This is a genomic window from Phytohabitans sp. LZ39 (genome assembly GCF_059359075.1).
In genome coordinates this window covers 55,974-169,667 of the sequence record NZ_JCADBM010000014.1, presented here as the reverse complement: position 1 = coordinate 169,667, position 113,694 = coordinate 55,974, and the positions used below count along the sequence as shown (strand labels likewise).

General features: G+C 72.6%; 107 protein-coding genes (1 of these 107 cut by a window edge). 53 read left to right on the top strand and 54 right to left on the bottom strand.

Going from position 1 to position 113,694, the window contains the following annotated elements:
* Positions 1 to 69: 69 nt before the first annotated feature.
* Complete coding sequence (locus AC5L36_RS26050) at positions 70 to 1,158, bottom strand: LacI family DNA-binding transcriptional regulator (protein WP_441221266.1); 1,089 nt, start codon at positions 1,156 to 1,158, stop codon at positions 70 to 72.
* A complete protein-coding gene (locus AC5L36_RS26045; protein ID WP_441221264.1) occupies positions 1,155 to 3,062 on the bottom strand; it encodes a heparinase in 1,908 nt (635 codons plus the stop codon). Before AC5L36_RS26045 ends, AC5L36_RS26050 begins: the two co-directional genes overlap by 4 nt.
* Before the next feature lie 194 nt (positions 3,063 to 3,256).
* Here AC5L36_RS26045 and AC5L36_RS26040 point away from each other — a divergent pair, with 194 nt between their 5' ends.
* The 12 genes from AC5L36_RS26040 to AC5L36_RS25985 all read left to right on the top strand — a co-directional run bounded on the left by AC5L36_RS26040 (position 3,257) and on the right by AC5L36_RS25985 (position 20,324).
* Positions 3,257 to 5,242 carry a DUF2264 domain-containing protein gene (locus AC5L36_RS26040; protein ID WP_441221262.1) on the top strand — a complete coding sequence of 662 codons (1,986 nt, stop codon included), beginning with the start codon at positions 3,257 to 3,259 and terminating at the stop codon, positions 5,240 to 5,242.
* Positions 5,239 to 6,519: an ABC transporter substrate-binding protein gene (locus AC5L36_RS26035; RefSeq protein WP_441221260.1), complete on the top strand. Its 1,281-nt coding sequence runs from the start codon at positions 5,239 to 5,241 to the stop codon at positions 6,517 to 6,519. The genes AC5L36_RS26040 and AC5L36_RS26035 overlap by 4 nt, the downstream gene beginning before the upstream one ends.
* 55 nt (positions 6,520 to 6,574) lie before the next feature.
* Positions 6,575 to 7,480 carry a carbohydrate ABC transporter permease gene (locus tag AC5L36_RS26030; RefSeq protein WP_441221258.1) on the top strand — a complete coding sequence of 302 codons (906 nt, stop codon included), beginning with the start codon at positions 6,575 to 6,577 and terminating at the stop codon, positions 7,478 to 7,480.
* Entirely contained in the window at positions 7,477 to 8,370 is an 894-nt protein-coding gene (locus AC5L36_RS26025) for a carbohydrate ABC transporter permease (protein ID WP_441221256.1), read from the top strand. The genes AC5L36_RS26030 and AC5L36_RS26025 overlap by 4 nt, the downstream gene beginning before the upstream one ends.
* 5 nt (positions 8,371 to 8,375) lie before the next feature.
* Positions 8,376 to 9,032 (top strand): hypothetical protein, encoded by a 657-nt coding sequence (locus AC5L36_RS26020; RefSeq protein ID WP_441221254.1) that lies wholly within the window; start codon positions 8,376 to 8,378, stop codon positions 9,030 to 9,032.
* Between the two features lie 23 nt (positions 9,033 to 9,055).
* Positions 9,056 to 10,240, top strand: coding sequence for a glycoside hydrolase family 88 protein (locus AC5L36_RS26015; RefSeq protein WP_441221252.1), 1,185 nt, complete (start codon positions 9,056 to 9,058; stop codon positions 10,238 to 10,240).
* Positions 10,241 to 10,265: 25 nt separating this feature from the next.
* Entirely contained in the window at positions 10,266 to 11,090 is an 825-nt protein-coding gene (gene iolB / locus AC5L36_RS26010; protein WP_441221250.1) for a 5-deoxy-glucuronate isomerase, read from the top strand.
* Positions 11,091 to 11,092: 2 nt separating this feature from the next.
* Positions 11,093 to 11,980: a 2-dehydro-3-deoxy-D-gluconate 5-dehydrogenase KduD gene (kduD, locus tag AC5L36_RS26005; RefSeq protein WP_441221248.1), complete on the top strand. Its 888-nt coding sequence runs from the start codon at positions 11,093 to 11,095 to the stop codon at positions 11,978 to 11,980.
* 136 nt (positions 11,981 to 12,116) lie between these two features.
* Positions 12,117 to 13,187, top strand: a complete 1,071-nt coding sequence (locus AC5L36_RS26000; RefSeq protein ID WP_441221246.1) for a LacI family DNA-binding transcriptional regulator — start codon at positions 12,117 to 12,119, stop codon at positions 13,185 to 13,187.
* A gap of 164 nt (positions 13,188 to 13,351) precedes the next feature.
* Positions 13,352 to 14,788, top strand: coding sequence for an RICIN domain-containing protein (locus tag AC5L36_RS25995; protein ID WP_441221244.1), 1,437 nt, complete (start codon positions 13,352 to 13,354; stop codon positions 14,786 to 14,788).
* Entirely contained in the window at positions 14,785 to 15,642 is an 858-nt protein-coding gene (locus tag AC5L36_RS25990) for a family 43 glycosylhydrolase (protein ID WP_441221242.1), read from the top strand. The genes AC5L36_RS25995 and AC5L36_RS25990 overlap by 4 nt, the downstream gene beginning before the upstream one ends.
* 227 nt (positions 15,643 to 15,869) lie before the next feature.
* Positions 15,870 to 20,324 (top strand): glycoside hydrolase family 2 TIM barrel-domain containing protein, encoded by a 4,455-nt coding sequence (locus AC5L36_RS25985; RefSeq protein WP_441221240.1) that lies wholly within the window; start codon positions 15,870 to 15,872, stop codon positions 20,322 to 20,324.
* A gap of 10 nt (positions 20,325 to 20,334) precedes the next feature.
* Here the strand turns inward: AC5L36_RS25985 and AC5L36_RS25980 are convergent, their stop codons facing one another.
* Positions 20,335 to 20,985 carry a response regulator gene (locus AC5L36_RS25980; RefSeq protein ID WP_441221238.1) on the bottom strand — a complete coding sequence of 217 codons (651 nt, stop codon included), beginning with the start codon at positions 20,983 to 20,985 and terminating at the stop codon, positions 20,335 to 20,337.
* Positions 20,973 to 22,937 (bottom strand): sensor histidine kinase, encoded by a 1,965-nt coding sequence (locus AC5L36_RS25975; RefSeq protein ID WP_441221236.1) that lies wholly within the window; start codon positions 22,935 to 22,937, stop codon positions 20,973 to 20,975. Before AC5L36_RS25975 ends, AC5L36_RS25980 begins: the two co-directional genes overlap by 13 nt.
* A 161-nt stretch (positions 22,938 to 23,098) precedes the next feature.
* Here AC5L36_RS25975 and AC5L36_RS25970 point away from each other — a divergent pair, with 161 nt between their 5' ends.
* Genes AC5L36_RS25970 through AC5L36_RS25955 form a run of 4 tightly spaced genes read left to right on the top strand, consistent with a single transcriptional unit; the run spans position 23,099 to position 26,096 of the window.
* Positions 23,099 to 23,734: a hypothetical protein gene (locus AC5L36_RS25970; protein WP_441221234.1), complete on the top strand. Its 636-nt coding sequence runs from the start codon at positions 23,099 to 23,101 to the stop codon at positions 23,732 to 23,734.
* Positions 23,735 to 23,778: 44 nt separating this feature from the next.
* Entirely contained in the window at positions 23,779 to 23,958 is a 180-nt protein-coding gene (locus AC5L36_RS25965; RefSeq protein WP_441221232.1) for a hypothetical protein, read from the top strand.
* Positions 23,959 to 23,967: 9 nt separating this feature from the next.
* Positions 23,968 to 24,888: an aKG-HExxH-type peptide beta-hydroxylase gene (locus AC5L36_RS25960; RefSeq protein ID WP_441221230.1), complete on the top strand. Its 921-nt coding sequence runs from the start codon at positions 23,968 to 23,970 to the stop codon at positions 24,886 to 24,888.
* On the top strand, positions 24,885 to 26,096 hold the full coding sequence (locus AC5L36_RS25955) for an MFS transporter (RefSeq protein WP_441221228.1): 1,212 nt from the start codon (positions 24,885 to 24,887) through the stop codon (positions 26,094 to 26,096). Before AC5L36_RS25960 ends, AC5L36_RS25955 begins: the two co-directional genes overlap by 4 nt.
* 56 nt (positions 26,097 to 26,152) lie before the next feature.
* On the opposite strand, the gene AC5L36_RS25950 is transcribed toward AC5L36_RS25955, so the two are convergent.
* Both AC5L36_RS25950 and AC5L36_RS25945 read right to left on the bottom strand, forming a co-directional pair.
* Positions 26,153 to 28,228 carry a molybdopterin-dependent oxidoreductase gene (locus AC5L36_RS25950; protein ID WP_441221226.1) on the bottom strand — a complete coding sequence of 692 codons (2,076 nt, stop codon included), beginning with the start codon at positions 28,226 to 28,228 and terminating at the stop codon, positions 26,153 to 26,155.
* Between the two features lie 9 nt (positions 28,229 to 28,237).
* Positions 28,238 to 29,458 carry an MFS transporter gene (locus AC5L36_RS25945; protein ID WP_441221224.1) on the bottom strand — a complete coding sequence of 407 codons (1,221 nt, stop codon included), beginning with the start codon at positions 29,456 to 29,458 and terminating at the stop codon, positions 28,238 to 28,240.
* 23 nt (positions 29,459 to 29,481) lie between these two features.
* Between AC5L36_RS25945 and AC5L36_RS25940 the strand changes: the two genes are divergently transcribed.
* A complete protein-coding gene (locus AC5L36_RS25940) occupies positions 29,482 to 31,137 on the top strand; it encodes a DEAD/DEAH box helicase (protein WP_441221222.1) in 1,656 nt (551 codons plus the stop codon).
* A gap of 18 nt (positions 31,138 to 31,155) precedes the next feature.
* On the opposite strand, the gene AC5L36_RS25935 is transcribed toward AC5L36_RS25940, so the two are convergent.
* Positions 31,156 to 32,211 (bottom strand): sensor histidine kinase, encoded by a 1,056-nt coding sequence (locus AC5L36_RS25935; RefSeq protein WP_441221221.1) that lies wholly within the window; start codon positions 32,209 to 32,211, stop codon positions 31,156 to 31,158.
* Positions 32,211 to 32,873 (bottom strand): response regulator transcription factor, encoded by a 663-nt coding sequence (locus tag AC5L36_RS25930; protein ID WP_441221219.1) that lies wholly within the window; start codon positions 32,871 to 32,873, stop codon positions 32,211 to 32,213. The genes AC5L36_RS25935 and AC5L36_RS25930 overlap by 1 nt, the downstream gene beginning before the upstream one ends.
* 87 nt (positions 32,874 to 32,960) lie before the next feature.
* On the opposite strand from AC5L36_RS25930, the gene AC5L36_RS25925 reads away from it, so the two are divergent.
* The 7 genes from AC5L36_RS25925 to AC5L36_RS25895 all read left to right on the top strand — a co-directional run bounded on the left by AC5L36_RS25925 (position 32,961) and on the right by AC5L36_RS25895 (position 42,016).
* A complete protein-coding gene (locus AC5L36_RS25925; protein WP_441221217.1) occupies positions 32,961 to 33,878 on the top strand; it encodes an ATP-binding cassette domain-containing protein in 918 nt (305 codons plus the stop codon).
* A gap of 71 nt (positions 33,879 to 33,949) precedes the next feature.
* A complete protein-coding gene (locus tag AC5L36_RS25920; RefSeq protein ID WP_441221215.1) occupies positions 33,950 to 35,389 on the top strand; it encodes an ABC transporter permease subunit in 1,440 nt (479 codons plus the stop codon).
* Positions 35,386 to 36,105, top strand: a complete 720-nt coding sequence (locus AC5L36_RS25915; RefSeq protein ID WP_441221213.1) for an ABC transporter permease — start codon at positions 35,386 to 35,388, stop codon at positions 36,103 to 36,105. Before AC5L36_RS25920 ends, AC5L36_RS25915 begins: the two co-directional genes overlap by 4 nt.
* Before the next feature lie 29 nt (positions 36,106 to 36,134).
* Positions 36,135 to 38,963, top strand: a complete 2,829-nt coding sequence (locus AC5L36_RS25910) for an NACHT domain-containing protein (protein ID WP_441221211.1) — start codon at positions 36,135 to 36,137, stop codon at positions 38,961 to 38,963.
* Positions 38,964 to 39,005: 42 nt separating this feature from the next.
* Positions 39,006 to 40,373, top strand: coding sequence for a BNR-4 repeat-containing protein (locus AC5L36_RS25905; protein WP_441221209.1), 1,368 nt, complete (start codon positions 39,006 to 39,008; stop codon positions 40,371 to 40,373).
* 47 nt (positions 40,374 to 40,420) lie between these two features.
* Positions 40,421 to 41,506 (top strand): serine hydrolase domain-containing protein, encoded by a 1,086-nt coding sequence (locus tag AC5L36_RS25900; RefSeq protein ID WP_441221208.1) that lies wholly within the window; start codon positions 40,421 to 40,423, stop codon positions 41,504 to 41,506.
* Positions 41,507 to 42,016: a pyridoxamine 5'-phosphate oxidase family protein gene (locus tag AC5L36_RS25895; RefSeq protein WP_441221206.1), complete on the top strand. Its 510-nt coding sequence runs from the start codon at positions 41,507 to 41,509 to the stop codon at positions 42,014 to 42,016.
* A gap of 130 nt (positions 42,017 to 42,146) precedes the next feature.
* Here the strand turns inward: AC5L36_RS25895 and AC5L36_RS25890 are convergent, their stop codons facing one another.
* Both AC5L36_RS25890 and AC5L36_RS25885 read right to left on the bottom strand, forming a co-directional pair.
* A complete protein-coding gene (locus AC5L36_RS25890; protein WP_441221204.1) occupies positions 42,147 to 42,338 on the bottom strand; it encodes a DUF5703 family protein in 192 nt (63 codons plus the stop codon).
* A gap of 69 nt (positions 42,339 to 42,407) precedes the next feature.
* Positions 42,408 to 43,388 carry an aldo/keto reductase gene (locus AC5L36_RS25885; RefSeq protein ID WP_441221202.1) on the bottom strand — a complete coding sequence of 327 codons (981 nt, stop codon included), beginning with the start codon at positions 43,386 to 43,388 and terminating at the stop codon, positions 42,408 to 42,410.
* Positions 43,389 to 43,475: 87 nt separating this feature from the next.
* Between AC5L36_RS25885 and AC5L36_RS25880 the strand changes: the two genes are divergently transcribed.
* From AC5L36_RS25880 to AC5L36_RS25850, 7 genes are all read left to right on the top strand, one after another.
* Positions 43,476 to 44,528: an LLM class F420-dependent oxidoreductase gene (locus AC5L36_RS25880; RefSeq protein ID WP_441221200.1), complete on the top strand. Its 1,053-nt coding sequence runs from the start codon at positions 43,476 to 43,478 to the stop codon at positions 44,526 to 44,528.
* Between the two features lie 49 nt (positions 44,529 to 44,577).
* A complete protein-coding gene (locus tag AC5L36_RS25875) occupies positions 44,578 to 45,411 on the top strand; it encodes an undecaprenyl-diphosphate phosphatase (RefSeq protein WP_441221198.1) in 834 nt (277 codons plus the stop codon).
* A gap of 10 nt (positions 45,412 to 45,421) precedes the next feature.
* On the top strand, positions 45,422 to 46,117 hold the full coding sequence (locus tag AC5L36_RS25870; RefSeq protein WP_441221197.1) for an MSMEG_4193 family putative phosphomutase: 696 nt from the start codon (positions 45,422 to 45,424) through the stop codon (positions 46,115 to 46,117).
* A gap of 183 nt (positions 46,118 to 46,300) precedes the next feature.
* Positions 46,301 to 46,888 carry a DUF3090 domain-containing protein gene (locus AC5L36_RS25865; RefSeq protein WP_441221195.1) on the top strand — a complete coding sequence of 196 codons (588 nt, stop codon included), beginning with the start codon at positions 46,301 to 46,303 and terminating at the stop codon, positions 46,886 to 46,888.
* Between the two features lie 136 nt (positions 46,889 to 47,024).
* Positions 47,025 to 47,840 (top strand): SCO1664 family protein, encoded by an 816-nt coding sequence (locus tag AC5L36_RS25860; protein ID WP_441221193.1) that lies wholly within the window; start codon positions 47,025 to 47,027, stop codon positions 47,838 to 47,840.
* Positions 47,841 to 48,076: 236 nt separating this feature from the next.
* Positions 48,077 to 48,739 (top strand): DUF4386 domain-containing protein, encoded by a 663-nt coding sequence (locus AC5L36_RS25855; protein WP_441221192.1) that lies wholly within the window; start codon positions 48,077 to 48,079, stop codon positions 48,737 to 48,739.
* Positions 48,740 to 48,778: 39 nt separating this feature from the next.
* Positions 48,779 to 50,986 carry an NACHT domain-containing protein gene (locus tag AC5L36_RS25850; RefSeq protein WP_441221190.1) on the top strand — a complete coding sequence of 736 codons (2,208 nt, stop codon included), beginning with the start codon at positions 48,779 to 48,781 and terminating at the stop codon, positions 50,984 to 50,986.
* Between the two features lie 136 nt (positions 50,987 to 51,122).
* Here the strand turns inward: AC5L36_RS25850 and AC5L36_RS25845 are convergent, their stop codons facing one another.
* The 3 genes from AC5L36_RS25845 to AC5L36_RS25835 form a co-directional block, all read right to left on the bottom strand.
* Positions 51,123 to 51,791: a hypothetical protein gene (locus tag AC5L36_RS25845; RefSeq protein ID WP_441221188.1), complete on the bottom strand. Its 669-nt coding sequence runs from the start codon at positions 51,789 to 51,791 to the stop codon at positions 51,123 to 51,125.
* 28 nt (positions 51,792 to 51,819) lie between these two features.
* Positions 51,820 to 53,127 (bottom strand): M20/M25/M40 family metallo-hydrolase, encoded by a 1,308-nt coding sequence (locus AC5L36_RS25840; RefSeq protein WP_441221186.1) that lies wholly within the window; start codon positions 53,125 to 53,127, stop codon positions 51,820 to 51,822.
* 555 nt (positions 53,128 to 53,682) lie between these two features.
* Positions 53,683 to 54,507 (bottom strand): GDSL-type esterase/lipase family protein, encoded by an 825-nt coding sequence (locus tag AC5L36_RS25835; protein WP_441221184.1) that lies wholly within the window; start codon positions 54,505 to 54,507, stop codon positions 53,683 to 53,685.
* 195 nt (positions 54,508 to 54,702) lie between these two features.
* Here AC5L36_RS25835 and AC5L36_RS25830 point away from each other — a divergent pair, with 195 nt between their 5' ends.
* The 3 genes from AC5L36_RS25830 (at position 54,703) to AC5L36_RS25820 (ending at position 57,976) form a co-directional block, all read left to right on the top strand.
* The gene (locus tag AC5L36_RS25830) at positions 54,703 to 55,299 is read left to right on the top strand and encodes a hemerythrin domain-containing protein (protein WP_441221182.1); all 597 of its coding nucleotides are present in this window, start codon (positions 54,703 to 54,705) and stop codon (positions 55,297 to 55,299) included.
* Positions 55,300 to 55,400: 101 nt separating this feature from the next.
* Positions 55,401 to 56,372, top strand: a complete 972-nt coding sequence (locus tag AC5L36_RS25825; RefSeq protein WP_441221180.1) for a LysR family transcriptional regulator — start codon at positions 55,401 to 55,403, stop codon at positions 56,370 to 56,372.
* Positions 56,373 to 56,503: 131 nt separating this feature from the next.
* On the top strand, positions 56,504 to 57,976 hold the full coding sequence (locus tag AC5L36_RS25820; protein ID WP_441221178.1) for a S1 family peptidase: 1,473 nt from the start codon (positions 56,504 to 56,506) through the stop codon (positions 57,974 to 57,976).
* Positions 57,977 to 58,824: 848 nt separating this feature from the next.
* Here AC5L36_RS25820 and AC5L36_RS25815 read toward each other — a convergent pair.
* Entirely contained in the window at positions 58,825 to 59,058 is a 234-nt protein-coding gene (locus AC5L36_RS25815; RefSeq protein ID WP_441221176.1) for a hypothetical protein, read from the bottom strand.
* A gap of 102 nt (positions 59,059 to 59,160) precedes the next feature.
* Between AC5L36_RS25815 and AC5L36_RS25810 the strand changes: the two genes are divergently transcribed.
* From AC5L36_RS25810 to AC5L36_RS25785, 6 genes are all read left to right on the top strand, one after another.
* On the top strand, positions 59,161 to 59,382 hold the full coding sequence (locus tag AC5L36_RS25810) for a hypothetical protein (RefSeq protein WP_441221174.1): 222 nt from the start codon (positions 59,161 to 59,163) through the stop codon (positions 59,380 to 59,382).
* Complete coding sequence (locus AC5L36_RS25805) at positions 59,379 to 59,750, top strand: PIN domain-containing protein (protein ID WP_441221172.1); 372 nt, start codon at positions 59,379 to 59,381, stop codon at positions 59,748 to 59,750. Before AC5L36_RS25810 ends, AC5L36_RS25805 begins: the two co-directional genes overlap by 4 nt.
* A gap of 186 nt (positions 59,751 to 59,936) precedes the next feature.
* Complete coding sequence (locus AC5L36_RS25800; protein ID WP_441221170.1) at positions 59,937 to 60,197, top strand: hypothetical protein; 261 nt, start codon at positions 59,937 to 59,939, stop codon at positions 60,195 to 60,197.
* Between the two features lie 8 nt (positions 60,198 to 60,205).
* The gene (locus tag AC5L36_RS25795) at positions 60,206 to 61,090 is read left to right on the top strand and encodes a hypothetical protein (protein ID WP_441221168.1); all 885 of its coding nucleotides are present in this window, start codon (positions 60,206 to 60,208) and stop codon (positions 61,088 to 61,090) included.
* Complete coding sequence (locus AC5L36_RS25790; protein ID WP_441221166.1) at positions 61,083 to 63,722, top strand: FtsK/SpoIIIE domain-containing protein; 2,640 nt, start codon at positions 61,083 to 61,085, stop codon at positions 63,720 to 63,722. Before AC5L36_RS25795 ends, AC5L36_RS25790 begins: the two co-directional genes overlap by 8 nt.
* Complete coding sequence (locus tag AC5L36_RS25785; protein WP_441221165.1) at positions 63,719 to 64,369, top strand: hypothetical protein; 651 nt, start codon at positions 63,719 to 63,721, stop codon at positions 64,367 to 64,369. The genes AC5L36_RS25790 and AC5L36_RS25785 overlap by 4 nt, the downstream gene beginning before the upstream one ends.
* A gap of 175 nt (positions 64,370 to 64,544) precedes the next feature.
* On the opposite strand, the gene AC5L36_RS25780 is transcribed toward AC5L36_RS25785, so the two are convergent.
* The 3 genes from AC5L36_RS25780 to AC5L36_RS25770 form a co-directional block, all read right to left on the bottom strand.
* The gene (locus AC5L36_RS25780; protein ID WP_441221163.1) at positions 64,545 to 66,002 is read right to left on the bottom strand and encodes a cupin domain-containing protein; all 1,458 of its coding nucleotides are present in this window, start codon (positions 66,000 to 66,002) and stop codon (positions 64,545 to 64,547) included.
* The gene (locus AC5L36_RS25775) at positions 66,002 to 66,325 is read right to left on the bottom strand and encodes a BatC protein (protein WP_441221162.1); all 324 of its coding nucleotides are present in this window, start codon (positions 66,323 to 66,325) and stop codon (positions 66,002 to 66,004) included. The genes AC5L36_RS25780 and AC5L36_RS25775 overlap by 1 nt, the downstream gene beginning before the upstream one ends.
* 317 nt (positions 66,326 to 66,642) lie before the next feature.
* Positions 66,643 to 67,656, bottom strand: a complete 1,014-nt coding sequence (locus AC5L36_RS25770; RefSeq protein WP_441221160.1) for a LacI family DNA-binding transcriptional regulator — start codon at positions 67,654 to 67,656, stop codon at positions 66,643 to 66,645.
* 187 nt (positions 67,657 to 67,843) lie between these two features.
* Between AC5L36_RS25770 and AC5L36_RS25765 the strand changes: the two genes are divergently transcribed.
* Together AC5L36_RS25765 and AC5L36_RS25760 are read left to right on the top strand one after the other, a co-directional pair.
* Entirely contained in the window at positions 67,844 to 68,968 is a 1,125-nt protein-coding gene (locus tag AC5L36_RS25765) for an endo-1,4-beta-xylanase (RefSeq protein ID WP_441221158.1), read from the top strand.
* Positions 68,969 to 69,043: 75 nt separating this feature from the next.
* A complete protein-coding gene (locus AC5L36_RS25760) occupies positions 69,044 to 70,537 on the top strand; it encodes a glycoside hydrolase family 43 protein (protein ID WP_441221433.1) in 1,494 nt (497 codons plus the stop codon).
* 181 nt (positions 70,538 to 70,718) lie between these two features.
* Here AC5L36_RS25760 and AC5L36_RS25755 read toward each other — a convergent pair whose 3' ends face one another.
* The 7 genes from AC5L36_RS25755 to AC5L36_RS25725 all read right to left on the bottom strand — a co-directional run bounded on the left by AC5L36_RS25755 (position 70,719) and on the right by AC5L36_RS25725 (position 77,520).
* Entirely contained in the window at positions 70,719 to 71,879 is a 1,161-nt protein-coding gene (locus tag AC5L36_RS25755; RefSeq protein WP_441221156.1) for a hypothetical protein, read from the bottom strand.
* A 232-nt stretch (positions 71,880 to 72,111) separates the two neighbouring features.
* The gene (locus tag AC5L36_RS25750) at positions 72,112 to 72,750 is read right to left on the bottom strand and encodes a response regulator (protein ID WP_441221431.1); all 639 of its coding nucleotides are present in this window, start codon (positions 72,748 to 72,750) and stop codon (positions 72,112 to 72,114) included.
* Entirely contained in the window at positions 72,747 to 72,965 is a 219-nt protein-coding gene (locus AC5L36_RS25745) for a hypothetical protein (RefSeq protein WP_494909041.1), read from the bottom strand. Before AC5L36_RS25745 ends, AC5L36_RS25750 begins: the two co-directional genes overlap by 4 nt.
* Positions 72,966 to 72,992: 27 nt before the next feature.
* Positions 72,993 to 74,207, bottom strand: coding sequence for a sensor histidine kinase (locus tag AC5L36_RS25740; RefSeq protein ID WP_441221429.1), 1,215 nt, complete (start codon positions 74,205 to 74,207; stop codon positions 72,993 to 72,995).
* A gap of 126 nt (positions 74,208 to 74,333) precedes the next feature.
* Entirely contained in the window at positions 74,334 to 75,170 is an 837-nt protein-coding gene (locus AC5L36_RS25735) for a carbohydrate ABC transporter permease (RefSeq protein ID WP_441221154.1), read from the bottom strand.
* Entirely contained in the window at positions 75,167 to 76,096 is a 930-nt protein-coding gene (locus AC5L36_RS25730) for a carbohydrate ABC transporter permease (RefSeq protein WP_441221152.1), read from the bottom strand. The genes AC5L36_RS25735 and AC5L36_RS25730 overlap by 4 nt, the downstream gene beginning before the upstream one ends.
* Before the next feature lie 119 nt (positions 76,097 to 76,215).
* Positions 76,216 to 77,520: an extracellular solute-binding protein gene (locus AC5L36_RS25725; RefSeq protein WP_441221150.1), complete on the bottom strand. Its 1,305-nt coding sequence runs from the start codon at positions 77,518 to 77,520 to the stop codon at positions 76,216 to 76,218.
* 349 nt (positions 77,521 to 77,869) lie between these two features.
* On the opposite strand from AC5L36_RS25725, the gene AC5L36_RS25720 reads away from it, so the two are divergent.
* Both AC5L36_RS25720 and AC5L36_RS25715 read left to right on the top strand, forming a co-directional pair.
* Positions 77,870 to 80,266, top strand: a complete 2,397-nt coding sequence (locus AC5L36_RS25720; protein WP_441221148.1) for a beta-xylosidase/alpha-l-arabinosidase — start codon at positions 77,870 to 77,872, stop codon at positions 80,264 to 80,266.
* 266 nt (positions 80,267 to 80,532) lie between these two features.
* Positions 80,533 to 81,270, top strand: a complete 738-nt coding sequence (locus tag AC5L36_RS25715) for a DUF72 domain-containing protein (protein ID WP_441221146.1) — start codon at positions 80,533 to 80,535, stop codon at positions 81,268 to 81,270.
* 53 nt (positions 81,271 to 81,323) lie between these two features.
* Here the strand turns inward: AC5L36_RS25715 and AC5L36_RS25710 are convergent, their stop codons facing one another.
* From AC5L36_RS25710 to AC5L36_RS25690, 5 genes are all read right to left on the bottom strand, one after another.
* Complete coding sequence (locus tag AC5L36_RS25710; protein WP_441221144.1) at positions 81,324 to 81,653, bottom strand: hypothetical protein; 330 nt, start codon at positions 81,651 to 81,653, stop codon at positions 81,324 to 81,326.
* Positions 81,654 to 81,665: 12 nt separating this feature from the next.
* On the bottom strand, positions 81,666 to 82,433 hold the full coding sequence (locus AC5L36_RS25705; protein ID WP_441221142.1) for a hypothetical protein: 768 nt from the start codon (positions 82,431 to 82,433) through the stop codon (positions 81,666 to 81,668).
* A 95-nt stretch (positions 82,434 to 82,528) separates the two neighbouring features.
* Positions 82,529 to 83,398, bottom strand: a complete 870-nt coding sequence (locus AC5L36_RS25700) for a DUF72 domain-containing protein (RefSeq protein ID WP_441221140.1) — start codon at positions 83,396 to 83,398, stop codon at positions 82,529 to 82,531.
* A 26-nt stretch (positions 83,399 to 83,424) separates the two neighbouring features.
* A complete protein-coding gene (locus AC5L36_RS25695) occupies positions 83,425 to 84,129 on the bottom strand; it encodes a nucleoside/nucleotide kinase family protein (RefSeq protein WP_441221138.1) in 705 nt (234 codons plus the stop codon).
* Positions 84,130 to 84,142: 13 nt separating this feature from the next.
* Positions 84,143 to 84,745 carry a winged helix-turn-helix domain-containing protein gene (locus tag AC5L36_RS25690; RefSeq protein ID WP_441221137.1) on the bottom strand — a complete coding sequence of 201 codons (603 nt, stop codon included), beginning with the start codon at positions 84,743 to 84,745 and terminating at the stop codon, positions 84,143 to 84,145.
* A gap of 399 nt (positions 84,746 to 85,144) precedes the next feature.
* On the opposite strand from AC5L36_RS25690, the gene AC5L36_RS25685 reads away from it, so the two are divergent.
* Together AC5L36_RS25685 and AC5L36_RS25680 are read left to right on the top strand one after the other, a co-directional pair.
* A complete protein-coding gene (locus AC5L36_RS25685) occupies positions 85,145 to 85,579 on the top strand; it encodes a hypothetical protein (RefSeq protein WP_441221135.1) in 435 nt (144 codons plus the stop codon).
* Positions 85,576 to 86,409, top strand: a complete 834-nt coding sequence (locus AC5L36_RS25680; protein ID WP_441221427.1) for an MFS transporter permease — start codon at positions 85,576 to 85,578, stop codon at positions 86,407 to 86,409. The genes AC5L36_RS25685 and AC5L36_RS25680 overlap by 4 nt, the downstream gene beginning before the upstream one ends.
* Here AC5L36_RS25680 and AC5L36_RS25675 read toward each other — a convergent pair.
* Positions 86,377 to 86,781: a thiol-disulfide oxidoreductase DCC family protein gene (locus AC5L36_RS25675; RefSeq protein WP_441221133.1), complete on the bottom strand. Its 405-nt coding sequence runs from the start codon at positions 86,779 to 86,781 to the stop codon at positions 86,377 to 86,379. The genes AC5L36_RS25680 and AC5L36_RS25675 overlap by 33 nt on opposite strands.
* A gap of 158 nt (positions 86,782 to 86,939) precedes the next feature.
* Here AC5L36_RS25675 and AC5L36_RS25670 point away from each other — a divergent pair, with 158 nt between their 5' ends.
* Positions 86,940 to 87,836 (top strand): AMIN-like domain-containing (lipo)protein, encoded by an 897-nt coding sequence (locus AC5L36_RS25670; RefSeq protein WP_441221132.1) that lies wholly within the window; start codon positions 86,940 to 86,942, stop codon positions 87,834 to 87,836.
* 83 nt (positions 87,837 to 87,919) lie between these two features.
* On the opposite strand, the gene AC5L36_RS25665 is transcribed toward AC5L36_RS25670, so the two are convergent.
* From AC5L36_RS25665 to AC5L36_RS25615, 11 genes are all read right to left on the bottom strand, one after another.
* Positions 87,920 to 88,393, bottom strand: coding sequence for a winged helix-turn-helix domain-containing protein (locus tag AC5L36_RS25665; protein ID WP_441221425.1), 474 nt, complete (start codon positions 88,391 to 88,393; stop codon positions 87,920 to 87,922).
* A gap of 117 nt (positions 88,394 to 88,510) precedes the next feature.
* On the bottom strand, positions 88,511 to 88,996 hold the full coding sequence (locus AC5L36_RS25660; protein WP_441221130.1) for a rhodanese-like domain-containing protein: 486 nt from the start codon (positions 88,994 to 88,996) through the stop codon (positions 88,511 to 88,513).
* An 85-nt stretch (positions 88,997 to 89,081) separates the two neighbouring features.
* On the bottom strand, positions 89,082 to 89,531 hold the full coding sequence (locus AC5L36_RS25655; RefSeq protein WP_441221128.1) for a cysteine dioxygenase: 450 nt from the start codon (positions 89,529 to 89,531) through the stop codon (positions 89,082 to 89,084).
* 57 nt (positions 89,532 to 89,588) lie between these two features.
* Positions 89,589 to 90,719 (bottom strand): ABC transporter substrate-binding protein, encoded by a 1,131-nt coding sequence (locus AC5L36_RS25650; RefSeq protein WP_441221126.1) that lies wholly within the window; start codon positions 90,717 to 90,719, stop codon positions 89,589 to 89,591.
* A gap of 21 nt (positions 90,720 to 90,740) precedes the next feature.
* Positions 90,741 to 91,583 carry an ABC transporter permease gene (locus AC5L36_RS25645; protein ID WP_441221124.1) on the bottom strand — a complete coding sequence of 281 codons (843 nt, stop codon included), beginning with the start codon at positions 91,581 to 91,583 and terminating at the stop codon, positions 90,741 to 90,743.
* Positions 91,583 to 92,398 carry an ABC transporter ATP-binding protein gene (locus tag AC5L36_RS25640; RefSeq protein WP_441221122.1) on the bottom strand — a complete coding sequence of 272 codons (816 nt, stop codon included), beginning with the start codon at positions 92,396 to 92,398 and terminating at the stop codon, positions 91,583 to 91,585. Before AC5L36_RS25640 ends, AC5L36_RS25645 begins: the two co-directional genes overlap by 1 nt.
* Complete coding sequence (locus tag AC5L36_RS25635; protein WP_441221120.1) at positions 92,395 to 93,240, bottom strand: ABC transporter permease; 846 nt, start codon at positions 93,238 to 93,240, stop codon at positions 92,395 to 92,397. The genes AC5L36_RS25640 and AC5L36_RS25635 overlap by 4 nt, the downstream gene beginning before the upstream one ends.
* Before the next feature lie 52 nt (positions 93,241 to 93,292).
* On the bottom strand, positions 93,293 to 94,309 hold the full coding sequence (locus tag AC5L36_RS25630; protein WP_441221118.1) for a TIGR03842 family LLM class F420-dependent oxidoreductase: 1,017 nt from the start codon (positions 94,307 to 94,309) through the stop codon (positions 93,293 to 93,295).
* Positions 94,310 to 94,312: 3 nt separating this feature from the next.
* Positions 94,313 to 95,788: a CoA-acylating methylmalonate-semialdehyde dehydrogenase gene (locus AC5L36_RS25625; protein WP_441221424.1), complete on the bottom strand. Its 1,476-nt coding sequence runs from the start codon at positions 95,786 to 95,788 to the stop codon at positions 94,313 to 94,315.
* A gap of 5 nt (positions 95,789 to 95,793) precedes the next feature.
* Entirely contained in the window at positions 95,794 to 97,194 is a 1,401-nt protein-coding gene (gene hydA, locus AC5L36_RS25620; protein ID WP_441221116.1) for a dihydropyrimidinase, read from the bottom strand.
* Positions 97,195 to 97,211: 17 nt separating this feature from the next.
* Positions 97,212 to 98,051 carry a nitrilase-related carbon-nitrogen hydrolase gene (locus AC5L36_RS25615; RefSeq protein WP_441221114.1) on the bottom strand — a complete coding sequence of 280 codons (840 nt, stop codon included), beginning with the start codon at positions 98,049 to 98,051 and terminating at the stop codon, positions 97,212 to 97,214.
* A gap of 113 nt (positions 98,052 to 98,164) precedes the next feature.
* Between AC5L36_RS25615 and AC5L36_RS25610 the strand changes: the two genes are divergently transcribed.
* Positions 98,165 to 99,538, top strand: a complete 1,374-nt coding sequence (locus tag AC5L36_RS25610; protein WP_441221112.1) for an aminotransferase-like domain-containing protein — start codon at positions 98,165 to 98,167, stop codon at positions 99,536 to 99,538.
* 18 nt (positions 99,539 to 99,556) lie between these two features.
* Here AC5L36_RS25610 and AC5L36_RS25605 read toward each other — a convergent pair whose 3' ends face one another.
* The 5 genes from AC5L36_RS25605 to AC5L36_RS25585 form a co-directional block, all read right to left on the bottom strand.
* Positions 99,557 to 101,110 carry a GH25 family lysozyme gene (locus AC5L36_RS25605; RefSeq protein ID WP_441221110.1) on the bottom strand — a complete coding sequence of 518 codons (1,554 nt, stop codon included), beginning with the start codon at positions 101,108 to 101,110 and terminating at the stop codon, positions 99,557 to 99,559.
* Positions 101,111 to 101,386: 276 nt separating this feature from the next.
* Positions 101,387 to 101,809: an acyl-CoA thioesterase gene (locus tag AC5L36_RS25600; RefSeq protein ID WP_441221108.1), complete on the bottom strand. Its 423-nt coding sequence runs from the start codon at positions 101,807 to 101,809 to the stop codon at positions 101,387 to 101,389.
* An 11-nt stretch (positions 101,810 to 101,820) separates the two neighbouring features.
* Positions 101,821 to 102,741 carry a bile acid:sodium symporter family protein gene (locus tag AC5L36_RS25595; RefSeq protein ID WP_441221106.1) on the bottom strand — a complete coding sequence of 307 codons (921 nt, stop codon included), beginning with the start codon at positions 102,739 to 102,741 and terminating at the stop codon, positions 101,821 to 101,823.
* A 10-nt stretch (positions 102,742 to 102,751) separates the two neighbouring features.
* Positions 102,752 to 103,528: an ABC transporter permease gene (locus tag AC5L36_RS25590; protein WP_441221104.1), complete on the bottom strand. Its 777-nt coding sequence runs from the start codon at positions 103,526 to 103,528 to the stop codon at positions 102,752 to 102,754.
* A complete protein-coding gene (locus tag AC5L36_RS25585; protein ID WP_441221102.1) occupies positions 103,525 to 104,469 on the bottom strand; it encodes an ATP-binding cassette domain-containing protein in 945 nt (314 codons plus the stop codon). Before AC5L36_RS25585 ends, AC5L36_RS25590 begins: the two co-directional genes overlap by 4 nt.
* Before the next feature lie 67 nt (positions 104,470 to 104,536).
* On the opposite strand from AC5L36_RS25585, the gene AC5L36_RS25580 reads away from it, so the two are divergent.
* Positions 104,537 to 105,295: a TetR/AcrR family transcriptional regulator gene (locus tag AC5L36_RS25580; RefSeq protein ID WP_441221100.1), complete on the top strand. Its 759-nt coding sequence runs from the start codon at positions 104,537 to 104,539 to the stop codon at positions 105,293 to 105,295.
* On the opposite strand, the gene AC5L36_RS25575 is transcribed toward AC5L36_RS25580, so the two are convergent.
* Positions 105,292 to 105,672 carry a winged helix-turn-helix transcriptional regulator gene (locus AC5L36_RS25575; RefSeq protein ID WP_441221098.1) on the bottom strand — a complete coding sequence of 127 codons (381 nt, stop codon included), beginning with the start codon at positions 105,670 to 105,672 and terminating at the stop codon, positions 105,292 to 105,294. The genes AC5L36_RS25580 and AC5L36_RS25575 overlap by 4 nt on opposite strands.
* 71 nt (positions 105,673 to 105,743) lie before the next feature.
* Here AC5L36_RS25575 and AC5L36_RS25570 point away from each other — a divergent pair, with 71 nt between their 5' ends.
* Entirely contained in the window at positions 105,744 to 106,610 is an 867-nt protein-coding gene (locus tag AC5L36_RS25570; RefSeq protein WP_441221096.1) for an SDR family oxidoreductase, read from the top strand.
* A gap of 511 nt (positions 106,611 to 107,121) precedes the next feature.
* Here AC5L36_RS25570 and AC5L36_RS25565 read toward each other — a convergent pair.
* From AC5L36_RS25565 to AC5L36_RS25555, 3 genes are all read right to left on the bottom strand, one after another.
* Positions 107,122 to 107,727: a response regulator transcription factor gene (locus AC5L36_RS25565; protein WP_441221094.1), complete on the bottom strand. Its 606-nt coding sequence runs from the start codon at positions 107,725 to 107,727 to the stop codon at positions 107,122 to 107,124.
* 204 nt (positions 107,728 to 107,931) lie between these two features.
* Complete coding sequence (locus tag AC5L36_RS25560) at positions 107,932 to 109,305, bottom strand: hypothetical protein (protein ID WP_441221092.1); 1,374 nt, start codon at positions 109,303 to 109,305, stop codon at positions 107,932 to 107,934.
* Between the two features lie 129 nt (positions 109,306 to 109,434).
* Positions 109,435 to 109,743, bottom strand: a complete 309-nt coding sequence (locus AC5L36_RS25555) for an NIPSNAP family protein (RefSeq protein WP_441221090.1) — start codon at positions 109,741 to 109,743, stop codon at positions 109,435 to 109,437.
* Positions 109,744 to 109,765: 22 nt separating this feature from the next.
* Here AC5L36_RS25555 and AC5L36_RS25550 point away from each other — a divergent pair, with 22 nt between their 5' ends.
* Positions 109,766 to 110,137: a winged helix-turn-helix transcriptional regulator gene (locus AC5L36_RS25550; protein WP_441221088.1), complete on the top strand. Its 372-nt coding sequence runs from the start codon at positions 109,766 to 109,768 to the stop codon at positions 110,135 to 110,137.
* Here the strand turns inward: AC5L36_RS25550 and AC5L36_RS25545 are convergent.
* The 4 genes from AC5L36_RS25545 to AC5L36_RS25530 all read right to left on the bottom strand — a co-directional run bounded on the left by AC5L36_RS25545 (position 110,115) and on the right by AC5L36_RS25530 (position 112,918).
* Entirely contained in the window at positions 110,115 to 110,486 is a 372-nt protein-coding gene (locus tag AC5L36_RS25545; protein WP_441221086.1) for a hypothetical protein, read from the bottom strand. The genes AC5L36_RS25550 and AC5L36_RS25545 overlap by 23 nt on opposite strands.
* 40 nt (positions 110,487 to 110,526) lie before the next feature.
* Positions 110,527 to 111,603 (bottom strand): hypothetical protein, encoded by a 1,077-nt coding sequence (locus AC5L36_RS25540; RefSeq protein ID WP_441221084.1) that lies wholly within the window; start codon positions 111,601 to 111,603, stop codon positions 110,527 to 110,529.
* A gap of 63 nt (positions 111,604 to 111,666) precedes the next feature.
* A complete protein-coding gene (locus AC5L36_RS25535) occupies positions 111,667 to 112,032 on the bottom strand; it encodes a YybH family protein (RefSeq protein WP_441221082.1) in 366 nt (121 codons plus the stop codon).
* 4 nt (positions 112,033 to 112,036) lie between these two features.
* Positions 112,037 to 112,918: a LysR family transcriptional regulator gene (locus AC5L36_RS25530; protein WP_441221081.1), complete on the bottom strand. Its 882-nt coding sequence runs from the start codon at positions 112,916 to 112,918 to the stop codon at positions 112,037 to 112,039.
* 78 nt (positions 112,919 to 112,996) lie between these two features.
* Between AC5L36_RS25530 and AC5L36_RS25525 the strand changes: the two genes are divergently transcribed.
* Both AC5L36_RS25525 and AC5L36_RS25520 read left to right on the top strand, forming a co-directional pair.
* Positions 112,997 to 113,656 (top strand): succinate dehydrogenase cytochrome b subunit, encoded by a 660-nt coding sequence (locus tag AC5L36_RS25525; protein WP_441221079.1) that lies wholly within the window; start codon positions 112,997 to 112,999, stop codon positions 113,654 to 113,656.
* Positions 113,656 to 113,694: the 5' portion of a fumarate reductase/succinate dehydrogenase flavoprotein subunit gene (locus AC5L36_RS25520; RefSeq protein WP_441221077.1), read on the top strand. Its footprint extends 1,869 nt past the window's final position; the window shows 39 of its 1,908 coding nt (coding positions 1–39); the start codon lies at positions 113,656 to 113,658; its stop codon lies beyond the right edge, outside the window. The genes AC5L36_RS25525 and AC5L36_RS25520 overlap by 1 nt, the downstream gene beginning before the upstream one ends.

The following is a 113,694-nucleotide window of genomic DNA, read 5'->3' as shown; positions in this document are numbered from 1 at the left end:
GACAGGGCTGCCCTCTTGCGGACAGGGCGGGAGGGGCCGCGCCACCGAAAGGTGGTCGCGGGTGGCGTGTCAGGCGTGGGGTGGGGCGGTCGATTCGCGGATGCGGAGGGAGGGGCTGATGACGACGCGGTGGGTGGGGCGGTCGGGGTCGGCCAGGCGGTCGGCCACCAGGCGCACCGCGGCGCGGCCGATCGAGCGGCGCGGTGGCCGCACCGCGGTCAGGGGTGGGCTGAAGAGGCCGGCCACCTCGTCGTCGTAGGCCACGATGGACAGATCGCCGGGCACGGACAGGTGGCGTTCCTCGCAGTGCTGCACCAGCGCGATCGCCTCCGCGTCCGCGTGCACCAGCAGGGCCGTGGTGCCGGTGGCGCGGCAGCGGTCCAGGACATGGTCGAGGGCGGCGTCGCGGTCGGCGGAGCGGGCGTCCGGCACGACCACCTCGACCGTGGCCGCCGGGTCCAAGCCGCACTCGGCCGCGGCCTCCAGCCATCCCCGGCGTACGTGCGGGCGGGTGGGGCTGTTGGAGTCGAGCACCACGCCGACCTTCCGGTGCCCGAGTGAGGTGAGGTGGCGCACCGCGATCGCCGCGCCCAGCGCGTGGTCGGTGACCACCGACTCCATGACCGCGTGGTGGGCGCCGACCGTGGCGGTGCGCTCCAGCAGCACGACCGGGACGCCGGCGTGGGCCAGCCAGTCGATGGTGCGCTCCGAGGTCGGCGCGTCCATCCGCGGGGCGACGATCAGGCCGTCGACCTCCAGGCGGTCGACGAGGCGTTCCAGCTGGGGCTTGTCGTCCTCGGCGTCGTACGAGGAACCGCGCAGCACGACCCGCATGTCCAGCTCCTGCGCGGCCTCCTCGGCGCCCCTCGCCACGTCGGGCCAGTAGTAGTCGAGGGACGGCACGAGCATCCCCAGGGTGCGGCCGGCGGCGGGCAGGTCGTCGACCGCCGAGCCGTCGGGCTCGATCAGGGCGACCCCGCCGTGTACCCGGCGGACCAAGCCCTCGGCCGCGAGCTGGGCGATGTCGCGCCGGATGGTGACCGCGGCCGCGCCGAGCGCCTGCGAGAGGTCGGAGATGCGCATCGCGCCGTCGCGTTGCAGCGCCTCCAGCAGCTGCTGGCGGCGGGCGACCTGAAGCGGCCCCCGAGGTTCTGTCACGGTGCACCTCCGGGAAACACGGTCTCCTCGACCGTCAGGATGAACGTGCCGGTCGGGCCGGCGGCGGTGACGTCGAACGCCAGCCGGGTGAGCCGCTCGCCCCACACGCCGGCGAGCATAGGGTCGTCGAGCGGGCGCACCTCGGCCGCGCACGGAGTGGACTCGGGGCGCCAGCCGAGCGTGACCCGGCCGGCGCCGTCGAGGGCGGTGATGTCGACGCGGCCGGGGCCGACGCTCACCTCGCCGGCGACGAGCAGGTGGATGTGCGTGGGCGCGGCGGCCGGGTCCGGGTCGAGCCGCCAGTCGTCGGTGACCACGATCCGTCCACTGTGGCGGTCGAGCGTCGCCGTACGCCGCCAGTGCCTTATGTCGTCGCGCGGGTAGGCGCCGGCGAGGTCGAGGCTCAGCGCGGCGGCGGAGGCGGCGACGTCGCGCGCGGCGTAGGCGCGGCCGGGTGCCTGCGCGGTGCCCCGGATGTGCGGCACGTTGTGCCAGTCGCTACGCATGGTCCAGATGTCGTACCGGTCCGGGCCGAACGTCCGCGCCGTGTACGTGGGGCGGCCGGCGTCGACGAGTACCGGGACGCCGTGCAGGGCGACCACGACGGCGCCGACGTCGTTGTGGTTGTGGTGCTCGCCGTTGTGGCCGCCCTTCACCGCCAGCGTGAGACCACCGGACGAGCGGGCCACCAGCACCTGGACGGACGGGAGCCACACGTCGCCGGGCGGGGCGGGCGGTGCCGCTCCACGATGGACTGTCCACTCCGGATCGGTCAGCGCGCGCAGGAGCCGGCCGAGGCCCTGCTCCTCGTCCGCCACGGGCGCGTCGGGCCGGCGGTGTGCGGCCGCGTGGGCCGCGGCGAGCGGGTCGCCGACGCGTCGGGCGGCCCGGTGCAGCGCGTGCCACGGCGGGGTCTCGGCGAGCCGGGCCGTCCCGTCGGCGTAGTTGAGGTACCAGTCGCCACCCAGGTGCATCCGGTGCGGGAAGGCCACGGTGTGACGCAGCGCCTCGCCCGGCACGCCGCCGAGCGCGCCGCCGGTGGCGTGGTCGAGCAGGTCGAGTGCCTCGTGCGCGCGGCAGGCGCCGTTCCACCAGTAGCCGTGACCCTCGTCGATGGCGCCGTCGGCGGGCAGCGACGCGACGTAGCGGTCGAGCCCTTCGACGACGAGGTCGACCAGCGCGGCGCGCCGGATCGGGTCGTCGACAAGGCGCAGCGCGGCGACGAGGACGTTGCCGTGGATCCAGGCGCTCCAGTTGTGCACGTCGCCGTCGAGGCCGAGCCAGTGCCAGTCGCGGCGGCGGGCGAAAGGGTCGAGCACGCGCCGGTCGACCTCGTGCCGGATGCGGGCGCGCAGGCCGGGCGCGTAGGCGTCGAGCGGCTCGGCGAGCAGGTGGTCGACCCAGGCGAGCTGCGCGGCGACCTCGCCGGCGCCGAGGTCGAGGTAGGGGTCGGTGACGGTCGGCAGCACCGCGCCGTGCGCGGCCCGGGTGTCGTCGTGGGCCGGCCAGCACCAGCCGCTCTGCTCGCACAGCAGCGTCACCCCGTCGACGACCTCGTCGAGCCAGCCGTCGTCGAGCGTGGCCGCGGCGACGACGGCGGCCCGGGTGAGGCGCCGCTGCCGGGCGAAGACCCGCCGCTCGTAGTCAACCCGGTTGCCATCCCGGAAATAGCGGGCATACTGGCTGGCCAGCGGCGTCGGCCAGGGATCCGCGCGGTCTCGCTCGGCCCGCGCGCGCAGGTGTCGCAGCGTGGCGGCGTGCGGCTGCGCCCAGGCGGCACGGTCGTGTGCCGGGGACACCGGCAGCGACTCGTGCGGCGGCCGGAGCACCCGGTCGAGGAACGCCGCGCCGACGTCCGGCCAGGCCGCGGCGAGCGGGCCGGCGAAGCGTTCGGTGGGGGGCATTGACACCTCGGCGAGCAGCTGAGCAGGTGTGATCGCTCGTGATCATATCAGATCGTCCTGATCGGATCTGCGCGATCAAGTGTTGCCAAGTTATTGACTTGCTCGGTTGTGAGCGTTTTACTTCGGAAACCCAGCCGTTGCCTGGCCGTCACGAACCAGCACGATGGCAACGCAAACATCTGTGGAGACGAATCGTGGTGCAGTGCGGCGTCTGGACGCGTGACACCTGGTTGGCGCTCGCCGACCGGATGCTCGCCGCGGTCCGGCCGTACGCGTCTCCCGGTCGCGCGCTGGTCACCCTCCCCGGGGCTCCCGGTGGGTACGGGCGGGCGGTCGACGGCTTGGAAGGGTTCGCCCGCACCTTCCTGCTGGCCGGCTTCCGCGTCGCGGGGGCGCGCGGCGCCGGCGTCGACGAGCTCACCGAGTGGTACGCGGACGGGATCGCGGCCGGCACCGACCCGGCCGCGCCGGACCGGTGGACGCGCCTCGACGAGCACGCCCAGGCGAAGGTCGAAGCCGCCTCGATCGCCCTGGTCCTCGACATGACCCGGCCGTGGATCTGGGACCGGCTCTCCCCCGCCGTCCAGGAGCGGGTGGTCGACTACCTCGCCCCGGCGGTCGGCGACGACACCTACCCGCAGATCAACTGGGTCTGGTTCCGGCTCGTGGTGCAGACGTTCCTGCGCTCGGTCGGCGGGCCGCACTCGCTCGGCGAGATGGCCGAAGACCTCGCCACCCACGACACGTTCGCCCGCGCCGGCGGCTGGCTCTCCGACGGGCCGGAGCGCGCCTTCGACCACTACACCGGCTGGGCGCTGCACGTGTACCCGACGCTGTGGGCCCGGATGGCCGGCGCCGCCGACCTCGCCGCCGAACGCCGCGCCCGCGACCTCGCCGGCCTCGACCGGTACCTGCTCGACGCGATCACGCTCGTCGGCGCCGACGGTTCACCGCTCATCCAGGGACGCAGCCTGATCTACCGGTTCGCGGCCGCGGCGCCGTTCTGGGTCGGCGCCCTCGCCGGTGTGCCGTCGGTCGGCCCCGGCCGGCTGCGCCGCGCCGCCACCGCGATCGTGCGCCACTTCGCCGACCGCGGCGCCCCCGACGAGCGCGGCCTGCTCACCCTCGGCTGGCACGGCCCGTGGCCGCGGCTGGCCCAGGCGTACTCCGGCCCCGGCTCGCCGTATTGGGCGAGCAAAGGGATGCTCGGCATCGCGCTGCCCGCCGACCATCCGGTGTGGACGGTCCCGGAGGAGCCGCTGCCGGTCGAGGAGCGGGACGCGGTGCGGGCGGTACGCGCGCCGGGCTGGCTGGTCTCCGCCACCCGCGCCGACGGCGTCGTCCGGGTCGTCAACCACGGCACCGACCACGCCGTGGAGGGCGCCACGGTCGGCGACTCGCCGCTGTATGCGCGGCTCGGCTACTCCACGGCGACGAGCCCGATCCTCAACGACTACGGCTGGCGCAAGCCGCTGGACCAGTCGGTCACGCTCGTCGACGGCACCGGCCGGGCCACGCATCGCGCCGGCATGCGCCTGCTGGCGGTACACGTGGACGAGGCTGGTGTCGGTGTGGCCGGGTCGCGGGCCCTCGCGCACTGGGTCGACCCGGACCCCGGCCACCGCGACCACGGCGGCGGCCGCGCGGGCCGATCCTGGCCGGCCGGCCACCTGACCGTCTTCTCGCTCGTCCGCGGCCCGTGGGAGCTGCGCCTGGCCCGCGTCGACGACCTGGCCGAAGGGGTCGACGCCGCCACGCTGAGCCTCGTCGTCGGTGGCTGGCCGGTGCCGGACGGCGCCGGGATCACCGTGCACGGCGGCGTGGTGACGGTGGCCGGGGCGCGGCTGACCAGCCGGCTGGAGAGCGTCGTCGGCGGCGGGACCGCCGCCGCCACCCCGGTCCCCGACGGTGGGCCGCTGGGCGGGTCGTCGGTCGTGCCCTGGCTGGCGCACACCACCCGGGTCGGCGCCTGGATCGCCGCCCTCGTCGAACTCACCGGCGCCGAGCCGCCCGAGCGCCGGCCCTGCCGGGCCGTGGTCGGAGACGGCGCGCACGTCGCGGTCGACTGGCCCGACGGGGTCGCCACCGCGACCCGCCTCGACCTGCCCGGGGGACGCCGGCCAGGCACCCCGGTAGCAGTGTGGGCCCCCGGGCCCCTGAACCCGAAGGAGAAAGGATGAAGCGCGCGATACCGGCCGTGATCAGCGCCGCGACGGCGCTGACGCTCGTCCTCGCCGGTTGCGGCGGCGAGGACGAGCCAGCCGACCCGAACGCCCCGGTGACGATAACCCTCGCCGGCTGGAGCCTGTCGACGACGCCCGAGTTCAAGACGCTCGCCGACGGATTCCACGCCGCACACCCGAACGTGACGGTCGAGCTCAAAGAGTACGACGCGACCAACTACGACACGCAGATGACCGCCGACCTCGCCGCCGGCACCGCACCCGACGTGTACGTGCTGAAGAACCTCAAGAACTTCTACACGTACCAGAGCGGCGGTCAGCTGCTCGACGTGCCCAACGCCGGCGGTAGCACCGCGTACCAGGTGGACGGCAAGACCTACGCGGTGCCGTACCGGCAGGACTCGTGGGTCCTGTTCTACAACAAGGAGCTCTTCACCAAGGCGAAGGTGGCGCCGCCGGACGGCAGCTGGACGTGGGACGACTACGCCACCGCGGCCAAGGCGCTGACCACCGGCCTGAAGACCGCCGGCTCGAAGGCGACCGGCACCTACCAGCACGTGTTCCAGTCGACGGTGCAGGGCTTCGCGCTCGCCCAGACGCCCGGCGCCGACCTGCTCTCCGGCGACTTCGGCTACCTCAAGCCCTACTACCAGCGGTCGCTGGACCTCCAGGCGGCCGGCGCGCAGCCGACGTTCGGGACGGCGACCACCAACAAGCTCACCTACCAGGCCGAGTTCGGCAAGCAGCAGTCAGCGATGCTGCTGATGGGCACCTGGTACATCGCCACCCTGCTCAAGCAGCGCAAGAGCGGCGACGCCGACACGTTCGAGTGGGGCATCGCCCCGGCGCCGCAGTTCGACAAGTCCACCACCGGCGCCTCCGCGACACCCGTCACGTTCGGCGACCCGACCGGCATGGGCATCAACCCGAAGGCCAGCAAGGCCAAGCAGGCCGCCGCGAAGGACTTCCTCGCGTACGTGGCGGGCGAGGACGCCGGCAAGGCCCTGGCCGCCATCGGCATCACCCCGGCCACGACGTCCGACGCGGTCACACAGACCCTGTTCGGGCTCGACGGCGTGCCGCAGGACGACCTTTCGAAGCTCGCCTACGCCAAGCACGACACCAAGGCGGAAAACCCGGTGTCGAAGCACACCGCCGGGTTGCAGAACCTCCTCAACGACATGCACACGGCGGTGCTGTCCGACAGCAAGGGCCTCGACGAGGCCATCACCGAGGCGCAGAACCGCGCCAAGAACGAGGTCCTCAACCAGTGACGCGACGGCGGGTCCGGCGACGGGCCCGCCACCCTTTCAGTACCCGGAGAGTCCTATGGCTACGATGCCGCGGCTGCGGGCCAGGCCCCGCCGGCTGGTGTGGCGCAACACGGTGGCCGGATGGTCGTTCATCCTGCCCAACTTCGTCGGCTTCGCCGCGCTCACGCTGGTGCCCGTCGTCGCGCTCTTCTACCTCGCGTTCACCAACTGGAACGTCTTCGGCGTCGCCGACTGGACCGGCACCGCCAACTTCCGTCGCATGTGGAACGACGCGAGCTTCTGGACCGCGCTGCGAAACACCCTGTACTACACGGTCTTCCACATCCCGCTGACGATGGCGGCCGCGCTGGGGCTGGCGCTGCTGCTCAACCGGAAGCTGCGCGGCGTCGCCTTCTTCCGCACCGTCGCGTTCTTCCCGTACATCACGTCGATCGTCGCGATCGCCGTGGTGTGGAACCAGCTGTTCAGCCCGGAGTACGGCCCCGTGAACGCGTTCCTGCGCGCGGTCGGCGTGGACACCCCGCCCGGCTGGACCACGTCGGCGGACTGGTCGATGCCCGCGGTCATCCTGGTCGGCACCTGGCGCTACATGGGCTACTACATGCTGCTCTTCCTGGCCGGGCTTCAGACGATCCCGGCGCAGCTGTACGAGGCCGCGGAGATCGACGGCGCGACACCGTGGCAGCGCTTCGTCAACGTGACGCTCCCCGGGCTGCGGCACACCACGTTCTTCGTGACCGTGATCCTCACGATCGAGAGCTTCAAGGTCTTCGACCTGATCCTCGTGATGACGCAGGGCGGGCCGGGACAGTCCACATTGGTGCTGTCGCAGTACATCTACCAGAAGGGCTTCGTGGAGAACCAGTTCGGCTACGCGTCGGCGGTCTCCATCGTGCTGTTCGCCATCTGCTTCGGCGTGACGGCGATCCAGTTTCTCGTCAACCGGCGGGGGGAACGATGACAGCCACCGACATCCGGCCGCCGGCGACGAGCATCACCGTGCCGGGACGCTTCGCCACGCGGCGGCGCCGTGCCTCGCGGGGCTGGCGGATCGCCGGCTACGCGGCCCTGGTGCTGGCGGCCGCCGCATTGCTGCTGCCGTTCTACTGGATGGTGATGTCGTCGCTGAAGACGAACAACGACGTCTTCACCGTGCCCATCAAGTGGGTGCCCGACGACTTCGTATGGGGCAACTACGTCGACATCTGGCAGCGCTCGGAGCTGACGACGTGGCTGCGCAACACGCTGCTGCTGTCGGTCGTCGTCACGGCGCTCCAGGTGCTCACCGGCAGCTTCGCCGCCTACGGCTTCGCCCGCGTCCGATTTCCCGGACGCAACCTGCTCTTCCTCGCCTACATCGGCACGATCGCGGTGCCCTGGCAGTCGTACATGATCCCGCAGTTCATCCTCATGTCGAAGCTGCACCTGTCGAACACGCTCTGGTCGATCGTGGCGATCCAGGCGTTCGGCGCGTTCGGCGTGTTCCTGATGAAGCAGTTCTACGAGACGATCCCCGAGGAGCTGAGCGAGTCGGCACGGGTCGACGGGCTCACCGAGTTCGGCATCTACCGGCGCATCATGCTGCCGCTGTCCCGGCCGGCGCTGGCCAGCCTCGCGCTGATCACGTTCGTCACCACCTGGAACGACTACCTCGGGCCGCTGATCTACCTGCGCAGCCCCGACCTGCGCACGATCCAGCTCGGACTGAACACGTTCGTCTCGCAGTACAACGCCGAGTACGCGCTCATCATGACCGGCTCGGTGCTGTCGGTGCTGCCGGTCGCGGTCATCTTCCTGCTCGGCCAGCGGTACTTCGTCGAAGGCATCGCCACCACCGGGCTGAAGGGGTGAGAGTCATGCGCCTGCGCCACGACACGATCGCCGCCGTCTTCGACGGGATCCAGGTCGCGCTGGTCAGCAACATGCTGCTGGTGGTCGGCGGCCTGCCGCTGGTCCTGCTCGCGTTCACCACCGACAGCGCGCGCTCCTGGCCGCTCTACGCGCTGGCCGCGCCGCTCTGCGCGCCGGGGCTGTGCGGCGTGTTCGCGGTCATGTCCGGTGGGTTGAGCCAGCCCGCGGGCGGCCCGCCGCGCGTCTTCTGGCGCACCTGGCGGGCGACCGCGCGGCCGGCGATGCTCTGGGCCGCCGGGGCCACCGCCGCACTCGTCGTGCTCGGCGTGGACGCCCGCTGGGCCTGGGGGCACCGGATCGGCGCGCTGGCGCTGCCGGTGCTGGCCATGCTCGCCGTCCTCACCGTCGCCACCGCGCTGCTCGGGCTGGTCGCCATCGCCGAGCGGCCCACCGCGCGGCTGCGCGACGTGGCCCGCGCCTGCCTGTACCTGTCCGTGCGCCGCTGGTACCTGACCGCCGTGTCGCTGCTCGTGCTCGCGCTGCTCGCCCAGTTCGTGGCGGCCCGCCCGGCGCTCGGCCTCGGCTTCGCGGCGGCACCGCTGCTCTACGTGGTCTGGGCGAACACCCGCTGGAGCCTGCGCCCCGCGCTGGACCCGGCCTGAAAACCGTAGGGAGAAACGCATCCATGACGGCGACCGACGTCCGTCCCAGTCCTGACGCCGAGGCGGTCGCGGCCGCGGTGTCCGCCGCGCTGCGCACCGTCGACGCGAACATCGACGCCTTCGGCGACCGCTATCCGGCGGACACCACGACCGGCGGGAGGTACCCGTTTCGCCCGCCGAGCGCGGGCCAGCCGCGCGGCGCCAACGTCGGCTGGACGACGAGCTTCTGGCCCGGAACGATCTGGCTCGCCTACGACCTGACCGGTGACGAACGCTACCTGCGCGCCGCCATGTCCCATGTGGACAGCTTCGCGATCCGGGTGGCCCGCGGCATCGACCTGGACACCCACGACCTCGGCTTCCTTTACACCCTCTCCTGCGTAACTCCGGCCCGGCGCTCCGGCGACCGGTGGGCGCGGGACGCGGCCGTCGCCGCCGCCGACCACCTGATGACCCGGGTGCTCGAGCCGGCCGGCATCATCCAGGCGTGGGGCGACCTGAGCGACCCGCGGCAGCGCGGCCGCACCATCATCGACAGCCTGATGAACACGCCGCTGCTCTTCTGGGCCGGCGAGACCACCGGCGACGGCCGGTACGCCGCGGCCGCCCGCCGGCACGCCGCCCAGCTGCGCGAGCACATCCTGCGCCCGGACGGCACCACGTTCCACACGTTCTACTGGGACCCGGAGACCGGCGTGCCGCTGCGCGGCGAGACCGAGCAGGGGCACGCGGACGACTCCTGCTGGGCCCGCGGGCAGGCGTGGGGCATCTACGGGTTCACGCTCAACCACCGGTACACCGGCGACCCGGCGCTGCTGGCCGCGGCACAGACCTGCGCCGACCACTTCCTGGCCCACCTGCCGGCCGACCACGTCGCGTACTGGGACCTCGTGTTCACCGACGGCAGCGGCGAGGAGCGGGACAGCTCGGCCGCGGCGATCGCCGCCTGCGGCCTGACCGAGCTGGCCGGCGCGGTCGCCGACCCGGCTCGGGCGGACGGCTACCGCGAGGCCGCCGCGCGGATCCTCCGCTCGCTCGTCGACGGCTACTCCACGGCGGGGCATCCGGCCGCGAACGCGCTGATCCTGCACGGCGTGTACGACAAGCCGAAGGGGATCGGCGTCGACGAGGGCACACTCTGGGGCGACTACTTCTACCTGGAGGCGTTGACCCGGGCCACCGTCTCCGACTGGACGAGTCCGTGGTGACCACCTCACGCACAGAAGGATGATCATGGAGTACCGGTACCACTGCACGATCCCGGCCGGCGACGGCCTCAACAAGCTGCCGGTCAACCCGTGCCGGCTGCTCGACCTCGCGCTGTTGCGGCTGCCGGCCGGCGAGTCCTGGACCGGCGACGCGGGCGACCGGGAGATCCTCGCGGTCGTCCTCGGCGGCACCGCGACGTTCACCGTCGGCGGCCACCGTTTCGCGGAGGTCGGCGAGCGGGCCGGCGTCTTCGGCGGCAAGCCGCACTCGGTGTACATCCCGGCCGGCGCGACCGTCACCGTGGAGGCGCTCACCGAGGTGGAGATCGCGCTGCCCAGCGCGCCCAGCGACCTGGCCGTCGAGCCGTACGTGATCGGCCCCGAGCGGGTGGCGGGCGGGCGGTGGGGCGCGGCCAACTTCGGCCGCCAGTACCACCAGATCCTCACCGAGATCGCCCAGCCGGACCTGCCGGCGGCCCGCCTCATCGTCGGCGAGACGTACACGCCGTCGGGCAACTGGAGCACCTATCCCCCGCACCGCCACAAGGTCGACGACCTGCCCGCCGAGGCGGCGCACGAGGAGATGTACTACTTCCGGGTCGACCGCCCCGGCGGCTTCGGCATCTCCCGGGTGTACACCGACGAGGGGTACGAGGAGAACTTCACCGCCCGCGACCACGGCGTGCAGATGATGCCGGAGGGCTACCACACGGTCGTCAGCGCGCCCGGCTACACGACGTACTACCTGTGGTTCCTCGCCGGCACGCAGCGCACGCAGGGCGCCCGGGAGGACGCCGACCTGGCGTGGGTGGGGCAGACCGTGCCGACCCTGCGCAGCGTGGGGCTGTAACAGTGAGCGAGCGAGTTGGCGCGGCGGCGTCTGGACTGAGCGGCCCCGCCGACGAAGTCGGGGTTTCGGGGCCGCGAGGGAAGACGTCGCCTTCAGCGCCGCACGAGCGAGCGAACCATCAGGCGCTGGTCCTCGACAGCTTCCGGCTGGACGGCCGGGTCGCGCTGGTCACCGGCGGCGGCCGGGGCATCGGGCAGGCGCTCGCCACCGCGCTGGCGCAGGCCGGCGCGGACGTCGCGCTGCTGGCCCGCACCGAACCCGCCGAGACGGTGGCGCGGATCGAGGAGCTCGGCCGGCGGGCGCTGGTCGTGCCCGCCGACCTGTCCACCGCCGGCCCGGACGAGCTCGGCGACGCGGTCGCAGCGGTGGTCGCCGGGCTGGGCCGGCTCGACGTGCTGGTCAACAACGCCGGCACGATACGCCGCTCGGCCGCCGCGACGCACCCGCCGGAGGACTGGTCGGCGGTGCTGCGGATCCAGCTCGACGCGGTGTTCCACCTGTGCCAGGCGGCCGGGCGGGTGATGCTCGGCCAGGGACACGGGAAGATCGTCAACATCGCGTCGATGCTCTCCTTCCAGGGCGGCGTCCGGGTGCCGTCGTACACCGCGGCCAAGCACGCCGTCGTCGGTGTCACCCGGGCCCTGGCCAACGAGTGGGCCGGCGCGGGCGTCAACGTCAACGCGATCGCACCGGGCTACATCGCCACCGACCAGACCGCGGCCCTGCGCGAGGACCCCGACCGGGAACGCGAGATCCGCGGACGCATCCCGGCCGGCCGCTGGGGCACGCCCGAGGACCTGATGGGCGCCGTGGTCTTCCTCGCCTCCGATGCCGCCCGGTACGTGCACGGCGCCGTCCTGGCCGTGGACGGAGGCTGGTTGGCCCGCTAAGCGAGGAGCGAGTTGGCGCTGCGGCGTCTGGACTGAGCCGCGCCGCCGACGAAGTCGGGGTTTCGGCGTGGCGAGGGAAGACGTCGCCTTGAGCGCCGCACGAGCGACCGAGCCCGGCAGGCAAGGAGGGTGTGTCGTGACCACTGAGCGTCTCTTCGGGACCCAGCGGCAGGAGCGGCTGCTCGCCGAGCTGCGCGGGCGCGGCGCGGTACGCGTCCGTGACCTGGCCCGCGAGCTCGGCGTCAGCGAGCTGACGATCCGCCGCGACATCGCCGCGCTCGCCGAGCGCGGCCTGGTGTCCAAAGTGCACGGTGGTGCCACGCTGCCGTCCCGCCGGGCCGCGACCAGCCCGCCGCACCGGGTCTCGATCCGGTACACGCTCGGCATGGTGGTGCCGTCGCTCGACTTCTACTGGCCGGCGGTCATCGCCGGTGCGCGGGCCGCGGCGGCGGCGCTCGGCGTCGACCTCCAGCTGCGCGGGTCGAGCTACGACCCGGAGGAGGACCGCCGCCAGGTCGGGCGGCTCGTCGAGGCGGGCGAGGTGGCCGGCCTGCTGCTGGCGCCGAGCCTGGACGGCCGGGTGCCGCCCGACTGGATCGGCCGGCTGTCCGTGCCGGTCGTCTTCGTCGAGCGGCAGCCGCGAAGCTGGCCCGCCGCGCTCGCCTCCACCCCGGCCGTCGAGTGGGTGCGCACCGACCACGCGCATGGCCTCGACCTCGCCGTCGGGCACCTGTGCGAGCAGGGGCACCGGCGGGTCGGCCTCGTCCTCGACCGGGACAGCCCGACCTCCGCCCACCTGCTGCGCGCGTGGCACGCGGCCCGCGCGGACCCCGCCCTCGCGGCCGTGCTCGCGTCGCAGTGGTGGGTGACGCCGGGCCAGAGCGTGAAGCTGCTGCGCGAGTGCCGCCGCGCCGGGATCACCGGACTGGTCGTGCACAGCGACCCGCAGGCCGCCGACCTCGCCCGGTGCTGCGCCGAACACGGCATGCAGGTGCCCGGTGACATGGCGATCGTCTCGTACGACGACGAGGTCGCCCACCTCGCCGAGCCCGCGCTCACCGCGGTGCGCCCGCCCAAGAGCCACATCGGCCGCCTCGCGGTGGAGCTGATGGTGGCCCGCCTGCTCGGCGGCGAACGCCGGCCGGCCCACCGCGTCCTGCTCGCACCCGACCTGGTCGTGCGCGCGTCCTCGGTCACCCGCGCGTGATCAAAGGTCCTCTCCAGCAGTTGGAGCTGCTTGAGAGGACCTTTGATCACGCGTCTGTTCGGGTGTGAACGTTCTCGATCGGCTGGCTTCGAACCCTGGTGTGAACGTTACCAGGGTGTTACCAATGTGATAGCCATCGATGCCTTCGCCCGGGAGGAAACGACGTGAGAAGCAACAGACGGCTGCTGGCGCTCGGGGCGGCGCTCGCCCTGACCGCGGGCGCGCTGGCCGTGCCGGCCGCTCCCGCGCAGGCGGCACCGGTCACCGTCACCAACGGCACGCAGTTCACCGACACCTCCGGCGCCGTGGTGCACGCGCACGGCGGCGGCGTCCTGAAGGTCGGCAGCTACTACTACTGGTTCGGCGAGAACCGCAACGCCAACAACACCTTCCGGGCGGTCTCCGTCTACCGCTCGACGGACCTGCGCAACTGGGAGTTTCGCAACAACGTGCTGACCCAGTCGTCGGCCGCCGAGCTCAACGTCGCCAACATCGAACGGCCGAAGGTCATCTACAACGCCAGCACCGGCCGGTACGTGATGTGGATGCACAAGGAGAACGGGTCGAACTACAGCGAGGCGCGGGCCGCCGTCGCCTCGTCGACCACTGTGGACGGCGCCTACACCTGGCACGGCAGCTTCCGCCCGCTCGGGCAGCACATGTCGCGCGACATCACGCTGTACAACGACGGCGGCACCGCGTACATGATCTCCGCCGCGGACGAGAACTACGACCTGCACATCTACCGGCTCACCGCCGACTACCTCAACGTGGCCAGCCTGGTCGGCAACTTCTGGGACGGCGCCCACCGCGAGGCGCCCGCCATGTTCAAGCGGGGCAGCACCTACTTCCTGCTCACCTCGGGCGCGACCGGCTGGAACCCCAACCAGGCCCAGTACGCCACCGCGTCGAGCATTTCCGGGCCGTGGAGCGGCTGGACCAACGTCGGCAACGGCACCACGTTCAGCTCGCAGCCCACGTACGTGCTGCCGATCCAGGGCACCTCGACGACGAGCTACCTGTACATGGGCGACCGCTGGGCCGGCGCCTGGGGTGGGCCGGTCAACGACTCGCAGTACGTGTGGCTGCCGATCACGTTCCCGTCGAACACGAGCATGAGCCTGAGCTGGTCGCCGTCGATCACCATCGACGCGGCCACCGGCACGATCACCGGCAACTCCCCCGTGTACTACCGCGTCACCGCCCGGCACAGCGGCAAGGTGATGGACGTGGTCAGCAACTCCACCGCCAACAACGCCGAAGTGAAGCAGTACCCGTGGAACGGCGGCGGCAACCAGAAGTGGGAGTTCCAGGACGCCGGCGGCGGCTACGTGCGCCTGGTCAACCAGAACTCCGGCAAGTGCCTGGACGTCGTGTCGGCGTCCACAGCGGACGGTGCCAACGTCATCCAGTACACCTGCGGAGGCGGCACCAACCAGCAATGGCAGTGGGTGGCGACGGGCGGCTACTTCCAGCTCCGCGCCCGGCACAGCGGCAAGTGCCTCGACGTGGTCAGCGCCAACACGGCCGACGGCGCCGACATCCAGCAGTACGCGTGCGGCTCCGGCACCAACCAGCAGTGGACGAGGACCCAGTCATGACGCGCCGTCTCGTCGCCGCGCTGCTCACCGTCGTCGGCGCGCTGGTGGTCGCGCCCGCGCCGGCCACCGCCGCGACCACGCTGGTGTACACGACGTTCAAGGGCGACGCCGTCGCCGACGAGGAGCTGTGGGTCTACCGGTCCACGAACGGCGGCACAAGCTACAGCGTGCTCGCCGACACCAACTACCACGGGCCGACCGGCGTGCTGCGCGACCCGAGCATCCTCAAGCACAACGGCCGGTACTACATCGCGTACACCGTGCAGTCGTGGACCACCAACTCCACCTACTTCAACATCGCCTCCAGCACCAACCTCACCTCCTGGACGCACGTGGCGAGCGTCAACTCCGGCATCGCGAACACCCGCTTCACCTGGGCGCCGGAGTTCTACGTGGAGGGAAGCACGGTGCGGATCATCGCGAGCATCGCGGCGACCACGTGCTCCAACTGCTTCCGCCCGTACGTGTACACCGCGCAGAACACCGCGCTCACGTCGTGGAGCGGCCCGTCGCAGATGTGGGGCCTGGGCACCAACCACATCGACACGTTCGTCGTGAAGTCGGGCGGCACGTGGCACGCGTTCACGAAGGACGAGACCGGCAAGTACATCGAACACTGGACCACCACCGGCAACCTCTACGAGGGCTGGGTCAACCGCGGTCGACTGTGGAGCTCCGGCTACGAGGGCCCGTCACTGGTCCGCCTCGACGACGGCCGCTGGCGCATCTACGTCGACCGGTACTCCACCGGCGGCGGCGTCTACCCCGCGACGAGCACCGACCTCAACACCTGGACCGGGCTCAGCTCGGTCGCCTGTTCTGGCTGCCGCCACGGCACCGCCATCCCCCTGTAGCCACCACTGCCAGGTCCCCGCCTCACCCGCCCGCCCCGCCCGTCCCAAGGAGCAGGGTGGGAGGGGTGAGCGGGACCAGCGGCGGACGGATGAGGCCGCGGGAGCGACGGTCGGGACCACGACGGACGTCGCGGTAGCCCGGATCTCTGTCTTTGGGCGGGGTGTAAAGCGTTCGCATTCGAACAGAACGGCTTGAACATGTGCATAGGTGGATGTTAGGAAGAGCTGTGACAGCTCGTCGCCTGCTCGCGTCCCTCACCCTTCTCGTCCTGGCCTGGCCGGGTGCGCTGCCGGCGGCCGCGGCGCCGCCGGGCGGCGCGGGTCCGGTGACCGTCGAGGACGTCTACCGGTACCTCGACGATCCCGGGATGACCGGGGAAGGCCAGGAGGCGCCGCACGCGATGCTGCGCCCCTACGCGGACGCGCGTACGGCGGCCGACGACGTGACCGAGCACAGTGCACGGTCGCCGTGGACGTCCACGCTGGACGGTGAGTGGCGGCTCAGCGTCGCGGACCGGCCCGAGGAGGTGCCGGCCGGCTTCCACGGCGCGGACTACGACGTGTCCGGTTGGCCGGTGGCGAAGGTGCCGCACACCTGGCAGTCCGACTTCGTCGACCACCCGATGTTTCGCAACATTCCCGAGGAGATCTGGCCGGACGACCCGCCGCGGGTGCCGCGCGACGTCAACCCCACCGGGGCGTACGTGCGCGAGTTCGACGTGTCGCGGTCGTGGTCGGGCCGCCGCACCGTGCTCCGCTTCGAGGGCGTCACCAGCGGCTACTTCGTCTGGGTCAACGGCCGCTACGTCGGGTACGACCAGGGCGGCTACACGCCGGCCGAGTTCGACGTCACGGACGCGGTGCGGCCCGGCCGCAACCGGGTCGCCGTGCAGGTGCACCGGTGGGGTTCCGGCGCCTACCTGGAGGACGTCGACCAGTGGCGCTACAGCGGTATCTTCCGGGAGGTCTGGCTGTACTCGACGCCGGCGACGTACCTGCGCGACGCGTACGTCACGACCGACCTCGACGGCGACTACCGCGACGCGACGCTGACCGCCCGGGTGGCACTCGGCGGCGCGACGGACGGCTACACGGTGCGCGGCACGCTGCGCGACGCCCGCGGCCGGACCGTCGCCACGATGGCCGGCCGGGACACGCTGACCGCGGCCGTCGCCGACCCGGCGAAGTGGAGCGCCGACGCGCCCCACCTGTACGCGCTGGTGCTGGAGCTCGTCGACGCCCGCGGGCGGGTCACGCACACCACCGCGCAGGCGGTCGGGTTCCGCGAGGTCGAGGTGCGCGACGCCCAGATGCTCGTCAACGGCGAGCGCGTCCTCGTCAAGGGGACCAACCGGGCCGAGACCGACCCGGACACCGGCCGGCACGTCACCCGGGCGGCGCAGCGCCGCGACGTCGCGCTCATGAAGAGCATGCACATCAACGCGGTCCGCACCTCCCACTACCCGTCCGACCCGTACTTCTACGACCTGGCCGACCGGGAAGGGCTGTGGGTCGCCGACGAGGTCGACATCGAGACCCACTCGCACGAGAACTGCCCCGACGACTGCCTCGCCTCCCGGCCCGAGTGGCAGGCCGCGTTCGCCGACCGGTTCCAGGCGATGGTGGCCCGCGACAAGAACCACCCGAGCGTGATCATCTGGGACACCGGCAACGAGGCCGGGCTCGGCACCGCGCACTTCGCGATGGCCGCGTGGGCCGACGCCAACGAGCCGACCCGGCTGCTCTACCACCAGTCGAACAGCCCCAACGGCGACGCGCCGTACGCGGACGTGTGGGGACCGCGCTACCCGACACCGTCCTACGTGGAGTCGATCGGGCGCACTGCGACGCGCCCCATCGTGTTCGGCGAGTACGCGCACGCGATGGGCAACAGCATGGGCAACTTCGACCGGTTCTGGGCGCTGACCCGCCGGTACCCGTCGCTTCAGGGTGGCTTCATCTGGGACTGGGCCGAGGCCAACCTGCGCCAGCCACTCGTCTTCACGCCCGACTCGTCGCCGAACGGCATACCGGCCTTCTTCGTCGGCAAGCCGGCCATAGTGGATGGTCACCTGGAGCTGTCCAGCCTGGACGACTTCGTGAGCACGTTCCGCGACCCGCGGCTCGACTTCACCGGCACGGCGGTGACGCTCGACGCGTGGGTGCGGCCGGGCGCCTGGGCCGGCAGCTTCCCGATCGTCACGAAGGGCCGGGCGTACGCGCTCCAGATGCGCGACCAGAACACGCTCGAGTTCGGCGTCACCACCGACGCGTGGGCCACCGTCGCCGCGCCGGTGCCGGCCGACTGGTACGGCGCCTGGCACCGGGTCACCGGCGTCTACGACGGGTCGAGGCTGCGGCTGTCCATCGACGGCACCGAGGTGGCCAGCGCCGCCCGCACCGGCGCGCTCGACCCCGGCCTGTACGAGGTGAACGTCGGCCGCAACGCGCAAACCCAGCAGGACGACCTGCGCGGCCGGCTGGCTCGCGGCGCCATCGACACGGTGCGGATCTACGGCGCCTCGGCGACGCCGGCGCTGGCTCTGGACTTCGAGCGCTCGTCCCGGCGCGGCGACTTCGACAGCCTCGGCATCAGCCTCTCCGGCACGGACGGGATGGTCGGCACCGACCGGTACCGGCAGCCGGAGACCGTCGAGGTGGCCTGGGCGCACGCCCCGGTCCGGTTCGCGCGTGAAGCCGGCTCCACGGTGGACGTCCACAACGAGCAGCCGGCCGGCGCGCTCGACGTGACCGTGCGGTGGTCGCTGGTCGAGGTGGACCGCACGCTGCGCTCCGGGAGCCGGCGCCTGCGCCTGGCCCCCGGCACCACCGTCCCGCTCGACGTCGGCCAGGCGCCGCCCAACCCGCACGACCGGGAGCGCTGGCTCCGCGTCGAGGCGGTCGGCCGCGACGGCGTCCGGTACGGCTGGGACCAGTTCGCCGCCGGGGGTCGGGTCGTGCCCGGCGTCGCACAGGCGCCGCCGGCGACCGGCCCGGCGCTCACCCGCGACGACAAGGCCGTCGTGGTCGCCGGGAAGGGCTGGCGGTACCGCTTCGACACCGCCACCGGCACACTCACCTCGATGTCGGCCGCCGGGCGGGAGCTGCTGCGCACCGGACCGGAGCTGGACGTGTACCGGCCGCCGACGAGCAACGAGACGTACGGCTGGGGCACCGCCGACCGGGAGGTGTGGCACGATCTGGGGCTCGACCGGCTCACCACGGCGGTAACCGGCGTGTCGGCGTCCACGGTGGATGGTGCGGCGGTCGTGGAGGTGCGCGCCACCGCCACCGGCAAGCCCGGCCTGCTCGCCTTCGACCAGGTGCTGCGCTACCGGATCGACGGGCGCGGCACGATCACGCTCGACCACACGGTCACGCCACGCGGCAGCCGGCTGGGCTCGCTGCCCTACCTGCCCCGGGTCGGCGTCAGCCTGCGGGTGCCCGAGTCGATGGACCGGTTCGCCTACTACGGCAAGGGTCCACACGAGACGTACAACGACCGGTCCAGCGGCGCCTTCACCGGCGTGTGGCGGGACACGGTCGACGGGCAGTACGTGCGCTACTCGCGGCCGCAGGCGTACGGCAACCACACCGGCGCCCGGTGGGCGACCCTCCACGATGGACGGCGCGGGCTGCTGGTCGGCGGCGACATCGACGTGAGCGTGACGCCGTACGACGAGCTGGCCCGCGCCGAGTACGACTTCCAGCTGCCGCTGGTCCGCAACGACGGCTGGGTCACCCTGCACGCGGCGGCCGGGGAGACCGGCATGGGTGAGACGCCCAACTCGGTGCTCGACGAGTTCCGCGTCTCCCCCACCCGCACGCACGAGTACTCCCTCGTCATCCGGCCGCTGACCGGGGACGAGATGCGCGCCGGCGGGGTACCCGACTCGCGGGCGCCCGCGCCCTGCCCGCCGGACGTGGCCGTCGCGGCCGGCGAACAGATCACGCCGGGCCAGCCGCACGAGGTGGCCGTCACGGTGTCGGCGCGGTGCGCGGGCGGCGCGTCCGGCACCACCGCCACCCTTGCCGCGCCGGCCGGCTGGACCGTCACGCCCGCCACCGCGGACCTGGGCACCGTGGCGTACGGCACGCCGTCGAAAGCGACCTTCACGGTGACCGCGCCGGCCGGCACAGACGTCGGCCGCTACGACCTGACCGCCACCGTCACCGCCACGACCAACGGCTTCCCGACCACCGCGACGGCGACCGCGACGGTCCGCGCCCCGCTGCCGCCGGGCGGCCGGTGGGTCAGCGACCTGCCGTTCCTGGTCGCGGAGAACGGCTGGGGCCCGGTCGAGCGGGACATGAGCAACGCCGAGCAGCCGGCTGGCGACGGGCGGCCGATCACGATCGGCGGGGTGGTGTACGAGAAGGGCGTCGGCGCCCACGCCACCTCCCGCGTGGTGGTCGACCTCGGTGGCGGCTGCACGTCGTTCCGCGCGGACGTCGGCGTCGACGACGAGATGGGCGCGAGCGGCTCGGTCGCGTTCGAGGTGTGGGTCGACGGCGAACGCCGCGCCGCGACCGGCGTGCTGACCGGCTCGGCCGCCGCCCAGCCGATCACCGCCGACGTGACCGGCGGCGCCCGGCTGGAGCTGCGGATCACCGACGGCGGCAACGGCAACGGCGCCGACCACGGCGACTGGGGTGGTGCCCGCCTGCTCTGCGCCACCTAGGGCCCGCAACTCAAGGGATCTCGTGGACCGCCCGCAGGTGGGCCAGGACGGCGAGGACGCGGCGGTGCCCGTCCTCGCTCTCCGGGATGTCCAGCTTGACGAGGATGTGGCGGACGTGCGCCTCGACGGTGCGTTCGCTGACGACGAGCCGGCCGGCGATGCCGGTGTTGGTCAGGCCCTGCGCCATCAGCTCCAGCACGCCCCGCTCCCGCTCCGACAGCCTGGCGAGGGGTCCACCGTGTACCGGCGCGACGAGGTGCGCGACCACGCGCGGCTCCAGCGCCGAGCCGCCGTTCGCGACGCGTTCGGCGGTGGCCAGGAAGTCGCCGACCTCCAGCACCCGGTCCTTCAGCAGGTAGCCGAAGCCCTCGCGGGTGGCGAGCGTCATCGCGTGCGCGGTCTCGATGTGCTGGGAGAGCAGGAGCACGCCCACCGCGGGGTGGTGCTCCTTGATGGTGGCGGCGGCGCGGGCGCCCTCGTCGGTGAACGTGGGCGGCATCCGGATGTCCAGCACCACGAGGTCGGGCCCGGTTGCCGCGACCGTCGACAGTAGACCCTCCGCGTCGGCGTGGGTGGCCGCCACCTCGTGACCGCCGTCGCGGAACAGGCGGGCGAGGCCCTCGCGCAGCAGGGCCTGGTCTTCGGCGATCACCACACGCATGGAAACTCCGCGGTCAGGACAGTGCCGCGTCCCGGCACGCTGTCGACGGTGAGCCTGCCACCCTGGGTGGCGACCCGATCGGAGAGGCCGGTCAGGCCGGAGCCGTCGCGCGGGTGGGCGCCGCCGACCCCGTCGTCGGCGACGCGGACGACGAGCGTGTCCCGGTCGCGGCCGGCGCTGAGCACGATCGCGGTGGCGCGGGCGTGCTTGACCGCGTTGGTGAGGCCCTCGCAGGCCGTGAAGTACGCGGCGGTCTCCACCTCCGCCGGGAAGCGGTCGGCGGTCGTGTCGACCCGCACCGGCAGCGGCGCGCGCCGGGCCAGCTCGCGCAGCGCCGGCCCCAACCCGCCGTCGAGGTGGGCCGGCCGAAGGCCCTGCGCCAGCTCGCGCAGCTCGTCGATCGCCACCGTGATCTCGGCGATCGCCCCGTCGAGGGTCTGGCGCGCCTCGGGGTTGGTGCCGTCGAGGGCGTGCTGCGCGTGCCGCAGCGCCAGCCCGATCGACACCAGGCGCTGCTGGGCGCCGTCGTGCAGGTCGCGTTCGATCCGGCGGCGCTCGGCGTCGGCCACCGCGACGATCCGCGCCCGGGAGGCGCCGACCTCGGCCAGCTGGCGGCGCAGCTCGACCCGCAGCCGGGCCATCTCCACGGCCAGCGCGCCCGCGTCGACGAGCGTCGGCAGCAGCGCCCGCACCCGCTCGGACGGGGCGCCGACCAGCACCTCGCCGAGCGTGGTGCCGCCCCGCCGGATCGGCCACCGGTCGCGCCCGTCGTCGCGGTGCCCGGCGATCGGCCGGCCACGCAGGTCGACGACGCCGTCCGGAAGGTTGATCCGCACGTCGAGGTCGCCGACCTCGACCGCCTCGCGGAGCACCGTCTCGATCTCCTCGGGGACCGCCCGGCCGGCGCGCAGCCGTTCCAGGAACGTCTCCACCCGCTCGAGCGCCGTGTACCGCGCCCGGTTGAACCGCCGGTCGACCGCGGCCTGGATCCGGTCGCGCAGTGGTTTGAAGGCGACGGCCACCACGAGCGTGGCGCCGGCGGTCGCCCACGGCGACCGGCGCCCGACGACGATGCCCAGCAACAGCACGCTGGCCGCGTAGGCCGCGGCAAGCAGCGCGGTGAGCGCCAGGTAGCCGAGGGTGCGGCTGATGACCAGGTCGATGTCGTACAGCCGGTAGCGCAGGATCGCCACGCAGGTGGCCACCGGCAGCGCGACGAGCGCCACGGCGGCGACCGGCTGGACCAGTGGCGTCACGCCCCACAGCAGCGCCACCGGCGGCAGCAGCGCGGCGGCGAGCCCGGCCCCGAAGACCACCCACTTCAGCTGCTGCCGCTCCACCCCGGTCGCCCGCCGCAGACGCCGAACGAGCGGCACCACGGACAGGACCAGCGAGCCGAGAAACAGCACCATCCCGGCGGCGACCAGCCCGCCAGTCGGTACGGCGGGGATCGCGTACGGGTTGCGCCCGCTCAGGAAGACGTAGTCGATGTCCGGGCTGAGCGCCCAGCCCGGCAGCAGCAGCGCGGCGCCGGCCGCGTTCGCCCACCCGACCGCGCGCCACCGGCTTCGCGGCAGCCGCCCGTCCGGGAAGAGCAGGATCGTGAACACGACCGCCGTCCCGCACGGGATCCAGCTCACCGCGGCGACCCACTCCCCGAACGGCCCGCCCGGCCACCCGTTGGCGGCGGCGCGCAGCCCCCACCCTTGGGCGACATCGCCCGTGATCGCGGTGAAGAGGGCCGTCCCGAGGTACAGCCAGCCGATCGGGTTGCCCGGATGCCGCGAGGCGATCAGCGCTCCGGAGACGGCGAGCGTCAGGACGTAGACGGCGTAGACCACGGTCTCGAACCGCGACTCCAACCCCCACGAGAGCCCGGCGCCGGCGGCCTCCAGCACCAGCGTCGCCGCGCACAACGCCGCCGGGAACACCGCCAGCCGCAAGCCCCTCACCTGCGAAATTCTCCCAACCGCCGGAGCCGCCGGGCAATCGTGCGACCGCTCGTCCCCGATCAGTGCCAGCACTGATCCGCGATTGCGCTCCCGCACCGATGCCCCGCCGGCCCGCCGGTTCCTACGTTTCCGTCAACACCCGAAACCGGAGGGAGAAGGCAATGACCACCTCGATCCGCCGCGGCGCCCTGGCATTCGCCACCGGCGCGGCCGGCACCGCGCTCGCCGGCGCCGTCGTCCAGCTCGCCGTCCAGCCCACCACCGACGTCTCCGACGACAGATGGAGCTACCCGTGGTCCGCCGGCGCGTTCGTCGTCGTGACCGCCGTCTACGCGCTCCTGCACCTGCTCATCGCGGTCGGCCTGGTCGCCTTCGCCCGCGCCGGCGCCACCGGTACCTCCCGCGCCGGACGGGCCGGCACCGCGCTGGCCGTGGCGGGCACGCTGCTGCTGACGCTCGCCGAGCTGGCCTCGATCCCGATCCGCGACGCGGCGATGGACGACACCACCGCGGCCACCGTGGGTTCGATGTTCGGCCTCGGCACGCTGGTCTCCGCCGTCGGTCTGCTGCTGGCCGGGCGGGCGACCCTGAGCGCGGGCGTGTGGCGGGGCTGGCGGCGGTACACCCCGCTCGCGGCCGGGGTCTGGACCACGATCCTGCTCGGCCTCTCGTTCACCAAGGCGCTGCCCGGCGGCGTGGGTGTCTACGGCGCCCTGCTGCTGGCCATGGCCGTCGCGCTCTACACCCAGCCCGCGCCGGCCACCGCCGCGCCGCAGCCGGTCGCCACCCACCGGTGAACCGCGAAACAAATATCAGCACCATACGCATTGACGTTAGTCACATGAAAGTCTGGTGCAAGTGGGGCGTAAGCACGGTTTGCCAATATCGACAGGCGTCGGCAAATAGTGCCTTCGCCCCAACGAAACAAGGAGGAAAAATGGCTCAGGTCGAACTCACGGTGGCGGCCCTTCCCGAAATCGCCATCTCCGAGCAGCGGGCCGCGGGCACGGTCTTCGGCTGAGTATCCCTGATGGAGCTGCATTGGCAGCCCGATCCGTCGAGAGCGCGGCTCGAACGTGCCGCGCTCTCGCGGTTTCTCGGGACTCAATTGGGCAAGGCCTTCGAATGCGATCCGCTGGAGCTCGAACGGGAGATCGGCGGCGACCTCGTGCACCCGGCGTCGATCTCCGTCGGATGGGCGGTGCAGGCCGGACGAACCCCGGCCCTGTCCAGGGCGGACGTGGTCCGCACGATCGTCGAGAGTCGCGACCGGGCGCGGAAGACCGCGGCGGACGGGATGTTCGCGGTCGACCTGGTCCCTCCGGACGACGCCGTCGTAGCGCGCACCGTCGAGCGGCACCAGGCCGACTCGGCCCGCTTCGACGATCTCGAACCAATTACCTTCTACCAGCCGGAAGACCTCGATTTCCGGAAACCTCTCCGCGAGGCGCACAGCTTGGTGGCCACATGTTGGCCGGACATGCTGGAGGAAATGTCGGTAACCTTGTGCTGCCTCACATTCTTCACCGCCGGCATGACGATAGGCTTTACCGATATCTATACGCACGGTATGGTGGGCATCCGCGCCTCGGACCTCTTGCAGCCAGTGGTCCTGGCGGAGGAAATCATCCATGAGTCGTCGCACGTACGGCTCAACGGGCTCCTTTCGAGCACGACCTGCCTGCACGACGACGGCGGCCGGCTGTACCAGACCCCGCTGCGCGAGGACCTCCGCACGGCGGCGGGACTGCTGCACCAGCTGTTCGTCCTCGCGCGGCTGTGCGAGTGGCAGAGCCGGCTGGGCGAGCACGCCATCCCGGAGCGGCTGGCCCAGTCGCGGGAGGACCTGCTCGCGGCCCACGAGACGGCCGCCGCGGAGCTGCCGTTGACCGACGCGGGTCGCGCCCTCGTGGCCACCATCGATCCCCATCGGACGACAGCGGTGTCATGATCCCCGGCCAACCCTCGGCAGTGGCCAGCGCGTCGCTGCCGAGGGACTACCGCAGGTGGTTCCGCGGCACGGCCGTCGCTTCGATCGGGAGCGGCGCGTTCGTGATCGCGTTGCAGTGGGCCGCGACGGCCCATGGGGGCACCGCGGCGGCGACGGTGCTGGCGTGCGGAATCGGCCCCCAGATGGTGCTGCTGATGGTCGGCGGCACCATCGTGGACCGGGTAGGCCCGAAGCGCGTCATGACCACGGCACTCGTGACGATGGTGGTGGTCTCGCTCAGCCTGGCCACCGTAGCGAGGTTTGTCGATACAGCGCTGTGGGTGCTGATCCTGTACAGCACGGTCTCCGGCGTCGTCAACGGGTTCTACCTACCGGCGTCGATGTCGATGGTGCGCCGGCTGGTCGCCGACGACCAGCTCTCCCGCGCCCACGCGACCCAGCAGGCGGGCCTGCGGATGGCGGCCTTCGTCGCGGCGCCACTGGGCGGTGTGCTGGCCTCCGGCGACCTCGCGGTGGCGGCGGTCGTCAACGCGGCGGCCCTCGCGCTCGTCATGGCGACCCTGGCCGCGGTCCGGCCGGCCTTCACGCCGCCACCACCGGCCGACCGCACCCCCGTGGGCGCGCAGCTCCGGGACGGGATCCGGCTCGTCGCGCGCGATCCCCTGCTGCGAACGGCGTTGCTCTTCATGGCCGCGGCGGCGGCGTTCCTCGGCCCGGTCGTGACCCTCTTCGTACCGCTGCTGGTACGGGAGCACGGCTGGGACGCGACGGCCGTCGGATGGCTCATCGGCGCCGAGGGCCTCGCGTTCTTCGTCGTGGCGGCGGCGATCTCGCGTCGCGGGACGGTGCGCCGGCTCGGGGTCGGTGCCGCCGCCGGCATCGTCGTCGCCGGCGCGGGAGCGATCTCGATCGCCCTGATGCCGAACCTCTTCTTCGGCCTCGCCGGCGCGCTGGTGGTCGGAGCGGGATACGGACTCGCCGCCACCCACCTCACTCCCCTGGTCGTCACGGCGTCACCGCCGACGCATCTGTCCCGGACCACGGCCATGATGGGCATCGTGCAGAACGTCGGCATCGTCACCACGTTCTTCGGGTTCGGCGGGCTCGCCGACTCCGTCGGCCCCCGCCCGGTGGCCGTCGTCGACGGACTTTTGCTCGTCGCGGTCGGCGTCCTGGCGGTCACGTCCGGCACGTTGCGCCGGGCCTGACGGTAGGGCGGCTCGTCGTAGCACGGCGCCGCTCGACGTCGGGTCCTGACCGGACGCTACCGGAGCGCGACGACGGTGACCGGGACGCCGTTGAGGGCGGCGTTGCCGGACAGCGCGTCCAGAAACTCGTCGTCGGTGAGGTCGTTGACGCGGGTGTGGCTCCAGCCGTGCGGCAGGCTCACCACGCCGGGCATGATGTCGGCGGTCGCGGCCACTTCGACCTCGACCTCACCCACGCGCGAGGTGACCCGGACCCGTTCGCCGTCGTGCAGGCCGCGGGCGACCAGGTCGTCGGGGTGCATCAGCAGGTGGTGGCGTGGGCGGCCCTTGGTCAGGCGGGGAAAACCGTGCATCCACGAGTTGTTGCTGCGCAGGTGGCGGCGGCCGATCAGGCGCAGCTCGCCGTCCGCGGGCGCGGCCAGCAGCTCGGCGGTGCCGTCGCGGAGCGCGGCCAGCAGCTGCGGCGGGGCGGCGTGCACGCGCTTGTCGGGCGTGTGCAGGGCCGCGGGCAGGCTGGGGCGCAGCGGGCCGAGGTCCACACCGGACGGTCGGCGGCGCAGCGTGCGCAGGCGCAGGCGGTACGGGCCGGTGCGCAGGCCGATCGCGACGAGCTGGTCGGGCCGCAGCCGCATCAGCACGCCGCGGCGCAGGTCGGCGCGGAGCCGCCGTTTCGCGCCGGAGTGGCGCCGGTAGCGGCGGGCCAGCTCGGTGAAGATCTCCCAGTCGTGGCGGGCCCCCTCCGGCTTGGGCAGCACCGGGCCGGAGTAGCGGGCCGTGTTGCGTACCGCGAACGTGTGGAAGATCAGGTCGTAGTGGTCGTGTTCGAGCGCGGTGGTGGGCGGCAGGATGACGTCGGCGTGGCGGGTGGTCTCGTTCACGTAGAAGTCCACCGACACCATGAAGTCCAGGCCGGACAGGGCGCGGTCGAGCTGTGCGCCGTTCGGCGTGGAGAGCACCGGGTTGCCGGCGACCGTGACAAGTGCCCGCACCTGCCCGTCGCCGGGGATCAGGATCTCCTCGGCGAGCGCGGCCACCGGCAGCTCCCCGGCGAACTCGGGCAGCCCGCGCACCCGGCTGCGCCACTTGTCGTAGTGGCCGGGGCCGACGATCCCACCCCCGACGAGGTCGACGGCCGGGCGGGTGAAGAGCGCGCCGCCGCGGCGGTCGATGTTGCCGGTGGCGAGGTTGAGCAGCTGGATCGCCCACTGCGACAGGGCGCCGAAACGCTGGATCGACACGCCGACCCGGCCGTAGGCGGCGGCACCGGCGGCCGCGGCGAACTCCCGCGCGACGCGCCGGATGACGGCGGCGTCGACACCGGTGACCGCGGCGGCGCGTTCGGGCGTGAAGCCGGCGACCGCCGCACGCACCTCGTCGAGGCCGTCGACGCCGGGCGTGGGTGTGGCCGAGCCGTCGGCCAGTACACAGTGGAGCAACGCGAGCAGCAGCGCGGCGTCGGTGCCGGGCCGCACGAAGTGGTGCTCGTCGGCGATCGCCGCGGTCTCGGTGCGGCGCGGGTCGAACACCACCAGCTTGCCGCCGCGCGCCCGCAGGTCGGTGAGGCGGCGCCGCACGTCGGGCACGGTCATGAGGCTGCCGTTGGAGGCGAGCGGGTTGGCGCCGAACACCAGGAAGTAGCTGGTGTGGTCGATGTCTGGGATCGGGATGAGCAGCTGGTGCCCGTAGAGCCAGTGCACGACGAGCTGGTGCGGCAGCTGGTCGACGGAGGTGGCGGAGAAGCGGTTGCGGGTGCGCAGCTGCCCGAGGAAGTGGCGCCCGTGGGTGAGGATGCCGTAGTTGTGCACGCTCGGGTTGCCGAGGTAGACACCGACCGCGTCCGGCCCGTACCGCCGGCGGGTCTCCAGGAGCTTGCGCACGACGAGGTCGTAGGCGTCGTCCCAGGAGATCTCCGCCCAGCCGTCGGCCGTGCGCCGGACCGGTCGCCGCAGGCGGGCCGGGTCGGCCTGGAGGTCGCCCAGCGCGATGGCCTTGGGGCAGATGTGGCCGCGCGACAGCGGGTCGTCGGGGTCGCCGTTGATCGCCGTGATCCGATCGTCTTCCACGGTGAACCGCAGGCCGCAGATCGCCTCGCACAGGTTGCAGGCACCGTGGACCGTCCGGGTGCTACCCATCGACCGATCCTACGTGGGATGCGCCCGCCGGACCGGGGTCGCCAGCGCGAGCGCCGCCACGACCAGGCAGCCGGCGCCGGATACCAGGAACGTGAGGGTCGTGCCGTGGTGCTCGGCCAGCCACGTGAACGCCGCCGCGCCCAGGCCGCCGAGCGAGAAGTGGATCGTCCAGAACGCGGACGTGACCCGGCCCAGCAGGTGCTCCGGCGTGACCTGCTGGCGCAGCGACATCGAACAGATGCCGCCCACGCTCACGCAGGCGAAGTAGGCGCCCATCAGGACACCGACCTCGGCGGGCCGGCTGGTCAGGCTCAGCGCCGCCACCGCGATGCCGGTGACGACCCCCGATCCGATCCAGGTGGCGCCGAAGCCGAGCCGTTCGCGGAGCCGGGCGACGACGAGGGCACCCGTCACCGTGCCCAGCGCGCCGGCGGTCAGCACCAGGCCGATCGTGCCGTCCGGCTGGTCCAGGCCTTGCCGCAGGTGGTAGATGACCACGTCGTCGATGCCGTAGGTCAGCAGGATGACGGCGGTCAGCAGCACGGTCAGCGCGCGCAGGGACGGCTGCCGGAACAGGAACCGCGCGCCGGCCAGGAACTCGTCCCACCGGCCGGCCCGGGCCTCCGGCGCGGCTTCCCGGGCGGGGATGCGGACGAAGAGCAGCAGCAGCGCGGACAAGCCGAAGCTCGCCGCGTCGACGCCGATCGCGGCCGCCGGACCGATCCAGCCGGACACGGCGCCGGCCGCGGCCGGGCCGGCCACCGAGGCGAGGGCGGTGCCGGCGAACAGGCGGCCGTTGGCCCGCGTGACCTCGTCGGCGGAGACCATGCCGCGCACCGCGGTGACGGCCGCGACCTGGAACGTGATGCCGACCGCCGAGGCGAGTGGGAGCAGCACGAACAGCACCCAGATCGGCGGATCCGGGGCCAGCCACACGAGCGGCACCACCGCGAGCAGCAGCATGCGGGCGAGGTCGCAGCCAATCAGCAGCCGCCAGCGGTCGACCCGGTCGACCAGGACGCCGGCGAAGATCCCCGCCACCACCGCCGTCGTGCCCATCGCGCCGGTCAGCAGGCCGGCCTTCGCGACCGAACCAGTCGCGTCGAGGACCAGCAGGGGAACGGCCAGCTGCGTGAACGAGTCGCCCAGCACCGACATGATCTGGGACGCCCAGAAGGCGTGGAAGCTGCGATTGCCCCGCAACGTTCGCGGGGCGACCTGCTGATCCACGCGGCCCAGCGTAACGTCTGCACGTGACCACCTTCATTGACCTCGCGCTGCGCGCGGAGCTGCTGCGCGCGCTGACCGACCTGGGCTACGAGGAGCCCACGCCGATCCAGACCGAGGCGATCCCACCCCTGCTGGAGGGCCGTGACCTGCTCGGGCAGGCGGCGACGGGCACGGGGAAGACGGCCGCGTTCGCGCTGCCGGTGCTCCAGCGGCTGCCCGGCGAGGGGCGGTCCGGCGACCCGGTCGGCCTCGTCCTGGTGCCGACCCGGGAGCTCGCCGTGCAGGTGTCGCAGGCGTTCCACCGGTACGGCCGCGAGCTGGGCGTGCGGGTCCTGCCCATATACGGCGGCCAGCCGATCGGCCGCCAGCTCCAGGCGCTCGACCGCGGCGTCGACATCGTGGTCGCCACGCCGGGCCGCGCGCTCGACCACATGAGCCGCGACACGCTGCGGCTGGGCGGGGTGGCGACCGTGGTGCTCGACGAGGCCGACGAGATGCTCGACATGGGCTTCGCCGAAGACATCGAGGCCATCCTCGAACAGACGCCGGAGGGCCGGCAGACCGTGCTCTTCTCGGCCACGATGCCGCCCCGCATGGCCGCGATCGCCAAGCGGCACCTGCGCGACCCGGTCCGCATCGAGATGGGCCGCGCACCGGTCGCGCCGGGCGAGGCGCCGCCGGTGCGGCAGAGCGCGTACGTGGTCGCCCGCGCGCACAAGCCCGCCGCGCTGGGCCGGGTGCTCGACGTCGAAGCGCCCACCGCCGCGATCGTCTTCTGCCGCACCCGCGAGGAGGTCGACCAGCTCACCGAGACGCTCAACGGCCGCGGCTACCGGGCCGAGGCGCTGCACGGCGGGATGAGCCAGGAGCAGCGCGACCGCGTCATGGGCCGCCTGCGGGCGAGCACCGCCGACCTGCTCATCGCCACCGACGTGGCCGCCCGCGGGCTCGACGTCGAGCAGCTCACCCACGTGGTCAACTACGACGTCCCGTCGGCGCCGGAGGCGTACGTACACCGCGTCGGCCGCGTCGGCCGGGCCGGCCGCGAAGGCGTCGCGATCACCCTCGCCGAGCCGCGCGAACACCGCATGCTCAAGGCCATCGAGCGGGTGACCGGCCAGCGGATCGCCGTCGAGAAGATCCCCACCGTCGCCGACCTGCGCGCCCGCCGCCTGGAGCTGACCCGCGCCGCCCTGCACGAGAGCCTGCTCGCCGACGACGACCTGGAACGCTTCCGGGTCGTGGTGGAGACCCTCACCGACGAGTTCGACATCCTCGACGTGGCGCTGGCCGCGGTGAAGCTCGCCCACGACGCCACCGGCGGCGACGTGGAGGACGAGGAGGAGATCCCGCACGTGCCGGCCCGCTCCCGCGAAGACCGCTCGCCGCGCGCACAGGGCGGCGGCCGCCCCTCCCAGGGTGGTGGCGGCGGCATGACCCGCCTGTTCCTGGGGCTGGGCCGCTCGGCCGGCGTCCGCCCGCAGGACCTTGTCGGCGCCATCGCCGGCGAATCCGGCCTCCGCGGGCGCGACATCGGCGCGATCGAGATCGCGGACCGCTTCTCCCTCGTCGAGGTGCCGGAACGCGCCGCCGAGGAGGTGATCGCCGCCCTCCGCGGCACCACCATCAAGGGCCGCAAGGCCACCGTGCGACGGGAGCGCTACACCCGCCCGCGCTAGCCCATCGCTCCCAGCCGGTCAGGTACCTCGGGGAAAGGCCACCTCGACGTCGAGGCCGCCTTCGGGGCGCGGGGTGACCCGGAGGGCGGCGCCGTGGGCGGCGGCGATGGCGCGCACGATGGCCAGGCCGAGGCCGTGGCCGTCCGGGCCGGTGCGGTCGCGGCCCAGGCGCTGGAACGGCTGGACCAGGCGCTCGACCTCGCCGGGCGGGACGACCGGGCCGGTGTTCCACACCCGGACCAGGCCGCCCGCGCCGGTCGCCGCCGTGCTCACCTCGACCCGGCCGCCGGGCGTGTTGTGGCGCACGGCGTTGTCGACGAGGTTGGCCACGAGCCGCTCCACCAGGCTGGGGTCGCCGGCCGCCGGCGCCGCCGACAGCGCGCTCTCGATCCGGACGCCGCGCCGGTGGGCCTCGGTGCGGCGGGCCGCCACCGCCTCCCGGGCCACCGCCGCGAGGTCGAACGGCTCCCGCCGTTCCACGCCCTGCTCGCCGCTGGCGAGGGTGAGCAGCGCGTTGATGAGGCGTTCCTGGGCGGCGCCGAGCGTGACCACCTCCTGGCAGGCGGCGCGGAGGGTGCCGGTGGTGGCCTTCGGGTCGGCGAGCGCGACCTGGAGCAGCGTCCGCTCGGCGGTGAGCGGGGTGCGCAGCTCGTGCGCGGCGTTGGCGACGAACCGCCGCTGCGACTCGAACGCCGCCTCCAGCCGCGCGAACAGGTCGTCGAGCGTGTGCGCCAGCTCGCCGAACTCGCCGCGGCCGGTGTCGCCGAGCCGCCGGTGCAGGTTGGTGGCGGAGATGTCGCGGGCGGTCGCCACGATCGCGCGCAGCGGCCGAAGGAAGCGGCCGGCGACGAACCAGCCGAGCCCGATCGCGACCACCACGGTCACGACGAAGACGACCGCGTACAGGGTGATGTCCGGCCCCTCCCGCACGCTCGCCTCGGGCGCCGGGCCGCTGCCCACCGGCGCGGAGGAGCTGCTCTGCGCGAACGAGAAGGTCAGCAGCAGGAAGCCGGAGATGAGGAACGGCACGGCGTACAGGAGCACGAGCTGCGTGCGCAGCGTGAGGCGGCCCATCAGGCGGCGCCGATCCGGTATCCGGCCTCGCGCACGGTATGGACGACCGGCGGCTCGCCGAGCTTGGCGCGCAGGCGGCGCACGGTCGTCTTCACCGCGGTCGTGAACGGGTCGGCCGCCTCGTCCCACACCCGTTCCAGCAGCTCCTCGGCGGACACCACCCGCCCGCCGGCGGCCATCAGGCACTCCAGCACCGCGAACTCCTTCGGGCTCAGGTCGAGCCGCCGCCCGCCGCGCACGGCCACGCGGGTGTTCGAGTCGAGGGTCAGGTCGCCGCTCTCCAGGACCGGCGGCAGCACGGTGGTGGGGCGCCGCCCGAGCGCCCGGATCCGCGCCACCAGCTCCGCGAAGTCGAACGGCTTGGGCAGGTAGTCGTCGGCGCCGAGACCGAGCCCGTCGACCCGGTGCTTGACGGTGCTGGCCGCGGTGAGCATCAGCACCCTGCTCGCCGAGTGCGCGGCCACGATCCGCCGGCACACCTCGTCGCCGTGCGTGCCCGGGATGTCGCGGTCGAGCACCACCACGTCGTACCGGGTGACGGCCAGGTGCTCCAGCGCGTCGTCGCCGTCGAGCACCACGTCGACGGCCATGCCCTCGCGGCGCAGCCCGGTGCCGATCGTCCGGGCCAGGATCTCGAAGTCTTCCACCACGAGCACGCGCATGTGCCAACGATGCCAGGCCGAAAGTGTCAACGAGGTGTCGCCGCGCGGCACCGGGCTGACACCGCCCGGGGCGTACAAATCCTGGCCATGGATGACGCGACTATCGAGGTGCGCGGGCTGCGCAAGCGGTACGGGCCGCACCTCGCCCTGGACGGGATGACGTTCACCGTACGGCCGGGCCAGGTGACCGGCTTCGTCGGGCCGAACGGCGCCGGCAAGTCCACGACCATGCGGGTGATCCTCGGCCTGGACCGGCCGGACGGCGGCACCGCGCTGGTGGGCGGGCGGCCGTACCGGAGCCTGCCGTACCCGATGCGGGTGGTCGGCTCGCTGCTCGACGCCGGCGCGCTCCAGCCCAGCCGCACCGCCCGCAACCACCTGCTGTGGCTGGCCCACTCGCAGGGCCTGCCCGCGTCCCGGGTGGACGAGGTGGTCGAGGTGGTCGGGCTCGGCTCGGTGGCCCGGCGGCGGGCCGGCGGCTTCTCGCTCGGCATGCGCCAGCGCCTGGGCATCGCCGCCGCACTGCTCGGCGACCCGGCCGCGATCATGCTGGACGAGCCGTTCAACGGCATGGACCCGGAGGGCATCATCTGGACCCGCGGCTTCCTGCGGGCTCTCGCCGCCGAGGGGCGGGCGGTGCTCGTCTCCAGCCACCTGATGGGCGAGCTCCAGGGCACCGCCGACCACGTGGTGATCGTCGGCCGGGGCCGGGTGATCGCCGACGCGGGCGTCGCCGACCTGCTCAACGCGGCGGCCGGCGGCCGGGTCACCGTGCGGACCACCGCGCCGGTCGCCGGCGCCGTGCTGGCCGAGGCGGGCGGCAGCGTGACACCGGCCGGGCCGGACACGCTGACCGTGTCGGGGCTGGCGGCCGAGGAGGTCATCGGGCTGCTAGGCGCGCGCCGGGTGCCGTTCTCCGAGGTTTCCGCGCACCGGGCCACGCTCGAGGACGCGTACCTGGACCTGACCCGCGACGCGGTCGAATATCGGGGGGCCGCGTCGTGAAAGCACCCCAAAAAAACGCTCCGCTTCGCTCCACGTTTCCCCCGGGGCCCCGCAAAGCGTTCTGGACCGCCGTGCGGGCGGAGTGGACGAAGTTCCGGACCGTGCGCGGCTGGGTGGTCGCGACCGCGGCCGCGGCCGTGGCGATGGTCGGGCTCGGGCTGACCGGGGGCATGAGCGGCTCGTGCGGGCAGCGCGGCCCGGGCTCGGAGTGCGAGCTGCCGGTGGGACCGGACGGCGCGGAGGTGACCGACAGCTTCACCTTCGTGCACCGCCCGCTGACCGGCGACGGCAGCGTCACCGCCCGGGTGGCGTCGATGACCGGCCGGCTGGCCACCGGCCGCGCCGCGCTGCCGCCGTGGGCCAAGGCCGGTCTCATCGTCAAGGACGGCACCCGGCCCGGCTCCAGCTACGCGGCGGTCATGCTCACCGCGGCACACGGGGTACGGATGCAGCACGACTACACGCACGACCGGGCCGGCTCGTCCGGTGGTGGCCCGCGGTGGCTGCGGCTGACCCGGGCCGGCGACACCATCACCGGCGCGGAGTCGGTGGATGGTGCACAGTGGACCGACGTCGGCTCGGTGCGGCTCGACGATCTGCCCTCCACTGTGGAGATCGGACTGTTCGCCACCTCGCCGCAGTACGCGGAGATCGTCAGCGAGTCGATCGGCGGGATGGGCGCGTCCACCGAGCCCAGCCGGATCACCGCCACCTTCGACAGCGTCACCCCCGGCGACGGGTGGACCGAAACGGTCGTCGGGGAGCTGCCCGGGCGGGACAGCCAGTACACAAGGGACGGTGACCTCCACACGCTCACTGGCAGCGGCGACATCGCCCCGGCGGTGTCCGGCGCGGCCGGCCTCGGCACCTCGATCACGGCGACGCTCGTCGGCACGTTCGCGGCCCTGATCGTGATGGTCGTGGTCGGCACGATGATGGCGACCGGCGAGTACCGGCGCGGCCTGATCCGCACCACCCTGGCGGCCACGCCCCACCGCGGCCGGGTGCTGGCCGCGAAGGCCCTGGTGGTCGCGGCGGTGACGTTCGTGACCGGGGTGGTCGCCGCGGCGGTCGTGGTGACGGCCGGGCAGCGGCTGCTGCGCTCCAGCGGCGTGTACGTGCACCCGGTCGGCACCGCCACCGAGCTGCGCGTGATCGCCGGCACGGGCGCGCTGCTCGCGGTCGCCGCGGTGCTCGCGCTGGCCCTCGGCACGCTGCTGCGCCGCGGCACCACCGCGGTCACCGCCGCCGTGGCCACGATCGTGCTGCCGTACCTGCTGGTGATGGCCGCGCTGCCGGTGGACGTCGGGCGGTGGGTGCTGCGGGTGACGCCGGCGGCGGCGTTCGCGCTACAGCAGAGCGCCAAGCAGTACGACCAGGTGGCCAACCTGTACATCCCGCAGGACGGCTACTTCCCGCTGCCGCCGTGGGCCGGCTTCGGGGTGCTGGCCGCGTGGACCGCGGTGGCGCTGGCCGCCGCCGCCTGGCTGCTGCGCCGGAGGGACGCGTGAGACCCTACGTCCGCGCCGAATGGTCGAAGCTGTGGACCGTACCCGGCACCGTGTGGCTGCTGCTGGCCGCCGTGGTGGGTACGGCCGGGTTGGGCGCGGCCGCCTGCTCCCCCGGCGAGTGCGCCGGCGGCGACCCCACCCGCACCAGCCTCACCGGCCTCCACATCGGACAGTGCGTGGTCGCGGTCCTGGCGGTGCTCACGATCGGCGGCGAGTACGCCACCGGCATGATGCGCCTGACGCTGGCCGCCCTCCCCCACCGCCCGGCCGTACTCACCGCCAAGGCGGCCGTCCTCGCGACGGTCGTGCTCCCGGCCGCCGCGGTGGCGGTGCCGGCCTCGCTGCTCGCCGGCGACGGACCGTCCATGACGGACGGCCCGGTGCTCCGCGCGGCGGTGGGCTCGGTGCTGTACCTGCTGCTCGTCGCGCTGCTCGCGCTCGGCGTCGCCACGCTCGTCCGCAACCCGGCGGCGGCCGTCGGCTGCGTGCTCGGCCTGCTCTACCTCTTCCCGATCGTCGCGGCGACGATGGCCGACGAGGACTGGCAGCGCCGCCTGGAGAAGGTCGGCCCGATGAGCGCCGGTCAGTCCATCCAGGCCACCACCGGCCTCGACGACCTGCCGATCGGCCCGTGGGCCGGCCTCGGTGTCGTGGCCCTGTGGGCGGCCGGCGCCCTCCTGGCCGCCGCCCTCGCCCTGCAAACCCGCGACGCCTGAAGGAGCGGGGCTCGGCTAGCGTCGGGCGCATGCCCCAGGTTCTCAGCTACGCGGACGCGGTACGCCTGCTCGGCGGACGGGACAGCAAGGTCGTCGACGCGCTGGAGGCGTTGACCAGCGGCGCGGTGCTCAGCGCGGCCGTGCCGCTGCCGGCGGAGCTCGTGCGCCTGGGTCACCAGGTGGTCCGCGGGCTGTCCGACCGGCGCAGCGGGCTGTCCCGGTACGGGCGGACCCAGCGCCTCGAAGCCGCACACGCGGTCATCGTCGTGACCGCGTTCTTCGAGGCGCTGGCCGAGGCCGACCTGCCGTTCGCGTTCGCCGACCTGGAGCTGACCAAGGAGGAGCAGCTCGCCGTCGCCGGCGGCGGCGCCGCGCTCCCGCACCTCGTCTTCGAACCGGGCCCGCGGCTGCCCGACCCGCATGATCCGCACGACCGCCTCCTGGAGCGGCTGCACCGCTACTACGGCGAGGTGTCCGGCGCGCTGGCCCGGTTCGCCGGCGGCCTCGCGGTGTGGGAGAAGCTGCCGGAGACCGACCGGGACCGTTTCCGGCAGGCCCTCGACGCGCTGCCGCCCGCCGCCCGCGCGCGGTACGAGGAGCTGTTCCGCCAGCTCGGCGCCGACTTCCCGGAGGTGGCGTTCTGGTCCGGCCTGCGCGAGCACTCGGCGACCCGCGCCGAGCTGCGCGGCCTCGGCGTCGCGCTCACCGGGCTCGGCGGGGTGCTCGACGCCATCTCCACCGGGCGGTTGCCCGACGCGCGGCGCGCCGCCCTCGCGCGGGCCAACGAGGCCGTGCTCGACCGGCCGATCGTCGAGGCCGGCGACGTGCCGCCGGGGCTGCGGGTGCCCACGCTCGGCGAGGCGTACGTGACACCGCTCTACCGGGTCGCCAACGCCGGCGGGCGCACCAGCGACGAGGCCTGGTGGTCCGATGTGGACGTCCGCGACGACCTGGAGGCGTTCCTCGCCGGGTTCCTCACCTCGCCGCGCGCGGTCGAGGCGCCGCTGCTCGTGCTCGGCCAGCCCGGATCCGGCAAGTCGGTGCTCACCAAGGTGCTCGCCGCCCGCCTGCCGGCGGCCGACTTCCTGCCCGTGCGGGTCGCCCTCCGCGACGTGCCGATCACCGCCGACCTACAGGACCAGATCGAGTACGCGATCCGCGCCGAGACCGGCGAACGCCTCGAGTGGCCGGCGCTGGCCCGGTCGGCCGGCGACGCGCTGCCGGTCGTGATGCTCGACGGCTTCGACGAGCTGCTCCAGGCGACCGGCGTGAGCCAGTCCGACTACCTCACCCGGGTCGCCGCGTTCCAGCGCCGCGAGGCCGACCAGGGCCGCCCGGTCGCGGTGGTCGTCACCAGCCGCACGAGCGTCGCCGACCGGGCACGGCCGCCGGAGGGGACGGTGGCGGTGCGGCTGGAGCCGTTCGACGAGGAGCGCATCACCGCCTGGCTCGACGTGTGGAACAGGGCCAACGCCGCCCACCTCGCCGCCCGCGGCCTCGCACCGCTCATGCCGGCCGTGGTGCTCGCCCATCCCCACCTGGCCGGGCAGCCGCTGCTGCTGCTCATGCTCGCGCTGTACGACGCCGACGGCAACGCGCTGCGCCAGCTGACCGTCGCGAGCGACGAAGGCCTGCTCGGGCAGGACGAGCTGTACGAGCGGCTGCTGCGCAGCTTCGCCCGCCGCGAGGTCACCAAGCACCGGCCCGGGCTGTCCACACCCGACACCGAGCGGGCGGTCGAGGAGGAGCTGCGGCGGCTGTCGCTCGTCGCGTTCGCGATGTTCAACCGCAACACCCAATGGGTCACCGAGGCCGACCTCGCCGCCGACCTCGCCGCCGTCATGGGCGAGCCACTACCCGCCGTGAACGACCTGCGCGCACCGCTGGGCCGGGCCGAGGTCGTGCTCGGGCGGTTCTTCTTCGTGCACCGGGCCCGCGCGGTCCGCGACGGCACGCGGCTGGGCACGTACGAGTTCCTGCACGCCACGTTCGGCGAGTTCCTCGTCGCGCGGATGACCCTCCAGGCACTGCGCGACCTCGCCGCCCGCGACGCCGCCGCGACGCTCTCGTTCGGCGCCGCGCCGGTCGACGACGACCTGCTGCACGCGCTGCTGTCCTTCTCGGTGCTGAGCGTGCGCACGCCGGTGGTCGGCTTCCTGCGCGGCATGCTGTCCAGGGTGGACGCCGCGGAGCGGCGGGCGCTGGGCGGGCTGCTGGTGCGCCTGCTGCGGACCGTGCACCACGCGCGGGCGCCGCGGCGGCTGGAGGCGTACCAGCCGCGGGTGCTCCCGGTGCCCGGCCGGTACGCCGCGTACAGCGCCAACCTGCTGCTGCTCGCCGTGCACACGGCCGGCCCGCTGCGCGGCGCCGACTTCGTCGACGGCGAGCCGGTGTCCGGCTGGAAGCGGCAGGCGATGCTGTGGCGCTCGCAGCTGCTCTGGGACGAGTGGCAGAGCCTGGTGGACGCGCTGACGCTGGATCGGGTCTGGGTCGGCGGCGCCCGGGACGTGGTGGTGGGCGCGGACGACGGCACGTTCGAGACGCCCCCGATCGACCTGCACTGGACCTACGAGATCCGGCCGGACGACCCCCGCCGGGGCACGATCAGCATGATGGCGTCCCGGGACACCGAGTACCTGCGCCGGCGCACCCACCTTCTCTGCCGGACCAGTGACGACGCCGTCGTCCACACCCTCGAGCCCCTCGAAGCGGCGATGCCGGACGCCAGCCGCACGATGAAGGACCGGCCGGGCGAGCCGCTCGAGTCGATGGCACACGCGCTGCTGGAGGCATGGCTGGAGGAGGACGACGGCGACCAGGCATCCACATATGTGGAAGCTTTCCTCGATGGCGATTAGGATGCACAATCGTGTCGCAGACCTCGCCGTTGAGGAGGATCGATGCGCGCCCTGCCGTACGTCGTCGCCGCCGCCATCGCCGCCCCGCTCGCCCTGCACACCCCCGCCGCGGCCGCCGGGGCGAGCGTGAGCGGCGCGCCCACCGCGTTCACCACCGTCGCGTCCAACGTGGCCGCCCGCACCGACCGCCGACCGACCAACGGCGGGGTTTACGACCGCCGCGCCGGCAAGACCTTCATCTCCTGGGGCGGGCGGTTCGAGGACAACTACGTGCAGGAGTACGACCACCGCACGGGGCGGTGGTCGGCGCCGGTCAAGGTGGCCGGCGGCGGCAACGACACCCACAACTACCCGACGATCGTCCAGGCCGGCGACGGGCACCTGCTGGTCTTCCGCGGCATGCACAACCGGGAGCTGTGGGTGGCCCGCTCACCCGAGCCGCACTCCATCGCCGGCACCTGGACCGACACGGAGATCCCGGAAGGGCTCGGCGCCACCTACCCGATGGTCGTCAAGGCCGCGAACGGCGACATCGTCGTCTTCGTCCGGGAGACCGCCGGCGACCTGGATCCCCGGTATCCGAGCGACTTTCGCCCGATGAAGTACGTCCGCTCCACCGACGGCGGCCGCACCTGGGCCAGCGCCGAGACGCTGACCGGCGAGCGGTGGGTGATCGCGCCCCGTGACCGGCCGGACAACATGAACGAGATCTACATCGGACAGCTGCGCTACGAGCCCGCCGCGCCCGGCCGACCGGAGCGGGTCGGCATCGTGTACACATTGGCCGGTGGCGGCCCGGAGGGACACCTGCACGACCGCTACCACAAGAACGTCTACCACGTGTACTTCAGCCCGGCCGACCTGCGCTTCCGGTCGGCCTCCGGTGTGGACCTGGGCGTGGCGGTCGACGACGCGGAGCAGGAGCGGCACCTCAAGGTGGTCGACACTCCACTCCAGACGGTCAACCCGCGCTCCCCCGACTACATCCAGCTGGTCGGCGCCACGCTCGGCGGTCACCTGCCGTTCGCGGTGTGGATGCGCCTCGACGCCGCGGGGGTTGTCCACACCCATGTGACCGTTCGCACGCCGCTCGGCTGGCACGACCGTGAGGTGGCGTCCGGCCTCCGGGTGCGCGACATGGAGCGGGTCGACCCGCTCACCTGGCGTGTCTACACCACGTCGAGCGACCCGGCCGTCACCGCCGTCGCCACCTACACGCTGACCGCCGGCTTGCTGTGGCGCCCGGAGGCGACGATCCCCACGCCGCGGCCGGTGCAGCGGGTCGAGGTGGTCGACGGCTACCGCGACCCGGCCCGCGTGATCCTCACCGGCGCGAGCAGCGCCCGCCCGGCCGACGTGGCCGACGGCGACATCTACGTGGCCGGCGCGCCACCACGCCCACGCGGATAGCGCGCCGCCACGCCCACGCGGGGAGAGCGTGCGGGTAGAAAGGGAGGGTGCGGGAGCGGATCCAGCGCGCCATCGACGACCTCGTCGCGAGCGGGAGCGAGACCGGCCTCCAGGTCGCCGTGCGGGGCGGCGGCGACACCTCCGTGGACGCCGTCGCCGGCCGCGCGGCACCCGATGGGCGACCGGTCACACCCGGCACGCTCTTCTACGCGGCCTCCACCGGCAAGGGCGTCACGGTCACGCTCGCGCACGTCGCCGTCGAGCGTGGGCTCATCGGGTACGACACGCGGGTGGCCGAGGTGTGGCCCGAGTTCGCCGCGCACGGCAAGGGCGGGGTCACCCTCCGGGACGTGCTGCAGCACACCGCGGGCGTGCCGGGGCTGCCGGCGGACGTCACGGTCGAGGACATGTGCGACTGGGAGCGCATGTGCGCGCTGGTCGCCGCCGCGGAGCCGTGGTGGCCGCCGGGCACCCGGACCGGTTACCACGCGCAGACGTTCGGTTACCTGCTCGGCGAGACGCTGCGCCGGGCAACCGGGCGGCCGCTGTCCACATTGCTCCGTGAGCTGGTGACCGAGCCGCTGTCCGTCGAGGCCGAGGTCTTCCTGTCGGTACCAGAGAGTCTGCTGGGGCGGGTGGCCACGCAGGAGGCCGGCCCGGCGCTGGAGCGACCACCGACAGGGTCTCCGGCGGCGCGTGCGACGCCGGCGGCGGTGATGCCCGACGCGGCCTACGCCAACCGCCGCGACGTGCTCACCGCCGACATCCCCTCGGCCGGCACGATGAGCGCGCGCGGCGTGGCCACGATGTACGCGGCCCTCCTCGGCCACGTGCCCGGCGTGGCGCTCGTGTCGGCGGAGCGGCTGGCGCTGATGGCGGCGCCCGCGTTCTCCGGGGTGGACCAGGTGATGGGCTTCCCGACCACGTGGGCGTACGGCTACAGCCTCTACCGGCCCGGCGGTGTCGAGGGGCGCGCGGGCTCGACGTTCGGGATGATCGGGGTGAACGGCTCGGCCGCGTGGGCGGACATCGACACCGGCGTGGCGGTCGCGGTGATGCGCAACAGGTTCGCGGCCGGCGACCTCACGGCGGTCGAGACGGTAGGACGGATCGTGGCGGAAGGGGGGCGCTAGATGGCGCCGGAGGTGGAGTTCGACGGGCGGTTCAGCAGTCCGGACGCGGCGGCCACGCCGTGGGCCGACGTGCTGGAGGAGATCGCGCGGGCCGAGGTCTTCTGGCTGTCCACCGTGCGGCCGGACGGGCGGCCACACGTCACGCCGCTGATCGCGGCGTGGCACGCCGACGCGGTGTACTTCACGACCGGCGCCGGCGAGCGCAAGGCGGCCAACCTGCGCGAGAACGACCGTTGCGCGCTGGCCACCGGCACCAACACGCTGCGCGGCCTCGACGTGATCGTCGAGGGCATGGCCCGCCTGGTCACCGAGGCCGCGGAGCGGGACGGGGCGGCGAGCGCGTTCGAGGCCAAGTACGGCGCGCACCTGACCAGCCCGGAGGGCACCTTCGCCGGGATGGGCGACACGATCCGTGCGGGCGGCGTGCAGCTCTACCGGGTGGAGCCGGCGGTGGCGTTCGCGTTCGGCAAGGGTGACGCCTACAGCCAGACCCGCTACCGCTTCAGCTAGGGCGACAAATCGCCCGGGAAAGCGCTCCAGCGGCGTGCGCTGGAGGAGGCCGGCTGGGGCCGCGGAGCTGGTTGGCGCGGCCGGCCCCGGGCGCGACGCAACGCGGGCCGCGCTTGTGTCGAGCTGGCCGTCAGTACGAGAGGCCGGGCTGGGGCTGGGGGGCGACCCGGCGGCGGAGCACGACCTGCCGGGTGCCGTCACGGAAGAGCCGCACCCGCGCGAGCTCCCAACCCGAAAACTCCGCCTGGATCGCCAGCTGCGCCGCGGCGGTGAGGCGGTCGACATTCGGTGGTAACCGCAGCGGCGCGTATTCGTAGTCCATGCGACCCATATTGCACACGCCTGTGGTGTATCGCTAGCCCTTGTCTACGAGCCGGGTCGCTCGGCGTGATCAGTAGGAACGGCCGTCGCGCTCGGGGTAGCCGACCGGGATCGCGGAGACGTCGTCGAGGGCCTGGGTGATCTCGGCGGGGAGCGTCATCTCCTCCACCGCGAGCGCGCCGAGCAGCTGGCCGACCGTGCGCGCGCCGAGGATGGGGGCGACCACGCCGGGGCGGTCGCGTACCCAGGTCAGCGCCACCTCCAGCGGCGACACGCCGAGCCCGCTCGCGGCCGTGACCACCGACTCGACGATGCTGGAGCAGCGCGGCTCCAGGTAGGGCGCGACGAACGGCTCGAAGTGCGGTGACGCGGCCCGCGAGTCGGCCGGGCGGCCGTTGCGGTACTTGCCGGTCAGCACGCCCCGGCCCAGCGGCGACCAGGGCAGCAGGCCCAGGCCCAGGGCGGCGGCGGCCGGCACGACCTCGCGCTCCACGCCGCGTTCGAGCAGCGAGTACTCCATCTGGGTGGCCACGATCGGCGCGCGCCCCGGAAACGCCGCCTGCCAGGTGGCGGCCCGCGCGGTCTGCCAGGCGGAGAAGTTGGAGACGCCGGCGTACCGCACCCGGCCGCTGGCCACCGCGTGGTCGAGGGCGGTGAGCGTCTCCTCCAGGGGCGTCTCGGTGTCGTACCCGTGCACCTGCCACAGGTCGACGTGGTCGGTGCCGAGCCGCCGCAGCGAGGCGTCGAGGCTGCTCAGCAGGTGTGCGCGCGACCCGTCGCGGCGGCGGGCGGTGCCCGGCCGGAGGCCGGCCTTGGTGGCGATCACCAGGTCTTCGCGGGCGACCAGCGAGCCGAGCAACTCCCCGATCACCACCTCGGCCTCGCCGTCCGCGTACACGTCGGCGGTGTCGACGAGGTTGCCCCCGGCGTCGAGGAAGCTCTTGAGCTGCGCGGCCGCGTCGTCGGGGTCGGTGTCCCGGCCCCACGTCATGGTGCCGAGCGCGAGCCGGGAAACCGCCAGCCCGCTGCGCCCGAGCGGTCGCTGCTGCATGGGTGAACCTTATTCAGTGCTGTGTCACTGTCCAGAGGCGAGTGGCTATTGCGTACCCTGGTGCGACTCGAACGGTTGGGGGCAAGTGTGCGGCTAGGACTGACACTCGGGTACCAGACGGCGTGGACCACGCCCGCCGACCACCTGGCCCTGGCTCAGGCGGCGGAGCGGCTGGGCTACTCGGTGGTGTGGGCGGCGGAGGCGTACGGGTCGGACTCGCCCAGCACGCTGGCCTGGATCGCCGGGCAGACCTCCACCATCGACGTGGGCAGCGCGGTCATGCAGATCCCGGCGCGTACGCCCGCCGCCACCGCGATGACCGCGGCCACGATCGACTCGCTCTCCGGCGGCCGCTTCCGCCTCGGGCTGGGCGTGTCCGGCCCGCAGGTCTCCGAGGGGTGGCACGGGGTGCGCTTCGGCAAGCCGCTCGCCCGCACCCGGGAGTACGTCGAGATCGTCAAGATGGCCATCGCCCGCCAGACCGTCTCCTACGAGGGCGCGCACTACACGCTCCCCCTCCCGGACGGGCCGGGCAAGGCGCTCAAGCTCGGCTTCCACCCGCCGCGCACGCACATCCCGATCTACCTGGCCGCGGTCGGCCCCAAGAATCTGGAACTGGCCGGCGAGATCGCCGACGGGTGGCTGGCCATCTTCTTCGCCCCCGACTCGGCCGCCGAGCAGCTCGCCACGGTCGCCGCCGGGCGGGCCAAGGCGGGGCTCGACCTCACCGGCTTCGACGTGGTGCCCAGCGTGCCCGCGGTCGTCGGCGACGACTACGCCTCCTGCGCCGAGCTGGTCCGCTGGTACGCCGCCCTCTACGTCGGCGGCATGGGCAGCCGCGAGACCAACTTCTACAACCAGCTGGCCGCCCGCATGGGGTACGCCGACGAGGCGCGCGAGGTGCAGGACCTGTACCTGGCCAAACGCCACCGGGACGCGGCCGCGGCGGTGCCGCTGGAGTTCATCGACCGCACCTCGCTGCTCGGGCCGAAGGAGCGGATCGCCGACAAGCTCGCGGCGTACGCGGAGGCCGGCGTGACCACCCTCTCGCTCACGCTCTTCGCGGGCGACGCGGAGATCGGGATCGACACGCTCCGTACCGTCGCCGAGGCGCTGGAGCTCGCGGGGGTTGGCGAATGAGTGGGCGGACCGCGGCCTCGTGCCCGTCCGCGGCGAAGCGAGGACGGGCATGACCTGGGTCGAGGCGATCGTGCTGGGGATCGTGCAGGGGCTCACCGAGTTCCTGCCGATCAGCTCCTCCGCCCACCTGCGGATCACCTCGGCGATCTTCTTCGAGGAGGACGCGGGCGCCTCGTTCACCGCGGTCACCCAGCTCGGCACCGAGGCGGCCGTGCTCATCTACTTCGCCAAGGACATCTACCGGCTGGCGAAGACCTGGATCGTCGGGCTGTGGGACCGGTCGGTCCGGTCCACACTGGACTACCGCATGGCCTGGTACGTGATCATCGGCTCGATCCCGATCGGCCTGTTCGGCTTCCTCTTCAAGGACCAGATCCGCTCCGCCGCCCGCAACCTGTACCTCGTCTCCACCACGCTCATCGTGTTCGCGCTGATCCTCGCGTTCGCCGAGTACTGGGGACGCAAGGTGCGCACGATCGAGCAGTTCACGCTGAAGGACGGCGTGGTGATGGGCTTCGCGCAGGCGATGGCGCTGGTGCCGGGCGTCTCCCGCTCGGGCGGCGTGGTCACCGCCGGCATGCTGCTCAACCTGACCCGGGAGACCGCGACCCGGTACTCGTTCCTGCTCGCCATCCCGGCGGTCGTGATGTCCGGCATCTTCTCGATCCCGGACGTGTTCGACAAGAGCGGCGAGGGGCTCACCCCGTCGGTGCCGCAGATGGTGGTGGCGACGGTGATCGCGTTCGCGCTCGGGTACGCGTCGATCGCCTGGCTGCTGCGCTATGTCGCACATCACACCCTGTACGCCTTCGTGCTGTACCGGGTGGCGCTCGGCAGCCTCGTCCTCTGCCTCCTGGCGGCGGGCACGATCACCGCGACATAGGGTTGGTTCCGTGGCTACTGTGCTGCTCCTGCGCCATGGGCGCACCACGGCGAACGCGGACGGCGGGCTCGCCGGTCGCCGCCCCGTGGAGCTCGACGAGACGGGCCGGGCGCAGGCCGCCGCCGTGGGCGAGCGGCTCCGGGCGCTCCCCCTCGCCGCCGTCGTCACCAGCCCGCTCATCCGCTGCCGGCAGACGCTCGAGCTCGCCCTCCCCGACGCCAAGCCGGTGGAGGAGGAAGGGCTGACCGAGTGCGGGTACGGTGCCTGGGAAGGCCAGCCGCTCAAGAAGCTCGCCAAGGATCCACTGTGGCCGGTCGTGCAGCAGCACCCCAGCGCCGCCGTCTTCCCGGGCGGCGAGGCGATGGCCGCGATGGCGGCGCGGGCGGCCGAGGCGGTGCGCCGCTGGGACGCCCAGGTCACCGCCGAGCACGGGCCGGAGGCACTGTGGCTGGCGTGCAGCCACGGCGATGTGATCAAGGCCATCGTGGCCGACGCGCTCGGCGTACACCTGGATCTCTTCCAACGGATCGTGGCCGACCCGGCGTCACTGACCGCGATCAGCTTCACCCCCACCCGCCCGTTCCTCCTCCGCCTGAACGACACCGGCGGCGACCTGACCGGCCTGGTCCCCCGGAAAAGGCGGCGCCCGCGGCGCGCCCGCCCCGCCGACTCCGACGCCACGGTCGGCGGCCGCGCTGGTGGCTGAACACCGGCCCGGTCCCGCGCCTCGGTCGGTGGCTGAACACCGGCCCGGTCTCGCGCCTCGGCCGGTGGCTGAACACCGGCCCGGTCCCGTGGTGAGGTGGCCTCCGCGCCGCCGCGGCGGGCGGCCGGGTCGGTGGCTGAACGCACTGCACACACGCGCCGCCCTACGGATAGGGTCTTAGGTATGACCCACCAGGTACACGCCTTCGAGCCGCCGGAGCGGTTCGTCGCTGGGACCGTGGGTCCGCCGGGGGAGCGGACGTTCTTCCTCCAGGCCCGCGGCGGCGGCCGGCTGGTCAGCGTCGCACTGGAGAAGGTGCAGATGTCGTTGCTGGCCGAAAAGCTCGAAGAGCTCCTCGCCGAGGCGCACCGCCGGTTCGGCGCCGAGCTGCCCGAGGCACCCGCGGCCCTCTCCGACAACGAGCCGCTCGACACGCCGGTGGACGAGGAGTTCCGTGTGGGCACGCTCGGGCTCGCCTACGACGTCGACACCGCCACCGTGGTCATCGAGGCGATCGCGGCCGGCGAGGCCGAGGTCGAGGTGGAGCTGGGCGGCGACGCCGAGCTGACCGAAGACGACGAGGACGACGACGAGGAGCCCGACGACGACCTCGACCGCCTGCGGGTGCGGCTCACGCCGGCCGCCGCGCGGGCGTTCATCGACCGGGCCCGCCGGGTGCTCGCGGCCGGGCGGCCGCCCTGCCCGCTGTGCGGCCAGCCACTCGACCCGCGCGGGCACCTCTGCCCCCGCCACAACGGCTACCACCGATGAAGCGTTCTCGGCGAAACGCGGTGGCGTGGTCTCGGCGCGATGCCGGGACCTCTCGGCGGGGCGCCGGGGCGTGGTCTCGGCGCGAGGCCGGGACGTCTCGGCGGGGCGCCGGGGCGTGGTCTCGGCGGCGCGTCGCGTGACTGTCGAGGCGTCCCCGGTGCTCGACGAGGGCGACGCGCTCCGGCTGCTGGAGCGGGGCGAGTTCGAGATCGAAGGCCGCCTCGTCGACGCCTCCAACACCACCCTGCGCGGCTTCCTCACCCTCGACGGGGTGACCACCCGCTGCGTGTACAAGCCGGTGCGCGGGGAGCGGCCCCTCTGGGACTTCCCCGACGGCACCCTGGCCGGCCGGGAGGTCTCCGCCTACCTCGTCTCGCGCGCCACCGGCTGGCGGGTGGTCCCGCCCACCGTCCTCCGCGACGGCCCGCTCGGCCCCGGCGCATGCCAGCTGTGGATCGACGAACCCGACGACGGCGAGGCGCTGGTCGGCTTCGTGCCTGCGTTCGAGCTGCCGGCCGGCTGGTTCCGCATCGCCTCGGCCCGCGACGAGGAGGGCAACGCCTACGCCCTGGCCCACGCCGACGACCCCAGGCTGGTCCGGATGGCCGTCTTCGACGCGGTCATCAACAACGGCGACCGCAAAGGCGGCCACGTGCTGGTCGGCGCCGGCGGCCAGGTGTTCGGCTGCGACCACGGGGTGAGCTTCAACGTCGACGACAAGCTGCGCACGGTGCTGTGGGGCTGGAGCCGGTCACGTCTGCCCGAGGAAGCGGTCGAGGTCCTGGAGCGGCTCGGCGAGGCTTTGGGCGGGTCACTGGGCGAGGAGTTGGCGGGGCATCTGACGGGGGCGGAGGTCGCGCGGACGCTGGAGCGGGTGGGTGCGCTGCTGGCTACGCGCCGCTTCCCCACCCCGTCGGACGACTGGCCCGCGGTCCCCTGGCCCCCGATCTGAACAGGCGGTCGCGGCGTGGCCTACCGCGAGCCGGCGACCGAAGTACGACCTCTGTCTCCCACCACCGGCCGGTCGGACTCCGGCCCATGTCGCGATGAACCACCACCCTCGCTCCCGTCACGATCGGGGTCATGACGGCCGGGACCACCCCGGCCCGAACGTGAGGGGCACGCGATGTACACCGAATCGCAGCAACGCACCACGGCCCGCGTCGCGGGTTCCTCCTGCTGCTATTGATGGCGCCGGCTTCTTCGCCCAGGTATTCGTGCCGGCCAGCCTCATCGTGGCCGCCGACGCGACGGCGACCGCGCGCAAACATCCTTGAATCGGAACGGCTCTTTCGCCTGGCCGCCTCCCTCGACGTGCTCATCTTCGCCTGCGACATCGTCATGGCCGTCGCGCTGTACGTGCTGCTCCGATCGGTGAATCCCGGCCTCGCCCTACTCGCGGCCCTCTGGCGAACGGCACAAGCCACGATCATGATCACAAATACGATCGCCTTCCTGTCGGTCCCCGCCGCGCTGACCAATCCGGAGAACACCGGCAGGCTCGAAACCGGCGAGCTCGAGGCCCTGGCCAACACGTACATCGGCGCACACACCACGGGATTCAGTGTCGGCCTGGTCCTGCTCGGCCTCGGCAGCGCCGTCTTCAGCTACCTGCTGTTCACCTCGCGATACGTACCCAGGGCGCTGGCCGGGTGGGGCGTGTTCGCCAACATCGTGCTGGCCACGTTCACCATGGCGGTCCTCATCTTCCCCGGTGCCGAAGATATGGCCGCGGTCTCGGTCGGTCGCTTCGTGCCCGTATTCCTTTTCGAGGTGATCCTCGGCGGCTGGCTCCTGTTCGGGAGCGTGCGGCTGCCTCGGACCGCCGAACCGGCCACCGTGTCACATTGACCACCGAAACGTGCTGCGCCCTTTTCAAAAGAGGGTCGCGTGATCCGCTCGGTGTTTGCGGTCTTTGATGCGATGACTGTGATCTTTGATGTGGCGAACTATATGCAAGATCGACGGACACCACGCTGGCCGGAAGAGTTCCGTTACGTCGACGACAGTCGGCATACTGTGGTTGTGGACAATTCCCACCGCCGTGGAGCACGGCCGTGGCTCGGACCAGCCTTGATCGTCGGCACGACAGCGGCCATCATCGGATACCTGGTTGGCGCCGATGATCGAGTACTCGCGTTGGCGCAGTCCGCCGCAGCGGTCATCGCGTTGGGTGTCCCATTGGTGATGTGGTTGTGGCGCCGCGGCGAAGCTGGGCAGGCTCCGGCAGGTCGGCTGGTCGATTCTTTTATGGACGAGTTGGCCATCGTTGTTCGAGCCCAGTGGGAGAGGTCGGCCGGCGAGCGACGACTGCGATATCCGGTACCCGCTTCCGTACGCTGGCGCTGGTCGGGATCATCGATCGGAGGGCCGATCGGCCAAGCGGTTGGCAATCGCATTGTGCGCTTTCCGGTGCTGCCCGGCATGTCGCGTATCAGTGAGCGTGACTTGTCCAATGGTGGCTTGGCCGACTTGTTCAGAATATATGGCGGCCTGGATTCCGGAAGAATAATCATCGCGGGTAATGCCGGCTCGGGGAAATCCGGTGCAGCTATCTTGCTGCTGCTCGATGCATTGAGACACAGAGCGAACCTGAGCGAAAGAGATCGTGCGATGACGCCGGTTCCAGTTCTTCTGACGATGCACGGATGGGATCCGTTCGCGCAGGGCGTCCTAGATTGGGTGGCAGAACGGCTCGTGGCTGACTTTCCGCTCCTGGAGTCGGGGCCGCTCGGCCGAAAGACCGCGAGAAAGCTGGTTCATCGCGGGCATATCGCGGTTATGTTGGACGGACTAGACGAAATGTCTGAGCCGCTACGCACGGGAGCGCTTCAGGCACTAGGTGATCAGGCGACATTCCGGCTCGTGTTGTTGACTCGTAGTGACGAACTGGCAGCTTCGATGACAAAAGGCCCGCTGTCCGGTGCGGCGAGCTTGGAGCTCTTGCCACTGGCTGCTGACGACGAAGCAGACTACCTGGCGGGTTGTCGACCTGAACCTATGCCAGCAGCATGGGATCGCCTCATCCTTCATTTGCGCCATTGTCCTGACGGCGTGCTGGCGCATGCCCTCGACACACCGTTGATGCTGACGCTCGTACGCGACACCTTTTCTGATCCAAAAGAATTGGATCACTTCGTCGAAACAGCTTCCACCAGCACCCGCGACGCCGTCGAAAGCGCCCTTCTTGACCGCGTTGTACCTGCTGCGTTCGCACCCCGATCAGGCAAGCCGTCTCTGCCTTACAGCTCCGCTGAAGCTCAACGCTGGTTAGGCTTTCTTGCCTACCGACTCAACCACAGTTGCAGTCGCGATTTGCCTTGGTGGAGTATGCCAGACTGGGTAGGCGCCGGCCCCCGTGTAGCCACAACTGCTTTGATCGTAGGAGCAGCTTTTGGGGCCTCAGCAGGATTCGCGGTCGGGACGCGGGTGACCCCGATCGTCGGGCAGATTGTCGGCCTAGCGGTTGGAGCCGTCTTCGCATTCGTAGCCGGCCTCGCCGCCAGCCGACCGCTTGTTCAGCCGCGGCAGCTGGTTAGATTTCGATGGCGCGGAACGCTGAGGGGGGAGAACATCCGGCTTGGAGTGGCGTTGGGATGTGGCTTCTCGCTGGTTTTCGGGCTTGCCGGCGGGCTCTCGTTTGGGCTTCGTGTAGGCGTCGCGAGTGCGCTTTTGTTTGGGCTTCTTACCGCGATTTCGATCGCCTTGATGTCGGCGATGGCTCAACCGTCAAATACAATAGATAGTCCAGTTGATCCGATCACGTGTTGGCGCCGGGACAGGGAGTACACGATTGTGTCCGGTCTTACGGTAGGACTCGTGTTCACGCTCGGCGGTATCATGTTTGCGCCTTTTGTAGGGCTGTTGTTCGGCCCTTTGGCGGGGATTGCGTTTGCGCTGCCACGCTCGGCAACCTGGCATGCGTCCTTTACCTTCTGGCGGCTACGTCGGGCCGGCTTGCTACCGAGAAATGCGATGACGTTTTTTGAGGACGCTCGCGCTCGGCATGTCCTACGAACCGCCGGACCGGTCTATCAGTTCCGCCACGCCAGCCTGCAAGATCGGCTCGCCGATAGCTTCGCCGATGCGCAAAGGTGACCCGAAACAGCTCCCTCGCTGAGGGCCTACCAGACGGGCGCCATTCATTCATGACCCAGCCTCGCGCGAGCGGATCGTGTGTGGCGGCGCCGGGGCGCGGGGGCGGCTTGCCGCCCCCGCGCCAGCGGTGATCCGTCTACGAGGTCTGCTCGACCTCGTCGTCCAGGGGCATGAACGGGTGCTCGTCCAGCCGCCCGACCAGCCGGTCTTCCGCCGCCGGCGCGAACGGCCCGGCCGCGTCGTCCTCGCTGTACGACTCGAGGTCGAGCGGGGCGGCGACCTCCGACACCATCACCACGCCGTCGAGGGGCTCGAGCTCGGGGATGTCGAGCGCGCCCAGCGAACCGTCGCCGGCCTGGAGGAGCTCCAGCACGGCCTCGCCGACGGTCTCGACCGGCTCGGCCTCTTCCTCGTCTTCGGGCAGGCCGGAGCGGCGGGCGGCCTCGGCGACGCGGACCAGGGCGGCCACGCTGGGTACGCGGTAGTCGCGGCGCTGGCGTACCGAGACGACGGCCGGGTGCGGGTCTTCCGGCTCGTTGCCGTCGACGCCACCCAGGCCGACGCCGAAGCGCTCGTCGGCTTCGTCGGGGTCGATGGACTCGACGTCCCAGGGTGTGACCTCGCCGAACGCGTCGAGCAACAGCTCGTCGTACTCGTAGGAGGCGTTGTTGAGCGTGACGTACGCCTGCCAGACGTCGTCGTCGTCGATGCGGCCCTCGGCTGCCTTGACGGCGGCGAGGTGGCCGCGCGCGGCTTCGATCACCCGCTCGAGAGCGGCGTCCAGCTCCGCGTGCTGGTCGGTCATGGTGAGGAGGGTCCCTTCAGCGGGTCAGTCAGGACGTGCGTAGGAATCGGTCGAGTACACGCACGCCGAACTGTAGTCCCTCGACCGGGACGCGCTCGTCAATGCCATGGAACAGTGCGGAAAAGTTCAGGTCGGGCGGCAGCCGCAGCGGTGCGAAGCCGAAGCAGCGGATGCCGAGCCGCTGGAACGCCTTGGCGTCGGTGCCGCCGGAGAGCATGTAGGGCACGGGCCGCGCGCCCGGGTCCTCCGCGCGCAGCGCGGCGGCCATCGCGTCGACGAGGGCGCCGTCGAAGGTGGTCTCGATCGCCGGCTGGCGCTGCACGTGTTCGATCTCCAGGTCGGGGCCGATCACCTCGCGCAGCTGTTCCAGGAAGAGGTCGGCCTGGCCGGGGAGCGTGCGGCAGTCGATGGTGGCCGTGGCGCGGCTGGGGATGACGTTGTCCTTGTACCCGGCGGCGAGGCGGGTCGGGTTGGCGGTGTTGCGGAGGGTGGCGCCGATGATGTTGGCGATCGGGCCGAGCTTCGCGATCGCGGTCTCCGGGTCGTCCGGGTCGAGCTCGACGCCCAGCGCGTCGGACAGGTGCTCCAGGAACGCCCGGACGGTCGGGGTGACCACCATCGGGAAGCGGTGGCGGCCCACCCGGGCGACCGCCTCGGCGACCGCGGTCACCGCGTTGTCGTCGTGCACCATCGAGCCGTGGCCGGGGCGGCCGCGGGCGTGCAGCCGCAGCCAGTTGATCCCCTTCTCGGCGGTCTCCACGAGGTAGAGGCGCAGGTCGTTGGTGACCGTGAACGAGAAGCCGCCGACCTCCCCGATCGCCTCGGTGCAGCCGTCGAGCAGGTCGCGGTGCTTGTCGACGAGGAAGTGCGCGCCGTACTCGCCGCCGGCCTCCTCGTCGGCGGTGAACGCGAGCACGATGTCCCGCGGCGGCCGCACGCCGGTGCGGGCCCAGTCGCGCACGACGGCGAGGACCATCGCGTCGAAGTCCTTCATGTCGATCGCACCGCGACCCCAGAGAAAGCCGTCGCGGATCTCGCCGGCGAACGGGTGCACCGTCCACTCGTCGGGCTCGGCCGGCACGACGTCGAGGTGGCCGTGCACGAGCAGCGCGTCGCGGCCGGGGTCGGTGCCCTCGATGCGGGCGACGAGGCTGGCCCGGCCGGGCGCCGACTCGTGGATCTCGGAGCGGATGCCGACCTCGTCCAGCTTCGCCGCCACGTACTCGGCCGCGGCCCGCTCGCCCGCGCTCGTGGCGTTGTCGCCGGTGTTCGTCGTGTCGATACGCAGGAGGTCGCGGCAGATGTCGACGACCTCGTCGACCGGTGGGCTGCTCATCCGCCCTTCTTACCAGGCGACCTGGCCGGTCCCCGCGCCGCCACAAGCGGCGCCGGTAAAGCCACCGGAGAGCTTTCGGGTTCGGGTCTGGAAAGCTCCTTCGAAACAGGTTTCCCGGGTCCGCGTCAGTGGCGGACCGCCGCTCCCGCCGGAGACCGCGCGGGTCGGCGGCTCGCCAGGGCTCGCCGAGATCCCCGACCCGCGCTGCCAGGTCCGCGCCACAAGCCCCGCTGGTCGGCCGTCGAGCCGCGCGCGGCAATGCGCCCACCGCCGTGCGGACTGCCCTCCGCCGCTGGCCGCGGTCGTCCCCACCAGCCCCGCGGCCCGGGTGCGCTACGCGGCGCACGACCACCGCGGGCGTGGTCGCCGGCAGTAACCGCTACGACGGTGCGGACAGGGGCAAGATTCGAGATCTAGGAGAGTTAGGGCGCTATTTCAGCCCTAAATCTCCTAGATCTCAAGTCCGGCCGCCCTTAGCCGCTTACGCCGCGTTACCTAACGGCACGGCAGGCGGGACGGGCGTCGGGCGGCTGGCGGCAGCCGCGACGAAGTCTCCTAGGCACTCCAGGAGAAGCCGGCCGCCCAGCTCGCCGACGCGAGCACGATCTGGCCGTCGGTGTCCGGGTGGAAGTAGTCCCAGCCGGAGACCTGCGACAGCACGAACCGGTAGTTGAAGATCGCGCCGCCGTCGTACTTGCACAGCGACCCGTACGCCGCGCACGCGGCCGCGAGCTGCGCGTTGTAGTCGGCGACCCGCTGCCGCACCCGGTCGCGGCGGGCGTTGTCGGCGGCCGAGGTCGAGGTGGGGTTGGCGAGCATCGACTGGCAGATGCCGAGGAGCGACCAGGCGCTGCGGGCCAGGAAGTTGCCCTTGCCGACCTCCCAGAGCCGCTTGATGTCCGGGATGCTCATGATGAACACCCGCGCGCCGGGCCGGCCGGCCTTCAGCCGGGCCAGGGCGGTGTCGATGTGACCGCGGTAGGTGGCGACCGGCGTCATCCCGGCCTCGCTGCCGGCGCAGACGTCGTTGGCGCCGATCAGCACGGTCACGTAGTCGACGCCCTGGCCGACCGCCAAGTCGATCTGGCCGGGCAGGTCGGAGGCGGTGGCCCCGCTCTCCGCGTCGTTGAAGTTGCGCCCGCTGATGGCCGGGTTGGCCGCCAGGATGCGCCGGTAGTGGCTGTTGACACCGGTGTCGGTGCCCGTGCTGAACGAGCGCGACGGGCAGTCGACGTAGAAGCCGCAGGCGTTGAAGCCGCGGGTGATGGAGTCGCCCGTGCTCGCCATCGAGGACGGGAACGGGTCGGCCGCGGCGGCCGGCGCGGCGAGGGCGAGGGTGGCGATGAGGGTGGTCGCCACGGTGACCGCGAGGGCCGGCATCGGCCTGAATCTGGGCAGCATGCGACGCGGGAGTGACATGGGTGAGCCTCCGGGACGCGAGATGGCGAAGTTGCAGGGGGTGATCAGACGGTAATCTCTGCGTCACATCGGTGGCAATGGTTAAGCGGCGTGTCTCGACAAAAGGCCCACAAATCAGGCAGTTTCCCGGTCCCGCACACCGGGTACCAGCAGGCCGTGACCCTCGGCCTTCCGCCCCTCCCTCCGAGCCGGGGTACGCCCGCCGGCCGGCCCGCCGCCGACGTGCTCGCCGACGAGCACCGCCGGCTCGCCGCGCTCTGCGCCGCACTGTCCGAGCCCGGCCTGCCGCCCCGCCGCCGGCGCGACCTGTCCGACGTGCTCACCGCGACCGCCGCCCGGCACCTGTCCGCCGAGGCGCAGTACCTGTACCCGGCCGTCCGCTCGGCGGTACCCGATGACGGGCCGGCCCTCGCGGACCGGGAGATCGCCGCGACGCGTGAGCTGCTCGCGGCCCTGCGCTCCGGCGAAGGCGCGGAAGAGCGACTTCGGCGGCACGCCTACGCCACCGCGGACCTGCTCGACCGGCTGGCCGCCGTCGCATCGGAGGAGGACCTCGTGCGGCTGGGCAACCGGATCGAGACCGCCGAGGAGGCCGCACCCACGCGACCGCACCCGGGCGCGCCGGCCACGCCGCCGTGGAACAAGATCACCGATCCCGCTATCGGGCTCGTCGACCGGCTCCGGGACGCGGCGACCGGCCGCCCGACACGCCAGGAAAGCCTGTCCGACAGGTATGCCAGTCGGCTGTTTTGATCTTCCCGTTAACCATTCGGTTACAGTCAACCTGGCGTTTGGGGGACCTTTCACAAGCCGAAGGTCTTTCGGTGATCGCACGTTGGTCCTACCGTCACGCTATGAACCTGGAGTTGCGGCACCTCAAAGTGGTCGTCGCGATCGCGGAGACAGGCAGCGTTACGAAGGCTGCCTCTCAGCTGGGGCTGGCACAACCGGCACTCACGGCACAGCTCCAGCGCATTGAACGCACCCTCGGCGGCCCGCTCTTCGAGCGCGACCGGCGTGGTGCGCGCCCCACGGCCCTCGGCGAGCTGGTGCTGGCCCGGGCCCGGGTGTTGCTGCCGGCGATGAAAGGGTTGCAGGACGAGGCGGCCCGACTCGCCGGCACGGGGGACGTGATGACCCGCTACCGGGTCGGCGGGGCCAACAGCCCGATCGTCGGCGGCCTGGTGCACCGGCTGGCCGCCGCGCAGCCGGAAGCGCAGATCAGCACCTACGCGTCCTGGTACGCGGACGAGCTCGCCCAGATGGTGCTCGGCGGGCGGCTCGACTACGTGCTCGTGGGGGTGTGCGGCGACGCCGCGCCCTCGGCGGCACACGGCCTGGCCTGGCGGGTGGTCTCGGTGGACGCGGTGTTCGTCATGCTGCCCACCGCGCACCCGCTCGCCGGGTCCGACGAGGTCGTCCTCGCCGACCTGTCGGAGGCCCAATGGGTGGCCGCGCCCGGTGACGGCTGCTTCGGCGACTGCTTCGCCGCGGCGTGCGCGCGTTCCGGGTTCACGCCCCGCAAGGTGTACGAGACGGACATCCGCGGCTGCATCGACATGGTCGAGTCGGGCGAGGCGGTGGCGCTGTGCCAGGCCACGTTCCGGCCGGTCCCGGGCCTGGTGACCCGGCCGCTCGCCGGCGCTCCCCTGCGCTGGCGGCTGCTGCTCGGCTGGCACCCCGAGGCGCTGGCCGCGAAGTTCGCCGACGACGTGCTCGGACACGCGGTCGCCGCGTACGAGGACATGGTCGGCCGCAACCCCCTCTACCAGCGCTGGCTCAGCCAGAACCCCCCGTTCGGCGCCCAGCAGGTCGCCCCCCTCTGACCTCCCCGACACAAGCCGGCTCTCCCGGAGCGGTACGGCGCGGTATTACCCGACTGGTATCTGCCGAGATCTATTGAACGGCCGTTAGGGTCCCGCCGTAACACCTCACTCCAACCCCCAGGAGAGCCCCCATGAAGCGAAGATTCGCCATGCTGGCGGCCGCGCTGCTGCTGCCCGTGGGCGCCGTCGCGCTGCCGGCGGCACCCACGGCCGCGGCCCCCGGCCCCGGCACACCCCCGGCCGGCGGCGCCGCCTCGGCCGAGATGCTCGGCGCCCTCCAGCGCGACCTCGGCCTGAGCGCCGACGAGGCGCGGGCCCGGCTGGCCCGCGAAGACGACGCCGGCCGCACCGACGCGCGGCTGCGCAAGGAGCTCGGTGCCGCGTACGGCGGCGCGTACCTCACCGCCGGCGCGACCTCGCTGGTCGTGGCGGTCACCGGCAAGGCGCACGCCGCGAAGGTCACCGCGGCCGGCGCCACCGCCAAGGTGGTCGCCCGCAGCGAGGCCCAGCTCGACGCGGTCAAGTCCACCCTGGACCGCAACGCCGCCAAGGCACCGGCCGCCGCGGTGCCCGGCTGGTACGTCGACGTGGTCACCAACACCGTCGTCGTGCTCGCCCGGGGCGACACGTCGGCCGCCCGCGCGTTCGCGGCCACGGCCCGGTCGGCGGCGGTGCGGGTCGTCGCCACCAGCGAAAACCCGGTGCCCCTCTACGACGTGCGCGGCGGCGACGCGTACTACATGGGCGGGCGCTGCTCGATCGGCTTCTCCGTCTCGGGCGGCTTCGTCACCGCCGGCCACTGCGGCACGACCGGCACCGCCACGCAGGGTTTCAACCGGGTCGCGCAGGGCACGTTCCGCGGCTCGTCCTTCCCCGGCAACGACTACGCGTGGGTGCAGGTCAACTCCAACTGGACGCCGCAGCCGTGGGTGAACAACTACGCGGGCGGCAACGTCACCGTCGCCGGCTCCACCGAGGCGGCCGTGGGCGCGTCGATCTGCCGTTCCGGCTCCACCACCGGCTGGCACTGCGGCACGATCTCGGCCAAGAACCAGACCGTGAACTACGCCGAGGGCACCGTCACCGGCCTGACCCGCACCAACGTGTGCGCCGAGCCGGGCGACTCGGGCGGCTCGTGGCTCTCCGGCCAGCAGGCGCAGGGCGTCACCTCCGGTGGCTCGGGCAACTGCACCTCCGGCGGCACCACGTACTACCAGCCGGTGAACGAGATCCTCTCCGCGTACGGCCTCACGCTCACCACGAGCGGCGGCGGCGAGCCTCCGCCGCCCACCGGGTGCTCCGGGTACGAGTTCACCCGCAGCGGGTCGATCTCCAGCGGCGCCAGCGTGTACCAGCCGGACGGCAGCTACTACTACTCGTCCGCCTCCGGCACGCACCGCGCCTGCCTCGACGGCCCGTCCGGCGTTGACTTCGACCTCTACCTCCAGAAGTGGAACGGCAGCGCGTGGGCGAACGTCGCCAGCGGCACGTCCGCGAACCCGGACGAGACCGTGTCGTACAGCGGGACGGCCGGTTACTACCGGTACCGCGTGCACGCGTACAGCGGCTCGGGCAGCTACACGCTCGGCTTCAGCAACCCGTAGGGCCGCTTTTGTGGTCGAAGCTCCTCATCTGATCTGCTCGAGAGGGGCTTCGACCACGCCGTCGAGATTCGAAATTTGAGCTACCGCGGTGTCCGTCGTGGTCGCTCCGGCGAGGCGAATCGCCAGCCCATCTTCCCAGTGTTTGGGGATGTGGCTCAGCATGTGGGCGGCGCCATGATCGTTAGCCCGAAACCCGTGTAACACGCGGGCGAGAACGCGGGTTTTGGGCTAACGATCACCGAAGCGCGAGAGACACCGGGCTTGCGAAGCCCTTGCTGCCGGGCCATAGCCGGCCAAACCGCGAAAGTCGCGACCCCGATGATCTTCGCGGGGCGTCATCTAGAGACCTTTCGGAGTCAGGGTTCGCGGGCCCGGCCACAACGCACGGTCAAATCCGAGGCAGAAGCTTCCGAGGTCCGCGTCAGCGATAGACCGTATGCTCCCGCGGGCACCGCTCCCAATGCCAGCTCCCGCGGGACAAGCCCCTACCAACGACGTCCTGACGCAGCGTCACCAGAATCGGGGTTCCCGCACCTTCGTCGCCGATCAAGGCCTTGCCGCACCACTCTGGACACCAAACCCGAGCCGCACCACAGGCCCTCGCGAGAGGCACCGAACGGGGCCGCGGGAGCAGCGGTCCGGACCACGCCGAAGTCACCGGCCCAGGCCACCCCGAATCCAAAGGTCTCCAGATCCGCGACGTTCGGGTTTGGGCTTGGTGTGCGGGCCTGGCAGCGGAGGCCGGGGATTTCGGCGAGCCTTGGCGAGCCGCCGGCCGCCGCGGTCTCCGGCGGGAGCGGCGGCCGCGACTGACGCGGACCCGGGAAATCTTCTCGAAAGCCCTTCGGTCAGCTCGGGTGGCTGATCGCGTAGTCGGCGTACGCGTCGGGCAGGCGCGGGTCCTGGTCTCCGGTCGGCAGTGTCACCAGCGCGCCGAGCTCCGACAGGCGGGTCGCCAGGGCGAGCGGTATCTGGTAGCTGCCGGCCACCGCCGCCTTGATCGTGGCGCGTTCGTCGTCGTCGGCCTCGCCGTCCCACCACTGCGCGAAACGGTCCAGCGCCGGGTCGCGGTCGTCCGTCACAAGATCACCCCCAAGGGTTCCATCGTCCCACCGTGGGGCTTTGCCGGCAGGCGACCGGCTCAAACACGTGTGCCTCGGCGCGCGATCGGATATCAAGAGCGGGTGACTGACGACGACATCGTGCGGCGGGCGCGGCGGGCCGCGGAGCTGCACCTGGACGCGGTGCGTGACATGGAGCGGTTCATCGAGCGGTTCGCCGGCACGCCGGACGCGGCGGCGCTGGCCGAGTACGCGACGCTGCTGGCCCGCGAGGAGGCGACCCGTGCCGACCGGCAGGAGCTGCTGGCCGCGCTGGCCCTGGAGGCACCGAGCGTCGAGCCGTGACGCTGCTGGTCGTCGACGGCGCGAATGTGGTCGGCTCCCGTCCGGATGGCTGGTGGCGCGACCGGGCCGGCGCGGCGGCGCGGCTGCGTGACGCGCTGCTCCCGGTCGCCGCGGACGGCCTGCCCGACCTGCCACCCCCGCTGGAGGTGGTGCTCGTGGTCGAAGGCAGGGCGCGCGGCGTCGAGACGGCCGGCGCGGTACGCGTGGTCGACGCACCCGGATCGGGTGACGACACGATCGTGGACCTCGTCTCGGCCGCCCGCCCCCGCCGTACCGTGGTGGTCACCGCCGACCGCGGGCTGCGCGAGCGGGTCCAGGCGCTCGGCGCCGAGGTGCGCGGGCCTCGCACCCTCAGTCCGGCGTACTGACTGACTCGTCACTCATGCTCATTCGCGCCGGGTGCGTCCCGCGCCGGCCCCACCGCACGCTCCGGATATCGACGCGTCGTAGTCGCTTGTTCGCGCTGTGCGGTAAATCGGTAGGGGGTCGAGGCGGGGGCATCCGGTTTACCGTGATGGAATAGCACCTCCCCCCGCCCCCCAGGAGGTCCCCCCGTGGCCAGCGTCGCCGAGGTCAAGTCGGCTATCGATGCCGCGATCCAACAGGTGAGCGAGGGACAGGCCGCAGTCCACGCGGCCAGCGAAAAGCTCACCGAGGCGCAGCAGAGCCTCGCCGTCGCGCTCGACGGCAGCGGCCACGACGCGGTCAGCACGGCACGGGCATCGTTGCAGCAGGCCACGCAGGAGTTGGAAGAGTGCCTCGCCGCCACGATGGCCGCCGTGGAGCAGGCACAGCAGTACTCAGCCGCGCTGTAGCGCCCGCCATGTCCCTGGTCCAGGAGCTCGGCGCCCAGGTCCGCGCGACATCGGACGGCCTACCGGTCGGCCAGGTCGCGGTCGCCATCGACAAGTTGCGCGCCGCCGCCGAGCTGCTGATGTGGGTCCGCCAGGAGTCGGTCGACCCGCTCGGCGTGCCGCGGCTGGCCGGCGCGATGGAGCACGCCGAGCAGGCCGCCCAGGCGCTTCGCGTGGCACAGGACGCGCTGCTGGCGTACCTCACCTCGATCGGCCTCGCCCACGACGGCGCGGCCGGCCCGGACGGCAGGTGGCGCACCGCCCTGAAGGAGCCCGAGGGTGAGCGGCGCGAGCGGCCGGCGCCCAGCGGCGCGGAGCCGCCCCGGCTCGGCCGGTGGTGGTCCGAGCGGGTCGCCGTGCTGACCGGGCACGGCAGCCCCGCCACGCGCAGCGACTCCGCCGCGAAAGAGGGCCCCGACCTGCTGCGCCGGGTGGCCGCCGGCGTGCGCGCCGAAGACCGCGACAAGCTGCACCGCGAGCTGGGCGGCGCCGATCCGCCGGTCGGGCTGGGCCTGTCCGCGCTCACGCCCACCGTGCTGCACCGCCTCGCCGGCGACCTGCTGCGCCATCAGCCGCGCGCCGAAGACCTGCCGAAGCTGACCAAGGAGATCCAGCCGCGAGTGCGCGACCTGCTGCCCGGGCTGCCCCCGGAGATCCTCGACATCCAGCTGCGCCGGATCTGCCGGGTGCCGGTCGAGCGCAAGGACCGCGACGGGCCGCCGCCGCACCCGGCCGACTTCGCGGTGACCGGCAGCGTCGTCACCGGCGTGCTGCTGCGGCTGCTCGACCGCGAGCCCGACTCGCTCGACCCGTCGGCCCCCGAGCCGGTGCCCGACGCGGAGACCCATGCCTGACGTCCGGACGTCGGTCGTCGAGTCGGTCCGCGCCGCCCTGTCGCGCGCCCGCGCGTCGGCCCGCGCCCACCAGGACGCGGCGAAGGCCGACCTCGCCGCCGCGGAGGCCCGCCTGGAACGGGTACGCCAGGCCGCCGCGCAGCGCCCCGCCCGCGCCGCCGCCGAGCGCGACCGCCGGCTCGCCGAGCTCGACGCGAATCACACCGCCACGCTCGCCGACCTCGCCCACCAGGCCCGGGTCGCCGGCGCGATGCGGGCGCCCGGCGCGGCGAGCGAGCCGTGGGAGACCTGGCATCCCACGCCGGCGGCCCGCGGCGAACGGCCGGACCTGCTGCGCGTCGGCGAGGTGCGGATACCGCGCGCCGGCACCTCCCCGGCACTCGTGCCACTCCTCGACCGCGGGCACGTCGCGCTCGTCGACGACATCCAGGTGGGCGGCGACGCCGTCGTGGCCGGGCTCCTGCTGCGCGCGCTCGGCCGCACGTCGCACGGGCAGATCGAGATCACCGGGTACGACCCGGAGCGCCTTGGCGGCGGCCTCGCCGGCTTCGCGCCGCTGGCCCCGGCCGGGCTGCTGACGTTCGTCGGGCCGGGCGGGCTCACCCCGCTGCTGGACGGGCTCGTCGACCACATCCGGCGGATCAACGAGACGGTGCTGGCGGGCGACTACGCCTCGCTGGAGGAGATGGCCAAGCGCACCGGGCGGCGCCCCGAGCCGTGGCGGGTGGCGGTGCTGCTCGGCGGCGACGAGCCGTCCCGCCACGAGCGGGCGCAGCTGGACCGGATCCTGCGCACCGGCGCGGCCTGCGGCGTACACCTGATCGTGCGCGGCATCACCGTCGAGCCGCGCCCCTCGGTGCAGGTCATCCGCGTCGACGGCTACCGGGCCCAGGTCTCCGGGTGCGGCACGCTGCCGGTGTTCCTCGACGAGGCGCCGCCGGCCGAGCTCGTCACCGCCACCTGCCGCAAGATCGCCGACCGGGTGTCGACCGGGCCGGCGCCGGCAGTCTTCGCCAACCTGATCCCGCCGGTGTTCTGGACCGAGCACTCCGCCGGCGGCCTCACCGCGCCGGTCGGCGACAGCCCGGAGGGGCGGACGGTCGACGTCACACTCTCCGACTACCCGCCGCATGCGCTGATCGCCGGCCCCTCCGGCACCGGCAAGACCAACCTCATCTACGCGTGGATGGGCGCGCTCGCCGCCCGGTACTCCCCCGAAGAGCTCGCCTTCTACCTGCTCGACTTCAAGGAGGGCGTGTCGTTCGCGCGGTTCGCGCCGGGGCGGCGGGACCCGAGCTGGCTGCCGCACGTCCGGCTGGTCGGCGTCAACGTCAACACCGACCGCGAGTTCGGGCTGGCGCTGCTCCGCTTCCTCGGCGGCGAGCTGCGCCGCCGGGCGGACGCGGCCAAGGAGCACGAGGTCACCAAGCTGGCCGAGCTGCGCCACGAAGACCCGCAGGGGCACTGGCCGCGGATCGTCGCGGTGATCGACGAGTTTCAGATCCTGCTCACCGGCCGCGACGCGCTCGCCCAGGAGGCGGCCACGCTGCTGGAAGACCTGGCCCGACGCGGCCGTTCCCAGGGCATCCACCTGATCCTCGCCTCGCAGGACGTCTCCGGCATCGAGGCGCTGTGGGGGCGGCCGGCGCTGGTCGCCCAGTTCACGCTCCGGATCGCGCTGCCCAAGGCGCGCCGCATCCTGCACGAGACCAACCTCGCGGCCGAGACGCTCCCCCGCCACCACGCGGTCGTCAACGCCGACTCCGGCGCGCCGGACGCCAACCGCATCGTGCGCGTCCCGGCCGCCAGCGACCGTCGCGTGTGGAGCGAGCTCCAGCACAAGCTGTGGCAGGACCGGCCGCCGTGGCTCGGCGCGCCCCGCCTCTTCGACGGCGACGCGGTGCCCCGGCTCACCGCCTCGCCGGACTTCCAGGCCTTGCGCCCGGACGTCCGCGACCCCGTCGTGCTGCTCGGCGAGTCGATCGACGTGCGGGCGAGGTCGGCCCGGCTGCCGCTCACCCGCTCCCCCGGCCGCAACCTCGCCGTGCTCGGCACCCGCGTCGACGAGGCGTGCGCGGTGCTCGCCGCCGCCGCCCGCTCCCTCGCCCGCCAGCACGCCGACGGCGACGCCCGCTTTTCGGTCGCCTGCCTCGACCCGGACGCGGCGGCCACCGCCGAGTCGCTCCGCGCCGACCTGCCCGCCGACACCGGCTGGTACGACACGGAGGGCCTGGCCGCGCTGCTGCCGTCGGTCGAGCCGGGTCCGCTGCCGCACTACATCTTCCTGTTCGCGGCCGACGCCGCCGCCTCTCGCCTCGCGGTCAACGAGGGCGGGCGTACCGGCCACGACCACCTGCGCCGCATCCTCAACACCGGCCCGGAACGGCGTACCCACGTGCTCGGCTGGTGGCGCGGCGTCGGCCGGCTCCGCGACGACCTGGGCGGCGTCGGCTCCCGCACGGACGCGATCGGCGCCTGGGTCGCGCTCGACGTGCAGGGCGCCGACCTGACCGGGTTCTTCCCGCAGCAGGGCGGGCCGGCGTGGTACCCCCGCCCGTGGCGCGCGCTGTTCTTCGACCGCGCCCGCCACCGCATCCCGGAGGTCGTCATCCCGTACGGACTGGGCGGATGAGCTACCACCAGGCCATCGCGCGGCTGGCGCAGACGTACGCGGGGGTAGACGCCCAGCGCACGGAGGCCGACGAGTGGTACGAGCGCCAGGTCGCCGCCGCCGCCCGCGCCGAACGCGAGGCCGCCGCCGCGGTCGAGGCCGCCCAGGAGGCACTCGACGCCGCGACCGAGCTGGTGGAGCGGATCGACGCCGAGGCCGAGGAGGTGTGGCGCACGACGATCCGCCGGCTGGGCCCGTCCGCGACCCGATTCGGCGGCCCGCCACCGCCGGTGCCGCTGCAAGCCGGCGAGGAGTACAACCCGCACCAGATGATCGAGGCCGCCTCCGACCTGCTCGACCAGACCTGGCGCCCGGGGCGGATGCCGCAGAAGGCGTTCCCGTGGCTGGTGGCGTGGAGCGCGCTCGGCGCGGCGGTGGCGTTCGGGCTGCGCGAAGCCGCCCTGTGGGCCGGCCGCTCCTACGGCGGTGACCTCGCGGTGGGCCTGCCGGTGCTCGCGCTGGTGGTGCTGCTGGTAGCGCCGTTCGTCGGCCTGTGGCCGGCACGGGTGGTGGCCGACCGCCGCCACGTCGCCCTCGACGCCACCACGATCACGGTCGTCCTGACCACCGGCCTCGCCACGACGGTCGCCCTCTACCTGCTCGTCTGAAAGGGCGCCTCGATGGCCAACGTGCCTGTTGCCGCAAGGCCTTGATCGGCGACAGGGTAGGCAAATCCTGGTGATCGTGGTCTTTTGGTCCCCCTGGAGGGGGTCCAGATGACCAACGGCGGACGGGTGCGGCCGCGGGAGCGACGGTCGGGACCACCGCGGACGTCGCGGTAGCTCACATCTCCATGTGTGGTGATGGCCGCCCGGGGATCAGGATGGCCTCGCGCAGCAGGCGGCGGGCGAGCACCAGGCGGTCTTCGTCCGTGTCGAGGCCGGGCAGGTCACCGACCCGGGTGAGGCCGCCGCTCAGCAGGGCGCGCAGGGCCAAGGCGCAGCCGCCGGGCATGGTCACCGTGCGGTCGAAGGCGTGCAGCGCGACGCGGTCGTCGGGCTCGGCGGTCAGGCGCCACTTGAGGCCGGGGCGGACGGTCACGTGGTCGTCCGGGGTCAGGGCGGCGGCGGCCCGCGCCTGGGCGAGCGGGCGGATCGGCGCGGGGCGGGCGGCCGGCCAGGCGCGGGCGCGGAGCTTGTCGGCGACCGGGCCGGGCTGGGCTGATCCGAGCCAGTCGCGCAGGGCGTCCACGGTCTCGGTCAGCTCGGGTTCGACCTGGTCGGGGTCGGCGGGGTCGAGGCCGAACGGAAGCGTGGCCCGCAGCCTCGGGTCCTCGGCGGCAAGCTCCAGCAGGGCCTCGACGAGCGCGTATCGGGTCAGCGCCTTGATCCCCACGGTGAGGTGGAGCGACGGCTCGTCCTGGGCGGCGGCGCTGTGCAGCCAGCCGCGCGGGAGGTAGAGCGCGTCGCCGGGCTCGAGTACCTCGTCGAGCGCGGGTGGGCCGTCGGCGACCGCCGAGACCTCGTCGGCGTGGCCGCCCCACGGCTGGCGTTCGAGCGGGTCGGCCACCACGGGCTCGTGGATCCGCCACCGCTTGCGGCCGTCGACCTGGAGCACGAACACGTCGTGCGTGTCGTAGTGGGTGGCGAAGCCCTGGCTGGCGGCGGGCGTGAGGTACGCGTTCACCTGGAGCGGCTGCCCCAGCTGCCCGCCGAGCTCGCGGGCGAAGTCGACCAGCGGCGGCCACAGCCGGTGCAGGCCCTGGAGGACAAGGGTGGCGCCGTCCGCGTAGAGGGCGAGCACCCGCTCGTCGAGCACCTGGTCGCCGACTTCGGCGCCGGCGCCGCCGCCACCGGTGTAGCGGGACACGGGCAGCACCGCGCCGTCCTTCGCCACGCGCAGGAACGGGGTGCGCAGGCCGCGGCGGCTGAGCAGCTCGTCGGCGTCGGCGGGGCTGAGCAGGTCGTGGAAGCCGGTCGCGCCGGCCAGCTCGGCCGCCCGGGAGAGCACGGGCGCACGGCCCCAGTAGGCGCCGGCGAACTTCGCCGGCTCGACCGCCACGCACCGCGCGAGCGCCGGCCGCGCCGCACCCGCCTTCGGCGAGGCGGCCTCATGCCGCGCGGCGGCCGGCTGCCCCGCGGCGGCCGGCGGAGAAGCCGAGCGCGCCGCACCCGCCTCCCGCGAGGCGGCGCCCTGCGGCGCGGCGCCCGCGGCCCTCGGCGAAAAAGCCGGCCGCGAAGACCCGAGGCGCGCCGGGCGAGATGTCCCACCCGGCGCGCCGTCCGGAACCGCCGTGTCCATCAGTAGTTGGTGGCGCCGCCGTCGGCGCCACCGTCCTGGCCCTGCGGGTTGGCGCCGCCGTCCGCGGGGCCTTCGCCCGCGCCACCGTCGGCGCCGGCGTCGCGGCCGGACGGGTTCGCGCCGCCGTCGGCCGGGCCCTCGCCACCGGCTCCGCCGTCCGCGCCGCCGTCAACGCCGGCCGGGTTTGCGCCGCCGTCCGCGGGACCTTCGCCCGCGCCACCGTCGGCGCCGCCGTCACGGCCCAGCGGGTTCGCACCGCCGTCGGCCGGGCCCTCGCCGCTGCCGCCGCCGCTGCTGTTGAAGTCGTCTTCGTCGATTCGCATCGGTGCCCCCCTATGTCGTGTCACCCTCGTGCCGGGCCCCCGAAGTACCCGGCCACACACACTTCTAACGTAGGGGCTTTCGACCGGCTAAGGGATGACAAATCCGACACGGGCGTTCAACAAAGAGGGGCACGGCGCGGCAGCTGGGCAGTCTGTCGCGCCGTGCCCGGTCCATGGAAGGCTTCCCGCTCACCGCCATCAATGGAAGCGTTCCCAAGTATCGATTGCCGACCCCCGTACGTCAATGACGTACCGGTAATCTCCCGGAAATCGTCCGGCGCGTAACGGAAGGGCGGTGGCACCCGCCGTCCCGGAACTTATCGGGCCTTCGTGCTGTCGCGCACCACCAGGTCGGTCGCGAGCTCGACCCGCGGCGTCTCCACCGCCTCGCCCTGCGCGAGCCGCAGCACGGTGCGCGCGGCGAGCAGCCCCATCTCGGCGAGCGGCTGCCGGATCGTGGTCAGCGGCGGCGACGACCAGCGTGCCTCGGGCAGGTCGTCGAAGCCGACCACGCTCACGTCGTCGGGCACGCGCAGGCCGCGCTGGCGGACCGCCTCGTACGCGCCGAAAGCCATCTGGTCGCTGGACGCGAAGATCGCCGTCGGCGGCTTGTCGAGCGCGAGCAGCGCCTTCGTGCCCTCCAGCCCGGACTCGTGGTAGAAGTCGCCGGGCTGGATGAGCTCCTCGTGCATCGGCAGGCCGGCCGCCTCCAGTGCGGCCCGGTAGCCGTCGAGGCGGGCCCGGCTGCACAGCATCGAGGGGCTGCCGGCGATGAAGCCGATCCGCTCGTGGCCGAGCGAGATCAGGTGCTCGGTGGCGCGCAGCCCGCCGGTCCAGTTGGTGGCGCCGATCGTCGGGATGTCGAGCGTCGGCACGCCGGCCGGGTCGACCAGCACCATCGGCACGTTGAGCCGGCGCAGCTCGGCGTGCACGGGCGGGGCGAGGTCGCTGGCGACCAGCACCACGCCGTCCGTCGCGCGCGTACGCAGGTTTTGCAGCCACTGCCGGGTGGAGGCGGTGCGCCGGTGGATCGCGGACACCACCGTGCCGACGCCGGCCGCGTGCGCCACGTCTTCCACGCCCCGGATGATCTCCACGGCCCACGGGCTGTCGAGGTCGTTGAAGACCAGGTCGATCAGGCTCGCGCTGACCCGCGGCCGGGCCGCCCGGCGCCGGTATCCGTGCCGGCGCAGCAGCTCCTCGACCCGCTCCCGGGTCTGCGGCGCCACGTCCGAGCGCCCGTTGAGCACGCGCGAGACGGTCGGCACCGACACGCCGGCCTCGCGCGCGATCGCCGTAATGGTGATCCTGCGCCCCTCGTCGACCGTCACGTTCCGCTCCTTCGTCTTAAGGAGGCCAGCGTACGACCGAAACACTTCCGAGCCGAACTCGACCCTCCGGCAGCCTTCCGAGGCCCATCCTGTCGCACTTCCAGGGCTTGACGGCCCGCATCGACACGCATAGCGTTCCGAACAAGTTACGGAAGTGTTCCGGAAGCTTACTCCGAAAGGGAAATCCATGAAGGTGACTCGCGTGGTCGCCGGCGCCGCTGTTGCCGCGGCCGTCCTCGTCTCCCTCAACGCGACAGGTGCGCCGGCCGCGCCCGTCGCTTCGGTCCCCGCCGTTCCGGGGGCGATCCTGCAAGAATCCGCGACACAGGTTGCCGCCGATAGCAAGACCCTCCGGGAGCTCGCCAAGCGCACCGGGATGAAGATCGGCACGGCCGTCGACATGTCGGCCCTCGCCAACGACGCCACCTACAACGACAAGGTGGCGACCGAGTTCAACAGCGTCACCGCGGAAAACGTCATGAAGTGGTCGGAGATCGAGCCCACCCGCGGCGTGCTCAACTTCGCGCCCGCCGACCAGCTCGTCGCGTACGCCAAGGCCAACGGCCAGAGCGTGCGCGGGCACACGCTGCTGTGGCACAACCAGCTTCCGACCTGGCTCACCGACGGGGTCGCGTCCGGCGACATCGACGCCACCGAGCTGCGCCAGATCCTCAAGCAGCACGTCTTCGACGTCGCCGGCCACTTCCGCGGCAAGATCTACCAGTGGGACGTCGTCAACGAGGTGATCGACGACAACGCCCAGCTCCGCGACACGATCTGGCTCCAGAAGCTCGGCCCCGGCTACATCGCGGACATGTTCCGCTGGGCCCACCAGGCCGACCCGAAGGCCAAGCTGTACATCAACGACTACAACGTGGAGGGCCTCAACGCGAAGGCCGACGCGTACTACGCGCTGGTCCAGCAGCTGAAGGCCGACCGGGTGCCGATCCACGGGTTCGGCATGCAGGGCCACCTCGGCGTGCAGTTCGGCTTCGACGGCCGCGCCCTCCAGAACGTGCAGCGTTTCGAGGCCCTCGGCCTGGAGACCTCGTTCACCGAGGTCGACGTGCGGATGGTCATGCCGCCGGACAACCCGAAGCTCCAGGCACAGGCCAACGGGTACGGCATCCTGCTGCGCGCCTGCCTGCTCGCCAAGCGGTGCACGTCCTTCACCGTCTGGGGGTTCACCGACAAGTACTCCTGGGTACCTGGGGTCTTCACCGGCCAGGGCGCGGCCAACCTGCTCGACGAGAACTACGGGCAGAAGCCCGCGTACCAGACGGTAAGCCAGACCCTGGCATTGGCCGGCTGATAGCCGGCGGGCCAGACTAGCGAAGAGGCACCCACCCCACGGGGTGCCGTGTGACGCACCGGACGGGAGGATCCGATCGGCACCTTCGCCAACCCCGTCATCCCCGGAATGCACCCCGACCCGAGCATCTGCCGGGTCGGGGGGCATTACTACCTCGCCTGCTCCAGCTTCGAGTACTTCCCCGGCGTGCCGGTCTTCCGCAGCCAGGATCTCGTGCACTGGGAGCAGATCGGCAACGCGCTGGACCGCACCACCCAGCTCGACCTGCCGCCGAGCACCCCCTCCTCCGGCGGCGTGTACGCGCCCACGCTCCGCTACCACGACGGCCGGTTCCACCTGATCACGTCGGTCGTGCCGCACGCCGGCACGCTGGTCGTGACCAGCACCGACCCGGCCGGCCCGTGGTCCGACCCGGTGTGGCTGCCGGACGTCGGGATCGACCCCGACCTCGCCTGGGACGCCGACGGCACCGCCTGGTGCACGTTCATGGGCATCCAGCAGGTCCGGGTCGATCTCGCGACCGGCGCCGCGCTGGAGACCCCCCGCAAGATCTGGTCCGGCACACCCGGCGCGCAGTGGCCCGAGGCCCCGCACCTCTACGAGGTCGACGGCACCTGGTACCTGCTGATCGCCGAGGGCGGCACCGACTCCGGGCACGGCATCTCGGTGGCCCGCGGGCCGGCGCCGGACGGGCCGTTCGAGCCCTGCCCGCACAACCCGATCCTCAGCCACCGCAGCACCGACCACCCGATCCAGAACACCGGCCACGGTGACCTGGTCCAGGCGGCCGACGGCTCGTGGTGGCTGGTCTTCCTCGGCACCCGACCGCGCGGCGGCCCACCCGGCTGGCACGTGCTCGGGCGGGAGACGTTCCTGGCACCGGTCACCTGGGTCGACGGCTGGCCGGTCGTCGGCGAGGTGGACACCCGGATGAGCGGCGGCCTCCCGCCACAGCCGGTGCCGGTGCCACCGGCCCGCGACGACTTCGACGGCGCCGACCTGCGCCCGTGCTGGATCTCGATCCGCTCCCGGCCGGCGCACGCCTGGTCGCTCAAGGACCGCCCGGGCTGGCTCACCCTGCACGCGCAGGACGGCTCGCTCGACGACCCGTCGGTGTCGTTCATCGGCCGCCGCCAGCAGCACCACGCCTGCCGGGTACGCGCGCTGGTCGACGCCGCCGAGGGCCGCGGCGGCCTGGCGGTACGCCTCGACGAACAGCACCACTACGAGGTCGAGGCCGGCGGCGGCGAGGTGGGCGTGCGGGCCCGGGTCGGCGCGCTCGACCGGTGGCGCTCGGCCGGCCCGGTGCCGGACGGCCCGGTCGTGCTGCGCGTGGAGACCCAGCCGTCTGGCCCCAGCCCCGACCACCCGAGGCAGGAGCCGGACGTGGTGCGCCTGGGCTACGAGACACCGACCGGCCGCTTCGTCGTGCTCGACGAGCTCGACGGTCGCTACCTGTCGACCCAGGTCGCCGGCGGCTTCACCGGCCGGGTCATCGGCATGTACGCGGTGTCCGGCACGGTCCGCTTCGACTGGCTGGCCTACGAACAGGACGGCGACGACCTCTAGCGGCTTCCGGGTCCGCCGTTCGCGGCGGACCCGGAGCACCCCTGATTTCCTTTCCCGGGTCCGCGTCACCGGCGGACCGCCGCTCCCGCCGGAGACCGCTCCGGCCGGCGGCTCGCGGGCGAGCCGAAACCCCCGGCCTCCACTGCCACCTCCGCGCGCCAAGCCCAATCCGCGGCTCCGCTCACGGCGCCGATGATCGTGAGCCCGCCGCGGGCGCGGTCGTCGGCGCTCCCTGACCGCCAGCGCCGCGCACTGTGGGCGACGCGGTTATCGACGCTCCCTGACCGCCAGCGCCGCGCACTGTGGGCGACGCGGTCGTCGGCGCTTCCTGGTCGCCGGCGCCGCAGACCCGGCAGGTGCCGCGGCGGCGGAGGTGGTAGGCCAGTGTCGCCGCGCCCAGCGCGACGCCCCAGACGGGCCAGAGCAGCATGGGCGCGACGAGCCACACCCCTTCGTCGCCGAGGTGGCTCATCGCGCCCGAGCTGAGCAGGCCAAGGCTGGCCGAGGTGATGAAGATGGCCACGACCGTCGCGGGCACGGTGGCGAGCTTGACGGGCACCCGCTTGCCGGCCAGCCCGACCATCCAGCGGGGAAATACCTCGCCCCAGCGCTGCACCAGGCCGAGCGTGAGCACCGCGCCCACGCAGGCGAACGCCCCCAGCCCCGCCCCGGCCCACACCACCGAGTCGTCGTCGAAGTCGGCCGGGTCCAGCTCGACCACGCCCAGCAGCACGACGGCGAGCCAGCCGAAGCGGGTCACCGCGTAGAGCACCGGGATCGCGACGGCCGTGTATGCCGCCCGCCGCCCCCACCGGGCGACGCGCGCCGCGGACGCCGTGCCGCCCTTCCGTCCACAGGAGACGCACGCGCCGGCGGTGCGGAACTGCCAGGCGAGCAGCGCCCGCGCCAGCAGCAGCCCGCCGAGCACGCTCACCGCCATGTTGATCACGGGCCAGGTGAACACGTCGGCAAAATCGACCGGTGGCCACCCGAACGGGGCACCCACGATCAGCATCGGCGCGTAGCCGGCGCGGGCCAGCAGGCGCATGTCGGGCACGACCACGAGCAGCACCGCCACCACGGACCAGCCCGCCGCGAGCAGGGCGGTGCGGGCGGCGCCCCGCGGGTTGAGGGTGGGCAGGCTGAGCGCGGCGACCGCGGTCGCGAGCAGCACCACCGCGAAGAGCGGGGCGCCCACCTCGGCCGGGAGCCCGCGCAGGAGCGAGGCGTCGCCCGCCGGGTCGTTGGTGCCGAACGGGAAGCCGCGTCCGGTCGCCGTCCAGACGAGCGCGAGCGTGCCGTAGAGCGCGGCCCAGGCCGCGGCGGCGTGAGATCTGGTCATGCCTCTCACGTTCGCGGGCGCACGCCGTCGACACCTCCCGCCGGAACGGGAACCGCCTCCCCCGCGCGAGGGAGTCACCCAGGGGCACGAACCCGGCCGGCAACCGGAGCCGCCTCCCCTGGGAGCTCATTCCGGCGTCACGAACCCGGCCGGGAACGGGAGCCGCCTCCCCTGGGAGCTCAGCCCGGCGTCACGAACCCGGCCGGGAACGGGAGCCGCCTCCCCCGGGAGCTCAGCCCGGCGTCACGAACCCGGACTCGTAGGCGAGCACGACCGCCTGGGTGCGGTCGCGGGCGCCGAGCTTGGCGAGCACGTTGCCAACGTGGGTCTTGACCGTCTCCACGCCGAGCACGAGGTCGGCGGCGATCTCCGCGTTGGAGTGCCCGGCCGCCACGAGGCGGAGCACCTCGGCCTCCCGCTCGGTGAGGGCCGGCCCGGGCAGGCGGCGGCGCGCACCGTAGGCGCCGGCCAGCCGCCGGATCGCCGCCGGGAAGAGCAGCGACTCGCCGCGCGCCACCACGCGTATCGCGTCGACCACCTCGGCCGGCCGGGCCCGCTTGAGCAGGAAGCCGCTGGCGCCGGCGCGGAGCGCGTCGTATACGTATTCATCGTTTTCGAACGTGGTCACGACCAGCACTTTCGGCGGGCTGGCCGAGGTGGCGAGCAGGTGGCGGGTGGCCTGGATGCCGTCGATGTCGGGCATCCGCACGTCCATCAGCACGACGTCCGGCCGCAGCTTCGCGACGAGCGGCGTCACCTCCGCGCCGTCGGAGGCCTCGCCGACCACGTCGAGGTCCGGCTGGGCCGCGATGATCGCCCGCAGCCCCACCCGGATCAGCTCCTCGTCGTCGACCACGAGCACCCGCGTCACGCCCTCCACCCGACGCGGACCCGACCGCGACGGGCCGCCCGCGCCGCCCGCGCCGCCCGCGCCCGCCGCGCCTCCCGCACCCGCCGCGTCGTCAGGGTCGCCCGCGCCATCCGCACCGCCCGCGCCCACCGCGCCTCCCGCACCCGCCGCGCCGCCCGCGCCCACCGCGCCTCCCGCACCCGCCGCGCCGCCCGCACCCGCCGCGCCTCCCGCACCCGCCGCGTCGTCAGGGTCGCCCGCGCTCACCGGGCCGCTCCCGAAGGGAGCCGGACCGCTATCCGCCAGACGCCGCCGTCGCGGCCGGCCGTCATGTCGCCGCCGAGGAGCGTCACCCGCTCCCGCATGCCGGCCAGCCCGCGCCCGCCGCCGGCTGTCGCGCCGTCGGCGACCGGGTTGGTCAGCTCGATCGCGAGCGTCTCACCCGCCACGGCCACGCGCAGCGCCACCGGCTGGCCGCCGGCGTGCCGGGCGGCGTTGGTGAGCCCTTCCTGCACGATCCGGTACCCCTCCCGGGAGATCACCGCCGGCAGGTCGGCCAGCGGGCCGGCCCGGTCGAGGCGCACCTCGATCCGGGCGTCGGCGACCAGGCGGTCCAGGTCGGCGAGCGTCGGCTGGGGCGCGCGAGCGGCGGCGGGACCGTCGCGGAGCAGGCCGAGCATGTGGTCGAGCTCGGCCATCGCGGCCCGGCCGGTCTCCTCGATCGCGGACAGCGCCCGCTTGGCGAAGTCGGGGTCGGCGTCCAGCACCTCGCGGGCGGCCGCCGCCTGGAGCGTCGTCACCGTGAGGGCGTGGCCCACCGAGTCGTGCAGCTCGCGGGCCAGCCGGTTGCGCTCGGCCAGGCCGGCCGCCCGCGCCTCCAGGGCGGCGATGCGCTCCGCCGTCGACGGGCCGAGCAGCACCGGGGCCATCAGGGCGGCGAGCGCGCCGAGGCCGGCCACCGCGTACACGAGCGCGACGAGCAGCATCAGCCCCACCAGCGTCAGCCACCCGGTGTCGCCCTCGTCGAGCGGGCCCAGCCGCAGCCCGTCGGTGGCGTCGGTGCTGACGCCGAACCACCCGGCCGCGAACACCAGCGCCATCGGCACCGCCACCAGCAGCCCGCCGGCGACGACGCCACCGGTGGCGAGGTGGGTGGCGTACCAGAGCGCGCCCCGCACCCGGGTCTCCCGCGCGACGGGTCCGGGCGGCGGGTCGGGCAGGTCGACGCCGAGCAGCGCCCGCGCGGCGGCGATCTCCAGGGAGCGGGTGCCGCGCAGGAAGGCCGGCACGGCGGCGATCGCCGCGGCCGCGACGAGCAGGAGCAGCGCCGCCGTGCGCCCGCCGCGCGGACCGGCCAGCATGTCGGCGAACACGACGCCCAGCAGCAGGTACGGCAGGAGGATCACGCCGCCGAGCAGCAGGTGCACGCCACGGCGGTAGGTCGTGCCGCTCACCAGCGGGGAGAGCGGGGCCGGCATCCTCACCCGGCCCATTCTCCCCGCCGAGCCCGGTCGCGAGGGCCGCCGCCCCGCGCGCCGAGCCCGGTCACGAGGGCCCACCGCTCCCGCCCGCCGCCCCCGCGGAGCGGCGGGCGGGACGGGAGCTCAGCCCTTCGTCGCGCCCGACGCGAGGCCGCCGACGAGCTGGCGCTCCGCGACCGCGTAGAACGCGAGCGCCGGGATCATCGCCAGCACCACGTACGCGAGGATGCGCGCGGTGTCGGAGGCGTACTGGCCCTGGAACTGCTGCACGCCCACCGGGAGCGTCCACCAGCTCGGGTCGGTGAAGACGACGAGCGGGAGCATGAAGTTGTTCCAGCTGGCCACGAGCGCCAGCACCGAGACGGTGGCGAGCGCCGGCCGGGCCATCGGCAGCAGGATCCGCCAGAAGAAGCCGAACGGGGTGCAGCCGTCGAGGATCGCCGCCTCCTCGACCTCTCCCGGGATGGTGCGGAAGAACGCGCGCAGGATGATGATCGTCATCGGCAGCCCGAACGCGACCTGCGGCAGGATCACGCCGAGCGGGCTGTTGAGCAGGCTCAGCTCGCGCAGCAGCACGAACAGCGGCAGGATCGCCACCGCGAACGGAAACATCAGCCCCGCGGCGAAGAGCGTGTAGAGGCCTTCGCGGCCGCGGAAGTTGAAGCGGGCGAAGACGTACGCGGCCATCGCGGCCACCAGCACCAGCAGCACCACCGTGGCCACCGCGATGAGCGTGCTGTTGAACAGCGGCCGCCAGAAACTGCTGGAGCGCAGGATGCTGGTGTAGTTTTCCGGCACCCACGGGCTGGGCAGCGCGAACGGGTTGTTGGAGAGCTGCCCGTTGTCCTTGAAGCCGCCCAGCACGCCGAAGGCGACCGGCACGATGACGCCCGCGCCGACGACGATCGCGATCACGTGCAGCCAGAAGTGGCGCACCCGCGTCCCGGACCGCGTACTCATCGCTTCTCCCGCATGGTGGTGATGGCGCCCTCGATGTCACGGCGCATGACGAACCGCTGGTAGAGCAGCGCGAACACGAGGCTGATGAGGAACATCGCGACGCTGATCGCGCTGGCGTACCCGACCTCGGAGCGGCGGAAGCCGTACTGGAACATCGTGACCGCCATGGTCTCCGAGGCGTGGATCGGGCCGCCGCCGGTGAGCACCCACACCATGTCGAAGAGCTGGATCGCACCGATGATCGACAGGAAGATGCTGATCCGGATCGTCGGGCCGAGCAGCGGCAGCGTCACGTGGCGGAACACCTGCCAGCTCCCCGCGCCGTCGGTGACCGCCGCCTCGGTCAGCTCCTTCGGGATGCCCTGCCGCCCCGCCAGGTACAGGATCATGTGCAGGCCGAAGTACTTCCAGCTGATCACGAAGAACAGCGCGTACAGCACGGTCGAGGTGTCGGCCAGCCACTCCTGCTGGAGGCCTTCCAGGCCGATCGCGGACATCAGCTGGTTGGTCAGGCCCTGGTTGGGCGAGAAGACCATCGTGAACAGGACGGCCGTGATGACCTCGGAGAGCACGTACGGCGCGAAGAACACCAGGCGGTAGAAGGCCCGCCCGCGCAGCGGCTGGTTGAGCAGCAGCGCGAGGCCGAGCGCGACCGGCAGCTGCACGAAGACCGAGAGCAGCACCAGGATCAGGCCGCGCTTGAGGTCGCCGATGAAGATGTCGTCCTCGATCAGCCGGCGGAAGTTGTCGAGGCCGACGAAGTTTTCCGGCAGCCCGCCGAACCCGTTCCACTTGAAGAGGCTGGTGTAGATCGCGAGCGCGATCGGCCCGACCACCAGCACCGCGAAGATCGCCAGCGCGGGGGCGAGAAACAGCGCGACGGTCAGTTTGTCGAGGCGGCGGCGTCGGCGCAGCGAACCATCCACCCGCGGCCGAAGCTGGTCGGGGGCGAGCCCCCGGCGGGCCTCGGCGCGGGTGGCGGTCCGGTGGGAAGAGGGGGCCGGAAGCCGTCCTTCCGGCCCCTGCGTCGTCGTTTTCAAAGCGGCTACTGGTTTTTCGCGACCTTGGCGATGTCCTGCGCGACCTTCTCCGGCGTGGCCTTCTTGGCCACCAGCTCGGCGACGCTGTCGTTGACCTGCGTGCCGACCGCCGGCGCGTAAGCCTGGTCGAGGTAGAGCTGGAACTTGGGCGCCTTGGCGATGGCCGCGTGCACCGACTTGAGGTTGGCGTCCTTGAGCGCGTCTTCGGCGCCCGCGGTCACCGGCAGGATCGAGTCGCTCGACGCACCCTTGCGCTGGCTGTCGGCCGAGAGCAGGAACTTGATGAACTCGGTCGCCTGCGGCGGCGCGTCCTTGCCGAGCGCGAAGCCGTTGCCGCCGCCGAACGCGTCTTCGAGCGAGCCCTTGCCGCCGTCGACCGCCGGGAACGGGAAGAAGCCCAGCTTTTCGCCGATGCCCTTCTTCGTGGTGGAGTACGCCGCTTCGGTCGTCGGGGCCCACTGCCCCATCAGCTCCATCGCCGCCTGGCCGTTGCCCATGATGGCAGCCTGGCCGTCGGTCGCCGAGTACTTGGCGCCGAGGAAGCCCTTCTGGAACGGGTCGAGGTCGATGAGCTCCTTGAACCGGGCGCCCGCGGCCACGAAGTCGGGCTGGTCGAACGAGCCGTCCGCGGCCGCCGCGGCGAGCCCGTCGACGCCGGCGACGCGGATCGCCAGGTAGGCCCAGTAGAAGTGGGCGGTCCAGCTCTCCGAGCCGGCCAGGGCGATCGGCGTGACACCGGCGGTCTTCAGCTTGCCGACCGCGTCGATGAACTCGCCCCAGGTGGCCGGCGGCGCCGCGATCTTGGCCTTGTCGAAGAGCTCCTTGTTGTACCAGAAGCCGACCATGCCGAGGTCGAACGGAACGCCGTACTGCTTGCCGTCGACCTTGTAGATGTCCAGGCCGTTCTTGTTGATGTTGGCGGCCGCGTCACCGAGGTCGATCTCCTTGACCAGACCCGCCTCGACCTGCTGCTTGAGCACGCCGCCGCCCCACGAGTGGAAGATGTCCGGCGGGGTGCCCGCCTGGGTGACGGTGGTCAGCTTCGCCTTGAAGGCCTCGTTTTCCAACGGGGTGATCTTGATCTCCACGCCCGAGTTGGCGGTCTGGAAGTCCTTGGCCAGGTTGGCCCACGTGGTCAGCATCGGGTCGACGTTGGAGATGTGCCACCAGTCGATCGTGGCCGATCCGCCCCCGCTGTTGCCGGAGTCGCCGGAGCCGTCGTCGCCACAGCCGCCGAGCAGCGCCGCGCCGGCGCCCAGGCCGGCGAGGCCCAGGACCGATCGGCGCGAGAAGTATGAGGGGGTCGTCATGTGCCATCCCTTCGGGTGGGCCGGAGCGTAACGGCTCGCTCGCGGCCGTGGTGGGTCCGATAGGCCAGTCGCGGAGCCGACGCCAGGTGCCCGGAAGTTTTCGGCGTCGGCCCGATAATTCAAGGTGATGTGGCGCACGCTACGACGACGTGAACTAGCGGTCAAGCCCTATCGCTGGGCGGATACAAGCGTTACCGTAAGGCAACCTAGACCGCCAAACGCCCGAAAGATGTTCCGGAAACATCCCGGAAGATGATCCGAGCGGCCCGGAAGCCCGGCATCGGAGGCGCAGGCGGATACCGGAACATGCCCGAAACAACGCGATGCAGACGACAGGAGACACTCCTCCATGAGTGATCGGAGCGCCGCGGCGCCGGACGCGGTGACCATCCCCGAGCCCTGGCAGGACCCGAGCCTCCCGGCGGACAAGCGGGTCACCGACCTGCTGGGCCGGCTCACGCTCGAGGAGAAGGTCGCCCAGCTGTACGGCGTCTGGCTCGGCGCGAACGCCACGCCCGACGACATGGCGCCGCAGCAGCACGAGCTGGTCGGCGACACGCTCGACTGGACCGGGCTGATCCGCACCGGCCTGGGGCAGCTTTCCCGCCCGTTCGGCACCGCGCCGATCGACCCGGCGCAGGGCGCCCGGGCGCTGGCTCGCGTGCAGGGCGAGATCGTGGCCGCCGGCCGGTTCGGGATCCCGGCCGTCGCCCACGAGGAGTGCCTCACCGGCGTGATGACCTGGGGCGCCACCGTCTACCCGACGCCGCTGGCCTGGGGCGCGACGTTCGACCCCGCGCTGGTCGAGCGGATGGCCGCCCGGATCGGCGCCGACATGCGCCGCCTCGGCGTGCACCAGGGCCTCGCCCCGGTGCTCGACGTCACCCGCGACCCCCGGTGGGGCCGCACCGAGGAGACCCTCGGCGAAGACCCGTACCTCGTCGCGACGCTCGCCACCGGGTACGTGCGCGGGCTGGAGTCGGCCGGCGTGGTGGCCACGCTCAAGCACTTCGTCGGATACTCCGCTTCCCGCGCCGGGCGAAACTTCGGGCCCGTGCACATGGGTCCGCGCGAGCTCGCCGACGTGCTGCTGTTCCCGTTCGAGATGGCGTTGCGCGACGGCGGCGCCCGGTCGGTGATGCACGCGTACACGGAGATCGACGGCCTGCCGCCCGCGGCGAGCGCCAAGCTGCTGACCGGCCTGCTCCGCGACGAGTGGGGCTTCACCGGCACCGTGGTCGCCGACTACTTCGGCGTGTCCTTCCTGGAGCTGCACCACGGCCTGGCCGACGGGCCGGTCCAGGCCGCCGCGGTCGCGCTCGCCGCCGGGGTCGACGTCGAGCTTCCGGCGGTACGGTGCTTCGGCCCGGCGTTCGTCGAAGCGGTACGCGAAGGAAAGGTCTCCGAGGCGCTCGTCGACCGGGCCGCCGCCCGCGTGCTCCGGCAGAAGCTCGAGCTGGGCCTGCTCGACAGCGACTGGCAGCCGTTCCCCGCCGAGGTCGAGGCCGCCGGCGACGCGCCGATCGACGGCCTGATCGACCTCGACCCGCCGGCCGGCCGGGCCCTCGCCCGCGAGGTCGCCGAGGAGTCGGTGGTGCTGCTCGCCAACGACGGCGGCGCCCTCCCGCTCCGCCCGGACGCCCGGATCGCCATGGTCGGCCCGCTCGCCGAGGGCTCGACCGGGATGCTCGGCTGCTACACGTTCCCGGCGCACGTGGGCATCCACCACCCGCAGCTGCCGACCGGCGTGGCGATCCCCAGTCCGCTGGAGTCGCTCCGCGCCGAGCTGCCCGGCGCGACCGTCACCCACGTGCCCGGCTGCGAGGTCAACGGCTCCGACACCGCGGGTTTCGCCGCGGCCGTGGCGGCCGCGCAGGCCGCGGACGTGGTGGTCGCCGTGGTCGGCGACCGCGCGGGCATCTTCGGCGACTCCTGCACCTCCGGCGAGGGCTGCGACGTGGAGAGCCTCGACCTGCCCGGGGCGCAGGGCGCCCTGCTGGAGGCGCTGCTCGACACCGGAAAGCCGGTGGTCGCGGTGCTGCTGACCGGCCGCCCGTACGCGCTGGGCGCCTACGCCGACCGGCTCGCCGCCACCGTGCAGGCGTTCTTCCCCGGCGAGGAGGGCGGCCCCGCGGTCGCCGGCGTCCTGTCCGGCCGGGTCTGCCCGTCCGGCCGCCTCCCGGTCAGCGTCCCCCGCCGACCCGCCGGCGGCCCCACCACCTACCTCGGCCCGCCGCTCGCGCACGCCTCCTCGGTCACGTCGGTCGACCCGACGCCGCTGTACCCGTTCGGGCACGGCCTGTCCTACACCGCCTTCGCCTGGGACGGGGTCCGCGTCGACGGCGCCCCGCACGACCCCGACCACCCGGTCGAGGTGCCGACCGAGGGCGCGGTCACCGTCTCGATGACCGTGCACAACATCGGTGACCGCCCCGGCGCCGACGTGGTCCAGCTCTACCTCCACGACCCGGTCGCGCAGGTCACCCGCCCGGTGGTCCGTTTGATCGGGTACGCGCGGGTGGCGCTCGCACCGGGCCAGTCCCGCCGCGTCGACTTCCGGGTGCACGCCGACCTGTCCGCGTTCACCGGGCTGGCCGGCACGCGGGTCGTCGAGCCGGGCGCGCTGGAGCTGCGCCTCTCCCGCTCCAGCACCGACGTGGCCCACACCGTCGCGCTCCGCCTCGTCGGCGCCGAGCGCGAGGTCGGCACCGACCGCCAGCTCACCACGGAGGTCACCCTCCACTAGAGACCTTCCGGAGTCGGGGTGGCTTCGACCCCCTATTGAGATTTGAGCTACCGCGATGCCCGCCGTGGTCCATGCCGTTGCTCCCGCGGCCTCACCCGTCCGCCGCTGGTCACGCTCACCCCGGCGGCTGCGCCGGGTCCTTACGGCCCCGGCCGTGGCTAGGTGCGCGCGGATTCCTGACTCCTCATGTCCGCCGTGGTGAAAGACCGCTCAGCCGCGGCTCGTGGCAGCTTTTGATCACGGGGCGGAGCGGGTACTGAGCAGGCGTGATCCACGTGGGCACGTCCGGCTGGCAGTACCGGGACTGGCGCGGCCCCTTCTACCCCGAAGGGCTGCCGCAGCGGCTCTGGCTGGAGCACTACGCCGAGCACTTCGCCACCGTCGAGGTCAACAACGCGTTCTACCGGCTGCCCGAACGCGACACGTTCGCCAAGTGGCGGGCCCGCACACCGGACGACTTCTGCGTCGCGGTGAAGGTCAGCCGCTACCTCACCCACGTCAAGCGCCTGCGCGACCCCGAGGAGCCGGTCGCCCGGTTTCTCGAACGCGCGACGGCGCTCGGCGACCGCCTCGGGCCGGTGCTCCTCCAGCTGCCGCCCACCTTGCGCGCCGACCCGGACACGCTGGACGCGACGCTGGCCCTCTTCCCGCGCGACGTGCGCGTGGCGGTCGAACCGCGGCACGCGTCGTGGTGGACGCCCGAGACCGAGTCCGTCCTCAAAGGACACAACGCGGCCCTGTGCTGGGCCGACCGCAAGGGCCGCCCGGTCACGCCGCTGTGGCACACGGCCGACTTCGGCTACCTGCGCATGCACGAGGGCCGCGCCCGCCCCTGGCCGCACTACGGGCGGGCGGCGCTGCGGTCGTGGCTGGACCGCGTCGACCCGTCGGTCGACACGTACGTCTACTTCAACAACGACCCCGGCTGCGCCGCCGTCGCCGACGCCTCGACGTTCGCGACACTCGCCCGCCGCCGCGAGCTCCCCACGACCCGCACCCCTTGACCCGGATCCGCGTCCACGAGTGACGCGGACCCGGGAAGTCCGCCTGGAGAACGTCAGTCGCGGGCGACGAGCAGCGCCCCCACCTCGGCGGCCTTGTCGCCGAGCTCGACGCGGAGGCGGGCGGCGATCTCGATGGCCGAGTCGCCCGGGTCGGCGTCGGCGGCGCCGGCCAGCTGGGCCTGTAGCTTGTCCAGGTCGGCCTTGAGCTGCGCCTTCGTCGCCTCGTCCACACGCGACACCGCGGTGGCCAGCGCCTTGACCGCGCCGGTCATCCAGCCGGCCCACACGTGCAGCGGCACGCGGCCCTTGCCGGCCGGGTTGGGCACTCCGCGGGCCAGCACGAAGTGTGAGTCCTTGAGCAGCTTTGCCTGGTCGGGGGTCACCCTTTCGTCCTTTCAGAAGCCGTTGAGCAGGTGGGTGCCGACGGCGGTGGTCTGGTCGCCGAGCACCTCGCGGAGGCGGCGGACGATGTCTTCCAGGTCGTCGGCGGCGCGGACCGCCTCGATGGCGTCGTCGCTGGACGGCCGCACCTGGGCGTCCAGGTCGTCGAGGTCGCGGCGCAGCTGCGCCTTGGTGGCCTCGTCGGCGCCGGCGGTGGCGATGGCCAGCGACTTGACCGCGCCGGTCAGCCAGCCGGCCCACACGTGCAGCGGCACGCGGCCCTTGCCGGCCGGGTTGGGCACCGCGCGGCACAGCAGGAACTGCACGTCCAGCAGCAGCTTCGCCTGCTCGGTGTCGAGGTCTTCGTCGTCGCCGACGCGCCAGAGCGCCTTCGAACGCTCCATCGACTGGCGCGTGTTCCAGTGGACGTGCTTGATGTGCTTGTTGCGGTCGGGGTCGTCCGGCTTGTACGGCCGGCGGCGCCAGTCGTTGGCGCGTTCGGCGATCTGGTCGTCGTGGATCCAGTAGCGGGACGCCTCGTGCGCCTGGAAGACGCGCTTGAGGTGCTCGACGTCCTCCGCGTACGGCTTGCCGCGGCCGTTGAGCTCGACGTCCATGTCCCACGCGTCGACCGAACCGTCTTTGTCGGGGTTGTGGTCGGACTTGCGGGTCTGGTGGGCCTTGTCGCCGATCGTGCCGTCCGACTTGGTGTCGCGGTGCGGGTAGCGGGCGTCGACGGCCACCCGAAACGCGGTCAGAGCCGGATTGAGCCTCCACCCCATCAGCTACCTCCTTGGCGTCCTCGACGACCAGGACAGTTTCTGGGACGGCACTCCCTTCCGCAGTCGCCTAACCGACCCCGGGAGGGGGTATCACGCTACTCCCCCAGCAGCTCGACGAGCTGGCTCGCGTTCCGCTGCGCGTAGTCGCGGTAGCAGTTGTTGGTCAGAACGTGCGTCTGTGCCGTCTCGCTGGCCAGCTTCTTCAGTTTCGGCGCCCACTCTTTCAGCTCGCGGTCGCTGTAGAGGTAGCCGAACTTCTCGTGGATGTCCTTGCTCGTCCACTTTTCGCTGTGCCCGTGGAAACGCACCACCGCCAGGTCGGCCGTCGCGGCGAGGACCGGCGGCACCGACGACTTGTGCCCCTGCGGCATGTCGACCGAGACGTACGGCAGCTTGTGCTTGCGCAGGAACTCCAGCGTCTCGTCGCGGTTTCCGCCGTCGAACCAGGAGGCGTGGCGGAACTCGTACACGGCGCGTAACGGCCGCACCCGGCGCTGCACCTCCAGCAGGTACTGCTTGTTGGACCGGCGGATGGTGAACCAGGGCGGAAATTGAAACAACAACGCGCCGAGCTTGCCGGCGTCGACCAACGGCTGGAGGGCGGAGAGGAACCGCTCCCACACCTGCTCGTACGCGGCTGGTTCGAGGTCGCCGGGGTAGATGCTCTTCTTCTCGGTCTCCGGCCGGATGTCCTTGTAGATCGCCGAGACCTTGGTGGGGTGGCCGGTGAGCAGGCTGAACGCCTTGATGTTGAACGTGAAGCCGGGCGGGGTGCGGGCCGCCCACAGCGCGGCGGTCTGCTCGGCCGGCGGCGAGTAGTAGGTGGCGTCGACCTCGACCAGCGGATACTTCTCGGCGTAGAAGGCGAGGCGCTTTTCCGGCGTGTCGGCGCTCGCCGGGTACCACCCCGATTCGAGCAGCGTGCGGTCGGTCCAGGAGGCGGTGCCTACCTTGATCTCACCCACGTCACCCAGTCTGCACCAGCGCTGTGCTAACCGCGCTCGCTTCGCTCGCTGGCCGCCCAGGTGCCGCCGCGATCCGGCCTCGTCGCTCCGCTCCTCGGATCGGATCTTGGCAGCACCAGCGCGGGATGCCGTGGGTCGTCCACGCGCACGACCACGTCGGCGAAGGAGGCCGGGGCTACCTCGTCGGCGTAGCGGGCGTAGGCGGGCAGCGTCCACCGCAGGTCGGCCGGCATCCGCCGGTCGAGCGCGGCGGGCGACACGACCAGGTGCAGCGCCACGTCGAACGGGAGGCCGCCGCCGAGCAGCAGCTGGCCGCTCACCAGCACGACGGCGGCGGGCGGGACGCTCAGGTAGGGCGCGCGGGTGGCGCGGTCGGTCGCCGGATCCCAGAGGCTGGGCAGCACCTCGCCCGTGCCGCCGGGCGCGAGCGGGTCGAGCACCTCGCGGCGCAGCCCGTCTTCGTCGAGCCAGGCGGTGTAGAAGGCGTCCGGGTTGTCCCGCCCGAACTCGAGACGCAGCGACGCCGGCCGCAGGAAGCCGCCGGCCGGGATGTGGACGGCGGCCCGCCCGCGGGCGCGGAGCGGGTCGACCAGCGCGGCGGCGAGGATCTCCGGGGTCGCCGGCGGCGGCCCGTCGACCGCGACCCGGAGCCACTGCCCGGGGCGGTCGGCGGCGAGCCGGTCGGCCAGCTCGTCGACCAGCAGGTCAGGAGCGATGGGACGCACGCGCATCCCACCAGCTTTATCAGGCGTCGCGCTCCACGATCACGTGGGCGTCGTCGGCGAGGCGGTAGCCCACCCCGTACACCGTCGTGACCAGCGGCACGTGCATGCCGATCTTGGAGCGGAGGCGGCGGATGTGCACGTCGACGGTGCGCGCGCCGGCGTGCTCGTACCCCCAGACGCCGGTCAGCAGCTGGAGGCGGCTGAACACGCGGCGCGGGTTTTCCGCCAGGAAGAGCAGCAGGTCGAACTCGAGCCGGGTGAGCCGCAGCGTCTCGTCGCCGAGCAGCACCGTGCGGGAGGCGGCCAGCACGCGCAAGGTGCCCTCGCCGGCCGGCCCGGTGACGCTCGGAATCGGCTCGTCGCCGTCGTCGCCCAGGGCGGGCTCCGTGGGTGGCGGCGAGAGGCTCACGGTGCCCTCACCGCGCTCGACGAGCTCGCGTGCCACCTCGAGGAGACGGAAGGCCTGTGGGGTGAGCCCGTCGTCGCTGGCGAGTGGGATCGAAAACGTCACAGTGAGTGTGGGCGAGCCGCCGGCTGGGCGGCGTCCGCCGGGCGCTCTGCCGGGGCCCGGTGGCTGCGACATGTGCCAGCCGGTGCGCGTGGATGTGGCGACGACCGACATGGGTCCTCCTCAACGATCGGATATCGCCCGCGTCCGGCACGCGAATTGGGCCGGCGTTAAGTACGCGAGACGAATCCCCAGGAAACTCGAGTTCTTTACAGCGGTGCCGCCGGAGGAATTTCCGGCAACATTCCACCCGTCAAACGGTTTCCGACCAGGGAGAGACCCACGCGTAAGGTAGGACGAATAGGATCGCAGAAGGCACACGAGTATCCCCAACAGACCGCATGTCACGATGGTCCCGGTACGCCCGGTCCCCGGTCAATAGGCGTGGGCGTTGCAGAAATGTGACAATCGACAACCTTTGCAGGAATCGATATCTCTCGCTGGCTTTCGCGATTGCGCGGTGAAAGGGCCACGGACGCTCAGTGACAATCGGTCGGGTATCGTCACCGTGCTGTGGACACGCTGACGACCCGTGGGCGCGCCGCGCGCCTGCTGGCCACCGTGGCCGCCGGCGTGCTGCTGCTGGCCGGCACCCTGTCGGGCGTCGACGACGACTTCCCGTTCGGCCCCTTCCGGATGTACTCGACGGCACCCGGCGCCGACGAGCCGGCCCCGGACACCCGCGTGGAGGGCGTCGACACCACCGGCGCGGTCGTGTCGCTCACCGAGCGGAGCACCGGCATCCGGCGGGCCGAGATCGAGGGGCAGATGGCGGCGTACCAGGGCGATCCGTCCCGCCTGCGGCAGGTCGCCGACGCCTACGTGGCCCGCAACCCGGACGCACCCGCGCTCGTCGAGGTGCGCATCGTGATCCGGTACGAGGGCGTGCGCGACAGCCGCCCCACCCGCACCCACACCGACAAGGTGGTGGCGTCGTGGCGGCTGTGAAGCGGTGGCTCTTCGAGCCCGTGCCACGCGGGCGGATCGCGGCGTTCCGCACGCTCGTCTACCTCTTCGTCGTCGCCGACATCACCGTCGTCACACCCTGGGTGCGCACCCACGCCGACGTGCCCGGCGACCTCTACCAGCCGCTGCTCGTCGGTCGCCTGCTGCCGCTGCCCACTCCCACTCCCCTGCTCGTCCACGGGATCTTCTGGCTCCTGGTCGTGACGAGCCTGGCCGCCGCGACCGGCCGCGCCCCGCGCGCGCTGGGCTGGACCGTCTTCGCGCTCTACTTCGAGTGGATGGTCATCGCGATGAGCTACGGGAAGGTGGACCACGACCGGTTCGGCTTCCTCGTGGCGCTCGCGGTGCTGCCCACCGTGGGGCGGGCCCGCCACGGCGACGCCACGCCGACCGAGGCCGGCGGGTGGGCGCTGCGGGTCACCCAGATCGCGGTGGTGTGCACGTACTTCCTGGCCGCGTTCGCCAAGCTCCGCTTCGGCGGCGTCGACTGGCTGTGGAGCTCGGTGCTGGCCCGCGCGATCATCCGCCGGGGCACCGACTTCGCCGACCTGATCGCCCAGGTGCCCTACCTGCTGATCGCGGCGCAGATCGGCATCGTGGCGTTCGAGCTGGCCAGCCCGCTCATCTTCGCGCTGCGCGGCCGCTGGCGGTACGCCGGGATCGGGTTCTTCTACTCGTTCCACCTGTTCACGTACGCGGCGATCACCATCTCGTTCGCCCCGCACCTGGTGGCGATGACGTCGTTTCTGCCGCTGGAGAAGGTGCGCCCGATCGAGTGGCTACGCGCTCGGGCGCGAGTCGCCCAGACCTGACCGCCGCGGGACGGCGCAGGCGGGCGTGCCGCCCGGCATGCGGTGGCGGTTGCGGGCCACCCAGCGGTACACCGGCCAGGCCAGCGCGCGCACCGGCGGCACGCGGAGCACCGCGCCGGTGGCCCGCCACCAGGGCCGGCTGGAGCGCAGCAGCAGCGCGATCGCGTCCGGGCCGGCGGCGGTGGCGCCGGTGGCCGGGTCGACCCATTGCACCGCCTCCGCGCACTGGGCCTCGGTCAGCCCGAGCGCGTCGAGGTCGGTGAACTGCCACGGCACGATCCGCGCCGCCGTGGACACGCGCCGCTTGGCGAACTCCGCGCACGTGGTGCAGAAGGCGCAGTCACCGTCGTACACGAAGGTCGGACGATCCATACCCACCCTGCCTGCTCCGCTCCGTCGCTCGGCGCTCGTCCGCCGTCGTGCGCAAGGCCGTAGCCTCGCGACTCCCGCTCAATGGTGCCGCACGCCGGCGGTAAACCGGCCGCCCCCCTGCCGCGTCTGCCTCCCATCACAACCCCAGGGAGGACGATATGTGGATCAAGTACCCACTCGCGGTGGTGGCCCTCGCCACACCGCTGCTCGTGGCGACCGGGGCGGCCGCCGGCACCGCCGACCTGCCCGCGCCCACCCGGACCGCGCCCGTCGTGGGCACGGCCACGGCCCCGCCGGACAGACCGGTGCTCACCGGGGTGCGGCACGGGCGGCACGACCGGTACGACCGGGTGGTGTTCGACTTCGCCGGCGGCACGCCCGCCTACCGCGTCGAGTACGCCCCGCTGGAAGGCGTCGCCAGCGGCCACCCGATCCCGCTGGACGGCCCGGCCGACCTGCGCATCGCATTCACCGGCGTCCCCTCGACCACCGTGAACATGAACAAGGTGGTCAACCCCGGCTACCCGACCCTGCGGCAGGTGAAGTTCGGCGGCGCGTTCGAGGGCCACATCGTCGCCGGCCTGGGGCTGGCCGACCGGGTCGGCTTCCGCGTCCTGCGCCTGTCCAACCCGCCGCGGATCGCCGTCGACGTGGCGCACCAGCCGACCCAGCCGTTCGGCACGGCCCGCTTCCAGGGCGGCGCGCCTCCGCTGCCCGACATCGTGTCGATCGGCGGCGTCCGCACCGGCGCGCACCCCGGCTACGACCGGCTCGTGGTCGACCTGCGCACCGCACGGTTTCCGCTGATCAACGTCGCCTACACCGTGCCCAACCCGACCAGGGTCTACATCGGACTGGTGCCCCTGACGACGGCACCGGCCCAGATCGCCGGCCCCCGCCAGATCCACGTCGGACTAACCCGGCTGCGCGCCGTGTCCATCGTGGCCCACGAGAACGGCACGGTCGCCGTCTTCGCCGACACCAGCAAGCGCACCGGCTTCCGCGTGATGCTCCTCACGAACCCCACGCGCCTGGTGGTCGACGTCAAGCATTAGCTCACGCAATGTCGATCAGGGAGTTGGTGGCGTGGCGCGCCGGGCGACCCGCCCACCAAGTCCCTGATCGACTCGGGGAGGGGTTAGGCGTCGGCCAGGGACACGTGGGCGTCGTCGGAGAGGCGGTAGCCGACGCCGTAGACCGTGGTGATCAGAGGGATCTTTTCGCCGACCTTGGCGCGCAGGCGGCGGACGTGGACGTCGACCGTGCGGGCCACCGCGTGTTCGTAGCCCCAGACGGCGCCGAGCAGCTGGAGCCGGGTGAAGACGCGGCGCGGGTTTTCGGCCAAGAAGACCAGCAGGTCGAACTCCAGGCGGGTCAGCTCGAGCGGCGTGCCACCGAGCCGGACCGTGCGGGAGTCGCGGGAGACGTGGAGGTGGCCGGGCGCGCCGGCCACCTCCATCGCCATGGGCAGCGCGAGTGGCGCCGGGGGCACCGGGGTCGGCGTGATCGTCACCGTGCCCTCGCCGCGCTCGACCAGGTCGCGGACCACCTCAAGCAGGCGGAACGCCTGCGGGCTCATCGACTCGCCGACCAGCGGCACCGTGAACGTCACGGTCAGCGCCGGGGACGAGGGAGCGCCCGCCGGGCGTCTCGGCGCGCGGCCCGGCCCGGTGAGCTGCTGGGGATGCCGGCGCTGCGGGATGGCGGTCACGGTCATCGGGAAGTCTCCTCAGGTCGCCGGCCGTAAGCGGGGGTCACCCGTGGCCTCGAGATACGCGTAGACGTCGGCGGGGCCGAAGGCGGGCAGGCCGGCCAGGCGCCAGGCGGCGAAGCCGCCCGCGACGTCGGTGGCGCGGTGCAGCCCGAGGTCCTGAAGGGCCGCGGCCGCGAGGGAGGACGTGTAGCCCTCCTGGCAGAAGACGATCACGGGCAGGTCGTACCGGCCGGCGATCGGAAGCTTCGCGGCGCTGCGCGGGTCGAAGCGCCACTCCAGGACGTTGCGCTCGACGATCAGCGCGCCGGGGATCTCGCCGTTGGCGGCGCGCTGGGCGGCCGGGCGGATGTCGACGAGGGGCGCGCCGCGGCGGTACGCGAGGTGCGCCTCCTCGGGCTCCAGCCGGCGCAGCCTGGCCCGCGCCTCGGCCAGGATCTCGTCGATCCCCCGCGAACCGGCCGGAGCCCCCGTGTGGCCCGGACACGCCAGTGCCGTCCTCACCGTGCCCACCTTTCGTTCGCGACCGCGGGGCTCGCGAGCGGGCCGCCGTCGGCGGCTTCGGGCCGCCGACGCTCACTCCTCGGGCTCACCACGAGACCCCCGCCCGCTCGACCTCGGCCACGCGGAGCTTGCCGTCCAGCAGGCGGTAGCGGGTCATCGACCGCAGCGCCGGCGCGTACGCGTGGATGCTGATCGCCGGCACGGCGCCCCGGTTGGCGACGCCGTGCACGTGGTGCGCCCCGAAGCGGCGGCCGGCGCCGGCGGGCAGGTCCAGGTGGCGCACCCGCCCGCCGCTGACCGTCCGCTCGACAAGGGCGCCGGACACCACCGTGAACGCGCCGGCCGAGCCGCCGTGGTCGTGCCAGTCGGTCTCCTGGCCGGGCAGCCAGGTCAGGAGCCAGACCTCGTGCTCACGGGTCGCCGCGATCCGCGCGTACCACCGCTCGTCCGGGTCGTACTGGGGCTGGATGGGCCACGAGTCGGGGTCCGACGCCCACCGCCGCGTCGCGGCGAGCAAGTCCGGAAACAACGTCATGGCCCATACCCTACCCTATAAACCCCATCGGTCTAGTAGGGATGGCGCGAATCTCTTCTACGCGCCGCCTTCCTCGAGCTCGACCGTCTTCGGCGCGAAGGACGTACCCTTCACGTCGACGCCCTGCGCCATGAGCGCGTTCAGCGCCTTCTGGACGTAGTCGTTGGTGTAGGCCGTGCCCTCCGGCTGCTTGGTGATGACCGTCTGGCCGTCCTGGTTCTTCGTGGTCAGCGACAGGTCGACGGTCTGCTTCCACTGGTTCTCGTCGAGCATGCCGACGCCGGCCGGCGAGGGCCAGACGAGCTTGTTGACCTCGTTCATCTGCCACAGCTGGTGACTGGCGCCGAGCTTCGAGCCGCGCTTGACCACCAGGTCACGGCACTCTTCGGCGTTGTCCCGGCAGTACGCCCAGCCCTTGAACGAGCCGGTCAGGAACTTCGTCGCCGTGTCCTGGAACGCGCTGTCGTTCAGCTTCTCGCTGCTGGCCCACACCGCGTCCTGGAGCATGGCGGTGCCGACGTCGTTCCAGTTGAGCACCGTGAAGTCGGCGGGCTGGTACAGCTGACCGGTCTTCGGGTTCTTCGCCTCGAGCAGCTGCGCGTACTCGTTGTAGCTCATCGCCTGCGCCGCGTCGATGTCCCGCCGCAGCAGGGCCTGCATGTCGAACTGCTGCTGCACCAGCGTGACGTCCTTGCCCGGGTCGAGTCCGGCTTTGGTCATCCCGGCGAACAGCTCGAACTCGTTGCCGAAGCCCCAGTTGCCCACCTTCTTGCCCTTGAGGTCGGCCGGCGCCTTGATGTTGCTGTCCGCGAACGACACCTGGTAGGTGCCGGAGCGCTGGAAGACCTGGGCGATCTCGGTGATCTGGGCGCCCTGCTCGCGCGAGGCGAGCGCCTTCGGCACCCACGCGACCGCGAAGTCGGCCTGCCCCTGCGCGAGCACCGTCTGCGGCACGATGTCGACGCCGCCCTCCAGGATCTGCACGTCGAGGCCCTGCTCCTTGTAGAAGCCCTTGTCGACCGCGGCGATGTACCCGGCGAACTGGGCCTGCACGAACCACTGGAGCTGGAGCTTGACCGTCTTGGTGCCGCCGGTGGCGTCACCGCTCGGGGTTCCCGACTCGTCCGCGGTGCCACACGCGGCGAGCGCGAGGACACCCGCGAGCGCGCCGCCAATCAACCTTCTCATCGCATCCTCCAAGGGGTTTGGTTATCCGGAACGGCGCCACGGCGTGGCGATCCGCTCCAGGGCGAGCGCGGCGGCGTAGAACACGAGGCCGAGCACGCACGCGCCGACCACGAAGGCCCAGGCGCGCGGGTACGCGGTGTTCGCCGCCGCCGAGGTGATCCGGGAGCCGAGGCCGTCCTGTAGACCGCCGAAGTACTCCGCGACCACCGCCGCGATCACGGCCAGGGAGGACGCCTGGCGCAGACCGGTGAACACGAACGGGAGGGCGCCGGGCAGCCGCACCAGCCGGGTGAACGTCCAGCCGCCGGCGGCGTAGCTGTCCATCAGCTCCCGGTGGGTGGGGTCGACCTGGCGCAGCCCGCGCAGCGTGTTGACGAAGACCGGGAAGAACACCACGATCGCGACGACCACGCGGCGCGGGATGCTGCTGGTCGACTCGAACATGTTGTTGAGGATCGGCGCGAGCGCGATGATCGGCAGCGCGTTGAGCGCCGCGGCGACCGGTATCGACGCCTCGCCGAGCAGCCGGAAGCGGCTGGCGGCCATCGCCGCGAGGATGCCGAGCACCGCGCCGGCGACCAGGCCGACCAGCGCGTTGGTGCCGCTGGCCAGGCCGGTCTTCCAGATCACCTCGCGGCTGAGCCAGAACTGCTCCCAGATCGCGCTCGGCGCCGGCAGGATGAACGGCGCGACCCGCCCCGCCTTGACGATCAGCTCCCACAGCGCGAGCCCGCCGACGCCGACGACCAGCGGCGGCAGCAGGCCGCGGACCAGACCGGACAGCCCGCGGCGGCGCCGCCGGCGGCCAAGCGTGATCGGCGCCGTCGGGTCGGTCGCGGCGATCGGGTCGACGGTCGCGGTCACTAGGCCGACACCTCCGCGGGCGCACCGCGCAGCGCCTTGCGGACCTTCGTGATGCCCGCGAAGAAGCCGGCCGACTGCCGGGTCGCGTCGGAGCGCGGACCCAGGTCGATCTCGACGGTGTCGGTGATCCGGCCGGGGCGCGGGGACATGACGACGACCCGGTTGGAGAGGTACACCGCCTCGGGGATCGAGTGGGTGACGAAGATCGTGCTGGTGCCGGTGCGCGCGCAGATCCGCAGCAGCTCGTCCTGGAGCCGCTCGCGGGTCATCTCGTCGAGCGCGCCGAACGGCTCGTCCATCAGCAGCAGCGGCGGGTGTACCGCCAGGGCCCGCGCGATCGCCACCCGCTGCTGCATCCCGCCGGACAGCTGCGGCGGGTAGTGGCCGGCGAAGTCGCCGAGCCCGACCAGGTCGAGCATCTCCCGGGCCCGCTCGCGGCGCTCCGCGCGGGAGGCGCCGCGCAGCTCCAGGGGCAGCTCGACGTTGCGCTGCACGGTGCGCCAGTCGAAGAGGCCGGCCTGCTGGAACGCGATCCCGTACTCCTGGTCCAGGCGCGCCTTCCGGGCCGGCTTGCCGGCGACGACCACGGTGCCCTCGGTGGGCGGCACAAGGTCGGCGACGAGTCGCAGCAATGTGGACTTGCCGCACCCGGACGGGCCGATCAGCGACACGAACTGCCCACTCTCGACGGTCAGGTCGACGCCGGTGAGCGCGACGACCTGGTCGGCGCGGCCCGGGTTGAACACCTTGCCGACGCCGGTCAGCTCCACAGCGGCGGCTGAGCCGGCCGTCCCCTCGCGCGAGCGCTCGGTCATGCGGCCCTCCGTCGGTTGAGTGCGAACTCGGCGGCGCCCACGAGCCCCGCCACGGCCAGGCCGAGCAGCGCCGCGCCGACCATCGCGGTGTAGACCTTGGCCGGGTCGGCGGTCGCCTCCCGGGAGTACTCGATGACGAGGCGGCCGATGCCGCCGCGGGTACCCGTGGAGATCTCGCCCACCACGGCCCCGACGACGGCCGCGGCCCCCGCGAGCCGCAACGCGGGGAAGAGATAGGGGGTTGACGCCGGGAGCCGCAGCTTGACGAGCGTGTGCCACCACCCGGCGGCGTAGCTGTGCATCAGCTCCTCGGCCACCGCGGGCGGCGACTGGAGCCCGCGCAGCATGCCGACGGCGACCGGGAAGAACGCCAGGTACGCGGCGATCGTGGCCACCGACATCCAGGGCTGCCACGGGTACGAGCCGAGCGACAGCTTCCCGCCCCACCCGGCGATCGCCGGCGCGAGCGCGATCAGCGGCACGGTCTGGGAGAGGATGACGTAGGGCAGCAGGCCGCGCTCGACCACCCGAAAGCGCTGCATCACGACCGCGAGCAGCAGCCCGATCAGCGCGCCGGCGCCAAACCCGACCGCGACACTGCGGAGCGTGAACAGGCACGCCTTCAGCACGACGAGCGCTATCGGGTCACCACCGGCCAGCTCCGGCTCGCCGAAGCGGCGCAGCACGTCGAGGACGTGCGGCATGGCCGCGTCGTCCGCCCGCGGCAGCACCCGGACGCCGAGGACGGTGGCGCCGTCGTCGCTGCCGACCCACTTGTACGCCTCCCACAGCAGGACCGCCACGACGACCGCGCCGATCCCGGTGGCGAGCGCCCTTTTCACGCGACCATCCCCTGCGGACCGCGAAGCATGTGCGCTCCGCTTCGCTCCGCGCTCATGCCGCCACTGATTCGGCGCGCAGCGCGGGGATGATGTGCTCGCCGTACGCGGCGAGGGTGTGCTCCTTGTCGTCGTGCTGGAGGTACACCGCGAACTGGTCGACGCCCAGGTCGCGCAGCGCCCGCAGCTTGGTCAGGTGCGACTCCACCGGCCCGAGCACGCAGAACCGGTCGACGATGTCGTCCGGCACGAACGCGGTGTGCGTGTTGCCGGCCTTGCCGTGCTGCGCGTAGTCGTATCCCTTGCGGCCCTCGATGTAGTCGGTGAGGGCCTGCGGCACCGCCCCACTCGTGCCGTAGCGCGCGACGATGTCGGCGACGTGGTTGCCGACCATGCCGCCGAACCACCGGGTCTGCTCGCGCTGGTGGGCCAGGTCGTCGCCGACGTAGGCCGGTGCGGCCACGCAGAACTTGATGGCCGCCGGGTCGCGCCCCGCCTTCTCGGCCGCGCCCCGCACCGTCTGGATCATCCAGGCGGCGATGTCCGGGTCGGCGAGCTGGAGGATGTACCCGTCGCCCACCTCGCCGGTCAGGGCGAGCGCCTTCGGCCCGTACGCGGCGACCCACACCGGCAGCTCGGTGCCGGGCTCGACCCACGGCAGCCGCACCTCGTTGCCGCGCAGGGTCACCGGGCGGCCGGCCACCAGCTCGCGGATCACGTGCACGCACTCGCCCAGCTCCTTGAGGCTGTTGGGCGGGAGGCCGAGCGTGCGCAGCGCCGAGTCGCCCCGGCCGATGCCGCAGATGGTGCGGGCGCCGTACATCTCGTTGAGCGTGGCGAACAGCGACGCCGTCACGGTCCAGTCGCGGGTGCCCGGGTTGGTCACCATCGGGCCGACGACCACATTGGACGTCCGCGCGAGGATCTGCGAGTAGATGACGAACGGCTCCTGCCACAGCAGGTGCGAGTCGAACGTCCACACGTGACTGAACCCCGCCGCCTCCGCCTCCACCGCGAGGTCGACCACGGTGGACGCGGGTGGGTCGCACTGGAAGACGACGCCGATGTCCATACGCTATCTCACTTTCGGGAAGCCCAGGTCCACTTCGGACGTTGCCGGATCGGGCCACCGCGACGTGACCACCTTGGTGCGGGTGTAGAACTGCAAGCCCTCGGGGCCGTACATGTGCAGGTCGCCGAAGAGGGAGGCCTTCCAGCCGCCGAAGCTGTAGTACGCCACCGGCACCGGGATGGGCACGTTGACACCGACCATGCCGCACACGGCGTCGTACTGGAAGCGGCGCGCCGCCCCGCCGTCGCGGGTGAAGATGGCCGTGCCGTTGCCGTACGGGTTGTCGTTGACGAGCTTGAGCGCCTCGTCGTAGGTGTCGACCCGCACCACCGACAGCACCGGCCCGAAGATCTCGTCGGTGTAGTAGGCGCTTTCCTTCTCGACGTTGTCCACAAGGGACGGGCCGAGGAAGAAGCCCGGACCTTCCGAGACGGAGCGCCCGTCCACCACCACGTCGCCGCCCGCGGTGTCGAGGTAGGAGGCGACGCGGTCGCGGTGTTCCCGCGTGATCAGCGGCCCCATCTCCGAGTCCGGGTCGGACGCCGGACCGACGCGGATCTTGCCGAGGCGGTCGGCGATCGCGGGGACGAGCGCGTCGCCGGCCGCGCCGACCGCGACCACGACGGAGACGGCCATGCACCGCTCCCCCGCCGAGCCGAAGCCGGCCGAGACGGCGGCGTCGGCCGCCGCGCCGACGTCGGCGTCGGGGAGCACGACCATGTGGTTCTTCGCACCGCCGAGCGCCTGCACCCGCTTGCCGGCCCGGGTGCCCGCCTCGTAGATCGCCTTCGCCACGGGTGTCGAGCCGACGAACGAGACCGCCTGGACGTCCGGGTCGGCGAGCAGCGCGTCGACCGCGCTCTTGTCGCCCTGCACGACGTTGAACGCGCCGTCCGGCAGCCCGGCCCGGCGCAACAGGTCGGCCAGCAGCAGCGAGACGGACGGGTCCTTCTCGCTCGGCTTGAGCACGAACGTGTTGCCGGCCACCAGCGCGTTGCAGAACATCCACATCGGCACCATCGCCGGGAAGTTGAACGGCGTGATGCCGGCGACGACGCCGAGCGGCTGGCGGATCGAGTACACGTCGACGCCGGTGGCCGCCTGCTCGCTGTATCCGCCCTTGAGCAGGTGCGGCGCGCCGGCGGCGAACTCGGCGTTTTCCAGCCCGCGGGCGACCTCGCCGCCCGCGTCGGCCACGGTCTTGCCGTGCTCCGAGGAGAGCAGCGTGGCGATCTCCTTGCGGTTGGCGTCGACGAGATCGCGGAAGCGGAACATCACCTCGGCGCGGCGGGACAGCGAGGCCGCCCGCCAGCCGGGCTGCGCGTCGAGGGCAGCCTGGACGGCGGCGCGCACCTCCGCGCCGGTCGCGGCGACGACCTCGGCCTGCTGCTCGCCGGTGGCCGGGTCCCAGACCGGGAGGCGGCGGTCGCCCGCGCCCTCCACCTGGGCTCCGTTGATCCAATGTGGAACGATTCGCATAGCCATCACACCAGGTAGCTCGAGAGCCCGCGGGGCAGGTACTGGCCCCGCCCCTTCGAGCCGTGGTAGGCGCCCTCGCGCACGATGACCTCGCCGCGGGACAGGACAGTGTCGACCTTGCCGGCGATCTCGTAGCCCTCGTACGCCGAGTGGTCCATGTTCATGTGGTGGGTCTCGACGCTGATCCGGGTGCGCCCGTTCGGGTCGTAGACCACGATGTCGGCGTCCGACCCGGGCTGGATGACGCCCTTGCGCGGGTAGAGGCCGAACATCCTGGCCGGTGTCGTGGCGATCGTCTCTACCCAGCGCTCCAGCGACAGCTTGCCGTCGACGACGCCCTGGTAGAGCAGGTCGACCCGGTGCTCGACCCCGCCGATGCCGTTGGGGATCTTGGAGAAGTCGCCGACGCCCAGCTCCTTCTGGTCTTTGAAGCAGAACGGGCAGTGGTCGGTGGAGACGATCGCGAGGTCGTTGCTGCGCAGCCCCTGCCACAGGTCCCTCTGGTGGCTCTCGTGCTTGCTGCGCAGCGGGGTGGAGCAGACCCACTTGGCGCCTTCGAAGCCGGGCGCGCCGAGCTGGTCCTCCAGCGTCAGGTACAGGTACTGCGGGCAGGTCTCGGCGAAGACGTTGCGCCCGGCGTCGCGGGCCGCCGCCACCTCGGCCAGGGCCCGGCTGGCGGACAGGTGCACGATGTACAGCGGGCAGTCCTGGGCCACCTCGGCCAGCATGATCGCCCGGTGGGTCGCCTCGGCCTCGAGGGCCTCGGGCCGGGTGAGGCCGTGGTGGATCGGGTCGGTCTCGCCGCGGGCGAGGGCCTGCTGGATCAGCACGTCGATCGCGATGCCGTTTTCCGCGTGCATCATGATGACCGCGCCGTTGTCGCGCGCCTTCTGCATGGCCCGCAGGATCTGGCCGTCGTCGGAGTAGAACACGCCCGGGTACGCCATGAAGAGCTTGAAGCTGCTGATGCCCTCGTCGTTGACGAGCTGGTCCATGGCCTTGAGCGAGTCGTCGTCGACGCCGCCGAGGATCATGTGGAACGCGTAGTCGACGTGGCAGTTGCCGTCGGCCTTGGCGTGCCAGGCGGCGAGCCCGTCCTGCACCACCTCGCCGGTGCGCTGCACCGCGAAGTCGATGATCGTGGTGGTGCCGCCGAACGCCGCGGCCTTCGTGCCGGTGTCGAACGTGTCCGACGCGAACGTGCCGCCGAACGGCAGCTCCATGTGGGTGTGCGCGTCGATGCCGCCCGGGATGACGTACTTGCCGGTGGCGTCGAGGGTCTCGGTGTCCGACGGGCCGGTGCCGGGCGCGTGGATCGCGACGATCTTCTCGCCGTCGACCAGCACGTCGGCCGGGCTCGCGCCGGTGGGGCCGATCACGGTGCCCCCGGTGATCAGCAGGGTCATGTTCTTGTTCCTCCGGATCAGGGCTGGGTGAGCGGGCCGTAGGCGTCCGGGCGGCGGTCGCGGTAGAAGGCCCACCGGTCGCGCACCTCGGCCAGCAGGGCCAGGTCGAGGTCGCGGACGATCAGCTCGGCCTGGTACGGGTCGCCGGTCTCGCCGACGAACTTGCCCTCGGGGTCGACGAAGTACGACGTGCCGTAGAAGTCGTTGTCCCCGAGCGGCTCGACGCCGACCCGGTTGATCGCGCCGACGAAGTACTCGTTGGCGACGGCGCTGGCCGGCTGCTCCAGCTTCCACAGGTAGGACGAGAGGCCGCGGTGGGTGGCGGACGGGTTGAACACGATCGTCGCGCCGCCGAGGCCGAGCGCGCGCCAGCCCTCCGGGAAGTGGCGGTCGTAGCAGATGTACACGCCGATGCGGCCGACCGCGGTGTCGAACGTGGGGTAGCCGAGGTTGCCGGGACGGAAGTAGAACTTCTCCCAGAAGCCCTTGACCTGCGGGATGTGCGTCTTGCGGTACTTGCCGAGGTATCGACCGTCGGCGTCGACGACCGCGGCGGTGTTGTAGAGGACGCCGGGCTGCTCCTGCTCGTACATCGGCAGGACCATCACCATGCCGAGCTCGGCGGCGAGCGCCTGGAAGCGCTCGGTGGTCGGCCCGGGGATCGACTCGGCGTACGAGTAGTACTCCTTGTCCTGGACCTGGCAGAAGTACGGGCCGTAGAAGAGCTCCTGGAAGCAGATCACCTTCGCGCCCTGTGCGGCGGCTTGGCGGGCGTACTCCTCATGAGCCTTGATCATCGATTCCTTGTCGCCGGTCCACGTGGTCTGGACGAGCGCGGCGCGGACAAGGTCTGCCATGGGGTCGTCCCCTCTCGGCTCTGTTCTTTTCGCAGCTGATGGCGTAGGACTTTAGTGACACAGGTGCGGGCGGACAATGGCGAGATTGTTACAGGATATTGCGTAGGAGTAACATGCTCCAGCTCATCGCCGGTGCGGTCAACGATCGCACCGCCCGCGGGATCGCCGCCGCGGTGAGCCGCCTCGTGCACAACGGCGAGTTGCCCGCCGGCACCCGCCTGCCCACGGTCCGCTCGGTCGCGCAGGCGCTCGGCATCAGCCCGACGACGGTCAGCGAGGCCTGGCGTTCGCTGGCCAGCGCGGGGGCGATCCAGACGCGCGGGCGCTCCGGCACCTTCGTGCTCACACCCACCCGCCCCCGGCAGAAGATGCGCTTCTCCCGGCTGGTCGCCAACCCGTCGTCGCTGCCGCACGACTTCTCCACCGGCGTGCCCGACCACGACCTGCTCCCCGACCTCGCGCCCGCGCTGCGCCGGATCGGCGACACCCGGCTCACCACGTCGTACCTGGAGGACCCGGTGCTCCCCCGCCTGGAGGTGGTGCTCCGGGAGCGCTGGCCGTACCCGCCGCAGCAGCTCACCGTCGTCGACGGCGCCCTCGACGCGCTCGACCGGGTGGTGGGCGCGGTGGTGCGCTTCGGCGCCCACGTGGTGGTGGAAAACCCGACCTTCCCGCCCCTGCTCGACCTGCTGGAGTCGGTCGGCGCGGTGCCGGTGCCCGTGGCGCTGGACGCCGCCGGGCCGGTGCCGGCCGCGCTGGCCGCGGCGCTGGAGCAATCCCCCAGCGCGGTCTTCCTCCAGCCGCGGGCGCAGAACCCCACCGGCGTCTCGATGACCGCGGAGCGCGCCGCCGACCTCGCCGCCCTGCTCGCCGACCATGAGTCGATCATCGTGGTCGAAGACGACCACGTGGGCGACATCGCCACGGCGCCGGCCGTCTCGCTCGGCGCGCACCTGCCCGACCGGGTGGTACACGTGCGCAGCTTCTCCAAGAGCCACGGCCCGGACCTGCGGCTGGCCGCGGTCGGTGGCCCTGCCGCGCTGGTCACCGCCGTCGCCGACCGGCGGCTGCTCGGCCCCGGCTGGTCCAGCCGGGTGCTCCAGGCGGTGCTGCTCGACCTGCTGACCGACCCGGCGACCGTGCGCGCGGTGGCCGGCGCCCGCCGCGAGTACGCCCGCCGCCGCGACCTGCTCCTGGCCGCGCTCGCCGGGCACGGGGTGGAGGCGACCGCCGCCGACGGCATCAACATGTGGATCGCGGTGCGCGACCAGCAGGTCGCCCTCGTCACCCTGGCCGCGCACGGGATCGGCGCGGCGCCGGGCGCGCCGTTCGAGGTGCGCCCGCTGGGCGGCGACCACATCCGGGTGACGGTCGGCCTGGTGCGCGACGGCTTCGACGACCTGGCCGCCATCCTCGCCGAGGCCGCCGGGGCACGCCACCGCGCCAGCGGCCACCGCGCCGGCCCCCTGCACCGCGCCGCCCGCTAGGGCCTGTTTCAACAGGCCCTAGACCAGGCGGAAGAACTTCTCCCAGGTGCCGATCGCGGTGCGGCTGGCGATCAGCGGGGCGGCACCCGCCTGCTCGGCGCTCACGTACTTGCCGTTGGCGTTGGCCAGCAGGCTCGTGGTGCCGTCGGCGTTGTCGATGATCCGGAACTTCTCCCAGGCACCGATCGCCGTCCGGCTCGCGATCAGCGGCGCGGCACCGGCCTGCTCGGCGCAGACGTAGCGGCCGTTGCCGCGGGAGCGGAACGCGACGAACCCGTCGCCGGCGTCGACCTGGTCGAACTGCTCCCACGACCCGACCCCCGGCCGGCTGGCGACCAGCGGTGCCGCGCCCGCGTTCGCCGCGCTGACGTACCGGCGGTTGACGCTGGCCAGCAGGGTGACCAGGGGCGGCGGCTGGACCGCGCGGAACTTCTCCCAGGTGTTGATGGCGGTGCGGCTGGCGATGAGCGGCGCGGCACCCGCCTTCTCCGCGCTCACGTACTTGCCGTTGGCGTTGGCCAGCAGGCTGATCGTGCCGTCGGCGTTGTCGACGACCCGGAACCTCTCCCAGCCGCCGATCGCCGGCCGGCTGGCGATCAGGGGCGCCGCCCCGGCCCGCTCGGCGGAGACGTAGAGGCCGTTGATCCGCGACCGCAGCGCGACGAACCCGCCGCCGGCGTCGATCCGGTCGAACTGCTCCCAGGATCCAATCGCGGGACGGCTGGCGATGAGCGGGTCGGCGCCGGCCCTCTCCGCGCTCACGTACTTGTCGTTGACGGTGGCCAGCAGGCTGGTGGCCGGGCCGCCGACAAGCTGGGCGAGGGCCGCGTAGCCGCCGTTGAACACGTCCAGGTCCGGCGTGGCCCAGTCGGAGCCGGGGATCTGCGCTCCCGCCGCGTGCTGCCACAGGGCGAACGACGGCCAGCCGGCCGGCAGCGGCGGCGGGTCCTGCGAGTAGTTGGCGATGAAGAGCGGGTTGGCCGCGAAGCGGGTGCTGCCGCCCGTGCAGGGGTTCCACCAGTTGGTGTTCGTGTAGATCATCGCCTGGCGGCCGGTGCGCACCGCGATCTCGTTCACGAAGTCTTCGATCCAGGCCACCATCTGGGCCGGCGTCATGTCGAAACAGTCGTCGAGCCCCCACGCGGGCCGCGGCCACTCGATGTCGAGCATCGGCGGCAGGGTGCGCCCGTCTACGGTGTACGGCGCGAAGTCGAGCAGGACGCCGGCCTGCTGCCGGCCGCTGCTCAGGTCCGGGCGGGCGCGGTGGTACGCACCGGCGTACAGGCCGTTGGCGCGGGCCCCGGCCAGGTTGGTGGCGAGGAACGGATCGGGGTTGTTGTTGGGGACGGGCTGCCCGTCCTGCTCGCTGGCCCGGATGTACGCGAACTTCGCGCCGCCCCGGGCGAGGGCGGCCCAGTCGAGCGACGGCCCCTGGTAGTAGGAGACGTCGACCCCGCGGATCGGGTAACCGGGCGGCGGCGGAATCGCCCCGGCCGGCGACGCGCCGACAACGGTCAGACCCGCGGCGACGAGCACCGCACCGAACAGCACCGCCAGACCCCTGCGCACCATGGCCCGCCTCCCACGAACAGCGTCCTCCGCGGGCCGGCGATGCTCAAGCACCCTCGAGGCCGAGGTGAGGTAGGCACACGGTCGGGCCGTCGACGGTCACCGGGACCGTGCCGTGCCACGCGGCGCGGCTCAGGCGCGGCCGGACGGTGGTCGCCACGCCGCCGCGCACCGTCCGGCGCGGTGCCCGCGGGAGCATACGGTCCGCAGCTGACGCGGACCTGGGAAAATGCCTCGAAGCAACACCACCACGGACAGCGACCCGGGCGCCAAAGCTCTCTAGGCGTCGAGGATTTCGGGGTTGTCGGCGAGCTTGCGCAGGTGGGCGCGGGGGTCGACGACCAGGCGGCGGGCGTCGAGGTCGAGGATGCCGCCCACGGCCGTCACCTCCGCGGAGAGGGTGCCGTCCGGCTTGCGCAGCTCCTGCCGGAGCCTGAAGGTCTTGCCGCCGGCCCACTCGAAGGCGCACGTCACGTCGACCTCGTCGCCGGCGCGCAGCTCGGCGCGGTAGCGGATCGTGTTTTCCAGCATGACCGGGGCCGAGCGGCTGGCCAGGAACTTTTCCGGCGTGGCGCCGGCGGCCCGGAGGACCTCCCACCGCGCGTGCTCCGCGTACTGGAGGTAGACGGCCTGGTTGAGATGGCCGAGGGTGTCGAGCTCGTAGCCGCGCACCCCCACGCGGACCTTGAATGGATCCCCCATGGGGGCCGAGACTACCGACCCCAGCGTCTCGCCAGTATCGCGCAGACGACGAGCTGGATCTGGTGGAAGAGCATCAGCGGCACGACGAGGATCGCGGCGGCCGCCGGGCCGAACATGACCGCGGCCATCGGCAGACCGGTAGCCATGCTCTTCTTCGAGCCGCAGAAGACGATCGTGACGCGGTCCGGGCGGTCGAAGCCGAGCAGGCGGCCGGCGAGCCAGGTCAGGCCGAGCACGAGCGCGAGCAGGACCGCGAGCACGGCGAGCAGTGCCGCCAGCCGGCCGGGTGAGACCTGGTGCCAGACGCCCGCGACCACGCCGGCGCTGAACGCGGTGTAGACGACGAGCAGGATCGCGCCGCGTTCGGCGTGGGCCACGAAGGAGCGCCGCTCGAGCCAGGCGGCGATCCACGGGCGGGCCGCCTGGCCGGCCGCGAACGGGAGCACCAGCTGGGCGGCGATCTCGCCCAGCGAGCCGGCGGAGAAGATCGCGCTCCCGCCCAGCAACGCCGCCGCCAGCAGCGGGGTGAGCAGCACGCCGGCGAGGTTGGAGAAGGAGGCGCTGAAGACCGCGGCCGGCACGTTGCCGCCGGCCAGCGCGGTGAACGCGATCGACGTCTGCACGGTGGACGGCACCACGCTGAGGTACACCAGGCCGTCGTAGAGGGCGGGAGTGAGCACCGGCCCGTCCAGCCACCGCCCGCCCAGCGCGAGCAGCGGGAATAGCGCGAACGTGCACAGCAGCACCACCGCGTGCAGCCGCCAGTGGCGGGCGCCCTCCCAGGCGGCGCGCGGGGCGATCCGCGCGCCGTACAGGAAGAAGAGCCCGCCGATGGCGACGGCCGTGGCCACCGACGCGACGGTGGCGGCGGGGCCGCGCGCGGGCAGCAGCGCGGCGACCCCGACCGCCGCCATCAGGGCCAGGACGAACACCGGCGCGAGGCTACCGGCTGAGCCGCTGGTACGCGCGCACGGACAAGGGGAAGAACACCGCGATCAGCGCGAGCGGCCAGAGCACGGCCAGCAGCACGGCGTGCTCGCCACCGTCCCAGCTGGGGTTGCCGAACAGCTCGCGGGCCGCGCTGACCGTGGCGGAGAGCGGGTTCCACTCGGCGAGGGCGCCCAGCCAGCCCGGCATGGTCGCCGGTGAGACGTACACATTGGACAGAAAGCCCAGCGGCCACACCAGGATCTGGAGCGCCATCAGCGCCTCCGGGCTGCGCAGCACCAGCGCGAGCCAGATGCCCATCCACAGCAGCGCGAACCGCAGCAGCAGCAACAGCCCGAACGCCCCTGCCGCCGGCGCGATCCCCTCGTGCCACCGCCAGCCGACCGCGAGGCCGCAGACGGCCATGGCGGCGAGGGTGACCACAGAGTTGAGCATGTCGGCGGACGCGCGTCCCACCACGACGGCGGAGCCGGCCATCGGCATCGCCCGGAAGCGGTCGGTCACGCCGCGGTCGGCGTCGGTGGTGACGGCCGTGTAGGTGGCCTCCAGCCCGAAGAGCATCGTCATCGCGAACATGCCGGGCAGCAGGAACTCCCGGTAGTCGCCGCCGCCGGGTACCTCGATCGCGCCGCCGAAGAGGTAGCCGAACATCAGCACGAGCATCACCGAGAACAGCAGCCCGAACACGATCTGCCAGGGCTGGGCGGCCCAGTGCTTCAGGTCGCGCAGGGTGATCGTCCACCCGTCCGCGAGCGCCCATCGCCACTTCACGCGTTCACCTCCGTCATCCGCAGGAACACCTCGTCGAGCGTGGGGCGGCGCAGCGCGATGTCCTCGACCGCGACGCCGCGGGCGTCGAGGGTGCGCACCACGTCGGTGAGCGCGGCGACCCGGTCGCGCACCGGCGCGGAGACCCGCCGGCCGTCCGGGTCGACCTCCGGCTCGGCCTCCGCGATCTCCTTGACCACCGCCGCGGCCGCGGCGAGGTCGGCGTCCGCGCGCACGACCACGTCGATCCGGTCACCCCCGATCCGGGACTTCAGTTCATCCGGGGTACCGGCGGCGACGACCCGCCCGTGGTCGAGCACCGAGATCTGGCCGGCCAGCTGGTCGGCCTCGTCCAGGTACTGCGTGGTGAGCAGCACGGTGGTGCCGTCGGCGACCAGCGCCCGCACCGCCGCCCACACCTCGTTGCGCCCGCGCGGGTCGAGGCCGGTGGTCGGCTCGTCGAGGAAGAGCACCGCCGGCCGCAGGATCAGGCTGGCGGCCAGGTCGAGGCGGCGGCGCATGCCACCGGAGTACCGCTTGACCGGCTTGCCGCCGGCGTCGGCGAGCCCGAAGCGTTCGAGCAGGTGGTCGGCGCGCCGCCCGGCCTCCCGCTTGCCGAGGTGGAAGAGGCGGCCGAACATCACGAGGTTCTCCCGCCCGCCGAGCACCTCGTCGACCGCCGCGTGCTGGCCGACGAGCCCGATCCGCTCGCGGACGGCGGCGGGTTGGCGCGCCACGTCGTACCCGTCGACGAGCGCCTTGCCACCGTCGGCCCGCAGCAGCGTGGCCAGCACGCGCACGGCGGTGGTCTTGCCGGCCCCGTTGGGCCCGAGCAGGCCGTGCACCGTGCCGGCCGGCACACGCAGGTCGAAGCCGTCGAGCGCCGCCTTGTCCCCGTAGCGTTTGCGCAGTCCTTCGACCTGGACCGCGAGGTCAGAAGCCATGACACCCTCAAACTCTCTACGCCGTACAGAATAGGCGCTCGGGGAGTATAGCTCTACGCTGTACAGAGTGACCACCGAGTACACCGGCGGAAGTGACCCGAAGCGGATCATGGAGCTGCTCTGGGGTTCGCCCGAGCGCGTCCGCCGCGGACCCAAGCCGCGCCTCACCGCCGACCAGATCATCGAGGCGGCGACCGCGATCGCCGACGCCGAGGGGCTGGCCGCCCTCTCCATGCGGCGGGTCGCCGAGCGGCTCGGGGTGACCGCGATGTCGCTGTACACGTACGTGCCCGGCAAGGCGGAGCTGCTCGACCTCATGCTCGACCGGGTCTGCGCGGAGACCGCCAAGCCCGACGACGTGCCGGGCGGCTGGCGGGCCCGGCTGGAGCTGGTCGCCCGCGAGGCGTACGCGCTCTACCTGCGCCACCCCTGGCTGCTGCACGTCGCGACGAACCGCCCGGTGCCCGGCCCCAACCTCATCGCCCAGTACGACTACCAGCTGGCGGCGGTGGAGGGCATCGGCCTCACCGACGTCGAGATGGACCTCGTCGTGACGATGGTCGGCGACTACGTGCACGGCGCGGTGCGCAGCGCGCTGGCCGCCGCCTCGCTACCGAAGGACACCGGCAAGACCGACGACGAGTGGTGGGCCGAGATCGCCCCGCAGCTGGAGAAGGTCTACGACCCCGACCGCTTTCCGCTGGCCACCCGGGTGGGCGCCGCGGCCGGCGAGGAGTACCAGGCGCCGCTCGACCCGGCGCGCGCGTTCGAGTTCGGGCTGGCGCGGCTGCTCGACGGGGTGGCCGCGCTGATCGAGGGACGCTAGGCCCGCTCGTCGTAGGCGGATTGCGCCGCGCGGACCGCGGGCATCTCCCCCTCGACCAGTTCGATCAGCTCGATCAGCTTTTCCGCGATGCGCTTGCCCGACTCGGTCAGCGAGTACTCCACCTTCGGCGGGATCGTGGCCTGCGCGTCGCGCCGCACGAGGCCGTCACGCTCCAGCGCGTGCAGCGTCTGGGACAGCATCTTCTCGCTGATGCCGTCGACCCGGCGGCGCAGCGCGTTGAACCGGTACGTCCCCTCGGAGAGCGCGGCGAGGGCGAGGATGCCCCACTTGCCGGCGACGTTTTCCAGCACGAGGCGGGAGGTGCAGGCGCGCGCGAACACGTCGGCGACAAGATCCTCCAGGGCCTCTTCCGTCATGTTCCACAGACTACCTGATGATGGGGTACTCTCCACTGGTTAGTGCTTTCTAGGAGTTAGTGGAGTCCCTCATGACCGTTGCCGTCACCGGAGCCAGTGGCCACCTCGGCCGCCTCGTCATTCGTTCGCTGCTCGACCGGGGCGTCCCGGCCGGCGAGATCGTCGCCGCCGTGCGCAGCCCGGAGAAGGTCGCCGACCTGGCCGCGCTGGGCGTGCAGGTGCGCGTGGCCGACTACGACCAGCCGTCGACGCTGGCCGACGCGTTCAAGGGCGTCGACCGCCTGCTGCTCGTCTCCGGCAGCGAGGTGGGCGCGCGGGTGCCGCAGCACACCAACGCGGTCGAGGCGGCGGTCGAGGCCGGCGTGTCGTTCATCGCGTACACCAGCGCGCCGTACGCGGACGACACCGACCTGCCCATCGCGCCGGAGCACGCCGCCACCGAGGAGGTCGTCCGCGCCAGCGGACTGCCGTTCTCGTTCCTGCGTAACAGCTGGTACGTGGAGAACTACACCGACAACCTCACCCCCGCCCTCCAGCACGGCGCGATCCTCGGCTCGGCCGGCGACGGCAAGGTCTCCGCGGCCCCGCGCGCCGACTTCGCCGCCGCGGCGGCCGCCGTCCTCGCCGGTGAGGGCCACGACAACACGGTGTACGAGCTGGGTGGCGACCAGCCGTTCACGCTCACCGAGCTCGCCGCCGAGGTGTCCCGGCAGAGTGGCAAGGAGGTCGCCTACCGCGACCTGCCGCCGGCGGAGTACACCCAGGCGCTGGTGGGCGCGGGCCTGCCCGAGGGCTACGCCCAGGTGCTGGCCGGCTGCGACGTGTCGCTGAAGGAGGGCAAGCTGCTCGTCGAGACCGGCGACCTGAGCCGCCTCATCGGCCGCCAGACGACGCCCCTCGCCGTGTCGGTCGCCGAGGGCCTGGCCCGCCTCTCCTAGCGCCTCCCCTGCCGCTCGCCCCTCAAGAGGGCAGCCCTCTTGGACGTCCAGGCGGTGAGAGGGCTGCCCTTCTGGGGCCAAGGCGCGCAGATGTGAGCTACCGCGACGCCCGTCGTGGTCCATGCCGTTGCTCCCGCGGCCTCACCCATCCGCCGCTGGTCACGCTCACCCCAGCGGCTGCGCCGGGCCTTAGGCCCGGGTTGGGGTAGGTGCGCGCGGGACGCGTTTGCTCTGCTTCCCTAGAGTGGCCACCCTGGTCGGCCCGCCGCCACCCGGGGAGGCCGTCGGGCGTGAAGCATCAATGCGCGCGGCTCGACAGCCTTCCCGACAGACCAGCCAGCAACCGGCCCGCAAAGGCCGTCTTCTGTAGATCGTGGACCGCGGGCCTGGCAGCGGAGGCCGGGGTTTCGGCGAGCGCTGCGAGCCGCCGGCCGCAGCGGTCTCCGGCGGGAGCGGCGGTCCGCAGCTGACGCGAATCCGGGAAACCTATTCGAGCGGACCCTGAAGGTCTCTAAAGCCACCCCCTCTCCTGGGCGCGGCGGATGGCTTCGAGGCGGTTGCGCGCCCCGGTCTTGCGGAGGATCGCGGACATGCGGTTGCGCACGGTGCCGTGCGCCAGGTAGAGGCGGTTGGCGATCTCCTTGGGCGGGAGGCCCTCCGCGGCGGCGCTGAGGATCTCCCGCTCGCGGTTGGTCAGTGGGTTGGGCGGGGGGTTGAGCACGGCCGCCGCGACCGCCGGGTCGATCACCCGGTTGCCGGCGGCCACCGACCGCACGATCCGCACGAACTGTGCCGGCGTCACGTCCGTGCCGGCGAAACCGAGCGTCCCCGCGGCCAGCGCCCGCCGCAGCGAGTCGGCGGTCCAGCGCCCGCTCAGCGCCAGCACCGCCACCCGCGGCACCTCCTCACGCAGCCGCATGAGCAGGCCACGCGTGTCGGCGGCGGTCAGGTCCACGTCCACGACGACCACGTCCGGGCGCTCCCGCCCGGCGACCGGCAGGATCTCCGTGCCGTCGTCGATCTCCGCCACCACCTCCAGGTCCTGTTCGCTCGTCAGCACGGTGCGCAACGCGCTCCGCAACAACCCCATCTCCTCGACGACCATGATGCGGATCACGAGGGTGTTCTCCGATCTCTGGTGCCCGCAGCTCTATTCCGGTCCTTTGTGGACCGCCGGATATTTCCGCGTCGCTCTATGGGTCATCGCTGCCGACCCGCACACCGCAACACCACGAATCCGAAAAGTGGGCGCACTCCATCGCCGCCCCACTAGTCGATCTAGCGAAAGGGCTGCCTGTGGCGCCTTTGCGAGGCGGTGCGATCAGCCAGGAAGCGGCGTGACGCCGGGCCGCCGCCCGGCGAAGGCCAAGCCGGCGCGCGGCGCGACAAGACGGCCACGCGCCTCCGGCCGCACGGCGAACACGGCCGACAACACCAGCGGCTGCCCACCGCCGGTGATCACGTCAGTGGTGTGCGCGCACCCCGCGGGCACGCACCCCCCGAAACCCGAGCCGGGCAGGGGTGCGCCACCCCGGGCGGCGATCCCACGGCCAGCGGCGGCGTCCTGCGGCCACGGTGGCGTGGTGATACCCCTGGTGGCGCCGGCCACCGCCCCCACGATGCCGGCCGCCGCGCGGTCCATCCGCGGGGCCGGCGCGGTCGCCTGGCGCGCGGCCGCGTCCACGGCCGGCGTGGTCGCGAGGGGCGGCGCCTGCGGCACCGCCGGTGGCTCGCTCGGGACGACGGCTGGGTCGCTCGGCGCGAGCGGTGGCGCCGGCGCCGGGGTCGGCCCGCCGACCACCGGGCCCGGGGCAGGCTGGAGCGGGCGGAACACGGCGGCCTCCACCAGCCGGAGGACAGGCTCCAAGGGGACGGCCCCGACGAGACCGGCCGCCGTGGCCCGCAGGGTGTCGCTGACGACGGCCGTGGTGTCCGCGAGGATCCCGGTCCCGGTGGTGGTCAGGGCGCCGATCGGCACGGCGGCCCCAAGGGTGTCGGCCGCGGTGGTCGTCAGGGCGCGGCCGGCCTCGGCGGTCGTGTCCGCGAGGATCCCGGTGGCGGCGGTCGTGGGGGCGCCGCTCGGCGGGGTCTTCGTTGTGGTGCCCGCTGGCGCCCCGGTCGCGGCGGTCGTCGTGTCGGCCAGGATCTCGGTCACCAGGGTGCGGGCCGTCGCGGTGTCGGTCGGTCCATCCGCGGGATCCCCGAAAATGGCGGCCGTCAGTCCGGTGTCACCGCCTGAGGCGCGGTCCCGACCGCCGTCGCGGTCTGGAGTGCGATCTCGGCCAGCGTCACCGCTTGGGGTGCGATCTCGGCCAGCGTCACCAGTTGGGAGGCGGTCCGGTCCGGTGTCGCGGTCTGGGGTGTCGCCCTTTGTGGCCTTCGCCGCCCCGGGCGGGGCGTCGCCCCGCGCGGCCTTCGCCACCGTGGGCGGCACGTCGCCGCGGGTGGCCTTCGCCGCCTTGGGCGGGGCGTCGCCCCGCGTGGCCTTCGTCATCGTGGGTGGGGCGTCGCCGCGGGTGACCTCCGGTGGGGCGGGTGGCGGCTCGGGCGCGTGGTGCGGCAGCGTGGCCGCCAAACGGTCGGTCGGGAGCGGGCCCAGGTCCAGGCCGCCGCCATCCGCTCTCGCGGGTCTGTCGAAGAGGGCGAGCACCAGGTAGGCGACCACCGCCGCACCGGCCAGCAGCAGTGCGCGCACCGCTGTCCGACATGCCGGCGTACTGGTCATCAGGCCTGTGTCACCCTCCGCGATCGTACGATCAGCGGACGATATCAAGACATCGACAAGGTCGCATTCCCCGGGAGGGATGACAGCGGCGGAAAAATGTCAGCCGAACAGGTCAGTGGATTGACAGAGGGTTACGTCGTAGCTTTCCAGCATCGGGATCAGGATGCCCTCCAGCTCGTTCCTGAACACGTCGCCGCCATAGAAAGCGGCCTTCATCCGGTCGCGCTCGGCCAGCGACGGAAAGCCGCGCAGCCAGATGAAACGGTGGGGGTTCTCGGTGTCGAGAAACGGACCCAGCACCGCGATTCCGTACTCGCGGTGCAGCGGCACGACGCGCTTTTCGAAGATCTCGACGAATTCCGCTCGGCGGCCGGGCGTGATCCGATATGTGCGTACTTCCACAATCATGAAGCGGACTATAATCACGGCCGTGGGCGAGCCCAAGAACGCACCTCGAGGTAACGGTCGGCCCAATCCTGTCACCGGGTGCCCACTCACGGCCGCGCTCGCGGCGGTCGGCGGTAAGTGGAAGCTGATCATCGTCTACTGGCTGGCCGAGTCGCCGCGGCACTTCGCGGCGCTGCGGCAGGCCGTGCCCGGCATCTCGCAAAAGGTGCTGGCCGAGCAGCTGCGCGAGCTCGTCGACGACGGCATCGTGGCGCGCCAGCCGACGGGTGAGGCGCCCGCCCCGGTGGAGTACTCGCTGACCACCTACGGCAAGACCGTGCTGCCGCTGGTGGAGGAGGCGCGCGCGTGGGGGCGGGCGCACCTGAGCCGCGCTACTCGCGAAAGCCCTGCCTGAAGCGGCGGAAGAAGCCGCCCTCGCGCGGGAGCGGTGCGGCGGCGGGCGGGGCCGTGGCGCGCTGCCGGGCGATCGGCTGGTCGTAGTCGGTGCGGGCGATCGCGTCGACTACCTGGTGCTCGTCGAAGTTTTCCGAGCCCTGGATGTGCGGCACGAAGCCGACCAGCACGCCGTCGCGCATGACCTGGGCCTCCAGGCCCGCGGTGCCGTCGGTGTCCCACATCGCCTGGCGGCCGTCGCGCAGCGCGATCCGTACGCCGTACTGCGCGACGCCCGCCCGCTCCAGGTGTGCCGGCACGCCGCGGTCGCGGAGCGCGTCGACGACCCGCTGGGCCCTGCTTTCGTCCATGCCGCGACGGTAGCGCCGAGGGCTGAAAGGCTACTGAAAGTCAGCTGTGCGCATGCGCAGCGGGACGGGCGAGCAGGCCGCCGAGCAGTGCGCCGAGGATCGCGCAGAGCACCACCAGGCCGGTCCACATCTCGGCCGGCCAGCGGACGCCCTCTGCCAGGTGCAGGCCGAGCAGGTGGCCGCTCCACACCGCACCGGCGAAGACCGCGCCGGCGATCGGCAGGCGGAGCGCCGCGTCCGTGCCGCGGGTGGCGTCCAGCCGTACCAGGACCAGGTCGGCGACCGCCGCCCCGAGCACCGCGCCGAGCGCTCCCGCGGCCTGCGGGGCGGGAAACTCGTTCATGACCATCATGAACAGCGCCACGCCGCCGACGACCGCCGTCGCGACACCGGGCGTCGGCCGCCGCCGGTGGGCCAGCAGCACGGCCGCGGCGAGGAGGATCGTCGTGACGAGGTACGCGCCGACGCCCTGCACCGCCAGCACCTGCGCCGGCAGGTCCGCGGCGCGGGCGTCGTCGATCGCCTCGTAGGGCACGGTGGGACGCGCGGTGCGGAACGCGATCGAGTGGCTGAGCAGGATCGTGGCGAACATGGCCGTGAGCGCGAGCGAGGCCACGCCGGTCGCGAGGCGCAGGCCGCCGCCGGCGCCGGTCGCCCACCACGAGCGCAGCGGGCTGCTCAGCATCAGCACCGCGGCGAAGACCAGCGCCATGTGGCTCGGGCTGAACGCGGCGTTGAGGCCCACCTCCACGCCGATCGTCTCGTGCCACACCATGTCGGCGAGCCCGGCGCCGAGGAAGATCAGGACGCCGAGCGCGCCGGTGCGGTAGCCGCTGGGCCACGCGTCGCGCCACCAGTAGGGGTGCCGTTCACGCCGCCGGTACGCGAGGAAGAAGATCCACGCGGAGGTGGCGGCGAAGCCGAAGTAGAGCAGCGCGTGCCATGGCGTGAAGAACCCCTCGATCGTGTCGAGGATGTTGACGTGCGCCCACCCGTCGGAGAGCGCGCCCCCGACGAAGCAGGCGCCCAGCACCACCGCCACGAGGTCTTCGCGCGGCGTGGCGACCTCCGTGGCGCGGCCGGTGCGGGTCGGGGTGTCGGACAACGACGTGGACATGAGGACCACCTCCCCAGGAGATAGTCCGTATCGTCCCAAGATCCGCCGATTGATCGCCAGGTGTCAATGGCCCGGGGCGATCGGCCACTCCTCGAACCAGGCGCACCGCCCGTCCGCGGCGAAGCGGAGGATCCACAGGTCGCGCCACTCTTGGTCGAGCGGCGGGCCGTAGCGCACCTCGGCCCGGACGACCGCGGTGTCGCCCTCGACGGCCACCACGTCGCGGCTCATGTCGAACGCCTCGTCGGGCCCCTCCCGCTCGGCCTCCCACATCCGCGCGATCGCGGGCAGGCCGACGACCGGCTCCCTGTACGGCCCCTGGAGGTAGCTCGCGTCATCGGTGAAGATCTCGCCGAGCGTCGTGGTGCCCGGCGAGCGCCACGCCCGCTCGTACGCGTCGACCCAGCGCAGCACGTCGGAGTGATCCACGCGCTCAGTCTCGCAGGAAATCCATGATCGCGCCGCGCAGTGCCGCGGCCGCGTGGGTGGGTGTGGACTCGCGGCGCTCGGCGATCGCGACCGTGCGCTGGATGCCGGGCCGGGCCAGCGGCGCGGAGTGCAGCGCCGGGTGGCCGGCCAGCACCATGCTCGGCACCACCGCCACGCCCAGGCCCGCGGCGACGAAGCTGAGCACCGCGTCCATCTCGCCGCCCTCGACCGCGAACGACGGCTCGAACCCGGCCGCGTGGCACGCGTTCAAGGTGGCGTCTCTCAGGTCGTACCCCTTGCGGAACATGACCAGCGGGCGGTGCCGCAGCTCCGCGATGGGCATGCCACCGGCGGCGGCCGGGAGGGGTACGGCCGAGGCGACGACGAGGTCTTCGCGGAGGATCGGCTCGGCGCGCAGGGCCGGGTCGATGCCGTGCGGCGGCAGGATGACCAGCGCGAGGTCGAGGCCGCCCTCGGTGAGATGGCGGACGAGGTCCTGCGAGCCGCTCTCCTCGACGTGCAGGTCGATGCCGGGGTGGGCGGCGCGGAAGCGGGGCAGCACCCGCGCGACCAGGCTGGTGGAGAGGCTGGGCGTGGCGCCGAGCCGCACCCGGCCGCGGCGCAGGCCGACCAGCTCCTGCACCTCGCGGCGGGCGGTCTCCACGTCGGCGAGCACACGCCGCGCGATCGGCAGCAGCGCGGCGCCGGCCGGGGTGAGCGTCACGGCACCCCGGGTGCGGTCGAGCAGCGGGGCGCCGATGTCGCGCTCCAGGCTGTGGATCTGCTTGCTCAGCGTCGGCTGTGCCACGCCGAGGCCGGCCGCCGCGCGTGTGAAGTGGCGCTCATCGGCGACGGCCACGAAGTACCGGAGCTGCTGGAGCTGCACGCTCGATAGCCTACAGCTATCGCTCCTGCGGCAACGATGTATTGGACGAATCGAACGCACCGACCTAACGTCGGCCGCGTGAGCACGGTCGGTCAAAAGGCGCTGATGGCGGTGAGCGGCATCCTGCTGATGCTGTTCCTGGTGGCGCACATGGTCGGCAACCTCAAGGTGTTCGTGGGGGCCGAGTCGTTCGACCACTACGCGCACTGGCTGCGCACGATCGGCGCGCCACTGCTCCCCCACTCCGGGTACCTGTGGATCCAGCGGTCCGTGCTCACCGTGGCGCTGGTCGCCCACGTGGCGGCGGCGACCTCCCTCGCGCTGCGGGCCCGGGCCGCGCGCCCCGTCCGGTACGCGCACCGCCGGCCCGTCCAGGGCAGCTACGCCGCCCGCACGATGCGGTGGGGTGGCGTGATCATCCTGCTCTTCGCCGTGTACCACGTGCTCGACCTCACCACCGGCACGCTCAACCCGGTCGGCGACCGGGCGCACCCGTACGCCAACGTGGTCGCCGACTTCGCGCCGGAGCGGTGGTACGTGACGCTCTTCTACACGCTCGCCGTGCTGGCGGTCGGCTTCCACCTGCGGCACGGGGTGTTCAGCGCGGTGCGCACGCTCGGGCAGCACACGGCGGCTGGTGAGCGCCGCGCCCGGGTGGTCGCGCTGGTGGTCGCGGTGGGGTTGTGCGCCGGCTTCCTGTCCGTTCCGTTCGCCGTGATGGTGGGTTTGGTGGGTTGATGTTCTCCGAGGGTGCTCCGATCAAGGACTCGCGCGCG

Bases quoted from the DNA above. Each gene is read 5' to 3' on its own strand.
- AC5L36_RS25540 (WP_441221084.1), bottom strand. From the start codon at position 111,603: ATGTCCACGTCGTTGTCCGACACCCCGACCCGCACCGGCCGCGCCACG.
- AC5L36_RS25705 (WP_441221142.1), bottom strand. From the start codon at position 82,433: ATGGGGTGGAGGCTCAATCCGGCTCTGACCGCGTTTCGGGTGGCCGTC.
- AC5L36_RS25895 (WP_441221206.1), top strand. From the start codon at position 41,507: ATGGCGCCGGAGGTGGAGTTCGACGGGCGGTTCAGCAGTCCGGACGCG.
- AC5L36_RS25910 (WP_441221211.1), top strand. From the start codon at position 36,135: ATGCCCCAGGTTCTCAGCTACGCGGACGCGGTACGCCTGCTCGGCGGA.
- AC5L36_RS25740 (WP_441221429.1), bottom strand. From the start codon at position 74,207: ATGCCGGCCCCGCTCTCCCCGCTGGTGAGCGGCACGACCTACCGCCGT.
- AC5L36_RS25775 (WP_441221162.1), bottom strand. From the start codon at position 66,325: ATGCGAATCGACGAAGACGACTTCAACAGCAGCGGCGGCGGCAGCGGC.
- AC5L36_RS25840 (WP_441221186.1), bottom strand. From the start codon at position 53,127: ATGAGCAGCCCACCGGTCGACGAGGTCGTCGACATCTGCCGCGACCTC.
- AC5L36_RS25725 (WP_441221150.1), bottom strand. From the start codon at position 77,520: ATGACGACCCCCTCATACTTCTCGCGCCGATCGGTCCTGGGCCTCGCC.
- AC5L36_RS25890 (WP_441221204.1), bottom strand. From the start codon at position 42,338: ATGGACTACGAATACGCGCCGCTGCGGTTACCACCGAATGTCGACCGC.
- AC5L36_RS25605 (WP_441221110.1), bottom strand. From the start codon at position 101,110: ATGGTGCGCAGGGGTCTGGCGGTGCTGTTCGGTGCGGTGCTCGTCGCC.
- AC5L36_RS26030 (WP_441221258.1), top strand. From the start codon at position 6,575: ATGGCTACGATGCCGCGGCTGCGGGCCAGGCCCCGCCGGCTGGTGTGG.
- AC5L36_RS25625 (WP_441221424.1), bottom strand. From the start codon at position 95,788: ATGCGAATCGTTCCACATTGGATCAACGGAGCCCAGGTGGAGGGCGCG.
- AC5L36_RS25785 (WP_441221165.1), top strand. From the start codon at position 63,719: ATGAGCTACCACCAGGCCATCGCGCGGCTGGCGCAGACGTACGCGGGG.
- AC5L36_RS25675 (WP_441221133.1), bottom strand. From the start codon at position 86,781: ATGGATCGTCCGACCTTCGTGTACGACGGTGACTGCGCCTTCTGCACC.
- AC5L36_RS26035 (WP_441221260.1), top strand. From the start codon at position 5,239: ATGAAGCGCGCGATACCGGCCGTGATCAGCGCCGCGACGGCGCTGACG.
- AC5L36_RS25720 (WP_441221148.1), top strand. From the start codon at position 77,870: ATGAGTGATCGGAGCGCCGCGGCGCCGGACGCGGTGACCATCCCCGAG.
- AC5L36_RS25615 (WP_441221114.1), bottom strand. From the start codon at position 98,051: ATGGCAGACCTTGTCCGCGCCGCGCTCGTCCAGACCACGTGGACCGGC.
- AC5L36_RS25950 (WP_441221226.1), bottom strand. From the start codon at position 28,228: ATGGGTAGCACCCGGACGGTCCACGGTGCCTGCAACCTGTGCGAGGCG.
- AC5L36_RS25640 (WP_441221122.1), bottom strand. From the start codon at position 92,398: ATGACCGAGCGCTCGCGCGAGGGGACGGCCGGCTCAGCCGCCGCTGTG.
- AC5L36_RS26045 (WP_441221264.1), bottom strand. From the start codon at position 3,062: ATGCCCCCCACCGAACGCTTCGCCGGCCCGCTCGCCGCGGCCTGGCCG.
- AC5L36_RS25600 (WP_441221108.1), bottom strand. From the start codon at position 101,809: ATGGGGGATCCATTCAAGGTCCGCGTGGGGGTGCGCGGCTACGAGCTC.
- AC5L36_RS25670 (WP_441221132.1), top strand. From the start codon at position 86,940: ATGTGGATCAAGTACCCACTCGCGGTGGTGGCCCTCGCCACACCGCTG.
- AC5L36_RS25845 (WP_441221188.1), bottom strand. From the start codon at position 51,791: ATGACCGACCAGCACGCGGAGCTGGACGCCGCTCTCGAGCGGGTGATC.
- AC5L36_RS26025 (WP_441221256.1), top strand. From the start codon at position 7,477: ATGACAGCCACCGACATCCGGCCGCCGGCGACGAGCATCACCGTGCCG.
- AC5L36_RS25735 (WP_441221154.1), bottom strand. From the start codon at position 75,170: ATGAGTACGCGGTCCGGGACGCGGGTGCGCCACTTCTGGCTGCACGTG.
- AC5L36_RS25865 (WP_441221195.1), top strand. From the start codon at position 46,301: ATGACCCACCAGGTACACGCCTTCGAGCCGCCGGAGCGGTTCGTCGCT.
- AC5L36_RS26020 (WP_441221254.1), top strand. From the start codon at position 8,376: ATGCGCCTGCGCCACGACACGATCGCCGCCGTCTTCGACGGGATCCAG.
- AC5L36_RS25935 (WP_441221221.1), bottom strand. From the start codon at position 32,211: ATGGGCCGCCTCACGCTGCGCACGCAGCTCGTGCTCCTGTACGCCGTG.
- AC5L36_RS25545 (WP_441221086.1), bottom strand. From the start codon at position 110,486: ATGGACGAAAGCAGGGCCCAGCGGGTCGTCGACGCGCTCCGCGACCGC.
- AC5L36_RS25575 (WP_441221098.1), bottom strand. From the start codon at position 105,672: ATGACGGAAGAGGCCCTGGAGGATCTTGTCGCCGACGTGTTCGCGCGC.
- AC5L36_RS26015 (WP_441221252.1), top strand. From the start codon at position 9,056: ATGACGGCGACCGACGTCCGTCCCAGTCCTGACGCCGAGGCGGTCGCG.
- AC5L36_RS25555 (WP_441221090.1), bottom strand. From the start codon at position 109,743: ATGATTGTGGAAGTACGCACATATCGGATCACGCCCGGCCGCCGAGCG.
- AC5L36_RS25585 (WP_441221102.1), bottom strand. From the start codon at position 104,469: ATGGCTTCTGACCTCGCGGTCCAGGTCGAAGGACTGCGCAAACGCTAC.
- AC5L36_RS25650 (WP_441221126.1), bottom strand. From the start codon at position 90,719: ATGAGAAGGTTGATTGGCGGCGCGCTCGCGGGTGTCCTCGCGCTCGCC.
- AC5L36_RS25930 (WP_441221219.1), bottom strand. From the start codon at position 32,873: ATGCGCGTGCTCGTGGTGGAAGACTTCGAGATCCTGGCCCGGACGATC.
- AC5L36_RS25695 (WP_441221138.1), bottom strand. From the start codon at position 84,129: ATGCGCGTGCGTCCCATCGCTCCTGACCTGCTGGTCGACGAGCTGGCC.
- AC5L36_RS25825 (WP_441221180.1), top strand. From the start codon at position 55,401: ATGAACCTGGAGTTGCGGCACCTCAAAGTGGTCGTCGCGATCGCGGAG.
- AC5L36_RS25960 (WP_441221230.1), top strand. From the start codon at position 23,968: ATGGAGCTGCATTGGCAGCCCGATCCGTCGAGAGCGCGGCTCGAACGT.
- AC5L36_RS25885 (WP_441221202.1), bottom strand. From the start codon at position 43,388: ATGCAGCAGCGACCGCTCGGGCGCAGCGGGCTGGCGGTTTCCCGGCTC.
- AC5L36_RS25905 (WP_441221209.1), top strand. From the start codon at position 39,006: ATGCGCGCCCTGCCGTACGTCGTCGCCGCCGCCATCGCCGCCCCGCTC.
- AC5L36_RS25790 (WP_441221166.1), top strand. From the start codon at position 61,083: ATGCCTGACGTCCGGACGTCGGTCGTCGAGTCGGTCCGCGCCGCCCTG.
- AC5L36_RS25780 (WP_441221163.1), bottom strand. From the start codon at position 66,002: ATGGACACGGCGGTTCCGGACGGCGCGCCGGGTGGGACATCTCGCCCG.
- AC5L36_RS25855 (WP_441221192.1), top strand. From the start codon at position 48,077: ATGGCGCCGGCTTCTTCGCCCAGGTATTCGTGCCGGCCAGCCTCATCG.
- AC5L36_RS25820 (WP_441221178.1), top strand. From the start codon at position 56,504: ATGAAGCGAAGATTCGCCATGCTGGCGGCCGCGCTGCTGCTGCCCGTG.
- AC5L36_RS25970 (WP_441221234.1), top strand. From the start codon at position 23,099: ATGACCACCTCGATCCGCCGCGGCGCCCTGGCATTCGCCACCGGCGCG.
- AC5L36_RS25875 (WP_441221198.1), top strand. From the start codon at position 44,578: ATGACCTGGGTCGAGGCGATCGTGCTGGGGATCGTGCAGGGGCTCACC.
- AC5L36_RS25765 (WP_441221158.1), top strand. From the start codon at position 67,844: ATGAAGGTGACTCGCGTGGTCGCCGGCGCCGCTGTTGCCGCGGCCGTC.
- AC5L36_RS25690 (WP_441221137.1), bottom strand. From the start codon at position 84,745: ATGTCGGTCGTCGCCACATCCACGCGCACCGGCTGGCACATGTCGCAG.
- AC5L36_RS25955 (WP_441221228.1), top strand. From the start codon at position 24,885: ATGATCCCCGGCCAACCCTCGGCAGTGGCCAGCGCGTCGCTGCCGAGG.
- AC5L36_RS25835 (WP_441221184.1), bottom strand. From the start codon at position 54,507: ATGCCGGCCCTCGCGGTCACCGTGGCGACCACCCTCATCGCCACCCTC.
- AC5L36_RS25655 (WP_441221128.1), bottom strand. From the start codon at position 89,531: ATGACGTTGTTTCCGGACTTGCTCGCCGCGACGCGGCGGTGGGCGTCG.
- AC5L36_RS25570 (WP_441221096.1), top strand. From the start codon at position 105,744: ATGACCGTTGCCGTCACCGGAGCCAGTGGCCACCTCGGCCGCCTCGTC.
- AC5L36_RS25795 (WP_441221168.1), top strand. From the start codon at position 60,206: ATGTCCCTGGTCCAGGAGCTCGGCGCCCAGGTCCGCGCGACATCGGAC.
- iolB (WP_441221250.1), top strand. From the start codon at position 10,266: ATGGAGTACCGGTACCACTGCACGATCCCGGCCGGCGACGGCCTCAAC.
- AC5L36_RS25925 (WP_441221217.1), top strand. From the start codon at position 32,961: ATGGATGACGCGACTATCGAGGTGCGCGGGCTGCGCAAGCGGTACGGG.
- hydA (WP_441221116.1), bottom strand. From the start codon at position 97,194: ATGACCCTGCTGATCACCGGGGGCACCGTGATCGGCCCCACCGGCGCG.
- AC5L36_RS25980 (WP_441221238.1), bottom strand. From the start codon at position 20,985: ATGCGTGTGGTGATCGCCGAAGACCAGGCCCTGCTGCGCGAGGGCCTC.
- AC5L36_RS25755 (WP_441221156.1), bottom strand. From the start codon at position 71,879: ATGACCAGATCTCACGCCGCCGCGGCCTGGGCCGCGCTCTACGGCACG.
- AC5L36_RS25965 (WP_441221232.1), top strand. From the start codon at position 23,779: ATGAAAGTCTGGTGCAAGTGGGGCGTAAGCACGGTTTGCCAATATCGA.
- AC5L36_RS25630 (WP_441221118.1), bottom strand. From the start codon at position 94,309: ATGGACATCGGCGTCGTCTTCCAGTGCGACCCACCCGCGTCCACCGTG.
- AC5L36_RS25610 (WP_441221112.1), top strand. From the start codon at position 98,165: ATGCTCCAGCTCATCGCCGGTGCGGTCAACGATCGCACCGCCCGCGGG.
- AC5L36_RS25990 (WP_441221242.1), top strand. From the start codon at position 14,785: ATGACGCGCCGTCTCGTCGCCGCGCTGCTCACCGTCGTCGGCGCGCTG.